Raw genomic sequence first — 115,343 nt, forward strand, 5'->3', positions numbered from 1 at the left:
AACAGGTGGTCTTGTCGGGCGGCGCCTTTGACTGCCATATGGGTGCCGTTGGTGCTGGCGCACAGCCTTATACGCTGGTGAAGGTGATTGGTACCTCAACCTGCGACATCTTGATTGCCGACAGCGACACCGTCGGCGACCGCGCCATTAAAGGCATTTGCGGCCAGGTTGATGGCAGCGTGGTGCCGGGCGCGATCGGCTGTGAAGCTGGGCAATCGGCGTTTGGCGATATTTATGCCTGGTTCAGCCGCCTGCTGGGCTGGCCGTTGCAACAGGCCGCGCAGCAGCATCCTGAACTCAAGCCGCAGCTGGCCGCCCTGCAAAAAGATCTGATCCGCAATCTCACTGAAGCCTGGGCCGCCAATCCACAGCTTGATCACCTGCCGGTGGTGCTGGACTGGTTCAACGGCCGCCGCACGCCGGATGCTAATCAGCGCTTAAAAGGGGTGATTACCGACCTCAATCTCGGTACCGATGCGCCTGCGCTGTTTGGTGGCCTCATCGCCGCCACCGCCTTTGGCGCGCGCGCCATTATGGAGTGTTTCGAGCAGCAGCAGATTCCGGTGCAGAGCATCCTGACGCTCGGCGGCATTGCACGCAAATCCCCCGCCATCATGCAAGCTTGCTGCGATGTAATGAACCGTCCGTTGGATATCGTCGCCTCTGACGAATGTTGCGCGCTGGGTGCCGCCATTTTTGCCGCCGTGGCGGCGGGCGTGTATGCCGACGTGCCTGACGCTCAGCAGGTGATGGCAAGTCCGATTGATGTGACGCTGCAACCCAACGCCGAGCGCGTTGTGGTTTATCAGCAGCTTTATCAACGTTATCAACACTGGTGCCAGGCCGCTGAACCGCAGTATGCCGCACGCACCGCATCCGCTCAGTAAAGGAGAGATTTTATGGAACAGCACAACGCACAACAGGTGTGGTTTGTTATTGGCACGCAGCACCTTTACGGCGCGGAAACCTTGCGTCAGGTGGAGCAGCACGCTCGCCAGGTAATGGAGGGATTAAACCAGGCCGGGACCTTGCCGACGCAACTGGTACTGAAACCGCTGGTGAAGTCACCGGACGAAGCGCTGGCCTTGTGTCGCGACGCCAACCACGACAATCAGTGCGTCGGCATCATTACCTGGCTACACACCTTTTCTCCGGCCAAGATGTGGATCGGCGGGTTGAGCATCCTGAATAAACCGCTGCTGCAATTCCATACCCAGTTCAACGCGGAGATTCCGTGGGACAGTATGGATATGGACTTTATGAACCTTAACCAAACCGCGCACGGCGGCCGCGAATTCGGCTTTATTGGCGCGCGCATGGGACTGCAACACAGTGTGGTGACCGGCCACTGGCAGGATAAAACCAGCCAGCAGCGCATTGGTCGCTGGATCAATGCGGCATTGGCCAAACAGGCTAGCCAGCAGCTGAAAGTGGCCCGCTTCGGCGACAATATGCGTGAAGTGGCGGTGACCGAAGGCGATAAAGTGGCGGCGCAGATTCAGTTCGGCTATTCGGTGAACGGCTGGGGCGTCGGTGATTTGGTCGAGGTGGTTAATAGCGTCAGCGACGGCGACGTCAACGCGCTAATCGACGAATATGAGAGCCAATATCGCTTTACCGATGCTGCCGCGGTAAACGGTGACAAGCGGCAAAACGTGCTGGATGCGGCGCGTATCGAACTGGGGCTGAAGCGCTTCCTTGAAGCCGAAGGATGCAAAGCTTTCACGACCAACTTCCAGACCTTACACGGCATGACGCAGCTGCCTGGTTTGGCGGTGCAGCGCTTGATGGGCCAGGGTTACGGCTTCGCCGGTGAAGGTGACTGGAAAACTGCCGCGCTGCTGCACATCCTCAAGGTACAAGCGGGCGCGCGTGCGGGCGGGACCTCATTTATGGAGGATTACACCTATCACTTCTCACCTGGCAACGATTTGGTGTTGGGCTCGCACATGCTGGAAGTGTGCCCGTCCATCGCCAAAGAGGAGAAGCCGCTGATTGATGTGCAGTTCCTCGGCATTGGTGATAAAGCCGATCCGGCGCGCATGATTTTCTCCACGCCTGCTGGACGCGCGGTGAATGCCAGCGTGATCGACCTTGGCGATCGTTTCCGTCTGCTGGTGAATGTGGTGGATGCCATTGAGCAGCCAAAACCGCTGCCAAAACTGCCGGTGGCGCGTGCGCTGTGGCGCGCCCAGCCGTCGCTGGCCACCGCCTCTGAAGCCTGGATTTTGGCCGGCGGTGCGCACCATACGGTGTTCAGCCAGGCGCTGGATTTAGATGATATGTATCTTTACGGCGAGCTAAATGGCATTGAAGTGCTGGTGATTGATGAGGAGACGCGCTTACCCGCATTTAAAGATGCGCTGCGCTGGAATGAAGCCTATTACCGCTTAACGCGTTGAAGTTGCAGGGATTAACCAAGGCCGCGATGATTCGCGGCCTTTTTATTGGCTGAAGGAATTGGTGCTGATCAGTCGGAAAAGGTGGGCGTTGCGTAAAGACGGCGTAAATACATCCCTGTAGCCTCGGCCGCCGCATCCTTGCGGCGGACGCTTTACTCCACTGCCCACCTTTTCCTCCTTAATGGAAGTAGGTAGCCGCTTTATTAAGCAGCGATGACATTATCCACGAGGTCAGGAAAGGCCAGCCCGAAGAGCAAAGCGTCCGAGCCAGGAGGGCGAGGCCGATCTGCATGGATGCAGGGTTTCTTTGCGATCGGGCTGGCCTTTCCTGGCCGGAGCACCCAATCCCGCAGCCACAAGGCAAACCAGGTGGCCATAAATGGCCACCCTACGATGTTTCAGAAACAATGGGCTTTAGTACCTAAGAGGTTAAACGCTTAACCGGCGCGTTCTGCTGGCGATCCCACATCACGGTGAGCAGGCGTTGCAGCGCGATAAAGGCAAACAGCAGAATCCCGATGGCGATCTTGGTCCACCACGAACTCAGGGTGCCGTCGAAATTAATCCAGGTTTGAATCAATCCCTGAATTAACACGCCGAACAGCGTGCCCAGGACCGTGCCCACGCCGCCAGACAGCAAGGTGCCGCCGATCACCACTGAGGCAATGGCATCCAGCTCTACGCCCAATCCCGCTAACGCATAACCCGCCGAGGTGTATATCGAAAACACAATGCCTGCCAGCGTCGCCAGCGTGGTCGATAACATATAAATCTTGATGGTGGTCGCGCGGGTTGAAATGCCCATCAGCTGCGCCGAGGCCAGGCTGCCGCCAATTGCGTACACCTGATTACCAAAGCGCGTGCGATGCGCCAGAATAATGCCGCCGATCACCACCACCAGCATAATGACCGCCAGTAAACTGAGGCGACCACCGCCCGGTATCTTCCACGCCAGGCTCGACAGCGTGCTATAGAGCGGATGATCGATGGGAATCGAATTCTCTGACACCAGATAGCTACAGCCGCGCAGGAAAAACATCCCCGCCAGCGTAATGATAAAGGCTGGGATTTTCAGCGCATCGATCAGCCAGCCCATCATCGCGCCAAACAGCGCGCCCATCGCTAATACCAGTGCAAATGCCAGCAGCGGATCGAGGTGATAATCACCAATCACCCGCGCCAGGAACACCCCGCTAAAGGCAATCACCGCACCCACCGACAAATCGATGCCGCCGGACAAAATCACGAAGGTCATCCCCACGGCGATAATCCCAAGGAAGGCATTATCGGTCAGAATATTGCAGATCACGCGCGTTGAAGCGAAGCCGGGAAACTGACTCAGGCAAAACAGATAACCCGCCACAAATACCAACAGCGTAATCATCAAGGGCAGATGACGTTTAATCATTTCGGGCGTCTCCGTTTCAACATGGCAATAAAGCGAGGCGACTGCAGCAGCAGTACGCACATCACCACCACCGCTTTCACCACCTGATTGAGTTCAGGCTGGAAGCCGGACAGCAAAATACCGGTATTCATCGACTGAATAATCAGCGCGCCAATCAGTGACAGCACCAGATTGAAACGTCCGCCCATCAGCGAGGCGCCGCCAATCACCACTGCCAGAATCGCATCCAGCTCTAACCACAAACCGGCGTTATTGGCATCGGCACCGCGAATGTCCGCCGCGACGATCATGCCCGCCACCGCCGCACACATGCCGCTAATCACGTAGGTCGACATCACCACCAGCCAGCCGTTAACGCCGGCATTACGCGCCGCGCGCAGATTAATGCCCACCGCTTCGATAAACAGCCCGAGGGCGGTTTTGCGCGTCAATAGCCACACCACTAACGCCACCAGCAGCGTAATCCACACCGGCACCGGCAGCAGCCACAGTGAACCACTGCCGAACCACGCCAGGCTGTCGCTATTGAAGGTGACAATCTGTCCCTGGGTAATGAGCTGCGCCACACCGCGCCCGGCGACCATCAGGATTAAGGTGGCGACAAATGGCTGAATTTTTAACAGCGCCACCAACACGCCATTCCACAAACCGCAGGCCAGGCCAGTGCCGAGCGTCACCAGAATAATGAACGGCAAGCTATGTCCGGCTACGGTTAAGGTGGCGGCCGTGGCGCCGGCAATCGCCATTACCGCGCCCACTGACAGGTCGATGCCGCCGGTGGCAATCACCAGCGTCATGCCGATGGCCAGGAGAGCGACCGGTGCAGCACGATTAAGGATATCAATCGGACTGCCGAACAGGCGCCCATCCTGAATGTGAATGGCGAAAAAGTTATTCGCCACCAGGCTATCTACCAGCAGCACCAGAATCAGCGCTACAATTTGCGGCATACCGGGCGGCAATTTCGGCTTACGCCGTTCGGGTTTATCATGTGTCATAGGCGATTCAAGCATGTTGTGCTCCTCCATCGGCGATGGCGTTGACGATTGAAGCCACCGATAGCTGCTCCAGCGGGATTTCCGCCACCTGCTTCAAATCGCGCATGATCAACACGCGATCGGCGTAGCCCACTAGCTCTTCGAGTTCAGAGGAGATAACCAGCAGCGCCAGTCCGTCGGCGCATAAGGTCTCAATTAAGCGAATGATCTCAGCGTGCGCGCCCACATCAATGCCGCGCGTCGGCTCGTCGAGGATCAGGAATTGGGGTTTTGTCACCAGCCAGCGCGATAGCAGCACCTTCTGCTGATTACCGCCGGACAACAGCTCGACCGGTTGATCGGCATGCGGCGTGCGAATACCGAGACTTTTGATAAAGCGTTCAGCAATCTCCTGCTGCTCACGGCGCTTAATCGGTCGTAGCCAGCCGCGCTGCGCCTGCAACGCCAGAATGATATTTTCGCGTACCGAAGCAGCGCCGATAATGCCGTCAGTTTTACGATCTTCCGGACAGAAGCCCATGCCGAGGCGCGATGCTTTCGCCGGTGTGCGAATGTTTTGCACCTTGCCTTTAATGGTCGCGGTGCCGCGATCGGCGCGGCGAATGCCAAACAGCACTTCAGCGGTTTCCGTCCGGCCAGATCCCAGTAAGCCCGCCAGACCCACCACTTCGCCAGGTCGCACCTGCAGGTTGAACGGCTCAATGGTGCCCTTTTTACCGTAATCCTCAAACGACACCACCGGCTGATGGCTGCGTAGCGTGCTGCCCTGCCGCTGTAAGGCGGTTTCCAGCAGCTCACGCCCCAGCATCAGTTTGATCAATTCAATCTGCGGCAGCGTGGCGGTATCGCGCGTGGCAATAAATTGGCCGTTGCGCAGCACGGTTATACGATCGGTAATGCGATAAACCTGGTCGAGAAAATGGGTGACAAAAATCAGGCTCATCCCTTTGGCTTTTAACTGCGCCATCAGGGTAAACAGCATCTCAACTTCGTTGGCATCGAGGCTGGCAGTCGGTTCATCCAGAATCAGCACCTGCGCCGAGAGATCCACCGCGCGGCAAATCGCAATAATCTGCTGCATGGCCACCGAGAAGTGACCAAGCGGGCGCGTCACATCCAGCACAAAGCCGTAATTACGCATCAAGAGGTCGGCATCGCGCACCATGCGTTTACGATCAATCATGCCGAAGCGCCGCGGTTCGCGGCCAATGTACAAATTATCCGCCACCGACATGTTCGGCAGCAGATTCACTTCCTGATAAACCGTGCCAATGCCCATCTCCTGCGCATCAGCGGTATTGTGTGGCGTAATCGCCTTGCCATTCAGCGTAACTGTGCCGGCATCCCGGGTGTAAACGCCGGTCAGCACTTTGATCAGCGTGGATTTACCCGCGCCGTTTTCGCCCAGCAGCGCCATAATCTCGCCCTTGCGGATGCTGAACGAGACATTATCCAGCGCCTTTACGCCAGGAAAACCTTTGCTGACGCCGCTAATAGTCAGCAGTGCGGCTTCATCGGAGGTGCTCATCAGGTTCTACCTCGCCTTACGTCATCAAAAACCGCCCCGAAGGGCGGTCGCGGGGATCAGTAACCCATGCCTTTTTTGGTATCGAGCTGCGCCTGCGCGGAATCTGGCAGATACAGTTTCGATTCTGTTTTGATGATTTTTGGCGGCAGCGTGCCGTCTTTTTTGAATTTCTCCAACGCGTCGAAGGCTGGACCGGCCATGTTTGGCGTCAGCTCCACGTTGGCATTGGCTTCACCGGCCAGCATCGCTTTGTAGATATCCGGTACACCGTCAATCGAACCGGTGAGGATATCTTTGCCTGGCTTGAGGCCAGCTTCCTTAATCGCCTGGATGGCACCGATCGCCATATCATCGTTGTGCGCGTAAACCATGCAGATGTTCTTGCCGTTGTTTTCCGCCTTGATGAAGCTCTCCATCACCTCTTTACCTTTACTGCGGGTAAAGTCACCGGACTGCGAGCGAATCACTTTGATGTTGTCGTGGCCGGCGATGGCCTCGGCGAAGCCTTTCTTACGATCAATCGCCACGCTGGCGCCAACCGTGCCTTGCAGCTCTACCACGTTACATTTTTTGTCCGCGACGGTTTTCACCAGCCAGTCACCAATCAACTTGCCTTCCAGCACGTTGTCCGCGGTGACCACCGCCATATACAGGGATTTATCTTTTACCACGATGGCACGGTCTAACAGGAACACCGGGATTTTGGCGTCTTTGGCTTCTTCCAGCACCGGTTCCCAACCCGTTTGCACCACAGGCGCAATGAAGATTGCGTCAACGCCCTGCGCAATGAAGGAGCGTACCGCTTTGATTTGGTTCTCCTGTTTCTGCTGACCATCGGCGATTTTCAGGGTAATACCGCGCTTCTGCGCTTCACTTTTCGCCACGTTGGTTTCCGCTGAACGCCAGCCAGATTCCGAGCCAACCTGTGAGAAGCCCACGGTCATATCCGCAGCCAGTACCGATGTACTGAGTGCCGAGCTCACCATGGCAGTCAAGAGTAAACGTTTCCACATGATTTCATTCCTCTGAAGGGAGTGTGTTGTAGGGGTACAAAACGCGAATTAAGCCTGGCTGAAAAGCGCGTAAACAAGCGCGACATACTTCACAAATCAGAGTGAATTAAAGGAGTTACGGCAATGAGCAATGCATAGGTGGCAGCAGGCTTATGGACAAAATGCCTGCAGATCAAAGCGGAGGTGGTTAAATAAATGTAATAAACAGAATCGCTTATGCATCACACCATTGGAAACGATTACAGCAGATGCGTAAAGAATGGTTACTGCCTGAGCACAACAACAATTATTAGTTTTGTGATTATTCGCACACATTGTGATTTGGTGTTTCATGGCGTGTACATAAATTTGCTGACCAGTCAGGAATAAATAATGGATTCAGCCGCATTACGGTCGTGAAATACTATTATAGAGACGGATAAACAGCGGCCATATTAATAACGCATAAACGCTGTGAGATTATCTAACAACCCCACCGCTGACGGGCCTAAAAGTGGCTTAAATTGCGCTTTAAATGCGCGTTTAAATGACTAAAAAGCCAAAAAAGTGTCGTTTCATGAGCGAATTAGCGCATGTTGTCTGAATTTTGTATTTTTTTAAGTCCAGCGTATGGACTCTGGCTGCGTGCTCCCTATACTTGGGCACTTCCGAGTACTTTATTTTTAAATGGCAATCATGACTGCGTTAGATTACCTGATGAAATTTCGTAAAGTGAATAATCTCGATAGTCTGGAAAAACTCTACGACCATCTTAATTATTCCCTGACTGATGATAACGAGATCATCAATATGTATCGCGCTGCCGACCATCGACGTGCTGAATTGGTCTCCGGCGGACGTCTGTACGATCTTGGCCGGGTGCCAAAAACTGTCTGGCGTTACGTGATCTAATTGATTTATCCCCGCTTTATCTGCGCTTTTGCGTTGTCCAGGTCGGGCGTGCCCCGTTTGGACATGATACGCTCTGCATCGCCCTCTTTTCTGTAAACAGGATCTTCTCGATGACCGAACAGGTTTTTCCGCCACGCATCGCTGGCTGGCTGTTGCTGCCGCTGGCGTGGCTGATTATGACGATGTTAACCAGTGCCCTTGTGGTAGCAATGTATCTGAGCCCGTTGTTCAACCCCGAATTGCGCCCCACGCTGTTTTCACACGGCACGCTGCTGACGCAATGGTCAGTGTCGCTGCTCACCGCCGCCGTCGTTTGGGCCTACAGTATTTGGGTTTGCTGGATTTTCTGTAAACGCTCACGCCGTTTACCGCGCCACTACATCCTGTGGCTGTTGATGACGGTTTTGCTGGCGCTAAAAACCTTCGCTTTTACCCCGGTTGCGGATGGTAAAGCGATTCAGACGTTACTGCTGTCACTGCTGGCCGCTGCGGTGTTTGTCCCCTATTTCAAACGCTCACAGCGGGTTAAACAGACGTTTATCCAGTCGTAATGGCGGGAGTTTCGTCAGCAATTTAATTCTGAGTGCTCTCAACCCCCACACAAACCGCGTGAAGGTTGAGATGCAGCTCTCAATTCCGGATAATAGACGCCTTTCGGCTTCCCAGGTTAAAAAATGACCGATTACTTACTTCTCTTTATTGGCACCGTGCTGGTGAACAACTTCGTGTTGGTCAAATTCCTCGGCCTCTGCCCATTTATGGGCGTGTCAAAAAAATTGGAAACGGCCATTGGCATGGGACTTGCCACCACTTTCGTGATTACGCTGGCGGCGATCTGCGCCTGGCTGGTCAATCACCTGATTCTAGTGCCGCTCGATCTGGTTTATCTGCGCACCATGGCCTACATCCTGGTGATCGCGGTCGTGGTGCAGTTCACCGAAATGGTGGTGCGCAAAACCAGTCCGTCACTCTATCGCCTGCTCGGCATCTTCCTGCCGCTGATCACCACCAACTGTGCGGTGCTGGGCGTGCCGTTGCTGAGCGTCAACCTGAATCACACGTTCCTGCAAGCTGCGCTGTATGGCTTCAGTGCTTCACTCGGCTTCTCGCTGGTGATGGTGCTGTTCGCCGGCATGCGCGAACGTCTGGTGCTGGCTAATGTGCCCGCGCCCTTTAAAGGCAACTCGATCGCACTGATTACCGCAGGTCTGATGGCGCTGGCATTCATGGGCTTCACCGGGCTGGTGAAATTCTAATGACTGCGATTTGGATTGCTATTGCGGTACTCGCTGCGCTGAGCCTGGTGTTTGGCGCCCTGCTCGGTTACGCCTCGCGTCGCTTCGAGGTGGAAGAAGACCCGATTGTTGAGCAAATCGATGCCATTTTGCCGCAGAGCCAATGTGGACAATGCGGCTATCCCGGCTGCCGTCCTTACGCGGATGCGGTGGGTAACAACGATGAAGCGATCAATAAATGCGCGCCGGGCGGCGAGCAAACCATGCTCAAGCTGGCATCGCTGCTCAACGTAGAACCGCAACCGCTGGACGGCGGCGCAGACGTATTGGAACCGATTCGTACTGTTGCCTGGATCGATGAAGCCAACTGCATCGGCTGCACCAAATGTATTCAGGCCTGCCCGGTTGATGCGATTGTGGGTGCCACGCGCGCCATGCATACCGTGCTGAGCGACGTTTGCACCGGCTGCGATCTCTGTGTTGCGCCTTGCCCAACCGACTGTATTGAGATGCGCCCAGTGGCCACTACTACGGCCAACTGGAAGTGGAATCTCGACACCATTCCTGTACGGGTGATCCCGGTAGAAACCCATGCTTAATTTGTTAAACCTGTTCCGCAAAGAGAAGCTGTGGGATTTTCAGGGCGGCATTCATCCGCCGGAAATGAAAACCCAGTCAAACGGTACGCCGCTCAGTCAGCTACCGCTGCCCGATCGCTTCATCATTCCGTTAAAACAGCACATCGGTCATGAAGGTGAGATTTGTGTTGCACCCGGTGATAAGGTGCTGCGCGGTCAGCCGCTGACGTTTGGCGGCGGACGCATGCTGCCGGTGCACGCGCCCACCTCCGGTACCATTGAAGAGATTGCGCCGCACATGACGGCGCACCCTTCTGGTTTATCTGAGCTGTGCATTTTTCTGCGTGCCGACGGTGAAGATCGCTGGACCACGCTCGATCCACAGCCCGATTACCGCGCGCTCTCCCGTGAAGATGCCGTTAAACGCATCCACAATGCCGGCATCGCCGGTTTAGGCGGCGCAGGATTTCCGACCGCCACCAAATTGCGCGGCGGCCTGCGCGGCGTTAAAACGCTGATCATTAATGCTGCCGAGTGCGAGCCTTATATCACCGCCGATGACCGCTTAATGCAGGATTGCGCCGCCGAAGTGCTGGAAGGCTGCCGCATTCTGGCATGGGTGCTACAGGCCGAACGCGTGTTGATTGGCATTGAAGATAACAAGCCTGGAGCGATTGCCGCACTTAAGCAGGCGCTGGGCGGCGATCGTGAGTTGCAGATTCGCGTTATCCCCACCAAGTATCCTTCTGGCGGGGCCAAACAGCTCACTCAGATTCTCACCGGCCTTGAAGTGCCACACGGTGGACGATCCACCGATATTGGCGTGCTGATGCAAAACGTCGGCACCGCGTGGGCGGTTAAACGCGCCATCGTTGACGGTGAACCGATTACCGAACGCGTAGTGACGCTGACCGGTGAAGCGCTGGCCCACCCGCGCAACGTCTGGGGACGTCTCGGCACGCCGGTGAGCCATCTGCTACAACATGCCGGTTTCACTCCGGGTTCACGCCAAATGGTGATCATGGGCGGTCCGCTGATGGGCTTTACCCTGCCATCACTGAATGTGCCGCTGGTGAAAATTTCCAACTGCATTCTGGCGCCTTCCGCCAGCGAGATGGGCAACGATCAGGAAGAACAATCCTGCATTCGCTGCAGCGCCTGTGCGGATGCCTGCCCGGCGAAACTGCTGCCGCAGCAGCTATTCTGGTACAGCCAGGGCGGCGATCACGATAAAGCACGCGCGCATAATATCGATGATTGCATTGAGTGCGGCGCCTGCGCCTATGTCTGCCCCAGCAATATTCCGCTGGTGCAATATTATCGCCAGGAGAAGGCCGAACTGCGCGCCATCGACCTTGAAGCGCAACGTACCGCCGAAGCTAAAGCCCGCTTTGAAGCCCGTCTGGCACGTTTAGAGCGTGAAAAACAGGCGCGTGAAGCGCGTCATGAACAGGCCAAGCAGCGCGTGGCACGTAGCGATCAGGGTGAACGTGATGCCGCCGTGGCGCGTGTGAAAGCGCGTCAGGAAAAAACACCCGAGCAAGAAACGGCAGAGCGCGCAGCGCGTCACGCACAAGCTCTGGCGCAGCAGGCCGAGAAACAAGCTGAAACCCAGGCGCTGAGCCGCCAGTCAGGCGATCCGCGTAAAGCGGCGGTGGAAGCGGCGATTGCCCGCGCCAAGGCGAAGAAAGCTGCCGCACCAGCGGCTGAAACCACGCCGGCTGCACCGGAAAGCGCTGCGCCTGCCGCTGAGGGCGATCCGCGCAAAGCCGCCGTTGAAGCAGCGATTGCGCGTGCGAAAGCCAAAAAAGCCGCCGCTGCTGCGCCTGCCGCTGACACCGCGCCGGCTGAGCCCGAAGCCGCTGCGCCTAACGCTGAGGTCGATCCGCGCAAAGCCGCCGTGGAAGCAGCGATTGCGCGTGCGAAAGCGAAAAAAGCCGCCGCTGCCGCGCCAGCTGCTGACACTGCGCCGGCTGAGCCCGAAGCCGCTGCGCCTGCCGCTGAGGTCGATCCGCGAAAAGCCGCCGTGGAAGCAGCAATTGCGCGTGCGAAAGCGAAAAAAGCCGCCGCTGCCGCCGCGCAGCAGACCGAAACATCTTCTCCTGAAGTGGAGGCTGCTGCCTCTCCTGACTCCGCCGACCCACGCAAAGCGGCAATTGCCGCTGCGGTCGCCCGTGCCAAAGCGCGTAAAGCGCAGCAGCAGCCTTCGACGACTGAGGAATAAATGGCTTTTCGTATTGCAAGTTCTCCCTATACCCACAACCGCCGCAGCACCGGCAATATCATGCTGTTGGTGGTGCTGGCGGCGTTGCCGGGCATGGCCGCACAGTGGTATTTCTTTGGCGTCGGCTTTCTGATTCAGGTGTTGCTGGCAACGGCGACCGCATGGGCAACCGAAGGCGCAATACTGCGCCTGCGCAAAACGCCGGTGGTGCCAACGCTGTCTGATAATTCCGCCCTGCTCACCGCGCTGCTGCTCGGCATTAGTCTGCCGCCGCTCGCGCCCTGGTGGTTGGTGGTGTTGGGGACGATTTTCGCCATCGTGATTGCCAAGCAGCTGTACGGCGGTTTGGGGCAAAATCCGTTCAACCCGGCGATGGTGGGCTATGTGGTGCTGCTGATCTCCTTCCCGGTACAAATGACCAGTTGGCTGCCGCCTGATAGCTTGCAGGCGATTAAACCCGGCTTGATGGATTCGCTCAGCATGATCTTCACCCACCACACGCTGGCGGGTGAAACCATGCAGCAGCTGCAGCTTGGCGTAGATGGCGTCAGCCAGGCGACGCCGCTGGATACCTTTAAAACCGGGCTGCGCGCCGGACACAGCGCCGAGCAGCTGTTAGCCGAACCGATTTACACCGGCGTGTTAGCCGGCCTTGGCTGGCAATGGGTTAACCTCGGTTATCTGCTGGGCGGCGTAGTGCTGCTGGCGAAAAATGCCATTCGCTGGCACATCCCGGTCAGTTTCCTCGTCTCGCTGGCATTCTGCGCCACGCTAGGCTGGCTGTTCTCGCCGGGGTCGCTGAATTCACCACTGATTCACCTGTTCTCCGGTGCCACCATGCTCGGTGCGTTCTTTATTGCCACCGATCCGGTAACCGCCTCGACCACCAATCGTGGACGTCTGATTTACGGCGCGCTGATTGGTTTACTGGTGTGGCTGATTCGCAGTTTTGGCGGCTATCCGGATGGCGTCGCCTTCGCGGTGCTGCTGGCCAATATTTGCGTACCGCTGATTGATTACTACACTCAGCCGCGCGTTTACGGCCATCGCAAGGATTGAAGATGATCGATGCTATTCGTAAAAATGCGGTAACGCTGGCAGCCTTCGCGGTGATCACCACCGGGGTAACGGCGGTGGTCAACTATGTCACCAAGCCGACGGTGGAGCATCAAACTGCGCTGCAACAGAAAAATCTGTTAGATCAGGTGGTGCCAACCGATCTGTACGACAATCACATTCAGCAGGAGTGTTTTCTGGTAACGGATGCCGCTGCGCTGGGGAATGACCGGCCACATCATCTCTATTTAGCGCGCAAAGGCGATCTGCCCGTCGCTGCAGCGCTTGAGACCACCGCGCCAGACGGCTATTCTGGTGCGATTCAGATGTTAGTCGGGGCCGATTTCCACGGTAAAGTGTTGGGCGTGCGTGTGGTTGAGCATCATGAAACGCCAGGCCTCGGCGATAAAATCGAACTGCGTATTTCAGACTGGATCAACAGCTTTAATGGCAAAGTGATCCATGGCGCTGATGACAAAAATTTTGCGGTGAAAAAAGACGGCGGTGAATTCGACCAATTTACCGGCGCAACCATTACGCCGCGCGCCGTGGTTAATGCCACTAAGCGTACCGCGCTGCTAATTGAAACACTGCCCGCGAAGCTCGCTTCGCTGCCTGAATGTGGAGATGCAAATGAGTGAAGCGAAGAATTTACTGGTCGGCGGCCTGTGGAAAAATAACTCCGCGCTGGTCCAGCTGCTTGGCCTGTGTCCGCTGCTGGCGGTCACTTCTACCGCCACTAACGCCCTCGGTTTAGGCCTGGCGACCACGCTGGTGCTCACCATCACCAATAGCTCGATTTCCGCCTCGCGCCGTTGGGTGCCCGCGGAAATCCGTATCCCGATTTACGTGATGATCATCGCCTCAGTGGTGAGCTGTGTGCAGATGCTGATCAACGCCTATGCCTATGGGTTGTACCAGTCACTCGGCATCTTTATTCCGCTGATCGTCACCAACTGCATCGTGGTGGGTCGCGCTGAGGCCGTCGCCTCAAAGAGCAGCATTCCGCTCTCCGCGCTTGATGGTTTTGCCATCGGCATGGGCGCGACCTGCGCGATGGTAACGCTGGGTTCGATTCGCGAACTGATTGGCAGCGGCACGCTGTTCAACGGCGCGGATCAGCTGCTTGGCCCTTGGGCCAAAGCGCTGCGCATTGAAGTGGTACACTTTGATTCGCCAATGCTGCTGGCGATGTTGCCACCGGGCGCCTTTATTGGTCTCGGCATGCTGCTGGCGGCCAAATACCTGATTGACCAGAAGATGAAACAGCGCGCCGCTACTCGCGCCGTCGCTCCTGAAGCCGAGCCGCAAGGCGCAACCGGGAAAGCGGTGTGAATAAAGAGAAACGCGCGCAGATCCTCACGCGCCTGCGTGATGAAAATCCGCATCCCACTACGGAATTACACTTCAGCTCGCCGTTTGAGTTGCTGATTGCGGTGTTGCTATCGGCTCAGGCGACAGACGTTAGCGTTAATAAAGCCACCGCGAAGCTCTATCCGGTGGCAAACACGCCGGCAACGATACTGGCGCTGGGCGTTGATGGCGTAAAGGAGTACATCAAAACCATCGGCCTGTTTAATAGCAAAGCCGAAAACGTCATCAAGACCTGCCGCATCCTGTTGGAACAGCACGGTGGCGAAGTGCCGGAAGATCGTGCGGCACTGGAAGCGCTGCCTGGCGTGGGCCGCAAAACCGCTAACGTGGTGCTGAACACCGCTTTCGGCTGGCCGACTATCGCCGTCGACACCCATATTTTCCGCGTCAGTAATCGCACACGTTTTGCACCAGGTAAAAATGTGGAAGAAGTGGAAGATAAGCTACTGAAAGTGGTGCCCTCGGCGTTCAAGGTCGATTGCCATCACTGGCTGATTCTGCATGGCCGTTACACCTGCGTGGCGCGCAAGCCGCGCTGCGGCTCCTGCCTGATTGAAGATTTGTGTGAGTTCGACGCCAAAACCGAACTCTGACTCACTGCCGATAACCACGGGCAATCTTGCGCTGGTTTATCGGCAGTTTGGCGATCCCGCCCGCGTCCTCACCCTTGAATCCGCCCCTTTACTGCTTCGCGCTGCGGGTCTGCTGCGCGTCGCGATGCAATTCGCTCCCATCAATGCGTCCGACCTGATTCCGGTTACCGGTGCTTATCGCCATCGCGTTATACCGCCGCAGGTCGCCGGGTATGAAGGCGTGGGCACAGTCATTGAGGCGCCCGCCGCTTTCACCTCTTTACTCGGCCAGCGCGTGCTGCCGCTGCGTAGCACCGGCACCTGGCAACGTTATATTGATTGTGACCCACACATGGCCGTGCCGGTACCTTGTGACATCGACAGTGCGCTGGCTGCGCGTGCCTATATTAATCCGCTGGCGGCGCTGTTGATGCTGCAGCAATGGCCGCCTACGGCTAAACGCGTGCTGATCACCGCAGGCGGTTCCGCCTGTGCTTTATTACTTGCGCAGTGGGCCCGCCAATGGGGCGCGGCCGCTATCACCGTGGTGCACCGTGCGCCGCAACATGCTTCACGTTTGCAGGCGTTAGGTATCACATCACTGCGCGAAACCCAGCGTGAAGCGATCGCCGCCGTCGCACAGCAGTGCGATGTGGTGTTTGATGCAGTAGGTGGCGAGATCGGTCAGTTGATTTGGCACGCCCTGCCCGCCGAGGCACAATTTGTTGCCTACGGCGTGCTGAGCGGCAAGCCGGTGCGGGTGAATGCGCCCCGCCCGGCGCTGCACTGGTTCCACGTGCGGCATACGCTTGAAGGATTAGCGCAGCAGGATTGGCAACAGCTGTTTTGCACGCTTTGGCCACTGTTACGCACCAGTCATTGCGGTGAGGTAGCGATTTTCCCGCTGGTGCAGTGGCGCGAGGCAATCGACAGCTATCACCAATCGGGGCGGGATCGTAAGCCGTTGTTGCAGCTCTTGTAATAACGGTCGCCATGAATGGCGACTCTACGGGTGTTTTCCGCGATTGTCGTCAGGTGCAGGTTTAAACTGCAGCCGCCTGCAGCCAGGCAACCACCAGCGGCGATAACCGATTTTGCAGCGCCGCGCGCTCAGACTGGAACAGCGTCGCGACAAAGAACGGATGATCGATCAGTTCAATGCCGCGCACGTCGCCCGCCAAATCCCATGAAGTGATGCGCAGATTTTGCGTTGCCAGCGCCTCACTGAATTCGGCATTGACGCCAAAATTACAGTGGTAACCTTCATCACTCTGCAAGGCACCGTAAGCCTGGGCGATACGCGATCCCGGCGCAAAGGTGACGGTTCCGCGCTGTTCCACCAGCGAACAGGCCAGCGGCGCAATCACCCAACGACCGCCAGGATCGGTTTCGGCATGGCTGGCATCTTCCCAGCCCAAGACATTGCGCGCGTATTCAACGATGGCGTACTGAAATCCGCCGCACGAGCCCAAAAACGGCTTAGCGCTTTCACGCGCCCAGCGCAACGCAGCAAACACGCCTTCATCATTCAAATAAGGGCTGCCCGGCACCAGCCAGATCGCCTGGTAATCGGCGAGATTGTGCTGATCGAGCTCAGGCGTGGCAATCCAGTCGGCGCTGACATCAAGGGAGAGGGTTTTTGCAGCGAGTTCTACGGCAGGAGGAATCGCCTGATGCGCTAAGGCACTGGCACGATAATCGCCAATCAGGGCGACACGAATCGACTTCGTCATGACTACGTCCTTTCAGGGAAAAAGCGAGGTTACAGCAAAGCGGACGGGCTGTCTAAGGGCCAAAAATGGCGATTTATGCTGACGACGTTGCTGACGATTGCACTTATTACTGCTTTTTTATCTGGCAAAACGCAGCATCAATCGCGCGATTATTCGTCACTTGTCAGCCAGGCAAACGTTTACTTCTTTTACCCTTTTAATTAATTCGCGGTTTTGTGCGCAGGATCAACAAATTAGCGTTCTGGAATCTTTTGACTGCTTATTACGCTCACCAATCAAGCTATTATGCTTACATTATGAACAGAGATAATAATATTATCTGTATAAATCATAACCTTCAGCGATATATTCTAATAAAGCCTGCCTGAGCAGTTTATATCAGGAAAATGATCTTCCAGATCTGCATTTAGCATCTTTATCCTGATATAATGCCACGCAGCAAGATTTAACACTGATTTACAACTTTGTATAACGGCATTAACCCTACCTATGACAAGTATTTCAGCGTGCAAAAAATGCTTGCCCTGATGGCGTGATTCAGCCAAATTAGTCGCCGTTTTTCCTTTCTAATAACAATGTTGCGCGGGATTACCCAGCCCGACGCAGACTTAATTCCTGTCACAAAACAGGCTATGTTAAAACTGAGGTACAAGTGTCAACTGCAAACAAACACACTGACGGGGCGCCAAGCCTCAACGCTTTTAAGCAACCGAAAGCGTTCTATCTGATCTTCTCCATCGAGCTATGGGAACGTTTTGGTTACTACGGTCTGCAAGCCATCATGGCGGTTTACCTGGTTAAACAGCTGGGAATGTCCGAAGCGGATTCCATTACGCTGTTCACCTCGTTTAGCGCCCTGGTTTATGGTTTAGTCGCTATCGGCGGCTGGCTTGGCGATAAAGTACTGGGTACCAAACGCGTGATTGTGCTTGGGGTGATTGTGCTGGCGCTGGGTTACGCGCTGATTGCCTTCTCTGGCCACGATACTTCAATGGTCTATATCGGCATGGCGACCATCGCCGTTGGTAGCGGCTTATTTAAAGCCAACCCCTCTTCCCTGCTTTCGACCTGCTATGAGAAAGATGACGCGCGCCTCGACGGTGCCTTCACCATGTTCTACATGTCGATCAATATTGGTTCGCTGTTCTCAATGATGCTGACACCGTGGCTGGCTGCGAAATATGGCTGGGGCGCGGCGTTCTCGCTGTCGGTGGTGGGCCTGGTCATTACGCTACTGAACTTCATGTTCTGCCAGCGTCTGGTGAAAAACTACGGCTCCAAGCCGGATTTCGCCCCGCTGCAGGTCGGCAAACTGCTGATGACGCTGGTTGGCGTGGTGGCGCTGGTGGCGCTGGCGGCGTGGTTGCTGCATCACCAAAGCATCGCGCGTATGACGTTGGGTGTGATCGCGGCAGGTATTGTGTTGATCTTTGCTAAAGAAGCCTTCGCATTGAAGGGCGCAGCGCGCCGTAAGATGATTGTTGCCTTCCTGCTGATGGTCGAAGCGATTGTGTTCTTCGTGCTCTACATGCAGATGCCGACTTCACTTAACTTCTTCGCTATTCGTAACGTTGAGCACGCGATTCTGGGCATCACCTTTGAGCCGGAGCAGTTCCAGGCGTTGAACCCGTTCTGGATTATGCTGGCGAGCCCGATTCTGGCCGCGGTGTATAACAAACTCGGCGACAAAATGCCGATGCCGCACAAATTTGCCTTCGGTATGGTGCTGTGTTCTGCAGCCTTCCTGGTGCTGCCGTTTGGTGCCAAATTTGCCAACGAAGCCGGCATCGTTTCGGTTAACTGGCTGATCCTTAGCTATGCACTGCAGAGTATCGGCGAGCTGATGATCTCTGGTTTGGGTCTGGCGATGGTTGCCCAGCTGGTTCCGCAGCGCTTGATGGGCTTCATCATGGGATCATGGTTCCTGACCACCGCCGGTGCGGCAATGATTGCCGGTAAAGTGGCGAATCTGATGGCCGTACCCAGCGATGTCACCGATCCGCATGCTTCACTGGCAGTGTACAGCCAGGTGTTCCAGCAGATTGGTATCGCAACAGGCGTGATTGCGCTGGTGATGTTGTTCACCGCCCCACTGCTGAACCGCATGACGCAGGATGATACGCAGACTGAACTGAAACGCGCGAACGCGAATCAGTAAATGAATAGCCGGGCGAGTCCCGGCTTTTTCTTGCCCTCGCTATTCCACTCTCTTTGCTCTTTTCTTTACGCTTTTCCGTCTAACACACTTCGCTTTTTGCTCACTTAACTTCATCATGACCCGTCACTGTTAATCAGAGTGGAATAATCATGGACAGGTTCGATGAGCTACAGGTGTTTGTCGCGGTGATTCAGCAAGGCAGCCTGGCCGGTGCCGCACGTCTGCTCCAGCGCTCGCCGCCGGTGATCACCCGCACCCTTAACACGCTGGAAGCCCGTCTGGCCACCACGTTGATTGAACGCACTACGCGTCAGCTGGCGCCTACTGAAGCAGGCTGGCAGCTGTTTGAACAGGCGCAACGCCTGCTGAGCGACTATCAGCGCGCGCTGGATAGCGCTCACCATAGTGGCCTGCATGGGCTATTGCGCATCACTGCGCCGGTGCAGTTTGGTCGCCATCATGTTATGCCGCTGGTGAGCAGCTTCTTACAGCAGCATGCCGAGATGCAGATTGAAGTGGTGCTAAGTGATAGCTATCAGGACCTGATTGAAAATGGCCTGGATATCGCCTTGCGCATTGGCGAATTGCAGGACTCCTCCATGGTGGCGCGTCAGGTTGGTAGCGTACGCTCAACGCTGGTTGCCAGCCCCGATTATCTAACGCTAGCCGGCATCCCCACCCATCCCGCTGAACTCGCTCAGCATGCATTAGTGGCGAGTTTGCTGCATACGCGCGAATGGCGTTTTGCGCAGGATCTGCGTGTCCGCATTAACCCGCGCCTGCGCGTCAACGACGTGGAGAGCCAGCGGGAAGCGCTGCGTAATGCTCACGGAATCGGACGCCTGTTGTCGTATCAGGTTATCGATGATATCCACCGTGGCACACTCCAGCGTTTACTCCCTGAATGGGAACCGGCCCCGCTTCCCGTACAGTTGGTGACGCAACGCGTAAAGAATATGACACCCAAGGTGAGGCAATTTTGGAATTTTGCGCTCGAGAAACTGCCTTTACTGCCATGCTTTGCTGAACAAAACCTCAAGGGTGACCGCAAATCCTGATCGCTGTCACTGGGAAAAATTACTGGCAGATTTATGCTGCTTCGATCACCACAACACTCAAGGAGAAGCCATGATGAAACTCTATTGCAAGCCCGGCGCCTGTTCACTGTCGCCGCATATTGTCGCGCTTGAATGTGGACTGGATTTCACTCAGGTGAACGTCGATCTGCAGAATAAGGTTACCGAGCAGGGAGAGGATTACTGGCAAATTAACCCGAAAGGACAAGTCCCGGCGTTGCAGTTTGATGACGGCAGCATCCTGACCGAAGGTGTCGCAATTGTGCAATATCTGGCCGATCTCAAGCCGGATCGCAATTTGCTGGCGCCCACCGGCAGCCTGACGCGTTATCACACGCTGGAATGGCTTAGCTTCGTGAGCAGTGAATTGCATAAAAGCTTTAGCCCGCTGTTCCGTGCGGATACACCGGAAGAGTACAAAGCCATCGTGCGCGCGCAGCTGGAGAAGAAGTATCAGGCGGTGAATGAGGCATTGCAGGATAAGCAGTGGCTGCTGGGATTACGCTTTACCGTCGCCGACATTTACCTGTTTGTGGTGACCCGCTGGGCTAAAGCCATCAAGCTGGATTTGGCTGGACTGGATGCACTGGAAGCCTGGTTCAGTCGCGTTGCGGAGCGCCCGGCAGTGCAGGCAGCGTTGCAGGCGGAAGGTTTGGTTTAACCGAGTAAGGCCGGTGTAAAACCGGCCTGAAGAGGGTTACAGCTTTTCAGCCGCGAAGTGCTGCGTAGGTTTGGCAATCGCATCCTGCGCTGCTACCAGCTGTAATTCGTACTCGCCCATTTCGTGGGTCTTCAGCATCACTTCATATACCGCTGCGGTGATGTGCTCGAGCGCATCCTGCAGCGATTTACCGTGCAGCAGATCGACCAGCAGCAGGCCGCTGGTGAGATCGCCAACGCCCACCGGCTGACGGACGCCAAAGTCCACCAGCGGACGACTGATGTGCCAGCACTCTTCGGCGGTCACCAGCAGCATCTCGAAACGATCGCTGCGGCGCCCGGCACGTGCCAGATGCTTCACCAGCACTACTTTAGGCCCTTTGCCGATCAGTTCACGGGCCGCGACTACCGCCTGCTCGACGTTAGCAACTTCATGCCCGCTGAGCATTTCCAGCTCCAGCAGATTCGGCGCGATGATGTCACTGGCGGGAAGCGCCATTTTGCAGTGGAACTCCGCCACGCCCGGCGCCACGATACAACCTTTTTCCGGGTGGCCCATCACCGGATCGCAGAAGAACCACGCATTCGGGTTGGCTTCTTTAACCAGACGCACGATCTCCAGAATCTGTTCGCCCTGCTCCGCTGAACCTAAATAGCCGCTCAGCACCGCATCACAGGTCTTCAGGCGGTCAACCGCCGCAATACCTTTAACAATGTCAGTTAAATGCGTGGCGGGCATCACGGTGCCGGTCCAGTGACCGTACTGTGTATGATTTGAAAATTGCACGGTATTCAGCGGCCAAACGTTTGCGCCCATGCGGCGCATCGGGAATTCGGCGGCGCTGTTACCCGCGTGTCCGTAAACAACGTGAGATTGAATTGCGAGAATATTTTTCATTTTGCCCTGTACTGCCTTGCCATAAAAAAGGGCCGGATGCCGGCCCTGAACGCTTACTGCCAGTTTATCAGGCAGTAATGTTTTTTACCGCGACGCAACAACGTGAAGCGTCCAAACAGTTTATCGCTTTCGCTAAAACGGTACTCGGCGTCTGACTGCTTTTCACCATTCAGCGCTACCGCGTTAGAGCCGATCATGGTGCGTGCCTGGCCGCGCGATGGCACCAGTTCAGCAGCGACCAGCGCCTGCTGCAGATCGTCTGCTGCCGTCAGCGTAATGGTTGGCATACCATCCTGCGCCAGCTGCTCGAAGTCAGCTTCGGTCATGGCACTCAGGCTGCCGGAGAACAGACTTTCGGTGATGCGTTTTGCTGCTGTCAAGCCGCTCTCGCCGTGCACCAGACGCGTCACCTGCTCAGCTAGCACGTACTGCGCGCGTGGCGCTTTGCCGCTGTTTTTGTCCTCTTCTTCCAGCGCATTGATCTCTTCAATGCTCATGAAGGTAAAGAATTTCAGGAAGCGATACACGTCCGCATCCGCCGTATTGATCCAAAACTGGTAGAACTTATACGGACTGGTTTTCTTCGCATCGAGCCATACCGCGCCACCTTCGGTTTTACCGAACTTAGTGCCGTCTGATTTGGTAATCAACGGTACGGTTAATCCCCACGCCTGCTGCTGATGCAGACGACGCGTCAGGTCGATACCTGAGGTGATGTTGCCCCACTGATCGGAACCGCCAATCTGTAGCACCACATCGTGACGCTTATTCAGCTCGGCAAAGTCATAACCCTGCAGCAGGTTGTAGGAGAACTCAGTGTATGAGATGCCCTGATCTTCACGGTTCAGACGCTGTTTCACCGCTTCGCGGTTGATCATCTGATTTACCGAGAAGTGCTTACCGATGTCGCGCAGGAAAGTCAGTACATTCATGCCGCCAAACCAGTCATAGTTATTGGCAGCAATGGCGCTGTTATCGCCACAGTCAAAGCTGAGGAATGGCGCGACCTGGTTGCGGATCTTGTCGACCCATTCGCCCACGGTTTCAGCGGTGTTAAGTTTACGTTCTGCTGCTTTAAAGCTGGGATCGCCAATCAGACCAGTGGCACCACCCACCAGCGCGACCGGCTTGTGTCCGGCATCCTGAAAACGTTTCAGGCAGAGCAGCGGCACCAGATGGCCCAAATGCAAGCTATCAGCGGTAGGATCGAAGCCGCAATAGAGTGCAATTGGCCCTTGCGCCAGTCGCTCTGCTAACGCTTCTTCATCCGTTACCTGGGCGACTAAGCCCCTTTCTTGCAATTGTTGTATCAGGTTACTGCTGGTCATCACTGACTCCAAATTGATCAGACTGCACCTAGGCTGGTACACAGCTTTCCGCTGACGTGCGGAGACGAAAAAAAAGAGGGCTATAGCATAAAGCGCTGGCGCCAACTGCGCCAGCGTTGAAAGGGGATAAAACGCAGTTTTACGGGGCTAAACGGTCAATCGTCCAGCCATTGTCCGCGCGCTGGTAAAGGAAGCGATCGTGCAGGCGATGTTCACCACCCTGCCAGAACTCCACGCTGTGGAATTTAACACGGTAACCGCCCCAGAAACTGGGCAGCGGCACGTCACCCTGCTGGAACTTCTGCTTTAGCTCAAGGAACTTACCTTCCAGCACACCGCGTGCAGAAATACGACTCGACTGCTTTGAAACCCAGGCTCCAATCTGGCTGTCGCGCGGGCGGCTGCTAAAGTACTTCAGCACTTCGAGCGGGGATAGCTTCTCCACTTCACCCAGCACCATCACCTGACGCTCGAGAAAATGCCACGGGAAGTGCAGTGAAATGCGCGGATTCTCGGCCAGTTGCAGGGCTTTACGGCTGCCAAGATTGGTGTAAAACACCATGCCCTGCTCGTCGTAATGCTTGAGCAAAACGATGCGCTGATACGGCTGTCCACTGCTATCAACGGTAGCTACCGTCATTGCCGTGGGATCGGGCAACTGTGCGGTGCAGGCCTGCTGCAACCACTGTTCAAACAGCGCCAGAGGATTATCTGGCAGATCTTTACGTCGCAGCCCGCCGCGGGTGTATTCACGACGCAAATGGGCAATGTTTTGCAAGCTGTCACTGTCGCTCATGCTGTTTCTCGTTCCCTAACGTTTACTTAACGGAGGTATCCGCACTCTGCAGTTCACAATCATTAATCACGATTTTGTTATTACGTTCAACAAAAGCGCCATTGCCTTTTGACCAGAAGACGTAATTACCATCGCTATAGCGCGCGCCAGATGCCGAAACGGTTTGCGTCAGCGTCAGCGGTTTGCCATCCAGAATAAAACTCACCTGCTGCTTCGCATTATCCTGCGTAACCGTTAACGGTAAGGTGCCGCACTGATAATGCAGCTGCTGCGGTGTTTGTTCCTGTTTATGCAGCATGCCGCAACCGCTTAATAGCGCGACGCTACTCAACAGAATGACGATTTTCTTCATGTTTACCTCTTAACGAAGGGGGCGGGGATTGGCGGGATAAATGGCGCCCAGGACACTCATTTCTCGCGCACCGGTTACTGCAGGCAAGTTGCCCGCTAAACCGTTCAAGGTGCGAAATGCCAGCCAGGCAAAGGCCAGTGCTTCCATATCATCACCACTGATGCCGGCTGCGTCGGTGGTGCCGACTTCGGTACCCGGCAGATGGGTCGCCAGGCGCGCCATCAGTAGCGGATTGCGGCTGCCCCCGCCGCACACCAGCAGTCGATCGCAACCGTCGTTGAGCTGTACCTGCTGCGCTATCGTCAAGGCCGTCAGCTCGCTTAGCGTGGCCTGAACGTCTTGCGGTGCCAGCGCAGGGAAACGCTGCAGCTGTTGTTCTACCCAACTGAGATTGAAGTATTCACGCCCGGTACTTTTCGGTGGCGGCAGCGCAAACCAGGGATCGTTGAGCATCAACTCCAGCAGCGCCGGCACCACGTTGCCACTGCGTGCCCAGGCGGCATCTTTATCGTAAGGCAACGCTTTATTACGCCAAATCCAGGCATCAATCAGCATATTGCCGGGGCCGGTGTCAAAGCCGCGCACGGGCTGGCCCGGTATCAGCAGTGACAAATTGGCGATGCCACCGATGTTGAGCACCATGCGACGTTCGACGCTGTCCATTAGCAACGCCTGATGGAAGGCGGGGACCAGCGGCGCACCCTGACCGCCCAGCGCCATATCGCGGCGGCGAAAATCACCGATAACGGTGACGCCCGTTGCGGCGGCAATCTGATTGTTATCACCAATTTGTAGCGTATTGGGCGCATCACTTTGTGGCTCGTGCCACACCGTTTGCCCGTGACAGCCAATCGCCATGATATCGCTGGCCTCCAGCGATTGCTGGTGCATTAAGGTTAATACCGCTTCAGCAAACAGCTTGCCCAGCCGCGTATCCAGCTGACCGAGCTGCGATAACGTTAGCGTTTGTCCCTGACAGATCGCCAGCACCTGCTGACGTAGTTCCTGCGGGATCGGGTGGCAATAGCTGGCCTGCTGCGCCACCATCTGTCCATCAATCGCCGCCAGCACTACATCTACACCGTCAAGGCTGGTGCCGGACATCACGCCTATATAGCGCCCTGATTTCATCGCGATTCACTCCCTTAATATCATCTGGCTTAAGCCTGGCAAATTACCGGGGCTAATTCTATGATAAAATTCCGCTTTTCAGCGCTGCTGCGCAGTGCATTCCAGCTGAGAAATATTTTCGTCACGTAATTGAATTTTTGTTGAGGCGGAATGGTCTATGCTTCGCCCCAGCCGCGTTTTATACGGACTTAGAGTCAATTGCCAGTTTTCTGTCTTATACTGTTTGCAGTACAGGATGAGATATATGGCGTTTTTATGCATTAAGGAGCGTTCTGATGATTAAGCGTTTTGTAGCCGTGGCGTTGACCGGCTTAACTCTGGCAGGTTGTGCCAACGACAGCACCCTTTCCGGTGACGTTTATAGCGCCAACGAAGCTAAACAAGTACAAAGTGTTTCTTACGGTACGCTGGTATCGGTTCGTCCGGTTAAAATCCAGGGCGGTGATGAAAACAACGTGATTGGCGCGATTGGTGGTGCAGTACTGGGTGGTTTCCTCGGTAACACCATTGGCGGCGGCAGCGGACGTAGCCTGGCCACTGCTGGCGGTGCCGTGCTCGGTGGCGTAGCCGGTCAGGGCGTGCAGGGTGCGGTTAATAAGTCTGATGGTGTAGAGCTGGAAATCCGTAAGGATGATGGCAACACGATTATGGTGGTGCAGAAACAAGCTGCCACACGTTACTCGGTTGGCCAGCGCGTCGTCATGGCGTCAAACGGCAGCCAGGTGACCGTTTCACCGCGATAAGCATGCTGATAAAAAAAACCGACGCCGGGCGTCGGTTTTTTTATTTCTCGCGGTTGTGAAACTCAAGAATGTTTTTTTCCAGTCGCGCAATCAGCGTCACCATCTGATTGATCTCTTCCAGGCTGATGCCGGATAGAATGTCATCGCGCGTAGCATCAATCACATTTTCAACCTGCTCAATAATCGGCTCGGCCTGCTTGGTCAGCTTAATGCGCTTAGCACGACGATCGTTAGCGCAGGTAGCGCGGGTGATTAAGCCCTTCTCTTCCAGCTGATCCAGCGTGCGCACCAATGAAGGCTGCTCAATGCCAATCGCCTTTGCCAGCTGAATCTGTGACTGCTCTGGCGGGAGTTGATGAATGTTGTGTAGCGTCACCCAGTGTGTTTGTGTCAGCTCAAGCGGTTTCAAACGTTGATCAATTAAAGCGCGCCAAATGCGCACCAGGCGAGACAGATCGGTTCCCAAGGGCGTATCCATTGCATCTCCTTATAATTAGCTTGCTAGCTATTAAGCCAGATTTTACACTATTCTGCGAGTTTACCTGGCAAATTACAAATATCAGGCCAGCGCATACGCTTGCTGTCTAGACTCTATTTAGATGAATCCCGGTCAAAAAGGATGATGACACGTGTCCCTAACCGCTTTTTCCCCCAGCGCACCGCTTACCGATCTGGTATTCGGCGCCTCGCTGTTTTTTCCACCGTTGTTTAAAGCGGTGCTGCTCGGTTTCTTCTTTTGGCTACTCATCCACCCGCTGCTGCGCGGCTGGATCTACTCCGGCGATGTCTGGCATCCCACGTTAATGGATCTTTCCCTGTTTGTACTTTGCGTCGCTGGCGCATTGTGGTTACTGAGCCTCGGATAAATCACTATGAAATTCAACCCTTTTAAGTATTTTTCAACCGTAGTGATCTTTGCTCTGGCCCTACTCGCGGGATGGTGGATGTGGAATTACTATATGCAATCGCCCTGGACGCGTGACGGCAAAGTGCGCGCCGAACTGGTCGATATTACGCCGGAAGTGTCAGGACGCATCATTGCGCTGAACGTCAACGACAATCAGTTTGTGCATAAAGGTGACACCTTGCTCAAGCTTGATCCGGTGCCCTGGCAAATTGCTGTCGCCAACGCTGAAGCGCAATTAGCCAAAGCGCAGGCCGATCTCGCCAAAGCCCAGCATGAAGCCAATCGCCGTGCCAGCCTGCCGCGTAATGTCATTTCTGCCGAAGATATGGATGCTGCACGTTTAACCGCTAATGCCGCCACGGCGACCGCAAAAGCGGCCCAGGCCAGCCTCGATCAGGCGCGCTGGAATCTCGATCAAACCAGCGTGACCGCCCCGACCGATGGATGGATCAGCAACCTGACGCTGCGCACCGGCAACTATGCAACCGCCGGCACGCCGCTGTTTGCACTGGTGGATAGCCACTCTTATTACGTGATGGGGTATTTCGAAGAGACCAAGCTGCGCCATATTCAGCCCGGCGCGGTCGCGCACATTGTGTTGTACAGCAACGGCGCCAGATTGCAGGGCAAAGTGGAGAGCATTGGGCGTGCCATTTACGACCAAAGCGTGACCAGCGATGGCGGACTGGTGCCAGATATCAAACCCAACGTTCCCTGGGTACGCCTGGCGCAGCGCGTACCGGTGCGCATTCGTTTAGATACGCTGCCGGATGGCGTGCCGCTGGTAGCGGGCACCACCTGCACCATCTCTATCGTCCACTGAGGCCTCCATGAATTTTCAGTGGCTGGCATGGCAAAATTTGCCGTGGATAAAAGCAACCGGTGGCGAATGGCGCTATGCGCTGCGCAATGGCATCGCGATGTGTCTGGCATTAACCCTCGCTTATGCGCTGCAACTCGATGAACCTTATTGGGCGATGACGTCGGCGGCGGTGATCAGTTTTCCCACCGTAGGTGGCGCAATCAGTAAAAGTCTGGGGCGTATTGTGGGTAGCTTACTCGGTGCCAGCGCTGCGCTGCTAATTGCCGGACATACGCTGAATGAGCCCTGGCTGTTCGCCTTTTTTATGGCCGGTTGGCTGGCGTTCTGCACTGGAATCGCCAATCACTATCAAAACAACGTGGCTTACGCATTCTCGCTGGCGGGTTACACCGCCGCCATTATTGCGTTTAGCAGCGTAAACATCACCGACGTCACTCAGTTATGGGATATCGCTCAGGCGCGCGTCTGCGAGGTGATCTCCGGCATTCTGTGCGCCGGATTAATGATGATGATTCTTCCCAGCACCTCCGATGGCAATGCATTGATGAGCTCGCTTCGTCAGATGCACGCACGCTTGCTGGATCATGCGGTGCTACTACTGCAGCAGGGCAGTACCGATAACGTCCGCACCGCACATGAGAATGTCATCAGCCAGATTCTCACCATGAACCTGCTGCGCATTCAGGCATTCTGGAGCCACTATCGCTTCCGCCGCCAGAACAATGTGTTGAACTATGTGCTGCATCAGCAGCTGCGCCTTACCAGCGTGCTCTCCAGCCTGCGCCGCATGCTGCTTAACTGGCCGGATGCACCGCCTGAACTCTACAACGCCATCACGCAACTGCTGCACGAGCTGGCACAACCACAATGTGACAAATATCGGCTAGCCCTGATTCTGCGCGGAATCACGCCATCCGCGAGCGGTGATTTTCGCCAACGCGCGTTTGTTCAGCGCCTGCGCTATTTCTGCTGGGTGTACCTCAATGTTAATCGCTGGATTCGTCTGATTGAGCGCGCCGACGCAGACACGCGTTTTCAGCCGCCCTACGCGCCTTCACTGGCGCGTGAAAGCGACAGCGCCGAAGCGGGCTGGAGCGCGCTGCGCACCTTTAGCGTTATCATGTTGGGCTGCGCATTTTGGATCACCACGCAATGGGATTCCGGCGCCGCCGCCCTGACGCTAACCGCCATCGCCTGCGTACTTTACTCTTCCGCACCTTCACCCAGCGGCAGCGTATCGCTGCTGCTGAAAACCTTACTGTGGCTGTCGGTGTTTAGTTTTGTGCTGCAGTTCGGCTTGATGGTGCAAATCAGCGCGCTCTGGCAGTTTTTACTGGTGCTGTTCCCGCTGCTTATCACCCTGCAGCTATTTAAACTGCAGCAGAAGAAGCGCGCGGGTATGTGGGGGCAATTCATTGTCTTTATGGGATCGTTTATTGCCGTCACCAATCCCCCGGACTGGGATTATCAAAGCTTTCTCAATGACAATATAGCGAAGGTATGTGGCGTGCTGCTGGCCTGGGTGGCGTTTCAGGTATTGCGCCCCAGTTCTGATGCCCGCCGCAGCCGTCGCCATATTCGTGCCTTGCGACATGCGTTTCTCGATCAGCTACGTCGCCATCCGCGCCTGAGTGAGAGCCATTTTGAATCGCAGATTTATCATCACATTAGCCAGCTGAGTAATAGCCGTGATGAAAAGGCGCGCGTTTGGCTGCTGCGCTGGGGCGTGGTGCTGCTCAACTGTTCGCATATTGTCTGGCAACTGCGCGAATGGCAGCCGACATCGCACACCCTGGCGCACATGCGCGACAGCAGCCTGCAAGATTTACAACGTATTATGAGCCTGCGTGGTGTCCATCACACCGCGCTACAGGCCACGTTAGATGAACTGGACACCATGATTGATCAACTGCAGCAGCAGCCGGAAAACGAAGCAAATACCTTAGCCGGCATTTTGTGGCGATTACGCTGTTCGCTGGGCCAGCTGGCGCAGGCTGTACCTGATTAATTACTGGCAATATTGCGTGGTTTGGCGCTCAAAATCTTCCTGCAGTTGTTGCAGTGATTTTTGCCCTTCAAACCGGGTTTTATCCTGATCGAACTTCGGTTCCAGCACCAACGCCTTCTCTTCTGAAGAGTAGATAAAACGACGATTTAACAGCGTGCCAGTAAAACTCTTGCCGCTGATACCACCGCATACCACTGTTATGCCGTGACGATAAATGGCGGTATTGATGAAATTGGTCTCGCTGGCACTGCGCAATACATTCTGACACCCTTTGGCTTCCAGACGTTGAAGTGTGCGATGCGTTAACCATTCACGACCACGGGCAATATCTTCACAGCTGGCCCGAAGTGGATTGGTGTCTACCGTCCACTGTAATTGCCGACCGGCCTCCAGACGCAGCTGTGTGTCATTTGGTTGATCACATCCCACCAACAATAAACATAACAGCATCATCCCACGCGTTTTCATTCCTGCCCCTGAGCGTTTTATTCCTGAATCAATATCATAGGACGGAAAAAACGCGGAGTGTAGCGGGAAAATGGGTCAACTTTTTACAAACGGAACAATCAGGGCGACAACATATCCATTGCCGCCCGTGAGGTTAGATGACGCCGCAGGCAAAACGTGCGCCACCGCCACCAAGCGGCTGTGGATGGTCGGCATGATTATCACCGCCCACGTGCACCATTAAGGCTTTACCTTTGATTTCGCTGAGGGATTTAATACGCGGAGCAACGACAGGATAATCCGCTTTGCCATCCTCCGTTACGAAGAGCGCGGGTAAGTCGCCCAGATGACCATCGGCATAGGGCCCGAGGTGCTTGCCGGTGTTTTGCGGATCGAGATGACCACCAGCCGCACCGGCCGCCACCGTTTTGCCATCGGATTCGCCCGGCTCACAGCTGCCTTTAGCATGGACATGAAAGCCATGAATCCCTGGTTTGAGGCCGGTTAACGCCGGAGTAAATTGCAGGCCATACGGTGTTTCGCTAATGGTGACTTTGCCAATCGCTGCGCCAATACCTTGCGCCGTGGTTTCATGCAGCGTGACGTCTTCTGAAGCAGCCTGCGCGCCAGCGGCGCAGGCCAGGGTCAGCATAACAATGAGGGTTTTCTTCATAACGTCTCCTTACGGTTAGATGCTCTGTAAGCCTGGACTGCTTTCAGCCAGGCTGCCGTAATTTGACGCAGCTTTACGCTTTAGGGCACATCATAACCGATCGCGGCTTTACGAATGCGGAACCACTGCTGACGATCAAGCGTGAGCTGGCACGCCGCAACCGCTTCGCTGACGCGTTCACTTTTGCCTGAGCCAATAATCGGTAACGGACGGCTTGGCAATTTCATCACCCACGCGTACACCACCTGCTCGATATTACTGGCGCCAATTTCCTGCTTCACCTGCTCCAGCTCATCGCGCAGCGGCTGATAATGAGGATCGTTAAACAGTCGACCGCCGCCGAGGCAAGACCATGCCATCGGTCGGATGCGATTCTGTTGACACTGATCGAGCGAACCGTCCAGCAGCGGCGTTTGTTCCAGCGGTGAAATCTCCAGCTGGTTGGTGACCAGAGTGAACGGTAAACGCGATTGCAGCAGCGTGAACTGCGAGGCAGTGAAGTTGGACACGCCGAAATGGCGCACTTTGCCACTCTGATGCAGGGCGATAAAGGCTTCTGCAACTTCATCGGCATCCATCAGCGGGTCCGGACGGTGAATCAGTAATAAATCGAGATAATCCGTATTGAAATGGCGCAGCGAATTTTCCGCGCTGTGCATAATATGGCTGGCATCCGTATTGTAATGACCGATGTGATGTTCTGGCTTAGCGCGCGTCGCGATGCCGCATTTGGTGACAATTTGCAGCTTCTCGCGTAATCCAGGTGCAAGACGCAGCGCGGCCCCGAAGGCGGCTTCGCATTGGTAATCACCGTAAATGTCGGCGTGATCAACGGTGGTGATGCCCAGTGCAAGGTGGTGCTCAATAAACTGCACCAGCTGCTGTGACGTCATGCCCCACTCCATCAAGCGCCAGTATCCCGCAATCAGCGGTGAAAAGGACGGTCCCTGCGGTGCAATAGCTTGCGGTTTCAACATGGTTAAACTCCCTCAAATACGAATCCAGATGACGAAGGCGGGAGTATAACGGAAAGGAAAAATATCGGTTTCTTAAAACAGCTCTGGTTGTTGCGGATCATGATCTTCATCCACTTTCTGCTGACGCTGCAATCGTAACCAGCGTTGTCGGCATAGCCGCAGCACATCGCGTTTTTGTGCGTCGCTGAACTTCATCCAGTTAAAGCGCTCTTCCCGGCTGCGCAAACAGCCACGACAATAGCCACGCGCGTCACTTTGGCAAACGCCACGACACGGGCTGGGAACGGGGAAGAACTCTAATTGCTCAGCCACATCAACTCCGGGGTTAACAACTTGCAGCACAGTGATAACAGCTTAATGACATAGTACAAAGAGTAAACGCTAATTGCGCATAATCAATACGCCAGCCGCAGCCGGTAACCGCTGTTTACCAAATAGCCAACCTACGAAAGGTCTAAAATAAGTCTGTTTAGCTGTGGTTAAGGTTTTCCTCATAATGTCTTCATACGATTGTCACATTACAACTTACCGTTGAGTTTTCATGAAATTCAGGAACATATTCCAGTGCAGCACCAGCGGATTTAATCTTATTGCTGCGCTGTTCTTCGCCTTAGTATTAAACGCCCTGTTTCTGCTCCACGCCTGGGAGATGATCGTCTACGATCGCCCACACGCGTATCTGTTCGCCGCCAGTATCCCGCTGGTGCTGACTGCGGCTTTTTATATGATTTTCTCCCTCGTTGCCTGGCCTTATATCCGCAAGCCAGTGCTGATTGTGCTGGTGATCATCAGCGCTGCCGCCAACTACTTTATGCACAGTTTTGGCACGGTGATTGACACCAATATGATGCAAAACGTGTTTGAGTCCGATCGGCAGGAAGCCGGGGCGTTAATCAGCGTTCACTATTTAGTATGGATGTTGGTCATGGGCCTGGTTCCGGCAGCATTGCTGTGTATCGTGCGGATTAGTAAGGGACAACGTTGGTGGTGGAATCTGGTGCAGCGCCTGGTCGGTGCATTGGGCGCAATCTTGTTGATCCTGCTGATGGCGGTGCTGTTTTATAAAGATTACGCCTCCTTGATTCGCAACAATAAGGGCCTGATAAAAATGGTCACGCCCGCCAATATCCTCAGTGGTGGCGGTCACTATGTCGATCAGCGCTATCTACTGGGTAATCAGACGTTAATCAAAATAGGTCAGGATGCGCGTAAAGGCCCGCTCATTAGCGCCGCCCAAAAGAAAACGCTGGTGGTGCTGGTGGTGGGTGAAACCGCGCGCGCAGAGAATTTCTCCCTTGGCGGTTACACGCGCGAAACTAACCCGGAGCTGAAAAAACAGCAGGTCATCTATTATCCCAATGCTACCTCGTGCGGCACAGAAACCGCTATTTCAGTGCCCTGCATGTTCTCGAATATGCCGCGCGTTCACTATGACGCCAATCTGGCGCATCATCAGGAAGGCGTGCTCGACATCCTTGCCCATGCTGGCGTGAGCGTACTGTGGCGCGAGAACGATGGTGGCTGCAAAGGTGCCTGTGACCGGGTGCCGCACAGCGATATGACACAGTGGAATCTGCCGCAATATTGCCACGATGGTTTCTGTCAGGATGATGTGCTGCTGCATCGTTTGGATAACTACGTTGCGAGTCTGCATAACGACGGCATTATCGTGCTGCATCAGATGGGCAGCCACGGTCCCGCTTACTATCAGCGCTATCCGGCTGAATTCCGCCGCTTTACGCCAACGTGTGATAGCAATCAGATCCAGGATTGTGATCATCAGGCGCTAGTAAATACCTATGATAATTCGCTGTTGTATACCGACGATATGCTGAGCCGTACCATTGATAAACTGAAAGGTCTGAGCGATCGCTTTAACGTGGCGCTAGTTTATCTCTCCGACCATGGCGAATCGCTTGGTGAGCGCGGTATGTATCTGCACGGGGCGCCCTATCTGTTTGCCCCCTCGCAACAAACGCATATTCCACTGCTGATGTGGATGTCGCCGGGTTACGCCGCAGCTAATCACATCAATGAAAACTGTTTACGCCAGCAAGCTGCCGATAATAAGGTCTCGCAAGACAATCTTTTCCATACCGTTTTGGGCATGTTCAATATCCAGACGCAAGCGTACCAGCCACAGTTGGATATGATCAGATCGTGCCAAAACTCCGCTGAAGGGTTGCATTAGACTGACTGGTCTAATAACCTGCGACCAATGAATAAGACGCTGCAACGCAATGATACTCGTGAACATCTGCTCGCCATTGGCGAGCAGGTTTGTTTGCAGCGTGGTTTTGCCGGCATGGGCCTGAATGAGATGCTGACGCTGGCGGAAGTCACCAAAGGCTCTTTCTATCACTACTTCGGTTCGAAAGAGGCATTTGGCGTTGCGCTAATCGAGCGTTACTTTGCCAACTTCTTGCAGCAGATCGAGCAGCAGCTCAACCAGCCCGGGCTAACACCGAGAGAACGTCTGTTACAGCATTTTCGCCATGGCGAAACGCTGTTTATCGAGCAAGGTCATATTGTTGGCTGCCTTGGCGTCAAGCTGTCGGCTGAAGTGTGCGATCTATCTGAACCCATGCGTGATGCTTTGCAGCACAGCGCCAATGCCATCATCGCAGCCTATACACGCTGCTTGAGCGAGGCCGCGGCTGAACAGCCGTTGCCGTTCAATCAAACGCCGCATCAGCTGGCGCAGCGCTGTTATTTGCTGTGGTTAGGCGCCAGTTTGCAGAGCAAGATTTCCCGAGAGCCTGGCCCAATCAGTCTGGCGCTTGAAACCATCGAACAGTGGCTTGTAAATCACTGATTTTTTTAAACCGCAGTCGCTAGACGACCGGTCTTCCTGGAGCAAATTACATGGCGAGCAAACAGTTATTCTCTCCCCTTAAAGTGGGCGCGATTACCGTACCTAACCGCATTTTCATGGCCCCGTTGACTCGCCTGCGCAGCATTGAGCCGGGTGATATCCCTACTCCGCTGATGGCGGAGTATTATCAGCAGCGTGCCAGCGCCGGTTTGATCATCACCGAAGCCACCCAAATCTCTTTCCAGGCGAAAGGTTATGCCGGTGCGCCGGGTCTGCACACTCAGCAGCAAATTGCCGCCTGGAAAGTGATTAACGAAGGCATTCATGCCGCAAACGGTCATAGCGCCGTGCAGCTGTGGCATACCGGCCGTATTTCACATAACAGCGTACAGCCCGAAGGCAAAGCCCCGGTGGCGCCAACTGCGCTGGCCGCCGGCACGCGTACGTCTCTGCGTGCGGCAGACGGTAGCGTCTATCGTGAAGACACCTCGCTGCCTCGCGAGCTGTCAGTGGCCGAAATCCAGCAGATTGTGAAAGATTTCGGTCAGGCGGCTTTCAATGCGCGTGAAGCGGACTTTGACCTGCTTGAGCTGCACTCCGCGCACGGTTATCTGATGCATCAGTTCCTCGCGCCAGGATCAAACCAGCGTAGCGATGAGTACGGCGGTTCGATTGAGAAGCGTGGCCGTTTCGCGCTCGAAGTGGTGGATGCGGCGATTGCCAACTGGTCTGCCGATCGTATTGGTATCCGCATTTCGCCAATCGGGGCCTTCCAGAATCTGGAAAATGGCCCGGAAGAAGAGAAAGCCGCGCTGTGGTATATCGCCGAATTGGGCAAACGTGGCCTGGCGTATCTGCACTTGTCGGAGCCTGACTGGGCGGGTGGACAGCCTTATAGCGATGCCTTCCGTAAGAAAGTGCGCGCGCTGTTCCCTGGCGTGATCGTTGGCGCCGGCGCTTATACCGTCGAAAAGGCCGACGATCTGATTGCGCGCGGCCTGATTGATGCCGTGGCGTTTGGTCGCGACTTTATCGCTAACCCGGATCTGGTGGCACGTCTGCAACAAGATGCGCCACTCAATCCGCAGCGTCCTGAAAGCTTCTATGGTGGCGGCGCGGAAGGTTATACCGATTATCCAACCCTGTAAGACCGAGACTGCCGGGCAGAATGTCCGGCAGTGTTTTTTCATCAGGGTATATACTAAGTGGTCTTGTCATTCCCTGATGACGTTTTGAAAAAGAGGATGTTATGCGTTTACTTCACACCATGTTACGCGTTGGCGATTTGCAACGTTCCATCGATTTTTACACCCGTGTGCTGGGCATGCGCGTGCTGCGTCAGAGCGAAAATACCGAATACAAATACACCCTGGCTTTCGTGGGCTACACCGAAGAGAGTGAAGGCGCGGTGATTGAGCTGACCTACAACTGGGGCGTGGACAAATACGATCTCGGCAATGCTTACGGTCATATCGCGCTGGGCGTGGACAATGTAGCGGACACCTGCGAGCGCATCCGCAGCGCGGGCGGCAACGTCACGCGTGAAGCGGGCCCGGTGAAAGGGGGTTCCACTATTATTGCTTTTGTTGAAGATCCAGACGGCTACAAAATTGAACTGATCGAAAACAAACATGCCGGTCACGGCCTCGGCAACTAATGCCGATTGTCAGCCTGCTTATTTGCGGGCTGACTTCCCTCTCCTGCTGCACCCTCCTGCAATTTTTGCCATAATGCGCGCTGCCCTATTTATTGCCATGAGATCCTGATGTCTGAATCGAACGCTTTAAACGCTCTCCACCAACGCTTCCGTGGTTTTTATCCTGTCGTGATCGACGTCGAAACAGCCGGTTTTAACGCGCAAACCGATGCCTTGCTAGAGATTGCCGCCACAACGCTAAAAATGGACGAAGACGGCTGGTTACATCGTGATGAAACGCTGCATTTCCACGTAGAACCGTTTGAAGGTGCCATTCTTAATCCTGCGGCACTGGCGTTTACTGGGATCGATCCGACCAATCCGCTGCGCGGCGCGGTCAGCGAATATGAAGCCCTGCATGCAATTTTTAAAATGGTGCGCAAAGGCACTAAAGACAGCGGCTGCAATCGCGCGATTATCGTGGCGCACAATGCTACCTTCGATCTCAACTTCGTCATGGCGGCTGCTGAACGTGCCAGCCTGAAGCGCAATCCGTTCCACCCTTTTGCCACTTTTGATACGGCGGCATTAAGCGGCTTAGTGCTGGGACAAACGGTGTTGGCGAAGGCGTGTAAAGCGGCGGGGATGGATTTTGACAGTACGCAAGCGCATTCGGCGCTGTATGACACCGAACAGACGGCCACGCTGTTCTGTGAGCTGGTAAATCGCTGGAAGCGTCTGGGCGGCTGGCCGCTGGCCTTCAGTGAGGAATCTGCAGACGACGCGTCTGCTGAATAGTTAAAGAAAAGGCCGACAACGTTGTCGGCCTTCTGCATTATTCCGCTTCTTTATACTTCTCTGCGGTCTCTTTCAACAGCGGCTGAAGTTCGCCGCGCTGGAACATCTCAACGATGATGTCACAGCCGCCAACCAGCTCACCGTCAACCCACAACTGCGGGAAGGTCGGCCAGTTAGCGTACTTTGGCATTTCAGCGCGGATATCGGGGTTTTGCAGGATGTCCACGTACGCGAAACGCTCGCCACAGGCTGACAGCGCCTGCACCGCTTGCGCCGAGAAGCCGCAGCTTGGCAGCTTTGGAGAACCTTTCATGTACAGCAAGATCGGGTTTTCTGCGATCTGACGCTGAATTTTTTCAACAGTACTCATTATTGCCTTCCTTAATCCTTCACTTCGTGTTTGTTTATTGTAGCGATTTCGCTCCCGTACTGAAAACGGGATTTTGTGTTTGCGCGGGTTAATCGCCATGTTTGTTAAGTTCATGCATGACAAATAACATTTTCATATCATTAATTGGCATTAATAAATTAATAATTAGCAATAGTTTCGCTGCGTTAAGCAGCTGAAATAGCTCATTTTTGCTACAGAATCAATCTGGTAACATATTAATGGAAAAAGGCCTTACCTTTTGCAAAAAAAGTGGATTAGAATTGCCTCGGCGCTGGTCACTTGATCAGATTTCTCTCACTTTGCCGCAGTCTGTTTTCATTCAGCCTGCTTAACCTGTAACCGGATTATGCGTCTACTGATTACGCTTTTCATACTGGCTTTAGCCCAACTGTTCTTTAATGTGGCCGCTGCATCTCCGCATGCGCCCGTTAACGCCAGTACGTTAAAAGCAGAGAAAAAGAGCGCACGTGAAGACGAGCGCCGCAAACGACGTCCGGTGAAAACCACAACTAAAAAATCGCGCCTGACTGCCGTCCAAAAATTCAAACTCAAAAAACAGACACCGACAGAAACCGCGCTGCACAAAACCACCAGCAAAAAATCCTCGCTGAAACTCTCCGGTAAGAAATACGGTCATCAACGCCTGGCGAAAAAGTCATCTGCGATTGAAGTTGATGATGAAGCCATAGCGCTTACCGGCATCAAAATGAGCAAAGCACATCGTCAGCGCTATCAAAAAGCGCGTGAGACGGCGATGACCAAATTAATGGGCCAGCTTGGCAAACCCTATCAGTGGGGCGGTACCTCACCTCACACCGGCTTCGATTGCAGCGGCCTGGTGTGGTATGCCTATAAAGACCTGGTAAAGTTCAAATTCCCGCGCACCGCCAATGAAATGTATCACCTGCGCGATGCGGCACCGATAAAGCGTGAAATGCTGGAGAAAGGGGATCTGGTGTTCTTCCGCATCAACAATCGCGGCACCGCCGATCATGTCGGTGTTTATCTCGGCAATGGCAAATTCATTCAGTCACCGCGCACGGGTAAAGATATTCAGATTAGCGCATTAGGTGAGGATTACTGGCAGAAACACTATGTAGGCGCGCGTCGTATGATGACGCCAAAAACCATTCGCTAGCGGTTGCGCAACGCCTATAAAAAAGCCGGATGCTGTTAACAGCTCCGGCTTTTTTGTTAATGCATGATCGCGGTAAAGCTGAATGCGATAATCATTAACAGTGCGCCAACCGTTGTCATTAGCGCCAGCTTCAAATCAGTATTCATCACGCCTCCTTAGTCACACAATCTTTAGGGTTAAAGCGATTTTCGCACAGCAGTGGGCAAAAATCTCGTGTTATCCGCGCTAGCTTGCTAGAATCGCCGCCTTTCGTTGCGCAACAGATTTCGCGCCTGCTGTATTTACAGCATGATGAAGTGATTTCGCCTGCTAAACACCCCCATTTCGCCCGCTATTTTGGGCTGTAAAAGCATTAGCAGACGCAAACGTTTAACAATATACTTATCAGTAAGTTGCGATAATCCCAGGAGTACCATTTTCATGGCAACAATTAAAGATGTCGCGAAGCGCGCCGGTGTTTCAACCACCACGGTTTCGCATGTCATCAACAAAACGCGTTTCGTTGCGGAAGAGACGCGTAACGCCGTATGGGAAGCGATCAAAGAATTGCATTACTCGCCAAGTGCCGTGGCGCGTAGTCTGAAAGTGAATCACACCAAAACTCTGGGCCTATTGGCAACGTCGAGCGAAGCGCCCTACTTTGCCGAAATTATTGAAGCGGTAGAAAATCACTGCTTCGATCGCGGCTATACGCTGATTCTCGGCAACGCGCACAACGATTTGCAGAAGCAGCGCGCTTATCTGTCAATGATGGCGCAAAAACGCGTCGATGGTTTGCTGGTGATGTGTTCTGAGTATCCGGACGATCTGCTGCAAATGCTGGAAGAGAACCGCAATATCCCGATGGTGGTGATGGATTGGGGCGCTTCACGCGGTGATTTTACCGATACCGTGCAGGACAACGCGTTTCAGGGTGGCTATCTCGCGGGGCGTTATCTGATTGAACGCGGTCATCGCGATATTGGCGCGATTCCCGGCCAGATGGAGCGCAACACCGGCGGCGGACGTCACGCGGGTTTCCTGCAGGCGATGAACGAGGCGGGCATTGCGGTACGTCCAGAATGGGTGGTTCAGGGCGATTTTGAACCTGAATCAGGTTACCAGGCGATGCAGCAGATTTTAAACCAGAAACAGCGGCCAACCGCCGTATTCTGCGGGGGCGACATCATGGCCATGGGCGCGATTTGTGCCGCCGATGAGATGGGCTTACGCGTACCACAGGATATCTCGGTAATTGGTTACGACAACGTGCGCAACGCGCGCTATTTCACTCCAGCCCTGACGACCGTGCACCAGCCGAAAGCCGAACTGGGTGAAAAAGCGCTGGAAATGCTATTGGATCGCATCACCAGCAAACGCGAAGATCCGCAAACCATCGAGGTGCAGCCAACGCTGATTGAGCGTCGCTCAGTGGCGGATGGCCCGTTCCGCGACTATCGCCGCTAAACCGAGACTTCGCTGAGCCATTCGTGGTTCAGCGTTTCAGCATCCCCGAGATATACCAGTAACCATTCCAGTGCCGGTGACGCACGTTGTTCAGCCCAGCTGACGCAACACGGACTATCCGGAAAGGCTTGCGGCAATGGCAATTCTACCAACCGGTGATTATTCAGCAGCGGCCGCGCCAGATGACCCGGCACCATTCCGACGCACAATCCCGCCTGCAGGCACTCCAGCCCGGTTTCCCAATCCGGCACCACCAGCCGCCGCTGATTATCCAGCGTCCATGTCATACGACGCGGCAGCGCACGCGAGGTGTCTTCCAGCACCAGTGATGGCCACACACGCAGCGTTTCATCATCCAGCAGTTCACTGTTGACCAAAGGATGATCGGGGCTCACCACGCAGCGCCAGTTAAGCGCGCCCATATCCTGAAAAGCAAAGCGCCCACCGACCGGGATCGCCTGAGTGGCACCAATCGCCACATCAACACGTCCGTCAGCCAGGGCATCCCACACGCCATTGAACACCTCAAAGCTGATGATCAACTCCATATCTGGAAAATGACGATAGAAATCCTTTACCAGTTGTCGCGTGCGCTGCGGTTTTACAATGCAGTCAACGGCTATGCTTAACTCACCGCGCCAGCCATTGGCCAGCTGCTGGCACTGCCTGCGCGTTGCCAGCATTTTTTTGATAACAGACCGCCCCTCCCGTACAAAATGTTCGCCGGCCGGCGTCATTACCACCTCGCGATGTTGACGTTCGAACAGCGGCACCGCCAGCCAGGTTTCAAGCTGACGCACCGTATAGCTGACGGCAGAGGGCACGCGATGGAGCTCCTGCGCCGCTGCGCTAAAACTACCGGTGCGCGCCACGGCATCGACCACTTCAAGTGCATATTCTGACCACATAATTTTGCCTTCAAAAATTTTAACAGCACTGTGCAAATATTAGCGTTTCACAAAGCGCGCTGCATCCTTTTACACTCCCCGCCGTTCAACCTGCCCAAAAGAGAATCAACATGTTGTCGTCTAAAGCATTTATGCCTTACCTTGCCGTGCTCAGTATGCTCGGCTTTCTTGCCACGGATATGTATTTACCTGCTTTTGGCGATATGCAGCGTGATTTTGCTAGCGCGCCGGGCACCATCAGCGCCAGCCTGAGCCTGTTTCTCGGCGGCTTTGCTTGCGCGCAGGTTTTTTGGGGGCCGTTGTCGGATCGTTACGGTCGCAAGCCCATTCTTCTTGCCGGCCTGGCCATTTTCGCGCTCGGTTGTTTGGGGATGCTGTGGGTTACTGACGTACGCCTGATGCTGGCGCTGCGCTTTGTACAGGCGATTGGCGTTTGCGCCGCAGCCGTGAGCTGGCAAGCGCTGGTGGTGGACCACTATCCTAAAGCGAAAGCGAACAAAGTCTTTGCCACCATTATGCCGCTGGTTGCGCTCTCTCCAGCGCTGGCACCGCTGTTAGGTGCGTGGCTAATCAGCCACTTCCACTGGCGCAGTATTTTCATCGCGCTTACGCTGATCGCGCTGCTATTACTGATTGGTACACTGCAGTTAACGACAGTGAAACGCGAAAAAGTCACCAGTGGCCAACAACCTGGCTGGTTAACTTTGCTGGGCACCCGCGTTTACAGCGGCAATGTATTAATTTACTCCGCTTGTTCAGCGAGTTTCTTTGCCTGGTTGACAGGTTCGCCCTTTATTCTCGCCGCTGCGGGTTTAACGCCGGGCGATATTGGCCTGAGTTATATCCCTCAAACCATTGCTTTCCTTATCGGTGGCTTTGGCTGCCGGGCGATGTTAAATCATTATCAGGGGGCACAACTATTGCCGTGGTTGCTGGTGGTGTATAGCCTGAGCATCCTGAGCCTGTTTGTGATTGCCCTGATGCCATCAGCCCCGCTGTTTGTGTTGCTAATGCCCTTCTGCGGTATGGCGTTGGCCAATGGCGCCATCTACCCGATTGTTGTCGCCAGCGCATTAGCGCCCTTCCCGCACGCCACCGGCAAAGCCGCGGGTTTGCAGAATCTTTTCCAGTTAGGTTTATGCTTCGCCGCCAGCCTGTTGGTATCAGCCGGGCTGGAGAAGGCGCTGTTCAACACCACATTAGTGATGGTGGCAACGGTCGTTTTGGCATGGGTCGGCTTCATCTGCCAACGCGCAATAAGCGCACAAAGTGATATTGCCCACACTTCCCGTCCCTGCGAAGATAATCAGTAAGGCAACGATTATCGTTAGCAAACTAACGATAAGCCGTTGAATATTGACCCACGTGAGCATATACTCTGTGGGTCCGTATTTCTGCTATAAATCAATAATATAAATGTAATACCTTTAGCGACTCTGTCGCGGGATGGCGTCTGCACGATACTCCAGTGTTGCGTCAACGTTTTCTCATCAAATTCATACCTCTGTAAAACGTCGGATTTCTGGCGCACGGATTTTCCGTGAGTTCTCTCACAGGTCTTGGGAAATTGGCTATTCTTTTTCTCAGGTTCAGATCGGAAGGTGATGGAGAAGCTATGAGTTCATCTGTTATAGAAGAAGTGAGCCTTGAAGAAAACCACTGGTTTCGGATCGTCAATGAACTGCTAGAGCGCGCTGATATTGCAGTTAATGGCACTCGTCCCTGGGATATTCAGGTAAAGCATCCAGATTTTTTTAAACGCGTACTTGAGGAAGGATCGCTCGGTTTAGGTGAAAGTTACATGGATGGTTGGTGGGAGTGCGAACAACTCGACATGTTCTTCCACCGCGTATTAAAACACCATCTGGATAAACAATTACCACGGCATTTTAAAGATACGTTGCGTATTGCAGCAGCGCGTCTCACTAATTTGCAGTCAAAGAAACGAGCCTGGATTGTCGGTAAAGAACATTACGATCTCGGTAATGATCTCTTCACATTGATGCTTGATCCCTACATGCAATATTCATGTGGCTACTGGAAAGAGGCTGACACCCTGGAAAACGCGCAGCAGGCAAAACTGGATATGATTTGTCGCAAGTTGCAACTTGAACCAGGCATGACATTGTTGGATATCGGCTGTGGTTGGGGTGGTCTGGCAGAATATGCGGCACGCCATTACGGCGTAACCGTGCAGGGTGTCACTATATCCGCCGAGCAGCAAAAACTGGCACAACAACGCTGCGAAGGGTTAGATGTCACTATCTTGTTGCAGGATTATCGCGACCTCAATAATCAATATGATCGTATTGTTTCCGTCGGGATGTTTGAACACGTCGGGCCGAAAAACTATGCCACTTATTTTGATGTTGCCGATCGCAATCTCAAGCCAGACGGCATATTTTTGCTGCACACCATTGGTGCCCTCACCACGGATATGAACGTCGATCCATGGATTGATAAATATATATTCCCGAATGGTTGCCTGCCGTCGGTGCGGCAAATTGCCGATGCCAGTGAGCCACATTTTGTTATGGAAGATTGGCATAATTTTGGCGCGGATTACGATACAACGTTAATGGCCTGGTATGAACGTTTTCAGACAGCATGGCCGCAGTTAGCCGAGAACTATGGCGAACGTTTCAAACGGATGTTCGACTATTATCTCAATGCCTGCGCGGGTGCGTTTCGCGCGCGGGATATACAGCTGTGGCAGGTAGTCTTTAGTCGTGGCAAGGATGGCGGATTACGCGTTGCGCGTTAATAAAGATTATTAAGTCAATCAAGGCGCCGCTCGGCGCCTTTTTTATCAACGCTATTCTGCGTTATCAGCCTGCGCCAGAGCCGCCACTTCACGCTGTGCCAGCACACGCTCAACCGTTTCCACAATTGCCTGAGTATGAGGATCAATTTCAATATTGACCTTCTGACCGAACTTCTTCGCACCCAGAGTGGTACGCTCCAGCGTTTCCGGAATCAGATGGACACAGAATTTGCTTTTAGTGACGTCGCCCACCGTCAGACTTATTCCATCGATGCCGACAAAGCCTTTATGCAGAATATATTTGATCTGCGTGGCGTCCTGTAATTTAAACCAGATTTCGCGATTATTTTCTGACTGGATAATTTTGCAGATTTCCGCCGTGGTCATAATATGACCAGACATTAAATGACCGCCAATTTCATCACTAAACTTTGCCGCACGTTCAATATTGACTACGTCACCAACCTTTAATTCGCCCAGGTTGGTAATGCGCAACGTTTCTTTGATCAGATCGAAACTCACACGATCGCCATCAATCGCTGTCACCGTCAGGCAACAGCCGTTGTGCGCCACCGATGCGCCCAACGCCAGGCCGGGTAACAGTTCTTCCGGCAAACGTACAATATGCGTACGAAACAGATCTTTTTCTTCAATGCCGACAATTTCAGCCGTGCCTTGCACAATTCCAGTAAACATAATCTCAGCCTCTGCAAAGTTTGCGTCAGTTTATCACAGCTTACCGGCCACAGCTTAATTTGGCGGAGCTCAAACTTTACACAAATTGCTAAACAAAATGCGATCAACGTTTGGCGGATGCCAACGCTGCCGCTACACTATGCCGCGCATTCTATGGGGATTTCTCCCACTCTCTTCTTTAATTAAGCAGGTGTTACGTGCAGAAGTATTTTACAGAAGCGCGTCAATTGCTGGCCCTCGCGATCCCGGTCATCCTTGCTCAGGTGGCACAGACCGCGATGGGTTTCGTAGATACTGTTATGGCCGGTGCGGTAAGCGCCACGGATATGGCCGCCGTTGCTGTCGGCACCTCTATCTGGCTTCCCGCCATTCTGTTTGGTCATGGTCTTCTACTGGCTTTGACGCCTACCGTTGCGCAACTCAACGGATCGGGACGACGCGAGCGTATCGCGGAACAAGTGCGCCAGGGATACTGGATGGCAATGGGTGTCGCGCTATTAATCATGGTGGTGCTGTGGAACGCCGGTTATCTGATTAACACCATGCATGATATCGATCCTGAATTGGCCGCCAAAGCTGAAGGATATCTGCACGCGTTGCTGTGGGGGGCGCCGGGTTACCTGCTGTTCCAGGTGATGCGCAACCAGTGTGAAGGGCTGTCGAAAACTAAACCGGCGATGCTGTTGGGTTTCCTCGGCCTGATGGTGAACATTCCGCTCAACTATGTGTTCATTTACGGCCATTTTGGTATGCCGGCTTTAGGCGGCGTGGGCTGCGGTGTGGCAACGGCTTCAGTCTATTGGGTGATGTTCCTTGTGATGCGCTTCTGGGTGAAACGCATGGCAAGCATGCGCGATATTCGCATGAAAACTCGCTGGTCCCCACCCTCTCGCGCCATTTTATCCCGGCTGTTCACGCTGGGATTGCCGGTGGCATTAGCGCTGTTCTTCGAGGTTACGCTGTTTGCTGTGGTAGCACTGCTGGTATCACCGCTCGGCATTGTGAAGGTGGCTGGACACCAGATTGCGCTCAACTTTAGCTCTCTGATGTTTGTGTTGCCGCTGTCGCTTGGCGTGGCGACCACCATTCGCGTTGGCTATCGACTCGGCCAGGGTTCGGCCGAACAGGCGCGCGTCGCCGCGTGGACTGGACAAGGGGTTGGCATCAGTATGGCGGCGATCACCGCGCTGTTTACGGTGATTTTCCGTCATGATATCGCCGGACTCTATACCGCTAATCCGGAAGTGATAACTCTGGCCGCGCAACTGATGCTGCTGGCCGCGATCTATCAGTTCTCGGATTCGATTCAGGTGATTGGCAGCGGTATTTTACGTGGCTATAAAGATACGCGATCGATCTTCTTCATCACCTTTATTGCCTACTGGGTATTGGGTTTGCCGGTGGGCTATGTGCTGGCGATGACCGATTGGGTGCTACCAAAGCTCGGTCCAGCTGGTTTCTGGTGCGGCTTTATTATCGGCCTGACCTCGGCGGCCGTAATGATGATTTGGCGTATCCGACGTTTGCAGCGCTTACCCGCTCAGGTGATCCTGGCCCGCGCCGCACGCTAAGTGACTGAACGCACATTAATTGGCAGGCAACGGCTAAAAAAACGACGCATAGCACAGTTGCTGGTCAGTCGTAGGGGAAAAACACTTTTTCCCCTTGCCAGCTTCACGGCCTGCCGTTAATATTCGTCCCCGCTGTCGCCCTGACAGCATGTTGCGCTCTTAGCTCAGTTGGTTAGAGCACCACCTTGACATGGTGGGGGTCGATGGTTCGAGTCCATTAGAGCGCACCAAGTGCGTCCGTAGCTCAGTTGGTTAGAGCACCACCTTGACATGGTGGGGGTCGGTGGTTCGAGTCCACTCGGACGCACCAATTATTGAATTTCCTGAATGCGCTCTTAGCTCAGTTGGTTAGAGCACCACCTTGACATGGTGGGGGTCGATGGTTCGAGTCCATTAGAGCGCACCACTCTGTTTTATCTCCTTGCGCAACATCCTTTTCTTGATCTGCATCGTCTTTCTTACGCCGCTTTTATATTGGTTTTCGCATACTTAGCGACTATACTATGCCGCGTTGTTCCACCTGAAAGGTTTCAGCGCTAACGTGCCTATGCAAACAACTCAAATGATTTGCGCAACACTGCTCGGTCAGTTCCCTCGCGTACTGCATAACTTCTCTGCACGCTTTGCTTTCGTCTCCTATTCTTATTTCTGTGAAATCCGTTCCAACACCATAAATATTCTCACTTCGGTGCCCAGTGCATCGAATTCCGACCTTTATCATCCATCACAACTTATAGAAAACCTGACATGAAAAAGACCAAAATCGTTTGTACTATCGGTCCAAAAACCGAATCTGAAGAGATGCTGACCCAACTGCTGGAAGCAGGCATGAACGTAATGCGCCTGAACTTCTCGCACGGGGATTATGCTGAACATGGTCAACGCATCACTAATATGCGTGCCGTTATGGAAAAAACCGGTCGTCAGGCCGCTATTCTGCTGGACACTAAAGGTCCGGAAATTCGCACCATGAAACTGGAAGGCGGCAACGATGTTTCGTTGAAAGCCGGACAAACCTTCACGTTCACCACCGACCAATCCGTGATTGGTAACAGCGAACGCGTTGCCGTGACCTACGCCGGTTTTACTGAAGATTTGAAAATTGGTAACACCGTACTGGTCGACGATGGTTTGATTGGTATGCAGGTCACTGAAGTGACTGAAAACACCGTAGTGTGTAACGTGCTGAACAACGGCGACCTGGGCGAGAACAAAGGCGTTAACCTGCCAGGCGTCTCCATTCAGCTGCCTGCTCTGGCAGAAAAAGACAAGCGTGACCTGATCTTTGGTTGCGAGCAAAATGTTGATTTCGTTGCGGCCTCCTTTATCCGTAAGCGTTCTGACGTACTGGAAATTCGTGAGCATCTGAAGGCAAACGGCGGCGAGCACATCCAGATCATCTCAAAAATCGAGAATCAGGAAGGCCTAAACAACTTCGACGAAATTCTCGAAGCATCTGACGGCATCATGGTTGCTCGTGGTGACCTCGGCGTTGAGATCCCGGTAGAAGAAGTGATCTTCGCGCAAAAGATGATGATCAAGAAGTGTAATAAAGCACGCAAAGTAGTTATCACCGCTACGCAGATGCTGGATTCCATGATCAAGAACCCACGCCCTACCCGCGCAGAAGCCGGCGACGTAGCCAACGCCATCCTTGATGGCACCGATGCTGTGATGTTGTCTGGTGAGAGTGCGAAAGGCCGTTATCCACTGGAGTCGGTCACCATCATGGCGACCATCTGTGAGCGTACCGATCGCGTGATGAAATCTCGCATCGATTCACTGCAGGATTCCCGTAAACTGCGCATCACAGAAGCTGTGTGCCGCGGTGCGGTTGAGACTGCAGAAAAACTGGAAGCACCACTGATTGTTGTAGCCACTGAAGGCGGTAAATCTGCTAAAGCCATCCGTAAATATTTCCCGGATGCCACCATTTTGGCACTGACTACCAACGAAACTACGGCGCGCCAGCTGATTCTGAGCAAAGGTATCGAAACCCATCTGGTGAAAGAAATTGCTTCAACTGATGATTTCTACCGCATTGGTAAAGAAATGGCGCTGGAAAGCGGATATGCGCAGAAAGGCGATGTTGTGGTAATGGTTTCAGGTGCATTAGTACCAAGCGGAACGACAAATACCGCTTCCGTACATGTCATCTGATTAGCAACTGAATTTTTATTTAAAAAGCGCCTTTTCCAGGCGCTTTTTTTATTGATCGGGTAATACAAATATCGGAAATTTCCAATCGAAATTAACTATTCAAAATCTCGTATGATTAAGGTTAGTCCGATTAAATCTCTCTGTTTTAGCTAATTATTTTCATCATCTTCTGCGAAATGCTGTTTCTTTGAGCGAACGATCAAATTTAAGCATGTTCTCATCAAAAATTTATTCTCAACTCAAAAAGCTTTGTGTAATACTTGTAACGCTACATGGAGATTAACTCAATCTAGAGGGTATAAAGAATGAATCGTACTAAACTGGTACTGGGCGCGGTAATCCTGGCTTCAACTTTGCTGGCTGGTTGCTCAAGCAACGCTAAAATTGACCAACTGTCTTCAGACGTTCAGACTCTGAACGCTAAAGTTGATCAGCTGAGCAACGACGTGAACGCAATCCGTTCTGACGTTCAGGCTGCTAAAGATGACGCAGCTCGTGCTAACCAGCGTCTGGACAACCAGGCTCACTCTTACCGTAAGTAAGAGTTCTGGTTTGAAAAATGGTGCCCTTGTGGCACCATTTTTTTTGTCCTGATTCTGCGTTGCACTGGTCCGAATTCAGGGTTGAGCTTCCGCACCTTTCACTTCATCAATGCTGGCTTGCTCAGCTCACTTCCCCTGCTCCGCTGGCAATGTGCTCTCATCCGTTACCGGTTCTCCGCTGCTCACTAACACCGGCATGCCTGAACGTCGTACTATCGCCTCCTTAATCAACGCCGTATCGCTCTTAGCGCTGTGAGTGAAAGCTTTAAGCTGCGCAGACTGCGCTATGGGCATGGTTTGCGGATCATCCTTGTCATTACGTGACAATGGCTGATGCACTTCAACGTAACGCTTTCCGTCCGGCTCAATCGCGTATTTGACAGGCTGATTGATCACCTGCACGCGGGTACCTTTCGGCACGCTGTTAAACAGGGCTTCAATGTCATCAGGACGCAGGCGAATGCAGCCGGAGCTCACGCGCATGCCGATACCAAAATCGGCGTTGGTGCCATGAATCAAATACTGGCCCGTTCCGCGTGCCAGACGCATGGCGAACAGCCCCATTGGGTTATCTGGCCCTGCCGGTACTACGCCCGGCAACGTAATGCCCTCTTTGGCATAACGCTTGCGGATATTGGTGGTTGGCGTCCAGGTGGGATTAGGGATTTTCTGGCTGATGCTGGTCACCATGGTGGGTGTCATTGCACCTAACTGGCCAATTCCTATCGGATAGACAACGACACGATCTTCATCTTTGGGATAGTAGTAGAGACGCAGTTCAGCAAGGTTAATCACGATGCCTTCACGCGGCGCATCGGGTAGCAGCATCTGCAGCGGTACGGTTAATTGCGTACCTGCTTTCGGTAGCCACGGGTCAACACCGGGATTCGCTTCCAGCATGCCGAGCATGCCTATCTTATAACGCGCTGCAATGCTTTCTAGTGGCCGTTTGTCATCCGGCACAAGGGTCAGGGTATTTTCACCAATTAAACGGCTGTTATCGGCTGGCAGGGGATATTCTGTGGCAAATGCAGGTGCAGAGAGTCCGCAACAGGACAACAGCAATGCACCGGCTAAACGTAAGGCAGGTTTCATGCAATTTTCTCTTTGTCGGATAGAACAGACCCCGGTCAAGCCGGGGTCTGCAGAGTGTAACTTAGCTGAGGGTCTGAGCGTTATGCCGGATCGCGCGGATCATCGCTTCCAGCCCCTGCGAACGCGAGGGAGTGAGGTGTGAGGTCAGCGCTAATTCGCCAAACCAGTGACGCACATCGAGATCGAGAATCTCTGGCGCCTTAAGCCCTTGATATAGGCTAAATACCACTGCAATCAAACCCTTAACAATGGCGGCATCACTATCACCTTCGAAGGCAATCGTGCTATCCGCTTGTGGGGTCATGCGGATCCACACCTGGCTTTGACAGCCAGAAATCACATACTCTGGCTGCTGTAAGCTTTCGGAAGATTCTGGCAATTTTCCACCGAGTTCAATGATGTAGAGGTACTTCTCTTCCCAGTTTGCGCAACGATTGAAGTTACGCACCAATCTCTCTTTATCTGGCAAATTCGCCATGGATCACTCCTGAAATCTACTCAACCGCCCAGCAGACGATGAATACGGGTCAAACCTGCCGCCAGGCGATCGGCTTCTTCTTCGGTGTTGTACAGCGCGAAAGAGGCGCGACACATCGCCGGAACCGCATAATGACGCATCAGCGGCATGGCACAGTGATGTCCGGTGCGAATCGCAATACCGTATTGATCGAGGAAACTGCCGACGTCAAATGCATGATGTTTGCCGAGGTTAAAGGCAACTACGCCGCTGCGACTTTCCGGGCCATAAATCACCAGATCCGGTACTGACGCCAGTTTATCCAGCGCATAACGCATCAGCATTGACTCGCGCTGATGAATCGCATCCAAACCTAACTCAGTAATCCACGTCAGCGCCGCGCCGAGACCAATAATGCCGCCAGTGTTTGGTGTACCCGCTTCAAAGCGCCACGGCGTGGTGTTCCAGGTTGTGCCGGTTGGCAACACAACTTCAGAAATCATCGAACCGCCGCCTTCCCACGGTGGCATAATCTCCTGCAGCGCTTTACGCGCGTACAGCACACCAATACCGGTCGGACCGTAGATTTTATGGCCGGAGAACGCGTAGAAGTCGCAGTCGATATCCTGCACATCCACCGCGTGATGCATCACCGCCTGCGCGCCGTCCACCAGCGTAACCACGCCGGCCGCTTTGGCCTGCGCAACGATCGCTTTCACCGGATTGACCGTGCCGAGCACGTTAGAAACGTGGGTCACCGCCAGCAAACGGGTACGACTGTCGATTAAGCCGCTGAGCTGCTCCAGCGCCAGTTCACCCTGCGCGTTAAGCGGCAGTACGCGAATCTCTGCGCCGGTACGCTGTGCCACCATCTGCCACGGCACGATGTTAGCGTGATGCTCCATCTCGGTGACGATGATGTTATCGCCCGGCTGCAACTGACTGCCACCCCAGCTGTTCGCCACCAGATTGATGGCTTCAGTGGTGCCTTTGACGAAGATGATCTCTTCAGGCGTTGCCGCATTAAGAAAACGCGCCGCTTGATGACGTACGTTCTCCATGTCGGTGGTCGCCTGGGCGCTCAACGAATGGATACCGCGGTGCACGGCTGCATAGCCGTGCTGATAGAAATAACTTTCCGCATTGATGACCGCGAGCGGGCGCTGTGCGCTGGCCGCGCTATCAAGGTAGGCCAGCGGATGTCCGTTGACCTCACGTTTCAGAATCGGAAATTCCGCTCTGATGCGTTCGAGATCGAAACTCATGACTCAACTCCCGGGATACGCGCGGCAATGCGCTGCAGCACCACCTGACGCAGTACCGGATTCTCCAGCGTTTCGGTGAGTTCAGCGGCAAATGCATGGATGATCATACGCTGTGCGGCGGTCTCATCGATGCCGCGCGAGCGCAGATAGAACATCTGCTCTTCATCAATACGACCAATGGTCGCACCGTGGCTGCACTTCACGTCATCAGCATAGATTTCCAGCTGCGGCTTGGTGTCCACTTCCGCCAAACGGCCCAGCAACAGGTTATTGTTGGTCATTTGGCCGTCGGTTTTCAGCGCGTGAGGTGCCACTTTGATCATACCGTTAAACACCGCACGGCCTTTGTCGCGCGCGATGACTTTGTGCATCTGACGGCTAATGCAGTGGCCTTTATTGTGCTCAAGATAGCTGCGGGTATCGCACACTTCCTGATTCACCGGTAAAGACAGGCTGTTGATCGCCAGATTGGTATTTTCGCCATTCAGCTGTGCACTGGTATTGTGACGCGATAAGCCAGCACCCAACAGGAAGCTAGTGGTGCTCACATTTGCGTCACGGCCCATCACCACATCATTGTGCGCAAAGTGATATGACTTTTCGCTCTCAAATGACAGTTTGATGTGCTGCAGTTTGGCATTATCCGCCACGTCGAACGTGAAGCGTGCGCCAGTAAAGTGCGCCACATCATTCAACGTTACGTAGTGCTCAATCACTTCCGCTTCTGCGCTGGCTTCCAGCTGCAGATGGTGACGATGATGCACGGTATTGGTGCCTGCATCCTGCCCGCTGGTAATGTGCAGCAGGTAAAGTGGCTTAGCGGCTGATTTACCACGCGCCAGACGAATGGTTGTGGCTTCTTCCGCCAAACTTTCGGTCAGATGCAGGAACACTTCCGGCTGAATCGGTGCCGGCAGCGGACGACGCTCAGAAGCTTGCGCATGTTGAATGTCAAACAGGCCATTATCGCGGCTGCTTAACTCGGCCTGGAAGCGACCATCAACGAACACCAAGCGCACTGCATCAATCGGCAATGCCAGCGCATCAACCTGCTCAGCGCTCACTTCCTGCGGCTGCGGCAGAACAAACTGCTGCGCCAGCAGACCATCAAGCGGCGTGTATTTCCAGTTCTCGTGCTTACGCGTCGGCAAGCCGACACGCATCAGTTGCTGCCAGTGCTGCTGCGCCTGTAACGAACGCACGTCACCACGCGATTCAAACAGGTGGTGCCACTGCTGCAGGGCGTTATCACTCTTGGTCGGTAAGCCAGCCATAGCCTTGCTCCTCCAACTGTTTCACCAGTGAGAAATCGCCAGACTTAACGATCTTGCCCTGATACAGCACGTGCACGTGGTCTGGCTTGATGTAATCCAGAATGCGCTGGTAGTGCGTAACGATGATGAATGAACGCTTACCGTCGCGCAGGCTGTTAACGCCTTCTGCCACGATTTTCAGCGCATCGATATCCAGACCGGAGTCAGTTTCGTCGAGGATACACAGCTCAGGTTCCAGCGCCGCCATCTGCAGGATGTCATTACGCTTCTTCTCACCGCCAGAGAAACCGACGTTAACTGAACGGGTCAGCAGATCTTCCGGCATCTTCAGCAGCTGGATTTTATCTTCGATAAAGTCCTGGAAGTCGAAACGATCAAGCGGATCCTGCTCACGGTATTTACGTACCGCGTTGACTGAAGTCTGCAGGAAGAACTGGTTGCTGACGCCCGGGATCTCTACCGGATACTGGAACGCCATGAAGATGCCTTCACCGGCACGCTCTTCAGGCTCAAGTTCCAGCAGGTCTTTACCTTTGAACGTGACCGAACCGCCAGTGACTTCGTAATCTTCACGACCCGCCAGCGTTGCAGACAGGGTACTTTTACCTGAACCATTCGGTCCCATGATGGCGTGGACTTCGCCCGGCTTCACTTCAAGGTTCAGACCGCGCAAAATCTCTTTGTCTTCAACGCTAACCTGCAAATCTTTAATGCTTAACATACTCTTTCCTTCACATTGCTTCCGGCAACGGGCATCAGCCCACACTGTGCTCAAGGCTGATAGCTAACAATTTTTGCGCTTCCACAGCGAATTCCAGTGGCAGCTCGGAGAAAACGTCTTTGCAGAAGCCGTTAACGATCATTGAAATCGCATCTTCTTCGCTGATGCCACGCTGCAGGCAGTAGAACATCTGATCTTCACCGATGCGCGAAGTGGTAGCTTCGTGCTCCAGATGCGCCGTGTTGTTACGCGTTTCCACATACGGGAAGGTGTGCGCCCCGCACTCGGCACCAATCAGCATCGAATCACACTGGGTGAAGTTACGCGCGTTGGTGGCGGTTGGCATGATTTTTACCAGACCGCGATAGGTGTTCTGGCTCTTACCCGCAGAGATACCTTTCGAGATGATGGTCGACTTGGTGTTTTTACCAATGTGAATCATCTTGGTGCCGGTATCGGCCTGCTGACGGCCTGCGGTCAACGCCACAGAGTAGAACTCACCAATCGAGTAATCGCCACGCAGAATGCAGCTTGGGTATTTCCAGGTGATCGCAGAGCCGGTCTCGGACTGCGTCCAGGACATCTTGCTGTGATCGCCTTCGCACAGCGCACGCTTGGTGACGAAGTTGAGGATACCGCCCTCGCCTTCACCGCCCGGGAACCAGTTCTGCACGGTGGAATATTTTACTTCCGCATTTTTGTGGATGATCACTTCTACCACGGCTGCGTGCAGCTGATAGGTGTCACGCACGGGCGCGGAGCAACCTTCGATATAGCTAACGTAACTGTCTTCGTCGGCGATCAAAATGGTGCGCTCGAACTGACCGGTCTTAGCCGCATTGATACGGAAATAGGTCGACAGCTCCATCGGGCAACGTACGCCTTTCGGGATGTAAACGAAGGTACCGTCGGAAGCCACTGCAGAGTTCAGCGCGGCAAAAAAGTTATCGTTTGGCGGCACCACAGTGCCGAGATACTTCTGCACCAGCTCGGGATGATCGTGAATCGCTTCGCCGAAGGAGCAGAAAATGATGCCCTGCTTGGCCAGCTTGTCGCGATAGGTGGTCGAAACGGAGACGGAGTCGAAAATCGCATCCACCGCGACTTCACGGCCTTCACGCACCGGAACACCTAACTGATTAAACGCCTCTTCCACTTCCTGCGTCAGGTAATCGCTTGACGCGACGCTGCCTGAGGTTTGGGTAGCGCCGGGTTCAGAAGCACAGCTGTCATCGCAGTTGCCGCAGGACGGCGCGGAGTAGTAGCTGTAATCCTGATAATCCAGTTTTTCGTAGTGCGCTTTCAGCCAGTGCGGCTCTTCCATCTGTTCCCAGGCGCGGAACGCCTTCAGACGGAATTCAAGCATCCATTCAGGTTCGTTACGCTTAGCCGAAATCGCGCGCACCACATCTTCATTGATGCCGTGGGCAAATTCGTCGGTTTGTAACTGGGTAAAGAAGCCCTCTTTATAATTGAGCTTACCTTCCCACATTTGTACATCGTCAGATGCTTCGCTGTGTCGTGACATATTTCACTTACTCGACGCCAAAGCTTTCACCACACCCACAGGCGTGTTGAGCTTTAGGGTTGTTGAATTTAAAAATCTGGTTCAGACCTTCGCGGACGTAATCCAGCTCGGTACCGTCAACAAACGGCATCGCCTGAAGTGGCACAAACAGTTTTGCGCCGAATTGCTCAAACTGCAGGTCGTCATCGGCAGGATCTTTCACCAGGTCCATAACGTACCCAAAACCGGCACAGCCGGACGTTTTCACACCCAGTTTCAATCCCTTGACTTCAGGGTCTTGTTCTACCAGGTTAAGAATCTGTTTTGCTGCCGATTCGGTCAGCGTGAGCCCTTTCCAGACGAAATCTTCGGGTGAAAAAGAGTCGGCATTTACTGATGACATTGTGCTACCTCGTATGTCTGGGCCTTTTCAGGCTATCCCCCTATGGTAGTGATATCAGATATCACTTCAACCTCTTGTTTTGCAGGGATAATCATCTCGTGCTATTTTTTACTGCTGCTTTATTAAGCATAGTCGCTTCCGGGCAGATTGACGGTGGCCTTCCCGTGCGCACCCTGTCTACGTAACCCGTTAAATTGGCGTAAAATTTCTAAAATCAATTTTACGTTTCATTCCTGATTGATAGGTTACGCCTTTCTACTATGTAAATAAATTGTTATTGCCGATTTTACTAACAGGCAGAAGGAATCAATAAAATTTCACAGCGGGAATTGCATTCCTGACGCGGTTGAATATGATAATGATTATCATTAACCAATTAAGGTGGCGATATGACGCTTACCGTCTCAGCCTGGTTACAACATAAAATCGACGAATATAAGTTCTCGGTACGCGATATCACCGTTGACTTCTACATGGCTCAGGCAAAGCTCAACCGCACCGATTGCACCCTCGAACAACTGCGTCGCTTTAACGACACCTGTCTCGATATGGCAGAAATCTGCGAACTGAATGGCGACGACCACAGTTTCCTGCATGCCATGGGCAAGTTGCATCACCGCTTAGTACAGGAGATGGGCAACGCCGATCGTGACCGTTTGTTTCGCATCCAGGCTTATCAACTGGCGCGCCTATCGTTGACACGTCTGTGTCATCAACTGGCGCTCAGCGGCGAGTGGGATCAAGCCACCCGCCTGCAGAGTGATTTCGTCCGTCACGCAGGCTGGATATTCTAATCCAGCTTTGTGACGTCTCCTACAATTTGTTTACATCATTTCCAATAGTGCTTGCAGCGGATGGCGCATGCCATTGCCTTCGGCGCGTTTAACCTGGCTGCGACAGGAGAAACCGGTTGCCAGGCAGCGCTGACGCGGCAGCTTTTGCAACTGCGGATGCCATGACAGCTCGTAAATCCCCAGCGAATTCTCCAGATTTTTACTTTCATGGCCGTAAGTGCCCGCCATGCCGCAACAGCCCACGTTGACATTCTCCAGCTTCGCGCCAAAGCGCGCAAAGATACCCTGCCACTGATTTGGCGTGGACGGCAGTGCCGTCACTTCGGTGCAGTGCGCAAACAGATACCAGGCTTCACCGCTGGCGGTTTGTACCGCGCGCTCCGCCAGCGCGCTGTGCAGCCACTCGTGTACCAGCTGAACGTTAAACTCTCCGCGCTGCTCACCAAGCACCTGCTGGTACTCATCGCGATAACAGAGCACGGTTGCCGGATCAACGCCAACCATCGGCATGCCGAGCTTCGCCACACGATTCAGGAAGTCTGCGGTTTTGCTGGCAGTGCGCGCAAAGCGTTGCAGGAAACCTTTCACATGCTGCGCTTTGCCATTTGGCGAAAACGGCAGCAGCACCGGGCGATATCCGAGCTTCTCAATCAGTTTGACGAAATCAGTAACCAGTTGCGCTTCGTAATAGCTGGTGAAGGGATCCTGCACCACCAGCACACAGTTTTCACGTTGCGTACTGTCGAGCGCCTCCAGCTGTTCTAACGTCAGGTTCATCGCCGGATGACCGCTCAGCTGCTGCTTCAGGCTCGGTGACGACAACAGCGGCAGATCGACCATGCCGATGTGAGTTTGACTGAGTTCACGCATCCACGGCTGCTTCAGGAAGAAGTTAAACACGTTGGGCGCCTTGGCCATTAACGGTGCATAACTCTCAACGCTGGCCACCAGATGATCGCTCATCGGGCGCAGATAGCGGGTGTGATACAGCTGCAGGAAGCGCGAACGGAAATTCGGCACATCAATCTTAATCGGGCATTGTGTCGAACAGGCTTTACACGCCAGACAGCCCGACATGGCCTCTTTCACTTCGTGCGAAAAATCATATTCACCCTGCTTCGCGTGCCAGGTGTTACGCGTGCGCTGAATTAAGCTGCGCAGGCTAGCGCCCTGATGAGGAAGCGCCTTTTCCAGCTGGTTGGGATCCACACCCTGTTCGGAGAGCAAGCGCAGCCATTCACGCGTTAAGGTAGCGCGCCCTTTCGGCGAGTGAATGCGATTACGGGTGATTTTCATCGATGGGCACATCGGGCTGCGCGCGTCGAAATTGAAGCATAAACCGTTACCGTTACACTCCATCGCACCGCGCCACTCATTACGCACCGTGACGGGAATCTGTCGATCGTAAGTGCCGCGCTTCACGGCATCGACCTGCATCATCGCTTCGTTACTGCCTAATGGTGTACAGATCTTGCCTGGATTAAGGCGATTATCGGGATCGAAGGCGGCTTTAATACGCCGCAGCTCATTGAACAGCGTTTCGCCAAAGAATTCAGGACTGTATTGCGCACGGAAGCCTTTACCGTGTTCACCCCACAGCAGACCGCCATAACGCGCAGTCAGCGCCACTACTTCATCAGAGATCTGCTTCATCAGCAGCTCCTGCTGCGGATCGCACATATCCAGCGCGGGACGTACGTGCAGCACGCCAGCATCGACGTGGCCAAACATGCCATAGCTCAGGCCGTGGCTGTCCAGCAGTGCGCGAAACTCGACGATGTAATCGGCGAGATGTTCAGGTGGCACCGCGGTATCCTCGACAAACGGAATCGGTTTGGCACGTCCTTTGGCGTTCCCCAACAGGCCCACCGCTTTTTTGCGCATATTATAGATGCGCTCAATGCCGTTCAAATCGTCACACAGCTGGTAGCCGATGACGCCGCCGGATTGCTGCAGCATCAACTCATCCAGTCGCCGACACAGCATAGCGATCTGCTGTTCAATCAGCTCGCCATCGTCTCCGGCAAATTCGACGATATTCAGGCCCAGCATCTCTTTATCGGGTACATCGGTAATCAATTCGTTAACCGAGTGCCAGACAATATCTTCACGTGCCAGGTTGAGTACTTTGGAATCGACGGTTTCTACCGACAGCGCTTTTGCTTCCACCATAAAAGGCGCATTACGCAGCGCTGAGTCGAACGAATCGTACTTGATGTTTACCAGACGACGCACTTTGGGAATGGGCGTGATATCGAGGCGCGCCTCGGTGATAAACGCCAACGTGCCCTCCGCACCGCACAGCAGACGCGTCAGATCGAAGGTCTGCAAATCGTCGCTGAACACGTGGCGCAGGTCGTAACCGGTCAGGAAACGATTGAGCTTGGGGAATTTTTCGAGAATCAGATCGCGCTGTTCGCGGCAGCGGGTTAATACCTGCTGATAGATGCGGCCTTCAGCGGTGGGCGTGCTCGCCAGCTGTTCCGCCAGTTCGGTGGGCATGGCGCGCGTATCAAGAATATCGCCGCCCAGCAGCACCGCGCGCAGACCTTCGACGTGATCGGAGGTTTTGCCATACACCAATGATCCCTGTCCGGAAGCATCGGTGTTAATCATGCCGCCTAAGGTGGCGCGATTACTGGTAGAGAGTTCCGGTGAGAAGAAAAAGCCATACGGCTTCAGCCACGCATTGAGTTGATCCTTTACCACGCCCGCTTCAACACGCACCCAACCTTGTTCGGTATTGATCTCCAGGATGCGGTTCATGTAGCGCGACATGTCCACCACGATGCCCTGATTCAGCGACTGCCCGTTGGTGCCGGTACCGCCGCCGCGGGGAGTAAACACCAGGCTAGTGAAGCGGTCTTCACCGGCCAGACGCGCAATCAGCGCCACATCGGCCGTGGAGCGTGGAAACAGCGCCGCATCGGGCAGCAGTTGATAAATGCTGTTATCGGTGGAGAGCGAGAGGCGATCGGCATAGCTGGTGGCGGTATCGCCGGTAAAACCTTGCTCTTTTAGGGACTGCAGGAATGTCAGCACCAGTTGAACGAGGCCCGGTGCCTGAGAAATCTGTGGGATCATTATTGAGTGACCGAGATGTTGTAAACGTTTGCGTCGTCATTTTTTTCAGCCCTTGGTTTTATCATATTTTTTTGCTGGCTGCTGTTTTTTCAGGAATGCGTGCCGCTTCCGCTGCTTTTCCTGTTTAATTTTCGGGAAATAGATCATCATTAATCAGGGCTGTTCAGCCCCACTCTGAAGGATTCAATCGAGGTTAACCGTTGTGATGAAAAGCTTGCAACGCGGTATGGACTTACCGCAAATGCTGTTTTCGCTGATGTTCATTCTGATCATGATCATCGCCTGTCTGTGGGTGGTGCAGCCGTTTATTCTGGGCTTCGCCTGGGCCAGCATGGTGGTGATTGCTACCTGGCCATTGATGATTCATCTGCAACATCTGCTGTGGGGACGACGCTCGCTGGCGGTGATCGCCATGACTATTTTGCTATTACTGCTGTTTATTATTCCTATTGCTCTGCTGGTCAGCAGCCTGATTGATAACAGTGCGCCGGTAATTACCTGGGCGACGCAGCGCCATCTGGTGATGCCTGATTTCGCCTGGCTACGTGAGATTCCTTATGCGGGCAGAAAACTCTACTCCAGCTATCACAAGTTAGTCGATGGCGGTGGCTCGGCGATACTGAGCCAGGTGCAGCCTTATATTGGTCGGACGACAGGCTTCTTCGTCGCGCAGGCCGGGCACTTTGGTCGTTTTATGATGCATCTCATCGTGATGCTGCTGTTCAGCGTGCTGCTCTACTGGCGCGGGGAACAGGTTGGGCACGGCATTCGTCATTTTGCTTATCGCATGAGCGGACGCCGCGGCGATGCCGCAGTGCTGTTAGCGGGTCAAGCCATTCGGGCCGTGGCGCTGGGTGTGGTGGTCACCGCACTGGTGCAAGGCGTGCTAGGCGGCATTGGGCTGGCGATTTCCGGCATTCCTTATGCCACATTGCTGACCGTGCTGATGATTCTGACCTGCCTGGTGCAGCTCGGTCCGCTGGTGGTGCTGGTTCCGGCCATTATCTGGCTTTACTGGAGCGGCGATACCACCTGGGGCACGGTGCTGCTGGTGTGGAGTTGTGTGGTAGGTACGCTGGATAGCGTGTTGCGCCCGGTACTGATTAGCATGGGTGCAGATTTGCCGATGATCCTGATTCTCTCCGGCGTCATTGGCGGTTTAATTGCCTTTGGTATGATCGGTCTGTTTATCGGTCCAGTGGTACTGGCCGTCTCTTATCGACTGGTTTCGGTGTGGATGCATGAAGCGCCCGAACCGGATGATGATATGCAAACCGCCATTGAAGCCCTCGCCGAGCACGAAGAAGAGCATCCTTAAGGTAAAATTGTTGCTGAGATGAATTTTGTCAGGTGCGCCCCCGTGCGCACCAAACTTTCCGCTGCCAATACTCCGTTTTACACTGGCCTTACTTTAACCCGCCTAATGCCCCCGTTCATTTCAGTGAAACAATAATTTTTTTCCATAAGCGATTTTTAAGATAAAACGCAGTTTTCGCTGCTTTAGGCGGGATTCGTTAATCGAATGATTATTTTTCAAACTGAATCAGGCGCGAAAACCTCAGAAAATCTCCATGAAAGGTTATCAGCTTTAAACTAATAAGAGGATTCTTAAAGACGCCAGCGAGCCTGATCAATAACATGTTTCCTATGTTTGGAATCAAGCTACTGATTTTTAAACAACCTTATTCCCCTGAGTAAAGTGAAGAATTGCTGTGTGTAGTCTTTGCCCATCCCCTGTGATGGGCTTTTTTTTGTCTGTTATTAATGCAAAAAAATAAGGCCAGCAGAGCTGACCTTAATGATTTTAACCTCAACGCATCAGATTCATGCCCGATACGTCAAAATTACCGTTTGGTTAATGTTTCGCGGCGTTCAGCTCAGCTAAACCTAACCAGGTTTCCACTACGGTATCCGGATTGAGCGACAGGCTATCAATGCCCTGCTCCATCAGCCATGCGGCAAAGTCCTGATGATCGGACGGTCCTTGCCCACAAATACCAACGTATTTACCCTGTTTTTTCGCTGCCTTGATGGCCATCGACAGTAGCGCTTTCACCGCATCATTGCGCTCATCAAACAGAGCCGACACCACGCCGGAATCGCGATCGAGCCCCAGCGCCAGCTGCGTCATATCGTTAGAACCGATAGAGAAGCCATCAAAGTGCTCAAGGAACTGTTCCGCCAGCAAGGCATTTGACGGAATCTCACACATCATGATCACCTTGAGACCGTTCTCGCCGCGCTTCAGGCCATTTTTTGCTAATTCCGCCACCACCGCTTCGGCTTGATCGACGGTGCGCACAAACGGGATCATGATCTCGACGTTGGTCAGCCCCATCTCGTTACGTACGCGTTTCACTGCTTCACACTCCAGCTTGAAGCAGTCGCGGAAATTGTCGGCCACGTAACGACCGGCACCGCGGAAGCCGAGCATCGGGTTCTCTTCCTCCGGCTCATAACGCTCGCCGCCTACCAGGTTGGCGTATTCGTTAGTTTTGAAATCAGAGAGACGGACGATCACGCGCTTCGGTGCAAACGCCGCGCCCAGCGTAGCAATCCCTTCGGTCAAACGGCCGATGTAGAACTCAATGGGGTCGTCAAAACCTTTCATCATCTGACGAATCTGCTGTTGCAGCTCCGGCGTTTGCTGATCAAACTCCAGCAGCGCTTTCGGATGCACGCCAATCATACGGTTAATGATGAATTCGAGACGCGCCAGGCCTACCCCTTCGTTTGGCAAGCAGGCGAAGTCAAAGGCCCGATCCGGGTTACCAATGTTCATCATAATTTTCAGCGGCAGATCCGGCATGGTGTCGACCTGCGAGCTGGTCACTTCAAAATCCAGTAGCTCGCCATACACATAACCGGTATCGCCTTCGGCGCAGGAAACCGTGACTTTATGACCATCTTTGAGGTGATCGGTAGCATCACCACAGCCCACCACCGCGGGAATACCCAGTTCACGCGCGATGATCGCCGCGTGGCAGGTACGACCGCCGCGATTGGTGACAATGGCCGACGCTTTCTTCATGATCGGTTCCCAATCAGGATCGGTCATATCGGTTACCAGCACATCGCCTTTTTCAATGCGGTGCATCTCGCTAATATCGTGAATGACCTTCACTTCGCCAGCGCCAATGCGATGACCAATGGCGCGGCCTTCAACCACCACCTTGCCTTTACCCTGCAGCGTATAGCGCTCCATGACCTGGCCATTAGAGCGTACCGTTTCCGGACGCGCCTGCACGATAAACAGTTTGCCGGTGTGGCCATCTTTCGCCCACTCAATGTCCATCGGACGCTTATAGTGCTGCTCAATCAGCACCGCCTGACGCGCCAGCGCCTGCACTTCGTCATCGGTTAAACTGAAGCGATCGCGCTGCTCCTGCTCAACATCTTCAATGCGCACCTGCTCGCCATGCTCCTGCGAATCGGCATACACCATGCGCAGCTTTTTCGAGCCCATGGTGCGGCGCACAATCGCCGGGCGATTGGCTGCCAGCGTCGGTTTGTGGACGTAGAACTCATCGGGGTTAACCGCGCCCTGCACCACCATTTCACCCAAACCGTACGCCGAGGTGATAAACACCACCTGATCAAAGCCCGATTCGGTATCAATGGTGAACATTACGCCAGACGAAGCGAGGTCCGATCGCACCATGCGCTGAATACCGGCTGACAGCGCGACGCCGCGATGGTCGTAGCCCTGGTGCACACGATAAGAGATGGCACGATCGTTAAATAAGGAAGCGTAAACGTGTTTGACTGCGATAATCACCGCGTCATAGCCCTGCACGTTGAGGAACGTTTCTTGCTGGCCAGCAAACGAGGCGTCGGGCATATCCTCGGCGGTCGCTGATGAGCGCACCGCGAAGGAGGCCTCAGCATCATCCGCAGAGAGTTGTTCGTAGGCGCTGCGAATCGCCGCCTCCAACTCAGGTTGGAATGGCGTATCGACCACCCATTGACGAATTTGTTTACCCGCTTGCGCGAGTTCAGCAACATCATCAACATCCGTTTTATCCAGCAAATCATAAATACGCTGGTTCAGTCCGCTTTGATCGAGAAACAGATTAAACGCGTAAGATGTGGTCGCGTAGCCATTTGGCACGGAAACGCCCAGCGACGACAAATTAGTAATCATTTCTCCGAGGGAGGCATTTTTACCTCCCACCCGATCAACATCATGCATGCCAAGCTGGTTGTACCAGAGCACTAGCGACTGTTGGTCTTGATTGGACATTGAGATTATCCTTTTAAATGATGTGAATACACATGGAACATTTTGCTGTTCGCCAAAACAGCCTGGCACAACCGATTAATAAAGACTAAGTGTTGAATCGTTAAAGCAGGAAAAGAGCGGCAAAATAGGATTAGTACTTAGAATTACCTGAGTTGCGCAACCGGGCTATTTCAGGTTAATTGATTGCTGTGGTGATATTTTTCCCCTTTTCAGAGGGTTAGCGATTGATTTTTGTTGCGCAACGCCTGCACACTTTATTTCATGCGCGAAAAGGAAAATGCGCGAAAATAGCGCTTTTCAAAACACCATTTCATCTAAAATTGATTATTCGCTTATTCATCTTTGTGAGCGCATTAGCGGACAATATGGATATTTCATTTTACTATTATTTAAAATGAAATATTGTCATTGTTAATTTGGTCATGGGTACGCAAGAGGATTATTCGCACTATGAATACTGAACGCAGCGTCTTTTACATTTCTGATGGTACCGCCATTACCGCCGAAGTGCTCGGGCATGCGGTGCTGTCACAGTTCCCGGTGATGACCCATAGCGTGACGCTGCCGTTTGTGGAGAATGTGCAGCGCGCGCAGGCGGTTAAAGCACAGATCAACGCGTTGTATCAGCAGAGCGGCCTACGTCCAGTGGTGTTTTTTTCCATTGTCACCCCCGACGTGCGCGAAATTATTCTGGAGAGCGAAGGCTTTTGTCAGGACATCGTGCAGGCGCTGGTGGCGCCGTTGCAGAGCGAACTGGGCGTCGCATCGATGCCGGTAGCGCACCGAACGCACGGATTAACCGCCAGCAATCTGGGTAAATACGACGCGCGTATTGCGGCGATCGATTACACCCTCGCACATGATGACGGTATTTCGTTACGTGGCCTGGAGGATGCGCAGGTGATTTTGCTCGGCGTGTCGCGCTGCGGTAAAACCCCCACCAGCCTCTACCTGGCAATGCAATTTGGCGTGCGTGCCGCCAACTATCCCTTCATCGCGGATGACATGGATAACCTGAAGCTGCCGCCGGCGCTGCGTGCGCATCAGCATAAGCTGTTCGGCCTGACCATCGATCCGGAGCGTCTGGCGGCGATTCGACAGGAGCGCGCGGAAAATACCCGCTATGCGTCGCTGCGCCAATGCCGCCTGGAAGTGGGCGAAGTGGAAGCGCTGTTCCGCACTAACCAGATTCGTTACCTCAACAGTACCAACTATTCGGTGGAAGAGATCGCCACCAAAATCCTCGATATCATGGGCCTCAGCCGCAGCATGTATTAACAGCCTTCTATTGTGTCGCCAACTTTGGCGACCTCATGGGCTGAGAATCCACCTGTATTTAGGGCGTAAAGCCTGGCTTCCGTCTTGTTTTATGCCCTTTGTTTTTAGCAGGTTGAATTCGCAGACTATTAGTTTATTGTGACCACCATCACTTCCCGGTATTTCACCGCTGCGAAGAACCCATTTTTGAGAATCTCAATGAACAAGACTGATGAACTGCGCACCGCGCGCATCGGTAGCCTGCTGACTCCGGCTGCACTCGCGCATGAACACCCCATTTCGGCGGACATTGCCGCCAACGTCACCGCGGCACGCCAACGCATTGCGCGTATTCTGACCGGTGAAGATCCACGTCTGCTGGTGATTATCGGCCCATGCTCGCTGCACGATCCCAAAGCGGCGATGGAATATGCCCAGCGTCTGAATGTGCTGCGCGAGCGCTATCAGGATCGCCTGGAAATTGTGATGCGCGCCTACTTCGAAAAGCCCCGCACCGTCGTGGGCTGGAAAGGCCTGATTTCCGATCCAGATTTGGATGGCAGTTACGATGTGAATCGCGGCATTGCTATTGCCCGCAAATTGCTGCTGGATATCAATGCGCTGGGCATGCCGACCGCCACCGAATTTCTCGATATGGTGATCGGCCAATTTATTGCCGACCTGATTAGCTGGGGCGCGATTGGCGCGCGTACCACCGAAAGCCAGATTCACCGTGAAATGGCCTCGGCGCTCTCCTGTCCGGTGGGCTTTAAAAATGGCACCGACGGCAACGTACAGATCGCGGTAGATGCGATTCGCGCCGCGCGTGCCAGCCATATGTTCCTGTCACCCGATAAAAACGGTCAGATGACCATTTATCAAACCAGCGGCAACCCGCATGGTCATGTGATCCTGCGCGGCGGTCGTCAGCCCAACTATCACGCTGAAGATGTGGCAGCGGCGGCAGCGAATTTGCGTGATTTCAACCTGCCTGAGCAATTGGTGATCGACTTTAGCCACGGCAATTGCCTGAAGCAGCATGGTCGTCAGCGTGACGTTGCCGATGATGTGGCCGCGCAAATCCGCGCGGTTTCACGTGCGGTTGCCGGCGTGATGATTGAGAGTTTCCTGCAGGAAGGGAATCAAAAAGTGGTGAGCGGTGAAGCGTTAACCTATGGCCAATCGATCACCGATCCGTGCCTCGGCTGGGAAGACAGCGCCGAGGTGCTGGCGAAACTGGCTGCCGCAGTCGACAGCCGTTTCAACTAACGCTTAGCTGGAGCAGCTCACTTCCAGCGTTTTGCCCCACTCTGGCGGCCGTTGGCGCAACTCAGCGCTAACGGCCGCATCGCTATACGGCTGCTGTAACGCGTTATGCAGCCTGGCTAACGCCGTCGTCTCGCCTTTCTCAACCTCTTCAATCACCTGCTGTGCCAGATAGTTGCGCAACACCAGTGCCGGATTGGCTGCTTTCATTACCGCCTGACGCTGCTCATCGCTGGCCTGGTCTTGTAACAGGCGCTGGCGATAGTCGCTGTACCAGCGATCAAAGGCGGCGCGATCGATAAACTCATCACGCAGCGGCGAACGGGTTTCCTGCTGTTGGGTGTCGCTTAGCATGCGGAAGGTCAGCGTGTAATCGCTGTGTTCTGCGGTCATCAGTGACAGCAAGCCGGTGAGAATAGTGTTGTCATTGGCATCTGCTGTCAGCAAACCAAGCTTAGCGCGCATCTTCTCACCCCAAACGCGCATCAACTCATTTTCATACTGGCCGAGCGCCTGCTTAAGCTGTTCGGTACTCAGCAAACCGGATAAGGCATGTGCCAGTCGATTCAGGTTCCACAGGCCAATCATCGGCTGATTTTCGAAGGCGTAGCGCCCCTGATAATCACTGTGATTGCAGATATAGTTCGGCTGATAGTCGTCGAGGAAACCGTACGGACCGTAATCCAGCGTCAATCCCAGAATCGACATGTTATCGGTGTTCATCACGCCGTGCGCAAAGCCAACGCTTTGCCAATGCGCGATCAGGCTGGCGGTTCGTTTCACGATATCAGTGAACCACAGCTGATAACGATCCGCTTCATCCTGCAGTTGCGGCCAGTGATGGCGAATCGCGTAATCCGCCAGCATACGCACTTTGTCTTGCTCACCCGCATAATAGACGTGTTCAAAATGGCCGAATCGCAGATGGCTTTCCGCAATGCGCATCAACATCGCGCCGCGCTCCTGCGTTTCGCGCAGTACCGGCTCATCACCAATCGCTAACGCCAGCGCGCGCGTAGTGGGAATCCCCAGATGGTGCAGCGCTTCGGAAGCGAGGAATTCCCGCACGCTGGAACGGATCACCGCGCGTCCATCGCCCATTCGCGAATAGGGCGTTAATCCTGCTCCTTTCAGGTGCCAGTCCAGCTTGCCACCCCTGGACAGCTGCTGTTCACCGAGCAAAATGCCGCGTCCGTCGCCCAGCTGTCCGGCCCAAACGCCAAACTGGTGGCCGCTGTAAACCTGTGCCAGCGGCGACATGCCGGGCAGCAGCTCACGTCCTGACCATACGCCGTGGCCGTTGCCGGCAAAGAGCGCATCGTCTACCCCCATCTCTTGCGCCAGCGGTGCATTGTGATAAAACAGCCGTCCACCCGCCAGCGGCGTCGGCGGCAGCGCGGTGTAGAATCCGGGTAATTCTTGCTGCCAGCTATTGGTAAATTGCATCGATACTCCTGAAGGTGCACTTTAACAAGGCACCAGCATTGAGTTTTAAGATAAAGCAGAGTGTAACGCCGACGCGGCGCGGAAGACAGGCGAAAGGATTACTGCTGCGAAGGCGTGGGTAAATCAAGGTCGGAATAAATCAGATCGTTCAAGCGTTCGGCCTTAACCACCGGGAACAGGCTGCCCTGCAGCTGCGCACCGCTAAGCGTGTTCATCTTTTCCATCATTTGGTTATCATCGACACCGCAAATAATGATCTGCTCTGCAAAATCAGAGAAAGTATCGATAACCGTTTGAATAAATGGCGTAAAGGAAGCGCGCTTAGCCAACCCCTGAATAAAGGCTTTATCCAGTTTCAGGACGCTAAACAGATTATCGTACACCGCATTTGCCGGTGCTTTTCCTGCGCCAAATTGTGAAAGCGATAAACGAAATTCGTGTTGCAACGCCGCTAACAGAGGATGGGATTTACCCAATGCCAATTGCGGAAACGTTTCGCTGATATCCAAAACAATAAAAGGAATTTGTTTGAATTTTCTTAACAGAAACTCGCTGGCTAAAAGTGTATTTGCCATAGAATCATCAATACGAACCAAAGCGATAATTTGATTGAGCTCAAAAAAGTCGCGGTACTTTTCCAGCAATGAAAGTTGGCTCTGTAACAGACGTAATTGCTGCGCATCATCCAGCTGCGGCAACAGCAAATCCTGCGGCAGCGTAATAGGTGCGCTGTCGTGGACAAATTGCGTAACCAGCTCGACCGCAGTCAGCTGGCCCGTCAGAGAATAAACTGGATAAAACCAGGTTTCCGACTGATAGTCGGCAGACAGATGGACTTTCATTTTACAAGCCAGAAGCAATGGCAATTGGCGCATCGTATATCAACGAAAACAACCAGGCAATAGGACCAAACGTTTGAAGAGATGCCGTTTTCAGTCTTATTACGTCGGTTTAAGCCGCAAATAATACTTAAGCCAAATAAGCCGGGTTAATGTCCATACCAATTAAATAAAATTACGCTTTATTTTTAGTATTAAATCAATGGCGGGTAAAGTGCCATTTTAAATGATAGTTAAATATCGGCACAATTCGGATTTAATTCAGGGTGAATAACCCTTATTTTTTCGCGCTTTTATTGCTCAAACAGATCCACGTTTAGATGCGACGCGCCTGCCAAAATACTTTGCGCCAGTAAACATTGTCCAGCGAGGAGCGAATCACACCCTGACTGGTAGAGGCGTGAATAAAGGTGTTGTCGGTATCATAAATACCCACATGCAAACCATTTTCTCCACTACCGGTTTTGAAGAACACCAGATCGCCAGGCAGCAGATCGTCTTTATTGATACGGGTACCAATGTCGGTTTGATCGATAGTCGAACGCGGTAGCTGCATGTCGAATTTATCGCGGAAAGTGAGATAGACAAAACCCGAGCAATCGACACCACCCCGACTTAAACCGCCGTAGCGATAGGGCGTGCCGCGCCAGCGGCTAAGCTGCTCGTTGAGCTGGGCAATTACGGTGATGGAATCGGACAGACGACCATTGGGCGGCGGTGCATGATGGCTACAACCGGCCAGCAACAGTGCCAAAATAAAAATCGTCAGCCGCATCAGCGTTTTCCTTCATTCCTTGTCCGGCTGACACTTTAGCGGCAAAGCGCTACGGCACGCAATCCTCTGTCAGGGAATAAACAGCAGCGGACCTTGTGCGGTATCGATTTGTTCAAACGGAGTTTGATAGAGTGGCGCTAATTGTGCCGCAGTTAACACCGCGCTGGCCCTGCCTTGTTTAACCACCTCGCCCCGATGCATCAACCACACGCGGTCGGCATGGCGCAGGCTGTGATTAAGGTCGTGGCCGCTGGCGACAATTGCCAGTCCGCTACGGCACAGCTCAGCCAGCAGCTTATCGACTGCCCGCTGCTGCGCCACATCCAGCGCACTCATTGGTTCATCTAATAGCAGCAGCTTGCCGCGTGGATTAAGCGCCGGATGGACCTGTAGCACCACGGCAGCCAGACGCACCCGTTGCCACTCTCCGCCGGAAAGCTGCGTCACACTGCGGGTCAGCTTGTCTTGTAGCCCCAGTTGAGCCAGTACGTCTTGTAAAACAACGTCGGTTTCAGCCGTTAGTAGCGCGATGTGCATACGCAGATAGTGCCACACCGGCATCTGTCCCGGCGCCATCTGCTGCTGAGGCAGCCAGCCACGCAGCTGCGCCAACGCCGCCCCGCTAAGCGCCGCCAGCGCTGTACCGCCGATCAGCATGCTGCCCTGGCTCGGCAACAAGCCTGACAGCATCGCCAGCAGCGTACTTTTGCCGGCACCGTTCGGCCCAACCAGGTGCACCAGTTCACCGGCGTTGACGCAAAGTTCGACCGGAGCCAGTCGCCCTGAGACGCTGGCTCCGTGGCACTGCAGCACCATTTACTCTGCCAGCGCCTGCTCAACGCGTTTCAGAATGATCGGGTCATCCGGCGTCATATCCGGTGAGAAGCGTGCAATCACCTGGCCCTGCTTATTGATGAGGAATTTCTCGAAGTTCCACAGAATATCGCCCAGCGCTTTAGGTGCACGGCCTTTACTCTCCATACGTTCGAGGAACCCGCTGCCTTCCGGACGCTGCGCAACCGGTTGTGCCGCCGTCAGCTGCGCATACAGCGGATGACGCTGTTCACCGTTGACATCGGTTTTATCAAACATGGGGAAGGTAACGCCGTAAGTGGTGCTGCAGAAGGTTTTGATCTCTTCGTTACTGCCCGGCTCTTGCTCGAGGAATTGATTGCACGGGAAACCGAGCACGCTGAAATTTTTATCCTGCCAGGCTTTTTGCAACGATTCCAGCTGCTCATACTGCGCCGTCAGGCCACATTTTGAGGCCACATTCACCACCAGCAATACTTTTCCTTCATATGCTGCCAGCGTGGTTTTCTCTCCATCCAGCGTGACCAGTTCAGTTTGATAAATGCTCATAGTCGATTCCTGTTGTTGATAACACGTTGCCAGCCAAAGCTAGCGCGAAGACTTCACTAATAACACGATAAACAGCGGCGCGCCGAGCGTGGCGGTTACCACACCGATCGGCAGTTCGGCCGAGGTTAAAACCAGCCGAGCAATAATATCTGCGCCGAGCAGTACCGCCGCACCCGCCAACGCTGCCGCCGGAAGCAGATAGCGGTGATCGCTTAAACCACTGAGGCGTAATAGATGCGGAATGACCAGGCCAACAAAGCCAATTGCGCCGGCCATCGCCACGCTAACGCCGACTAACCAACCCATAGCCAGTACCAGCAAATTGCGCCACAGCAGCAGCGGCAAACCCAGCTGACGCGCTGAGGTTTCACCCAGCGCCAGTAAGTTAAGCGTACGCGCGGTAGCAATTAACAGCAGCGTGACCGGCAACAGCGCCAGCATCATCCAGCCATAGCGCCAGTCAATGCCGCTAAAACCGCCCATCATCCAGTACATGAGCTGGCGCAGATCGAGGCTGGTGCTAAAGTACACCGCCCACGTCATGATCGCGCTACAGATAATGCCCAGCGCTACGCCGGTTAGCAGTAAACGGCTCACCGATAACTGTTGGCGCGCGAAATGCAGCAAAAGAAGCGTAATCAGTAGTGCGCCAGCCATCGCCGCCAGCGCTAAGCTCCATAATGAGCCGTTACCGAGCATCACGCCCATCACCAAACCAATGCCAGCGCCATTAGACACGCCAAGCAAGCCCGGTTCCGCTAGCGGATTGTTGAACAGTGCCTGCATCACCACACCACATACCGCCAGCGCCGCGCCAACCAGCACCACTGCCAGCGTACGCGGCATGCGCAGTTGCCAGACGAACAGATCGCCATTGGCCGAAAACCATTGGGTGGGGGAAATCCAGCTGTCACCGGCACACAGGCTAAGTCCAATCAACAGCACTAACAGCACGCTGAGTGCGATAAGCCAGCGCTGGCTGCGGCGATTTGCCTGACGGGCAAGCTGATCCAGCAGAGTCATAGATAAGATTGGCTGAGAAAACAGAGATTTGATTGTAGAGGGATTACAGCAAAAAGAAAGCGGCGCTGTGAAGGCGCCGCTGGACGTGTACTACTGATGCGGAGGAATCGGCTGGCCGTGATTATCATGCTTCTGCTGCTTATCACGCTGATCGTGATGCTGCGACTGCTGATGTGGCTGGCGTGGGTTATCCCGGTGCGCACCATTGCCTGGATGCTGGGCCTGCCAGCCGTTACCATTCCAGTAACCGTGCGGGCCTTTGGTGCCAATACGCTGGTTATGATGCTGCTTCCACCAGGTTGGTGCACGCCAGTCGTAACCATCCCAATAGTAGCCTCGCTTATCTTGATCGCCAATATGAATGGAAACACCTGGCGTGTTGATGTTGACGGAAACATTGGCGCTAGCCAACAGCGGCATGCCTAACAGGATGCTTAATAAAAGTGCGGTCTTTTTCATTATTCAAACCAGTTGCTGTGTGATGGCGCTGTTATAACAAAAGCGTTGCCGCAGTCACTATCGGCGCGGACCGATTTTCACCCTATTTTCCGGATGATTACGCAATCCTTACATCGTGAATACATCGTGCAGAACGGCCAGTTTTCAGGCAAAAAAAAGGCCGCTAAGCGGCCTTTTTGTCGTACTGAAATTAGTCAGCATCCTTGGGTGTCGCGTTCTCAACGCGACTTTTCAACTTCTGTCCCGGACGGAATGTCACCACTCGGCGCGCGGTGATAGGAATATCTTCCCCCGTCTTCGGGTTACGGCCCGGACGCTGGTTTTTGTCACGCAGATCAAAATTACCAAATCCGGACAGTTTTACCTGTTCTCCGTTTTCCAACGCGCGGCGAACCTCTTCAAAAAAAAGTTCAACCAACTCTTTGGCATCACGTTTGCTCAACCCGAGTTTTTCAAACAGGTACTCTGACATTTCAGCTTTTGTAAGCGCCATAGGTTCAATCCCTCAAGGTTGCCTGGAATCGCTCTTTTAATGCCGCAACGCATTTAGCAACGGTCGCGGCAATCTCCTCTTCTTCGAGTGTCCGGCTGGTATCCTGCAAAATCAGGCTAATCGCAAGGCTCTTTTCACCTTCGTTTACGCCCTTACCACGGTACACGTCAAACAAGTTTACGCCAACTACCTGATTTACGCCAACTTTCTTACACTCCGCAATGATATCTGCTGCTGGCACGTTTTCAGCCACCACCACAGCGATATCGCGACGGTTTGCCGGGAAGCGTGAAATCTCGCGCGCATCAGGCAGGACGCGGTCTGCGACCTTATTCCAAAGCAGTTCAAACACTAAGGTGCGACCATTAAGATCCAGCTTACGTTCCAGCTCTGGATGAACCACACCGATAAATCCGATTCGTTCACCGTGTAAATAAATTGCGGCGCTTTGTCCTGGGTGCAGCGCCGGATTGGCTTCCGCACGGAAGGAAATCTCATCGAGTTTACCGGTCAAATCCAGCAGCGATTCTAAATCGCCTTTCAAATCATAGAAGTCAACCGTCTGACGCGCCAGATCCCAATGCTCTTCGTAGCGATTACCGCTTAAAACACCGGCCAGCATAAGATCCTGGCGAATGCCCAGATCGGCCTGTGTATCAGGTACAAAGCGCAAACCACTCTCAAACAGGCGCACGCGGCCCTGCTGACGGTTTTGGTTGTACACCACCGCCCCCAGCAAACCGTTCCACAACGATAGGCGCATCGCCGACATATCGCTTGAGATCGGGCTTGGCAGAATCAGGGCTTCTTCACCTGGATGCAGCAGCTGCTGCAGTTTTGGATCAACGAAGCTATAAGTAATCGCTTCCTGATAGCCTTTATCAACCAACAGATTTTTCGCGCGTTTCAGCGACAGATCGGCTTCGCGATGCTGCGTCATGATCAGGCTGGCTTTTACCGGCACATCGGGGATGTTGTTGTAGCCGTACACGCGAGCCACTTCTTCCACCAGGTCTTCTTCGATAGCCATATCGAAGCGCCAGCTTGGCGCTACGGCTTGCCATTCACCGCTACCCACCGTCACTTCGCAACCGAGACGCGTCAGGATATCGGTCACCTGATCGTCGGCAATGACGTGGCCAATTAAACGGTCAAGCTTTTCACGACGCAGCGTGATGGTGGCGCGCGGCGGCAACGCATTCGCGTCAGTTTGATCGATAACCGGGCCGGCTTCGCCGCCACAGATATCCAGCAGCAGCTGTGTGGCACGCTCAATCGCCTTGTGCTGCAGCGCGGGATCGACACCACGCTCGTAGCGATGCGATGCGTCGGTATGCAGGCCCTGACGACGTGCACGGCCGGTAATCGCCAGAGGATCAAAGTAGGCACACTCAAACAGGACGTTTTGTGTCTCTTCATTCACGCCAGAATGCTCGCCACCAAAGATGCCGCCCATCGCCAGCGCTTTGTGGTGATCGGCGATCACCAGCGTATCACTGCTCAGTTTGGCTTCGGTACCATCCAGCAGCGTGAGCACTTCGCCCTCTTTCGCCATGCGCACCACAATGCCACCGTCGATGCGGTCGAGATCAAAGGCGTGCATCGGCTGGCCAAGCTCCAGCAGCACAAAGTTGGTGATATCGACGACCGGATCGATTGAGCGAATACCGCAGCGACGCAATTTTTCACGCATCCACAACGGCGTGGCTGCTTTCACATTCACCCCTTTTACTACGCGGCCAAGGTAGCGCGGACACGCTGCGGTGGCATCGACGCGAATCGGGAACGTATCGCTAATCGTCGCGTTGACCGGCTGAATGGCAGGCGCGGTCAGCGGTAAACCGTTTAGTACCGCCACATCACGCGCAATACCGATGATGCCGAGGCAATCGGCGCGGTTTGGCGTGACGCTGATTTCAATGGTGTTATCGTCCAGCTGCAGATAGCTGCGGATATCGGTACCCATCGGCGCATCAGCAGGAAGCTCAATGATGCCGCTGTGATCGTCGGAAATGCCCAGTTCTGAGAATGAGCACAGCATGCCTTCAGACGGCTCGCCGCGCAGTTTTGCCGCTTTGATTTTGAAATCGCCCGGCAATACCGCACCCACGGTGGCCACCGCCACTTTCAGGCCCTGACGGCAGTTTGGCGCGCCGCAAACGATATCCAGCAGGCGATCGCCGCCAACGTTGATTTTGGTAACGCGCAGTTTGTCGGCATTCGGATGCTGGCCGCACTCAACCACTTCACCCACGACAACACCGGTGAAAGCACCGGCAACCGGATCGACGCCATCCACTTCGAGGCCGGCCATGGTGATTTGCTCAGACAGCGCAGCGCTGTCCAGGGCTGGATTTACCCATTCGCGTAACCAGAGTTCACTGAATTTCATTGGATAACCTGCCCTTATTTAAATTGTTTGAGGAAACGTAAATCATTTTCGAAGAAGGCGCGCAGATCGGTCACACCGTAGCGCAGCATGGTGAGACGCTCCATGCCCATGCCAAAGGCAAAGCCTGAATACACTTCCGGATCGATGCCCACGTTGCGCAGTACGTTCGGGTGGACCATGCCGCAACCGAGCACTTCCAGCCATTTGCCGTTTTTACCCATCACATCTACTTCCGCAGACGGTTCGGTAAACGGGAAGTAAGAAGGACGGAAGCGGATTTGCAGGTTCTCTTCGAAGAAGTTGTTCAGGAAATCGTGCAGCGTGCCTTTCAGATTGGTGAAGCTAATGTCTTTATCGACAATCAAACCTTCCATCTGATGGAACATCGGTGTGTGCGTCTGATCGTAGTCGTTACGATAAACGCGGCCTGGCGCGATGATGCGGATTGGCGGCTGCTGATTTTTCATAGTGCGAATCTGCACGCCTGAAGTTTGGGTACGCAGCAAACGCGTGGCATCAAACCAGAAGGTGTCGTGGTCGGCACGCGCCGGGTGATGCCCCGGAATATTCAGCGCATCAAAGTTATGGTAATCATCTTCAATTTCCGGACCGGTCACTACCGCAAAACCGAGTTCGCCGAAGAAGTTTTCGATACGATCGATGGTACGAGTGACCGGATGCAAACCGCCATTCTCAACGCGACGACCTGGCAGCGACACATCGATGGTTTCTGCCGCCAGACGCGCGTTCAGCTCAGCGCTTTCCAGCGTCTCTTTGCGCGCGGTAAGGCGATCCTGCACTTGCTGCTTGGCATCGTTGATAACCGCACCGGCTGCTGGACGCTCTTCTGCTGGCAATTCGCGCAGAGTGGTCATTTGCAGCGTCAGGTGCCCTTTCTTACCCAAAAATTCGACGCGCACGGCGTCCAGAGCAGCGATATCCGCCGCCTCGTCGATGGCGGCCGTGGCACGGGCCACCAGGTCTGCGAGTTGGGACATGATTTCCTCTTCTTCCAGCCGGGCTGGTCAGTTCTCGTTGGGATCGTGTGATCCGATTAAGTGTCGCCAGAAATAAAAAAGCCTCCACGAGGGAGGCTTTCAGCGCGATTTTTCGTTTCTTTTCTTATGCGCAAAAGCCCCTGATGTTCAGGCGCTAAAGTAAAAAAAGAAACGGAAAATAGCAGCATTCATGCTTGCGTTACCTTGTCATGTTAGAAACCGCACTATTGAAATGCGCAGCGGCCAAAATGTCAATCTTTTGCGTGAGTTGCGGGTAATAAAAAAGGGAGCAAGCTCCCTTTTTCAACTGACTTACGCCAGAGCTGATTTTGCTTTTTCAACAAGTGCAGTAAATGTCACTTTGTCGAATACAGCGATGTCAGCCAGAATCTTACGGTCGATTTCAATAGAGGCTTTTTTCAGGCCATTGATGAAACGGCTGTAAGAGATACCGTTCTGACGAGCCGCAGCGTTGATACGCGCGATCCACAGTTGACGGAACTGACGCTTACGTTGACGACGGTCACGGTAAGCATACTGACCAGCTTTGATAACAGCCTGGAAGGCAACGCGGTATACACGTGAACGTGCACCGTAGTAGCCTTTAGCTTGTTTTAAGATTTTCTTGTGACGTGCGCGAGCAATTACACCACGTTTAACGCGAGCCATGTGAGCTCTCCTTTATCATATTCTGTGACGCCTTATACCCTGCAAGCCAATGGCCGTTACGCAACGTGTTCAGGCAAATTTATAAAAAGTTTACTTATGCGTACGGCAGGCAGGCAATAACCAGACCCAGATCGCCTTTAGACACCATGCCTTTCGGACGCAGGTGACGTTTACGCTTAGTAGACTTTTTAGTCAGAATATGACGCAGGTTTGCGTGTTTACGCTTGAAGCCACCAGAAGCGGTCTTCTTGAAGCGCTTAGCGGCGCCACGTACAGTTTTAATCTTTGGCATTTTTACAAATATCCACTTCGCATTGTTAATAAAATGAATCAGATAGGCGAATAAAAATCCGCGCAACGCAAGCGCTGCGCGGCATTATTACTTGAAGGCCTACTGTTTCTTCTTAGGAGCGAGCACCATGATCATCTGACGACCTTCGATCTTCGAAGGGAAGGATTCGACAATCGCCAGATCCATGTCTTCACACAGATCTTTACGGACGCGGTTAAGCACTTCCATACCGATCTGCTGGTGCGCCATCTCACGACCGCGGAAACGCAGCGTGATTTTGGCTTTATCGCCCTCTTCCAGAAAGCGAATCAGGTTGCGTAGTTTGACCTGATAGTCGCCATCATCGGTACCAGGACGGAATTTGATTTCCTTAACCTGGATAACTTTCTGCTTCTTCTTCTGTTCCTTAGAAGACTTACTCTTTTCATAAAGGAACTTGCCGTAATCCATAATACGGCAAACCGGCGGTTCGGCGTTCGGGCTGATTTCAACTAAATCTACGCCAGCTTCTTCAGCTTTCTCAATGGCTTCACGCAAGGTGACAATGCCAAGTTGCTCACCGTCTACGCCAGTTAAGCGCACTTCGGTGGCTCGGATTTCGCCGTTGATACGGTTCGGACGTGTCGGTTGTACTCGTTTTCCGCCTTTAATAACCTGTTTCCTCTAATTGGTGAAGATGTCGGCTGCGAATCTCTTGTTGCAGCTTCTCAACAAACACATCTACGTCCATGCTCCCAAGGTCTTTACCACGGCGGGTGCGCACGGCAACTTTGCCTGCTTCCACCTCTTTGTCACCGCAAACCAGCATATAAGGGACGCGACGTAATGTGTGCTCGCGGATTTTAAAGCCTATCTTCTCGTTTCTCAAGTCTGCTTTGACACGAATGCCCGCATTCTGCAATTTCTTTGTCAGTTCACTGACATATTCTGACTGACTGTCGGTGATATTCATCACTACAGCCTGCACCGGCGCCAACCAACTCGGGAAGAATCCAGCGAACTCTTCGGTCAGGATGCCGATAAAGCGCTCCATCGAACCGAGAATTGCGCGGTGAATCATTACCGGTGTCTGGCGATCGTTGTTTTCGCCGACAAAAGTAGCGTCCAGACGCTTTGGCAGGGAGAAGTCTAGCTGAACGGTGCCACACTGCCAGGCGCGGTCGAGACAATCGTACAGGGTAAACTCAATTTTAGGGCCATAGAAGGCACCTTCTCCTGGCTGATATTCGAATGGAATGTCATTCTCTTTCAGCGCTTCTGCCAAATCCACTTCCGCACGATCCCACATTTCGTCGGTACCGATACGTTTTTCCGGACGGGTCGACAGTTTCACCACGATTTTTTCAAAACCGAAGGTGCTGTACATGTCGTATACCATGCGGATACAGCTGTTCACCTCATCACGTACCTGATCTTCGGTACAGAAGACGTGAGCATCATCCTGAGTAAAGCCGCGTACACGCATCAGACCATGTAACGCACCTGAAGGTTCGTTACGATGGCAGCTACCAAATTCCGCCATACGCAGCGGCAGGTCGCGGTAGGATTTCAGACCCTGATTAAAGATCTGCACGTGGCCGGGGCAGTTCATGGGTTTGATGCAATATTCACGGTTCTCTGAAGAGGTGGTGAACATCGCTTCTTTGTAGTTTTCCCAGTGACCGGTTTTTTCCCACAGCACACGGTCCATCATGAACGGACCCTTTACTTCCTGATAGTCGTACTCTTTCAGCTTGGTACGCACAAACACTTCCAGCTCGCGGAAGATGGTCCAGCCGTCATTGTGCCAGAACACCATGCCCGGTGCTTCTTCCTGCATGTGGTACAGATCAAGCTGCTTACCGATTTTACGGTGATCGCGTTTCGCCGCTTCTTCCAGGCGCTGCAAATAGGCAGCCAACTGCTTTTTATCCGCCCAGGCCGTACCGTAGATGCGCTGCAGCATTTTGTTATCGCTGTTGCCGCGCCAGTAAGCTCCGGAGATTTTCTGCAGTTTGAAGTGATGGCAGAAACGCATATTCGGCACGTGCGGACCGCGGCACATGTCGATGTATTCTTCATGGTGATACAGGCCAGGACGGTCGTCATGGCTGATGTTCTCGTCAAGAATAGTGGTTTTATAGCTTTCGCCACGCTCGGCAAACACGTCACGTGCTTCCTGCCAGCTCACCTTCTTCTTAACAACATCATAATTGCTTTCAGCCAGCTGGTGCATACGTTTTTCCAGCAGCTCAAGATCTTCCTGAGTTAACGTATGTTCCAGATCGACGTCATAATAGAAACCGTTATCAATCACCGGGCCGATAGCCATCTTGGTGTTTGGCCACAGCTGCTTAATCGCATGCCCTAACAGGTGTGCACACGAGTGACGAATGATTTCTAAACCGGCGTCGTCTTTAGCGGTAATAATCGCTACCTGAGCATCTTCGGTGATGGGATCAACCGCATCAACCAACTCGCCATTCACGCGACCAGCGATACAGGCTTTCGCCAAACCCGGTCCAATATCCAGAGCGATATCCATCACGCTAACGGGACGGTCAAAGCTGCGCTGGCTGCCATCAGGAAGAGTAATTACTGGCATTTCATATCCTTAAATGCAGTGGTAAGCCACACGAAAGCCTACATGCAAAACTGAGTTTCGTAGTGTGTAACCCGGCGTGATGTCAGACCCACGTTGTCGGAATGACGCCAGGAATGTAAAGCGGCGATGATAATAGCAGCTTTCGCCGCCGATCAAAACCCGTGCGGAGATTCGCTAAGCTAAAGAGAAATAAAAAAAACCGCCGCGAGGCGCAGGCCTGGCAGCGGTGATTCACACACGGCTCGCTTACATCGCGTATGAGAGCTGGATCGTGGTTTTAGTGTCGGTACGATCGGGCGCAGATTCTGGTGGGTTGTTATTCCAGGTCACGTTATAACCCAGTTTCAGTGCGAAGTGATCATTGATAGCCACCTGTAACGCGGTTTCTGAGTTCAGCGTGGTGTCTTCACCGAAGCTGCTCAACACAGATACACCCTGAATAAACTTGGTGGTATCCGTCAGCTGCCACTGGTAGCTCACTGCGCCATAACCCAGCGCTTTGGTTTCATGACCGCCTTCGCGGAAATCATCGTAACGTACACCCGGACCGAATTCAGCACGCAGTGAGTGAACCGGACCGTTGAGGATCTGACGACCGTAACCGGCTGTCAGCACGTCGCGTGAATCATAACCGTTGAAACGATCGCTTAACCAGCTCGCCTGTCCAAACAGGTAATCAGCGCTATTAAGGTTGTAACGGCTACGACCACCGATGTTATAGGTCTCAGATGAACGCTCATCGTTAGATGAGTTGTTTGAAGCATTGCCCCAGAGACTCAATGCGGTGTTGGTTTGGTACCACGTCATATTGGTAGCAGCACTCAGCGAAGAGCTGGTGGTGTTACCGGTTTGAGCCAGATAACCCGCTGACGCAGTGCCTTCAAACGGTTTTTTCGCCGTGGAAGGGTCATCCATTGAGGTGAAAACGGCGTTATCTGCCAATGCCTGGTGACAAAATGCTCCAGCAGAGAGCAATAAAATAGCGGACAGCTTGTTGAAGGCTTTCATTAAAAGTAATCCGTACGACAGTTTAAAAAACGAAGAGTTTGAAGCGTTTCTCCGGCCAAGCAATGCAATTTAGCGTAAGTTTTGTAAAAAAGCATGTACTCACAAAAAAAGCCAGAAAAGCCGCTGGAGCGCTCATTTAATGGGATTTCTCCCATTTTCGTTGCGCATTATAGGGGGCAAATAACCAAATAGCAGCCCAAAAACAACAAGAATTCTCTTAACTCTCTTGACGCAGATTTACGTCTCACGCAAAGCAATAAATTGCTCGAAATTCGCTCTATTCAGCCTGCTGGTCTACGCTGAAATCTGTTCGATAACAATGAGGTGAATAATGAGTGACCTAAAACGTTACATTGTCACGTTGAAATACCAGGAAAATGGCTTGGGTGACTTGCAGTCCGTTAACAGCGCCATGATTAATGGCGGATATAGCACCTCATTAAACGATAATGACGGCCATCCGCATGAACTTGGCACCAACAGTTTTGGTATCGTCAGCGCCTTAGAGGAACATGACGTTGCTGAGCAAGCGGCGGGATATGCCCAAATTGCGCTGGACCATAAACCCGAGGTTGAAGTCACTACGCTGGAAGCATTTCTGAAAAACCAATCCTGACGCATTGCAAAAAACCGCATCGACGTCAGGTTTGCTGAAGTTTTGCGCGTTACAATCGAACTTACGCAGCGAATAAAGAGGATTACCCGATGTGGTCAACCATTAGTCGTCTGTTAAGCGAATACGCCGGCGATGCCGAAATTACTGAACGCCAGGAACTTCCCGGCGGCGACGTTCACCCTGCGTGGCGTATCCGTTACGGGGAATTGGAGGTGTTCGTCAAATGTAATACTCGCGACATGCTCACGCTGTTTAGTTGGGAAGCGGATCAACTTGATTTGCTGGCACGCACGCAAACTGTGCGCGTGCCAAAAGTGTATGGCGTCGGCAACGATCGCGATACCAGCTTCCTGCTCCTGGAATATATTGCGCCCGAACCCTTAAACGACAAGAGCGCCTTCCAGCTCGGTCAGCAACTCGCGAATCTGCATCAATGGAGCGAGCAACCGCAATTTGGTCTCGATTACGACAACAACATCACCACCTCGCCGCAGCCGAATAGCTGGTTACGTCGCTGGTCGGTGTTCTTTGCTGAGCAACGCATCGGCTGGCAGCTCCAGCTGGCCGCTGAGAAGGGCGTGCATTATGGCAATACCGAGCTGATTGTCGATTGCGTACAGCGCGCTTTAGCCAACCATCATCCGCAGCCCTCTTTACTACACGGCGATCTATGGCCAGCCAACTGTGCAGGTAGCGTCAACGGCCCGTGGCTGTTCGATCCCGCCTGTTACTGGGGCGATCGTGAATGCGATCTGGCCATGCTGAGTTATTACGCTGACCTACCACGCCAGATATATGATGGCTACCATGCTGTTTGGCCGCTGGCAGAGGGTTTCTCACAGCGTCAGCCGGTTTATCAGCTCTATTACTTGCTCAATCGCGCTAACGTGTTCGGCGGCAACTGGACGGGCGAAGCCCAGTTCGCCATCGGCCAGTTATTAGATGAAGATGTATTGGGAGCTCGTCAGGCCAAACCGGCCTGACGTTTTACAGCATACCGAGCAGCTTAAGCACGAAATACCCGGCGATAGCGATAACGATAGGCAAGATATAAAGCGGGAAAATCTGCAAAAAAATGGTGTGGCGTGGAATGTGAATTTTCTCTTCCAGTTGCGTGCGCGTGCGCCCTTCACTGCCTTTAGCCTGTTCCAGGATCAGCTGATCCTCAATTCCCTCTTTAATATGGCGCGACTGACGCCACATCCGAGCACCTGATGCCTGTAAGGCGATGCCGACAAAAATCAGGATGTAGATCAGCCAGAATCCGATATTCGCGCCGCCATTAAATTCCGGCACCGGTGAGTTTTGCCAGAATACATTGAGAAACGGTGTATTGAACTTCACCATATCGACCATGACATGGACAAAATCGAGCATCACCGCATCAATGCCTGGTTGCTTTTCACTGTGCTTAAACATATAGCCCAGCAGCGAAATGATGGTGGATAGCAGTGCCGGTATGAAAATCACCCAGCCAGCCACACGCTTAAGGATGGCGATGCGGCCAGCCTGTTGGTAAGTCATGGTGTCTCCCTGAACCAAAAATAGTTTGCCTAAGTCTACCTGCACTAACGCCATTTTTCCTGAAAAATGCGTGGCCTGCCGTCAGTCGGCTTTCTGCAGGTCTCATGCTAAGGTAAACCAAATTTCAAAGGGAGCTGTTGTATGTCATATCGTCGTCCTGTATTGGCCGCCATTTTTGATATGGACGGATTGCTAATCGACTCCGAACCGCTATGGGATCGGGCAGAGTTGGATATTTTCGCCAGCCTCGGTGTGGATATCACCCGCCGCCACGAATTGCCGGATACGTTAGGCCTGCGCATCGATCAAACCGTACGTATGTGGTTCGAAGCGTTGCCGTGGCAGGGGCCGGATCAGCAGGAAGTGACCAATCGCATTATCGCCCGCGCACTGGCGCTGGTGGAAGAGACGCGGCCACTGCTGCCCGGCGTGGAACAGGCGCTGCAATTGTGCCAGCAGCAAGGTTTGAAAATTGGCCTTGCCTCCGCCTCACCGTTGCACATGCTGGAACGCGTGTTGGCGATGTTCGACTTGCGGAAATACTTTGATGTGCTGGCCTCCGCCGAAGCGTTGCCCTACAGCAAGCCGCATCCGCAGGTCTATCTCGACGCCGCAGCCAAATTAGGTATTGATCCGCTCAACTGCGTCACGCTGGAAGACTCTTTCAACGGCATGATTGCGACCAAAGCCGCACGGATGCGTTCGATTGTGGTGCCCGCGCCCGACCATCGTGACGATGCGCGCTGGTCATTGGCCAACGTCATTCTTACGGATCTTACCCAACTCAGACCTGAACATCTGCACGGTTAATCGCAGCCCGCTCAACGCGGGCTTTTTTATGCAAGTTGATCGATCACGCAAATAAATAAAACATCGTTTCATTTTTATTGAATTCATGTCTCATCCTGCCTAAGATGCCCGAAGACCCGCATCGGGACCATTCCTTTGACTCTTGAGAGGCCTGAGATGGACGTACGTCAAAGCATTCACAGCGATCATGCCAAATCCCTGGATACCACCGGTTTACGCCGCGAGTTTCTTATCGAAAAAATTTTCGACGCCGATAACTACACCCTGACTTACAGCCATATCGATCGCATCATCATCGGCGGCGTAATGCCGGTGCATAAAGCGGTGACCATCGGTCATGAAGTGGGTAAACAGTTGGGCGTCAGCTACTTCCTTGAGCGCCGCGAACTGGGTGTCATCAATATTGGTGGGCCAGGTGTCATTGAGGTAGACGGCAAAACCTGGGAGATTGGCCAACAGGAAGCGCTGTACGTGGGACAAGGTGCACAGAGCGTCATTTTTCGCAGTAGCGATGCTCATCAGCCTGCGAAGTTTTACTACAACAGCGCGCCAGCACATACTCACTTTCCAGACAAGAAAATCACCCTCGACGAGGCCGTAAAAGCCACCTTAGGCGATGCCGCCACCTCCAATCGTCGCACCATCAATAAATTCATCGTGCCGGACGTGCTGCCGACTTGCCAACTGACAATGGGACTAACGCGTCTCGATGACGGCAATCTGTGGAATACCATGCCGTGCCACACCCACGAGCGGCGTATGGAGGTCTATTTCTACTTTGATATGGCCGATGACAGCGCCGTGTTTCATATGATGGGCCAGCCGCAGGAGACGCGTCATTTATTAGTACACAACGAACAGGCGGTGATTTCACCCAGCTGGTCAATTCATGCTGGCGTTGGAACGCAACGCTATACCTTTATCTGGGGCATGGTGGGTGAAAACCAGGTGTTCGATGACATGGATCACGTCAACATCAGCGCGCTGCGCTAACAAGGAGCGAAGCATGATACTCAACGCATTTAATCTTGAAGGCAAAATCGCGCTGGTGACCGGCTGTAACACCGGATTAGGCCAGGGCATGGCACTCGGGCTGGCGCAAGCGGGCTGTGACATTATTGGCGTCAATCGCGCGGGGCCAGATGATACCCAGGCCAAAGTCGAGGCGTTAGGCCGTCGCTTCTGGTCAATTCAGGCCGATCTCACTAAACCCGCCGTCGTGCCACAGATTGTGCAACAGGCTGTCGCACAGGCCGGGCGTATCGACATTCTGGTTAATAATGCCGGCATTATTCGCCGCGAAGACGCACTTAACTTCAGTGAGCAGGATTGGGACGATGTGATGAACATCAACAGTAAAAGCCTGTTCTTCTTGTCGCAGCAGGTGGCGCGGCAGTTTATCGCGCAAGGCAACGGCGGCAAGATCATCAACATCGCCTCCATGCTCTCGTTCCAGGGCGGGATTCGCGTACCGTCTTATACCGCCTCGAAAAGTGCGGTCATGGGATTAACCCGCCTGATGGCCAACGAGTGGGCGAAACACGGCATTAACGTCAATGCCATCGCGCCGGGCTACATGGCAACCAACAACACCGAACAGCTGCGCAGTGACGAATCGCGCAACGAGGAGATTCTCGGCCGCATTCCATCAGGTCGCTGGGGCATGCCGGACGATATGATGGGTCCCATCGTGTTCCTCGCCTCCAGCGCCTCGGATTATGTCCAGGGTTACACTTTAGCCGTCGATGGCGGATGGTTAGCACGCTAAGCTAACCCGTTCTTTTCCCGCGTCATTGTGGCGCGGGAATGCCAAAATTATTAACGCTTCGTTACAGCGTCACCATTCTCATTCACTGGATAAATCCCTATACTGGATGCATCGACAGTTTTATGCAGCCAGGTTTTATCATGACGGCCGAAGGCCATATTATCTTTGCCATTGCCAGCGCCATTTTTGCCAAGCGCGCGGAACTGACGCCAGTGATGGCCAGTGCCGATTGGTGGCATTTAGTGCCTGCTGCGCTTCTCACCTGCCTGCTGCCCGATATCGATCACCCGAAATCCGTATTAGGCCAGCGGCTGAGGTGGCTATCGCATCCGATTGCCCGCGCTTTTGGCCATCGCGGTTTTACCCACAGTTTGCTGGCCGTGGCGCTCAGCTTATGGCTATTTCAGATCAATGTGCCCGCCGACTGGTTTCTCCCCGCCGATGTGCTGCAGGGGATGACGCTGGGTTATCTCAGCCATATCGTCGCCGACATGCTAACGCCAGCGGGCGTACCCTTGTTATGGCCCTGCCGCTGGCGCTTCCGTTTACCGATACTGAATAGCCAGAAAGGTAACCAATTTGAGCGTGCGCTTTGCCTGGCATTAGTCGGTTATGCTCTGTGGTTCCCACCCGGGCTGCCCTCTTTTGGTGCTAATGGTTGGCCGGAACAGCTGTTTAATACGCTACAAAATGGCGTCGGTCGGCTGGTTAATGGTCAAAACGGTCAATAACCCGACAATTCAAGCGATAAAGTTATAAAACATTCTTTTTGGGTATAAGCCCGCTCCGCACTGAACTGATAACATTCCCAATATTCCCTAACGGGGACTTACTGTTTTCTGCGCCATCATAATCTGATGGCGCAGCACCTTCTGGAGTTGAGCATGGATATTCCCCTAATTATTAACATCGTGGCGTTTGTCGCGCTGCTGATTCTGCTGAATCGCATTGGTAATCAAAGCTGGAGCCTGTCAAAGCGCGTATTGACCGGTTTGGTATTGGGCGTGGCCTTCGGTCTGGCGCTGCAAACCATTTACGGCGAAAACAGCGCCACGGTAAAAGCATCGATTGGCTGGTTCAACATCGTCGGTAACGGCTACGTTCAACTGCTGCAAATGATTGTGATGCCGCTGGTGTTCGCCTCTATCCTGAGTGCGGTAGCGCGTCTGCATAATGCGTCGTCGTTGGGCAAAATCAGCGTACTGACCATTGGCGTGCTGTTGTTCACCACAGCGATTTCTGCGCTGGTCGGCGTGATGGTGACCGGCTTGTTTGGCCTGAGTGCTGAAGGTTTGGTACAAGGCGCGCAGGAAACTGCGCGTCTGAGTGCGATTCAAAGCAACTATGTGGGCAAAGTGGCCGACCTCAGCACGCCACAGTTGCTGCTGTCATTCATCCCGAAAAACCCGTTTGCCGATATGGCCGGTGCCAATCCAACCTCGATCATTAGCGTGGTCATTTTTGCTGCCTTCCTCGGTGTGGCAGCGCTGCAACTGCTGAAAGATGACAAGGCTAAGGGCGAGCGCGTACTGGTGGCGATCGATACCCTGCAATCGTGGGTGATGAAGCTGGTGCGCTTGATCATGAAGTTGACGCCGTACGGTGTGCTGGCGCTGATGACCAAAGTCGTGGCGGGTTCTAACCTGCAGGACATCATCAAGTTAGGTGGTTTCGTGGTGGCGTCTTACCTCGGCCTGGCGATCATGTTTGCTGTGCACGCGCTGCTGCTGTCGGTCAACGGCATCAACCCAATGCGCTTCTTCCGTAAAGTGTGGCCGGTGATTACCTTCGCTTTCACCAGCCGCTCCAGCGCCGCGAGTATTCCACTGAACGTGGAAACGCAAACGCGTCGTCTTGGTGTGCCGGAATCTATCGCCAGCTTCTCAGCCTCGTTCGGTGCCACTATTGGTCAGAACGGTTGCGCGGGTCTCTATCCCACCATGCTGGCGGTGATGGTTGCGCCTACGGTGGGTATCAACCCGTTTGATCCGATGTGGATTGCCACGCTGGTGGGGATTGTCACGCTGAGCTCTGCGGGTGTTGCGGGCGTCGGTGGCGGTGCAACTTTCGCCGCGCTGATTGTGCTGCCCGCGATGGGCCTGCCAGTGACGCTGGTCGCACTGCTGATCTCCATCGAGCCGCTGATCGATATGGGCCGTACCGCGCTTAACGTTAACGGCTCAATGACCGCCGGGTCACTGACCAGTCGCTGGCTCGGTTTGACCGACAAGCAAGTGCTGGAGAGCGACGAGCACGCCGAACTGGCGCATCGCTAACGTCTTATGATTCCGATAACGGCAGGTCGCGAGGTCTGCCGTTTTTTTTTGCCTTTTTCTGTCGAATTCGCCCCAATCATGGTGCCAGCGTCAGGAAAGCGTTAAGCGTGGTAAACAGAGGAAAAATCGACGGCTTTTCGCTTGAGTTTTCCCTCAGGAAGGCCAATTCTGCTGCTCATCACAGCAGGAGAATCACCGATGAAAAAAGTTATCGCCTCGCTGCTGGCGTTAACCTTATTAACGCCAGCTATCAGTTTCGCTCATCCCGGCGGTTGGGGTCCCGGCCCAGGTCCACATTGGGGTGGAGGCCCGCATTGGGGCGGCCCGGGCCCGTTGCGCTTCTTACCGGAAGCGGCAACCGCCGTGCTACTGGGGGGACTCACCTATTACGTGCTAAACGGCAACTACTATCAGCGTCAGGGCGACACCTACGTGGTGGTCCAGCCGCCTGAAGCGCCGCCCGGCGGCGGGATGCGCGTGCTGGATTTCAACGGCAAGCGCTACTACGTGCAGGAAGGTCATTACTACCAGCGCGAGATTGGCGGCGATTATGTCGAAGTGCCACGCCCTTACGGTTTATAAGCGCGACAACGAAAAACGGCCCGTCAATGACGGGCCGTTTATAATTCTACTGCTGCGCTTACTGAGCCGCTTGCGGATCGGTATCGTAATCTTTACAGCTCTGGAAGCCATAATTCATCACGCGACCGGTATCGTTATAGCTAACGAAGTAGGTCTGAGGTTTGCCGTCGCGCTCGCCAATGACATAAGTCTGGCAAGTACCACGCGCGTGAACCATGGTGATCTCCGTGGAGGCTGGACCGGCAATCTGGCGCACCTGATCACGCGTCATCCCTTTCTTCACATCTTTCACTACTGGCTTGGTCACGTAGCTTTCAGCTTTGTCATAAGTCGTACAACCCGACAGGGCTGCCAGCGTCATAGCGGCAGCGATACATCCCATCACTTTATTCATGTTGTTGTTCCTCGTTTTTTTGTCCATGTGAGATAAGCCTGGAACATAAATCCAGATTTATCAACTTTATGGGATAAATTTCACCAAAATCCGAAGCGTTAGGTTTTCGTAAAAATGCTGTGTTGGCGCGCTACGCTTCGTATAATCCCCCGCGAAAAAATACCGATAGTGATGAATTAAGACAGAGGATAAATGACACCTGCACCTTCTAACCGCCTGGCTTATGCCATTACGCTTGGCCTGCTCGCTGCGCTCGGGCCACTTTGTATCGATCTTTACCTGCCTGCCCTGCCGGAACTGGCGCGTGATTTGCAAACGGAAACCGCCACCGCGCAACTGAGTTTGACCGCCGGCCTGCTCGGTCTTGGCGCGGGCCAGCTGCTGTTTGGGCCGATGAGTGACAAATTTGGCCGCATCCGGCCGCTGCTGTTATCGCTGGTGCTGCTGTTTATTGCCTCAATTGGCTGTGCGCTGGCCAAAGACATCAACGCGTTGCTGATAGCGCGTCTGTTTGAAGGATTGGCGGGCGCAGGCGGCGCGGTACTGTCGCGCGCGATTGCTCGTGACATGTACAGCGGCCATGAATTAACGCGTTTCTTTGCGCTACTGATGCTGGTCAACGGATTGGCACCGATTGGTGCACCGGTACTGGGCGGCGCGTTAATGACAGTACTAAACTGGCGCGGCATCTTTGTGGTGCTGGGCTGTATCGCTGTGGTGTTGATTTTCCTCGCGCGCTGGAAATTGCATGAAACCTTACCCGCCGAACGCCGCAGCCAGGGCTCGATCTTTTCCGCCTGGGCAGCGCTGGGCCAGGTGGTGACGCACCGTCAGTTTATGGGCTTCTGCCTGACGCAGGGTTTTATGATGTCCGGCATGTTCGCTTACATCGGCGCTTCGCCGTTTGTGCTGCAACAACTGTATGGTCTGACACCGCAGGCCTTCAGCTTCTGTTTTGCTGCCAACGGCCTCGGCCTGATTATTGCATCACAAACCAGTGCGCGCCTGTGTCCGCTGTGGGGCGAATATCGCGTATTGAAAGGCGGTCTGACGCTGGCCTTCGTCGCATCCAGCTGCTTGCTGCTGGCGGGACTAACGGGAGCGACGCTGCCGATTCTGTTGGTCGCCCTGTTCTTCACCATTGCCAGTAATGGTGTTATTGCCACTACCGCCTCATCGTTGGCGATGCAGAGCCAGGGACAACGCGCGGGCAGTGCTTCCGCCGTAATTGGCGTGGGCATGTTCACCTTTGGCGCCATCAGCGTACCGATCACTGGCCTTGGTGGCACGTCGGTGGTGAGCATGACGGGCACTATTTTTGGCTGCTTTATGCTAGCGATTGTGTCGTTCAATTTGTTAGTACAGAAGTCAAAAAACGTCTGATTTGCCAGCAAATAATCCGCACAACAAACCGTGCGGCTTGTTGTTTGCCGACAGAGGCGTTAGCTTTAGCAGATGATTCGCATTGTGCCGTCAGGCTACTGACTTGAGGAGAGATTCATGTCTTTGCAACAGGAAATCATTGAAGCCCTTGGGGTTAAGCCCGTTATCGACCCGCAGCAGGAGATCCGCGTCAGCGTTGATTTTCTGAAGTCTTACCTGAAAGCCCATCCCTTTTTGAAAACGCTGGTGCTCGGTATCAGCGGCGGACAGGATTCCACTCTCACCGGCATCCTGTCGCAAACCGCGATTCGTGAGCTGCGTGAAGAGAGCGGCGATAACGATTACACCTTTATCGCTGTCCGCTTGCCCTATGGCGTGCAGGCCGATGAGCAGGATTGTCAGGACGCATTGGCCTTTATTCAGCCGGACCGTACGCTGGTGGTAAATATCAAAGAAGCGATTCTGGCCAGCGAGCGCGCACTGAAAGAGGCCGGTATTAGCGTGTCGGATTTCGTACGTGGTAATGAAAAAGCCCGTGAACGTATGAAAGCGCAGTACAGCATCGCCGGCATGACCAAAGGCGTGGTGGTCGGCACTGACCATGCGGCGGAAGCCATCACCGGTTTCTTCACCAAATACGGTGACGGCGGCAGCGATATCAACCCCATTTTCCGCTTGCACAAAGGCCAGGGCAAACAGCTGCTAAAAACGCTGGGTTGCCCGGAGCACCTTTATCTCAAGCATCCTACCGCCGATCTGGAAGACGATCGCCCAGGCTTGCAGGATGAAGTGGCGCTTGGCGTCACCTATCAGCAAATTGATGCTTATCTGGAAGGCAAAACCATTGATGCCGCAGCGGCCAAAACCATTGAAGGCTGGTATCTGAAAACCGAGCATAAACGTCGCCCGCCGATCACCGTGTTCGACGACTTCTGGAAGAAGTAAGCGCGCCCCGTTTCCCGCCGTCGGTGCGGGAAACTTTCTCCTAACCGCTGACTGGCGAGAAAAAGCACAGTTTGATACACTGGATGGACAACCAGTAATCGGAGTGTGCTTTGGTCAGACGTGCAGCCAGCCACCGCCTCGATTTCGATGCGGCAGCAATCTATCAATATCCTGAACATCTACGTCAGTGGCTGGAAGGCTTACCCAATCAGCCGGGCGTGTATACCTTTCACGGTGAAAGCGAAAATCTGCCGCTGTATATCGGCAAAAGCGTCAACCTGCGTAGTCGGGTAATGGCGCATTTTCGCACGCCAGATGAAGCCAGCATGCTGCGTCAGGCGCGGCGCGTTAGCTGGATCCCCACCGCCGGCGATGTGGGCGCGCAGTTGCTGGAAGCGCAGATGATCAAAACCCAGCAGCCGCTGTTCAACAAGCGTCTGCGCAAAAATCGTCAGCTCTGCTCGCTGCAGTTAGGCGAAGGTGCACCGCGGGTGGTGTATGCCAAAGATCTCGACTTCTCGCGTTCACCCAATCTATACGGCCTGTTTCGCAGCCGGTTTGCCGCGCTGGAGAAGCTGAAAACCATCGCCGATGAGCAACGCCTGTGTCACGGTTTGCTGGGGCTGGAGTCTTTGCGTCCAGGGCGCGGCTGTTTTCGTGCCGCCCTTAAGCGCTGCGCGGGTGCTTGCTGTGGCAAGGAGTCGGTCGCTGAGCATCAGCAGCGTTTGCATGCCGCGTTAGAGCAGATGCGCATCATGTGTTGGCCATGGCAAGGCCCGGTAGGCATGGTTGAACGTGGTGCAGATATCACGCAGATCCATGTGATCGATCACTGGTTTTGGCTGGGGTCGGTGAGCAGCGAAGCCGAAGCACGCCAGCTGCAGCGCGCCTCACACGGCTTCGATCATGACGGCTATAAAATCCTTTGTCGCCCGCTGCTATCGGGCGTGTTCCCGCTGATTGAGTTGTAAAACAAAACCGCCGACGTTGCCCAAAGTATCGATGCAAGTTCGAAAGCAGTGGACAACGTCGGCGGTCTCTATTCAGTTAGCGAAAGAACTTATTCAGCATCAGCCGGCGGTGGCGGCGTTTTGCCATCGTGCGGACCTTTCTCGGTTAAGCGCTTCTCAAAGTTCGCGTTGTATTGTTTCTTCTGTTCAGGTGTCAGCACGTTATAAATTTTGTTCTGAGTCTCCATCATCTGCAGAGCGCGATCTTTCGCATTCGCGGTCATCTTCTCGGCCTGCGCCTCAGCTTTGGCCCGGTCAAAGGTATCTGAAGCGATGATGCTGTGGTCAGCGCGACGCTCTTCCAGCGACGGACGCTTCATATCTTTATGGCCATCACGCAGGATGGTTTTGATCTGCGCTTTCTGCGCATCAGTCAGGTTAAGGCCTTTGAACATCATCTCCATGCCGTGATGGCGCATCGGCGGCTTATGCATCGGTTTTTCACTGCCCGCGGGTGGCGGAGTCAGGTTGTCTGCCGCTGCATGGACGATATTGGCGGCACCCAGTGCCATTGCGGTAGCCAGGAACACAGAAGTTAATTTACGCATAATATTGTCCTTATTTATCAGTTTAATGACGACAGCCTGTGTCGCGTCTTCGGAAACAAGCATACGACGCTGAACGTCAACTACTCAGAGGCTGAGTAAAGCCCTGAAAGCATAAAAGACAGAGTTCAGGCAATCATGGAGGGAAAGAGAAGAAATGCGTGAGGAATTGAAAAAGTTTATGACAATCAAAGGAAAAACGCAGGAATTAAGGAGGAGTGTAACGGTATTGTCGGTTTTCAGATAGCGGAATATGCACAGGATCGTTAGTACTACTTTCCCTCAACCTAACCCTCTCCCGCAAGCGGGAGAGGGAATGATTAGGTGGAGCGACGGATGGATCTTCAGACCGCACGTTCGGCTCCCTCTCCCGCAAGCGGGAGAGGGTATGATTAGGTGGAGCGACGGATGGATTTTCAGACCGCACGTTCGGCTCCCTCGCCCGCTTGCGGGAGAGGGCTGGGGTGAGGGCAAATCAGAGCGCCAGCGCCTGCGTCTGTTCATTCTCTTCCACCAGCATCAATCCGGCGCGTAATCCCGGCGCCACGTTGGGATTGGGAAACAATACATACTCCCGCGCTTGCTGCACGAAGTAACGCCGCTCCCCCTCTTCCGCCAGTAACGTTCCCTGCGGGAAAGCGGTGAAGTTCAAGGTTTCCGGTCCCATATGCAGGACAAACTTATCACCGTGCCGGGTGAGTTGCTGCGACACGCGATAATGGCGCGGTTGTTCGCGGACCTCCGGCAAGACATCGCCATACAGCAAGGCTGCCAGCGCCTGCTGCACCCCGCTAAACTGGCTAAGATCGTTTTCACCAAACGGCAGCGCTTTGCCAAGTTCCAGCGTGCAGCTCGCCGCATCGTGGTGTTCGCAGCTGTAATGGGTAAAGGTCCCACCCGATGAACGATGGAACACCAGCGCTTCCATTTCTGCCGCCGCCAGCCAGTGCATAAAGTCCTCAGGCCACGGATTGGGATTCAGGGGCATCACGCCAAATCGCGCATGATACGAACCACGAATCGCGGTATGCAGATCGAGATGCCAGCGCACTTCATGGTCGAGACAGGCGCGCCAGAAACTCTCCAGCTCTTGCTCCAGCTGCAGCACGCGCTGCGCTTCGGGGACATCGGCCACCTGCTGCCAGCGGCCGCCAAACAGACGATTGATATCGTGCTGCTGATAGCGCTTGCCGCTGCGTAACGCTGCGGGATTGCCCAAAATAACCAGCAAGCGCACTGCCAGCGGCTTTTCGCCCTTGAGCAGCGGCGTCAGTAACAGATTGAGAATTTCGACTGGCGCAGTTTCATTACCGTGAATCCCCGCAGAAAGCACCAGCGCCTGCTGCGTTGGAGTATGCGGCGTGAGGGACATCAGCCCCTCGTTGTGCCATTGCCAACTGAGATGGTCATTGCTCCCTTCTCGCTGCTGTGGCGGTTCACCAGACAAGGTCTGCTGTAAAAAATCCTGCATGTTCACTCCTTTTTAACGACGTGGGGCGAACCTCTCGCCCCGGCGTTAACGCTGAAACGCGTAGACACTGCCTAAGTCTAGCAACTGCGTCAGCTCATCCAGCGCGGTGCGCCCTTCACGCAGCAGTTGCGGATCGGCTAAATCGGCCTGGGTTAAGCGATCGCGATAGTGCCGATCAACCCAATGGTTAAGGGTAGCAAACAGGCGATCGTTCATCAGCACCGCCGGATTCAGCGCCTGACGCTCGGTTTCGGTCAATACCACGCGCAAACGTAAACAGGCCGGTCCGCCGCCGTTGAACATGCTTTCACGCAGGTCAAATACCTTAAGTTCCCGAATCGGTCCGCCGCTCTCTACCAGCTCCGTTAGGTAGCGCCACACGCCCGCATGCTGACGCGACTCCTCCGGCAACACCAGCAGCATGCCGCCCTCTGCACGTTGCAATAACTGGCTGTTAAACAGATAAGTGTTCACTGCATCGGTGACCGACACTTTATCACGTGGCACCTCAATCGGCTGAAAACCGCTGACGCGCGCGGCGAGATCGTTCAGCAGCTGCGGTTGATTAACAAACGCATCCTGATGGCAGAACAGCACCTGCTGATTGCTCACCGCAATCACGTCGTTATGAAACACACCCTGATCGATCACCGCAGGATTCTGCTGAGCGAACAGCGTGCGATCGCCGTGAAGCTGATGTAAACGCGCCACCGCTTCGCTGGCTTCACGCGTTTGTCGCGCCGGATAACGTGCCGGTGTCGCACCCTGCTGCTGGCCGTCGCGACCATAAATAAACAGCTGTACCCCGGCATCGCCGTAATCGCTGCCGAAGCGATTGTGATTTGCCGCGCCCTCATCGCCAAACTGCGCCACCTGCGGCAGCGCGTCGTGCACGCTAAAGTGCTGAGGATTGCGGAAGATGGCGCGCAGCAGATCGGCGGTTTCTGGCGCTTCAATCGCCCGGTGGAATTTGTTATTAAGGTTAGCGACGGTAAAATGCACGCGCCCATCGGCGCTGTCGGCCGACGGAGAAACCGTCGCCGCATTCGCGACCCACATGGCCGAGGCCGAACTGGCCGCCGATAACAGCTGCGGCGCGTGTTGCGCCGCTTGCGCCAACACCTGCTCATCGCTGCCGCTGAAGCCCAGCTGGCGCAGCAGCGGCAGATTGGGCCGTTCATGCGGTGGAATCACGCCCTGCACGTAGCCCATATCCGCCAGCGCTTTCATCTTCAACAAGCCCTGTTTCGCCGCCAGGCGCGGGTTGGAAGGCTGCAGCTGATTGCGCGTCGAAGCTTCATTGCCAAACGACAACCCAGCGTAATGGTGCGTCAGGCCGACCAGCCCATCAAAATTGGCTTCAAAGGCTTTCATTATTTAGCTCCCTGCGGCGAGAAATCGAGGCCCGGCGATAAGCTGCCCGGCAGCGCCATAGCGGAACTTTCAAGCGATGCCATGGGCCATGCGCAGTAATCGGCGGCGTACCAGGCGCTGGCACGATGGTTACCCGAAGCGCCAATGCCGCCAAACGGTGCGGTACTGGCAGCGCCGGTGAGCGGTTTATTCCAGTTAACGATACCGGCGCGCGCTTCCAGCAGCAGCTGATCGAACTGCGCGCGCTGCGGTGAGATCAAACCACACGACAGGCCATAGCGGGTGTTATTGGCGATGGCGATCGCCTGCTCGAAGCGGTCGTAGCGAATCACCTGCAGCAGCGGGCCAAACACCTCTTCATCCGCTAAATCGTTGATCTCGGTAACGTCAATGATGCCCGGAGTAATAATGGCGCTGTCACGATCCGGCCAGTGCATACCCAGCAGCACTTTTCCGCCCTGTTCAACTTGCTGCTGCCAGGCGGCAAAAATATGTCCAGCGGCAGTTGGCGAAATCACGCTGCCCATAAAGGGTTGTGGCTCGGCGTTCCACGCGCCCGGCTGCAGGCGCGCCGTCACCTCAATCAAACGCTGCAGGAACGCATCCCCCGCCGCGCCGCGTTTCACCAGCAGACGACGCGCGCAGGTGCAGCGCTGTCCGGCGGTAATAAACGCCGACTGAATGGCGATATGCACCGCACCCTCCACATCAGAAGGCTCCTCCACAATCAGCGCATTGTTACCGCCCATCTCCAGCGCCAGCATCTTATCTGGCTGACCGGCAAACTGGCGATGCAGGTGATAGCCGGTGGCCGCGCTACCGGTAAACAGCAGGCCATCAATCTGCGGCTCATTCGCCAGCGCCTGGCCGGTTTCGCGACCGCCCTGTACCAGCGCGATAACCCCCGCCGGCAAGCCCGCCTGTTCCCACAGCTCAACGGTTTTCTGCGCCGTCATCGGCGTCAGTTCGCTCGGTTTAAACACCACGCAGTTACCGGCCAGCAACGCCGGGACGATATGACCGTTCGGCAGATGCCCAGGGAAATTGTAGGGGCCAAACACCGCCAGCACGCCGTGCGGCCGATGGCGTAATGAGCTCTCGCCGTCGGCCTGTTCGCCGGTGCGGCTGTGATAAGCCTTAATTGAAATGGCGATTTTATTGATCATCGCCTGCACTTCGGTCAGCGTTTCCCAGCGCGGCTTGCCGGTCTCCTGAGCGATAGTTTCTGCCAATGCCGTTTTATGGCTTTCAAGCAGACGTGCAAAACCCTCTACCAGCGCCTGACGTTCTGCAAAGGGCTTTCTCGCCCACAGCGGAAATGCCGCGCGCGCCGCTTCACAGGCCGCAGCCACTTGCGATCCCGAGGCTGCCTTACCCTGCCATAGCGTTTCACCGGTTACCGGATTTTGTTTGCTAAAGGCGTCCGCGCCGCCGGTCAACCATTGACCCTGAATAAAATGCGTCATGCTTTTTTCTCCTCGCGACACAGCGTGACCACACGCAGTTCATCGCCATGTTTACACTGCAGCGCCGCGCGCTGACTCTCATTGAGGCACACAATGCCGGAAGCCATGTCGACCGGCAGCAGCGCCACGCGAAAATGTTGGTAATCGGCATTCGCCACCAGACATAGCGGCCACTTTTCATCCGCTGAACCCGGTTGCGCGGTCAGCAGTCGACTTTTACGAATCGCACGAATGCGATCGATCTCGCACTCCAGCGTTGGGCCGCCGTCGAAGATGTCGATGTAGTTGAGATAACGGAAGCCTTCTGCCTCAAGCACCGCGCGCGCTGGCGCCGTTTTCGGATGCACTTCACCAATCACCTTCTGCGCCGCCTCGGACAGATAGTCAATGTAGAGCGGATGTTTCGGCATCAGCTCGGCGATAAAGGCTTTCTGGCCGGTGCCGCTGAGGAAATCCGCCTTGCTGAACTCCATAGAGAAGAAGCGGCTGCCCACGCTGTCCCAGAATGGCGAGTGCCCGTTGTCATCGCTGACGCCACGCATTTCTGCCACCACACGTTTCATAAAGCGATCGCGGAAGTTGGCCATAAACAGAAAGCGCGATTTCGACAACAGATAGCCATTTTTGCCATCGCGGTAGTCAGGATCGAGAAACAGCGTGCACATCTCGCTACTGCCGGTATGGTCGTTGCACAGTGACAGCGTGGGCAAGCTGGCATAGACGTTAAGCTCTTTCGACGCGTGTACCTGGGTGCCGACGCGGAAGTTATACCAGGGATCCTGTAAGCCAACCGCGACTTCAATGGCGCAGATACCGACGGCGCGATTGTCCTCGCTATCAGCCAATACAAATACATAGCCTTGTTCGGCGCGCGGCAGCGCACCTTGCCAGGTGAGCAGCGAACGCTCAATACGCGCTTTGAGCGTATCGCTATCCGCGGGCAGCGAGGTTAAGCCGCCCCCGGTTTTGCCCGCCAGCGACAACAACTGCGCAAGATCGTCACGTTCGACGGGGCGAATCACCATCATGATGTGGCTCCTTTGAGCACGCGTTCACAGGCACGTTCGAAGCGCGCCAGACCCTCTTTCACTTCGCGTTCGCTGATGTTGAGCGCCGGCGCAAATCGCACCACGTTCGCGCCGGCGATCAGCACCATCACGCCCTCTTCAGCGGCGGTGAGGTTGAACTGTTTGGCTTTACCGGCGAAGTCGTCGTTCAGTACTGCCCCAATCAGCAGCCCGAGTCCGCGCACTTCTTTAAACACCGGCAGACGCTGGTTCAGCTCTTGCAACGCGGCAACAAACCACTGATGACGCTCGGCAACGCCCGCCATGAAGTCCGGCTGGTTAATCAGCTCCATCACTTTGCCCGCCACGGCGCCCGCCAGCGGATTGCCGCCGTAGGTGGTGCCGTGGGTGCCCACGCCCATAATCTGGGCTAAATCTTCCCGCGTTAGCATCGCGCCAATGGGGAAGCCGCCGCCCAGCGCTTTTGCCGTAGTCAGCACATCGGGCGTCACGCCGTAATGCATGTAGGCATACAGCGAACCGGTACGACCCACGCCGCTCTGCACTTCATCAAAAATCAGCACGGCATGATGTTTATCGCAAAGTTCACGCAGGCCGCGCAGGAAAGAGGGATCGGCAGGCAGCACGCCGCCTTCACCTTGAATCGGCTCAACGATCACCGCGCAGGTTTGGTCATTAATCAGCGCCGCGGCCGAGGCCAGATCGTTGAACACCGCATGGTCAATGGCCGGAGGCAGTGGGGAAAAATCACGTGAATAGGCCGGCTGCCCGCCCGCTGTCACAGTAAACAGCGTGCGGCCGTGGAACGCATTTTTAAACGCCACGATGCCATTTTTCTCCGCACCGAAACGATCGTGTGCGGTTTTACGCGCCAGCTTCAACGCCGCTTCATTCGCTTCGGCGCCGGAGTTACAGAAGAACACGCGATCGGCAAACGTGGCATCAATCAGCTGTTTGGCAAGGCGTAGAATCGGCTCATTGGTGTAGCCATTACCGGTATGCCACAATTTGCCCGCTTGTTCAGTCAGGGCCTGCTGTAAAGCGGGATGGGCATGACCTAAGGCGTTAACCGCAATGCCACCGGCGAAGTCGATATACTCTTTCCCCTGCTGATCCCAGAGCGTTGAACCTTCGGCACGCACCGGAACAAACGCTGCGGGTGCATAAACTGGCATAATCCATTGATCAAAATTTTGACGTGAAACCTGCAGTGACATAGCCCTTTCTCCTGCTTCACAACCCGCGAAGCCTTTGTTTTAAATTTGTTAAAAATGTTAAGTGACCGCTCTAATGTATATTGCAGTTAGCGTGCCAGCCAGCGGTTAAAATGCATAAACGTCTTACCACAACGGAATATCAACAACTTAACCGCTATCACTATTCACACTTAATGCATAAAAAGTGAATAAATGTCTGATGCCGACGCTGTCGCAGCAATTTATTTAGCGGATTTATGCATCTACAAAATGAAATATTGCTTTTGTGATCGCGCAGGAAATAATTCGCCAAAATAGCGCTTTGAAAGCCCTTTTTTGGGGCGTTATGAACCGGATTGGTGCAGTGAAGTGCCCAAAGTGTGCAGCTTTGTGCGGGGGCGTTTTACATTCGTTTTAACATCTCAATAACGCCACTGGATATTATTTAACCAGGAACAAATCTTAAATTAAGGCTAAATAACATTTCGTGACCAAGGTTATTATCAGAATGGAAATAACCAGACACAAAGCCATGTACCAAGTAATTACCCTGCTAATGATTAGCGGGATTCAGATATTTGCTATTGAACAATAATGCATAGGCTTGTGCTATTTCAGGAACATGATAGCCACAATGTTTACGCTTCTTTTAATTTCATAAAACGCTTATTAATCAACTCAATGCATATTAAATTCATCGATTACCTCAACCATTAATAGATAAGTTTAACCAATATAAGATTCCACATAATGGAATTAAAGATTAAAAATCACACAAAAAGCCAACTAGAAATATTTAGTTACATATATTGCACTATAGATCTTGAACCTTTTGTGTCATTTTCTTTTCACCCCAACCTTGGGGATAAAATTAAAAAATATCACAGGGTAAAAATTAAATGATGAAGCGCTCCTTACTGGCAGCAGTGATGCCTTTACTGCTGGGAATTTCTTCGGCTCAGGCCGCCGAAATCTACAATAAAGATGGTAACAAGCTGGATCTGACCGGCAAAATCAACGTCTCGCATTTGTTCTCTGATAACGATGCGGCAAATGGCGACAACTCGTCTTACACCCGTCTGGGCTTTAAAGGCGAAACCAAAATCAGTGACCAACTGACTGGCTATGGTCAATGGCAGTATCAGTACAGCCTGAGCAACTCAGAAGGCAGCGATGCTAACACCGGTAACAAAACCCGTCTGGGCTTTGCAGGCTTGAAGTTTGGTCAATTTGGCTCGATTGATTACGGTCGTAACTACGGCCTGATTTATGACGTGCTGGGTGTTACCGATATGCTGCCATTCTTCGGCGGTGATTCCGGTTATACCGATGCGTTCCTGTCTGGCCGCTCAGGTGGCGTGCTGACATGGCGCAACAAAGATTTCTTCGGTCTGGTGAAAGGCTGGAACGTTGCGGCGCAGTATGAAGGTAAAAACGATCGTAGCGATGCGAGTGTTGCAGTACGTCGTTCAAATGGCGATGGTTACGCGCTCTCTACTTCCTATGATTTCGATTTCGGTCTGAGCCTGCTGGGTGCATACGCCAGCCTGGATCGTACCAATGCGCAGAACCTGGCCGCGCGCGGCGACGGCGAGAAAGCGCAGCACTGGACTGCCGGTGTGAAATATGACGCCAACCAGATTTATCTGGCAACCATCTACGGTGAAACGCAGAACGCCACGCCAATCACCGGTGGTTTTGCTAACAAAGCCGTCAACTTTGAAGCGGTTGCACAGTATCAGTTCCTGAACGGCCTGCGCCCTTCTATCGGCTACGTATCCTCTAAAGCCAAAGACGTGGAAGGTATTGGCGATGTTGATATCGTTAAATACATTGGTGTCGGCGGAACCTACTACTTCAACAAAAACATGTCGGTCTACAGCGAATACAAAATCAACCTGCTGAAAGATGACAATGCTTTAGCCATTCCGAAAGATGATGTTGTGGCCGTCGGTCTGGTGTACCAGTTCTAAGTTGCAGTTCCCTCATTGCATCTTCGGCTAGTGTCGGCTGAAGATGAGCAAAGGGCAGCGTAAGCTGCCCTTTTTATTGCGCTTACGGCGCCATCAAATTGAAACGCTCGTCATCACCCTGATCCAGCGAGAACGGCGGTTGCAGCTGCAGAACAATCTCATTCGAAGTCACATGATTCTGCTTACTGTCCTCTAATTGCACCGACAAGCGATAACTGTTGCGAGCACCGGGGGAACTGTCCCAGGCCGGCAAGATAACACTCCAGCCTTGTGGATCGTTCGGGTTGGCACCTGGCGTCAGGCTCAGCGCCTGGGTATCACCCTGCCACATCACTTTGGCGATCGGATTAGTACTGCGAATCTGCAGTTTCAGCGGCAAGCTTTCCCCACCCTTCAACTGCCACGGCGGCGTAGCGAGGAATACCGACAGCGTCTTACGCTGGCGGAATTCCAGCACCGGCGTATTGGTGCGCGTCACGTTATCGTAGCGACTGCCGCGCAGCGAGTGCGCCGCCGCCACGTTGTCCGGACTTAACTGCTGGCTGAGCGCTACGCCGAAGCGATAGTTGAGGCGCAGACCCAGCTGATCCTGGCTCTCTCCGCTATCGCTGGTTTTATGACTGGCCGACAGCGTCACCAGCGGCACTGGCGTATAGGTCACGCCGAAGGTCAGCGCCGACGGATTGTGGTAGCGATTGCCGGAGCTAAACAGATCAACGTTATCGCCGAGATATTGCTGCCAGCTTACCGAAGCGCCCAGTTGACGATACTGCGGCAGATAGCCTTGCGTAGTGAAATCGTAGCCGCGCGCCAGGCGTTGCTGCTGGAACGGATCGCGATCCTGCCAGCCAGATAACGGCGTGTAATAATTGGCGGAAAAACGCAGGTAATCGCCCCAGGCTTCGGTACCGAGCGAAGCGCGTTGCTGTCCGCTACTGAACATACGATCAACAAAGCCGTTATAGCCCAGCAGCCATTTACCCGTCACCCAGCGCTGACCAAGGCCAAAATTGCCCACCAGCCCATCATCGGTTTGATGAAATCCCACCTGACTAAAGGTCAGATAGCGGTAGTTATCCGCCCACGGCGTCAACAGCGAGGCACCGCTGCCGTTAAAGTTACCGTCGATATCCACGTTGAAGTCGATCTGTGCGTTGCCGTACGGCGAAAGCAGCGACTGTCCTTCATTAACCAGCCGATTTCCCACTTCATCGCGGAAATGATTGAAGGCCCAAAGACCCGCCTGCTGACCTAACGAATTTTCGTCGGTGCTATTCTGACTGGCTTCACCGATGCTTTTCGCAATGGTCGCCAGCTTTTTGTTAAACGTCTCGGTCTCGTCCTGATAACCCAATGCCGGTAACTGATCGGCCATTTTCTGGAAACGTGCGGGATCGCTAAACGGCGCATCGGAGAGTTTAGTATCAGAGATCAACGCCAGCGCTGGCGCAGCGACGGCGAGTGCGGAAATACCGGAGACATACCGCAAGGATTTAGGTGAAAACAAAGTAGGCAACATAGCAAAAAAGGGATCAACCCGACTCAGAATTAGAGGTAGCTCACAAAACTGCATAAGTTTACCCTAGCACATTCTGACCTGTGTGCAGGCAATGTCTTGTTTTGTTTAAGACAATACCGAATCGACCGCGGTTTAGTAGGGTGCGCATTCATGCGCACCTGTGGAAAACATCAGGAAAAGATCAACCCGCCGTCCACGTTAATGGTCTGCCCGGTGATGTATCGCGCATCATCCGAGGCGAGAAACGCCACTAAACCGGCAACATCTTCCGGCTGACCCGCGCGCTTCAGCGGGATATTCTCCACCCACTCCGCCATCAACTCGCCTTTGCCATACTGCTTTTTATCGCTACTGAGAATCTCACCCCATACGCGATCGTTATAGTCCCACATTTCACTCTCTATAATGCCGGGACAGAAGGCATTCACCGTGATGTGCCACGGCGCCAACTCCAGCGCCAGGCTCTGCGTGATACCAATCACCCCCATCTTGCTGGCGGCGTAGTGAGGCGTATAGATAAAGCCCTGACGTCCCTGACCCGAAGAGGTGTTAATCAGGCTGCCGCTGCCCTGCTTCACCATATATTTTGCCGCTTCGCGACAGCACAGCCAGACGCCGGTGGTATTCACCGCCAGGATCTTATCGAAATCGCTTTTCGGCATCGAATCAAAGCGATCGATGGTGATCACGCCTGCATTTTGAATCGACACATCAATGCTGCCAAAGCGCTCCGCAGCCTGCTGATAGAGCTGCTGTACCTCAGTCTCATTGGTGACATCCACCTGCAGCGCCAGAATCTCACTGCCAAACTGCTGTTCGATGGCCTGCGCGGTAGTAAAGACGCGTTCAGCATTTGACACCATCACCAACCTCGCACCGTCGCGGGCGAAGCGAGCCGCAATGCCCGCCCCAATGCCGCGGCATGCTCCGGTAATCACCACCGTCTTACCACTAAAATCGCGTGTCATATTGCCTCCTGTTATCCATGTGTCGCTTCAGGCAGGGCGGCCGATTGCTGCTTTTTTTCATGTCTGCGCAGCAGCACCACCTTACTTTGTAATTTTTGCTGGAACTGGTCGATCACCACCGCAGTAACTATCACCAGGCCTTTAATCACCATCTGCCAGAAATCACTGACGCCCATCATCACCATGCCATCGGCGAGGAACACGATGACGAAAGCGCCGATAATAGAGCCGGACACCCGACCACGGCCGCCCGCCAGCGCCGTGCCGCCTAATACCGTGGCACCGATAGCGTCCATCTCGAACATGTTGCCGGTCATCGGGTGGGCGGTTTGCAGCTGCGACGCCACGATCAAGCCAACCAGCGCGGCACACAAGCCGGAAAAGGCATAGACAAACACTTTAACTTTGATGATTGGCACGCCGGCCAGCCGCGCCGCCGATTCGTTTCCGCCGGTGGCGTAGATATAACGGCCGAGCGGCGTTTTACGCGTCAGGTATAAGCCCAGCAGCAGAAAACCCAGCATCAGCCAAATCGGGATATACACGCCCAACACCGAACCCGAACCAAGCAAGGCAAAGCCGGTATTGCCCAACGCCGGGGTGCCGACGAGGTTGGCGTAAGTGCTGCCGTCGTTGAACAGCAGCGCCGCACCGCGCGCGATGTACATCATGCCGAGCGTACAGATAAAGGGCGCCACGCCAAGTCGTGTCACCACCGCACCATTAATCAGTCCCAGCGCAACGCCGAACAGCGCCACCACCAGAATCACTTCGGGCACATTAAAAAACAGCACATTGCCGCCCCATAGCGGTACGCCATTGGTGAGCAGTGCACCCGCCACCATGCCGCAAATACCCGCTACCGCGCCCACCGAAAGATCAATGCCGCCGGTAAGAATCACCAGCGTCATACCAATCGCCAGCAACCCGGTGATCGCCACATGCTGCGTCATGATCAGCAGGTTTGAGGTCGTGAGAAAGTTAGGCACCATCAAGCTGAAGAAGCTCACCACGATTAATAACGCAATAAAGGTGCGCGCCTTCAACAGGTACATGTAGATCAGGTATTTTTGATTCATCGTTTCACTCTCCTGCGGGCTCAGTCATGTGGCGTTGAGGCGCTAATCAAGGCTTCACGCGTGGCCGCCGCGCGCGGTAAATCAGCGGTAATGCGGCCATCGGCCATCACCAGAATGCGGTCCGCCAGCGCCATCACTTCATCCAGTTCCGAAGATGAGAACATCACGGCCAGCCCCTGCTGTGCCAGATGACCAATCAGGTGATAGACATCCGTTTTTGCCCCAACGTCGATGCCGCGCGTAGGCTCATCGAGCAGCACCACTTGTGGACCGGTCATCAGCGCTTTTCCCAATACCACTTTTTGCTGATTACCGCCGCTGAGTGACGTGATCGGCAGCTCCGGATCGCTGACTTTGATCGCCAGATGACCAATCATTTCATCCACGCGACGCTGCTCTTTATGCGGATTGAGCCTCTGCCACGCGCGGCGGAATCCGCGCAGGCTGAGATCGCTGAGCGTCATGTTGGCGGTGATCGACATCAGCTGCACCACGCCTTCGGTTTGGCGATCTTCCGGCACCAGCGCAATCCCTTTTTTCAATCGCTGTTGAAAGCTACGCTTCTCCAGCGCTTCCCCGTTGAGGCTGACGCTGCCCGATTGACAGTGCATCATGCCAATCAGCCCTTTAAACAACTCGGTGCGCCCGGCGCCCAGCAAACCGTAGATGCCAATCACCTCACCTTTGCGCAGGGAAAATGAGACATCATTAAGCTTGTAGCCACCGTTTTGATGCAGCGCGGTCAGCCCATTTACCTTGAGGACGGTGGCACCCTGCGCCGCCGGTTGGTAGTCGAAATGCTTTTTCTTATCGCCCACCATCTGCTCGATGATCCAGGGAATTGAAGCATCACGCACCTCACGCTCGCTGATAAAGCGTCCGTCGCGGAAGATGGTGATGTGATCGCCAATCTCCATCAGCTCTTCCAGCCGATGCGAGATATAGATGATGGTGACGCCGCGCCGCTTGAGCTGCTCAATCACGTTAAACAGCACTTTCACCTCAGACTGGCTGAGTGCGCTGGTCGGTTCATCCATAATCAGGACGCGCGTGTCTTTGGACAGCGCCCGCGCGATCTCCACCAGCTGCTGATGGCCGATACCCAGCTCAGCCAGTGGCGCATAGGGATCGACATCCAGCTCCAGCCGCTGCAGCAGCGCTTTGGCCAGCTCATACTGGTACTTTTCATTGATGACGCCACGCTGGAAAAACTCATTGGCCATGAAAATGTTGTCCATCACATTCATATTGGGAAACAGGTTTAGCTCCTGAAAGATAATGCTGATGCCCTGTTTCTCTGCCTGATGCGTGGAGTTGAGCGATACCACCTCGCCATCCAGCAGAATGTCGCCGGAGGACGGGATCTCTACGCCCGCCAGCATTTTCATCATGGTGGATTTACCCGCACCGTTTTCGCCAATCAGCACGTTGACTTTGTTGCGATAGACGCGGTAATTGACCTGGTCCAGCGCGGTGACGCCGGGATAGAGTCGCGACACATTACGCGTCTCGATAATCACATCCAGCGGCCCGTCGGGCGGAATTTGCGACATAGCCCCTCCTTATTGCCGGGTGATTTGCGCCGGTGTAATGTCAGGCGCCTGCTGTGGAATATCCCAGCTGCTGAACACTCCGACGATCGCCACTTTGTCGCCCACTTTCGGCTTAAACGTTTGCATCATGTCGGATGCCTGCTGATTGATAGCGCGATTGAAATCGCCAAACAGCACCTGATCGTTGAAATCCTGATAGCTGGCGCCTTTATAAACGTCACGCAGCGCGGTGCCGCGAATAATCGGCCCGGTTTGCACCGTGACGCTGGCACCTGAGACCTCTTTCACCGTCATTTTGCCGCTGCGCGAGGTGGTATTCAGCGCCGTCACTTCTCCGCTCAGGCTGACGCTAAATACACAGGGATTCTCATCCTGGCTGCGATAGCCGTAGCTTTTACAGGCACTGTCGAAATCTTTGGCCGACTGCAGCGACTTCATCAGTTCTGCCAGCGGCCTGGCTTCATGAGCGACCTGCGGCACCAGCTTCTGCTGCCACATCTGCGCGATGTTGGCCATGTTGGCATTAGGGGGATTTTTCAGGTCGGCCAGCTCCTGCTGCGACACAATGCGGCAACCGCTAAGGATCACGACGGGTAGCAGTAACCAGAGTCGTCTGTGCATCACATTCTCCTGAGCGCCCGATGAACGGGCGCACCGCGTTGATTACGACTTGAAGTTAAAGTCCTGCACGCCTTTCGCGTTATCTGGGGTGATGAGAATGCCGCGGAACATCACGCGCTGCTTCTCAGGTTTAGTGCCTTTCTGAATAAAGTTGTCGAGGTCGGTTACGCCCTGTGCGGCAATAGCTTGCGCCTGCAACATCACCGTGGCTTTCAGATCGCCTTTCTCGACCGCATCGCGCTCATCATTACTGCCGTCAATACCGACCACGATGACATCGTTACGACCCGCCGCTTTCAGCGCGGCAATTGCCCCCAGCGCTACCGGGCCGTTGCCGCAGATCACCCCTTTCACATCCGGATGCGCCTGCAGGATGCTGTCCATGATGCGCTTGCCATCAATCAGCGTGCCTTTGGCATCCTGACGCGCGACGCTTTTCATGTCGGAGTATTGATCGAGCACCTGGTGGAAAGATTTGGAACGCGTGACGCAGTTGTTATCGGCGAGATTACAGGTGAGTTCGGCGTAGCTGCCCTTTTCGCCCATCTTCTCAACAAACACGTTGGCCACATCGGAACCGGCCTGGAAGTTGTTGTGGGTGATTTGCGCCAGCGCCACGTCATCCACCGGGATCTCGCGGTTGATCAGTACCACCGGAATGCCGGCATCTTTGGCTTTTTTGATGGCCGCCACGCTGGCGGTGGAGTCCGCGTTATCCAGCACGATGCCCTGTACTTTCTTGCCAATCGCGGCATCAATCAGTTCACTTTGCTTCTTCACATCTTCGCCATGCGACAGCACGCTGGTTTTGTAGCCGAGTTCCTGCGCTTTGAGGTTGGCGCCTTTGGCTTCGGAGGCGTAATACGGGTTATCCAGTGAGTTCACCAGAATCATGATGGTGCCTTTTTCGGCAGCCAAACTGGCGTGCGCGATCAGACAACTGGCAATAGCAGTCAACAGCAGGATGGGTTTTTTCATGGTGATTTTCTCTTTGTTGTAGGTGCAGGGTCAGCCGTTCTGGTGTTGGCGTGGCCTTACCAGATGGTAAAGCCACCGTCGATCATCAAATCTGCGCCGGTGATCATGTCGCTGCCGTTACTGGCGAAGAACAGCACCGCGGCGGCGATTTCGTCGGTATAGGCAAAGCGCCCGAGTGGGATCAGTTTTTTCATCGCTTCACCCTTCTCTCCGCGCCAGGCTTTTTCCCCCATCGGCGTCAGCACTACGGTGGGCGACAGGGTATTTACGTTGATGCGATGCGGCGCAAACTCTTTGGCCATCACCTTGGTCATGCCCAGCAGACCCGCTTTGGCCGAGGTGTAAGCCACGTGGTTATCGATGGCGATAGAGGCGGCCTGCGAGGCGATATTGATAATTTTGCCGCCGTTACCGGCACGCACCATGCGTTTACCGGCAGCCTGCGAGCAGAGAAAGGGGCCGGTAAGATTCACGGCGATCTGTTTCTGCCACTCGGCGAAATCGGTCTCCAGTACCGCTTGTAACATCACGTAGCCGGCGCAGTTCACCAGGATATCAATCTGGCCATAATGCTGTTCGACCTGATTGAAGGCAGCATCCACCGAGCCGGGATCGGTGACATCGCAGCACACCAGCAGCACGCGATCGGCGGCAAACTGCGTCTGCACATCAGCCACTTTGTCACGTTCGAATGGAGGATAGAGCAGCGCCAGCCGCGCCCCTTTCTCCAGCAGCATGGCGTTACTGGCCATGGCAATACCGCCCAGCCCGCCGGTCACCACCGCCACTTTGCCGCTTAAGTCCTGCTCAATGTTCACGCCGTAGCGCAGGTTGACGTCATATTCCCCACTCATCCACTTACTCCTTTCATCATTACGCTGCGGCGATGATTATCGCTGGCCGGGTTATCGTTTTTGGCAACATTGGTTTTCGAACAAAAATATAAGCTATCGATTAATAATGGTTTGTGGGGCAGATCAAATTTCATACAAATCGCAGCAATAAAATACATCACTATGATTTAATTGATAATGCTTACATTTCATATTTCCAGGCATGGAGAGAGCTGCTAGGGGCTTTGTGCAAAATCAATCGCATAGCAAACATTCATTTTCGTTCGAAAACGAATGAGCTTGCGAGCTGCCTCGCAAATACCAAAAACGCAGAGTAAAATCAGCTCGGGTTTCCTTATTGGCGAGACCAGACCGTGATTGGAAAGAGGGAGCGTTTCGATTGAAAAGCAAAACTGAGCAGCTGGCTGATATGCAGCTTCGCCGTGAGAAGATTCTGGAGATGATCCGCGAAGACGGCACCGTCACGGTAAAAGCGTTAACCGATACCTTTGGCCTGACCGAAGCCACCATCCGCACCGACCTGCGCATGTTGCAGCAAGAGGGTCATGTGCAGCGTTATCACGGCGGCGCCACGCTGATGACCGGTAAGCAAAATAGCGGTGCAATGCTGCTGGAGCGCCAGACGCATCTCGACGAAAAACAGGCGATTGGACGCCTTGCCGCGCAGCATGTGGAGAATGGCGATACGGTGATTTTCGATTCCGGCACTACTACCACGGCAATCGCCGAGGCGATTAGTCATATTCGGCGTCTGTCAGTGATTACCACTGCCGTTAATATTGCGCTAAAGCTGGGCGGCGAACCGGGGATTAATATTTTGCTGACCGGCGGCACCTTCAAGTTCCCGACGCTATCGACCTCGGGTGAGAAAGCGGCCTCTTTTTTCGAAAACGTATTGGCGGAGAAGCTGTTTCTCGCCACCGCCTGTATTTCGCCGCGTTTGGGGCTGAGCTTTCCCAGCGAGACCGATATCAAAGTGAAGATGGCGATGATCAAATCGGCCAGCACCGTTTACGTGGTAGCGGATTCCAGCAAGATTGATAAGGTGTCGATGTTCGCCCTGCCGTGCGACTGGAGCCATATTCACTATCTGATTACCGATAGCGGGATTTCACCGGCGCAGGTCGCGGCGTTTGAGGCGTTGGGGGTGCAGGTGTTGGTGGCGGGAGTGGAAGGGTTAAAAAAACGTGCGGCATCCTGATTGGTGCACTCTTTGACCAGGTGGGCATAAATGCCCACCCTACAAAAACCCCGTAGGGTCGGCATTCATGCCGACCACGAGTTAAAGCATTAAAACCCTAAACTATCCAGCAGGTCATCAACCTGATCCTGGTTCGCCACCACGCCCGGTGCATTGGCATGGATCTGCGGACCATTCAATAGGCTGGTCGCATCCTTACGGGCTGCCGCGTTCGCTTCTGGCATATTCTCCAGCAGCACCATCAGCAACTGACGCTCGATCTCCTGGATCACATCCATCATGCGCTTGATCACCTGACCGGTAAGGTCCTGGAAATCCTGCGCCATCATGATTTCGAGCAACTGCTTATTGGTGTACGACGTGTGTCCCGGAACGTCAGTCAGGAACTGGCGCGTATCCGAAACCAACTCGCGCGCATCTGTCAGTTCAATCGGATTTTCAAACCATGCGTCCCAGCGGCCTTTCAGCTGGTTGGCGTTGGCTTCCATTTGGTCCTGGTGTGGCTGCGCTGCTTCAACGCAGTTCAACGCACGTTCAGCCGCTTGCGCCGTCATTTGCACAACATAATCCAAACGATCGCGCGCGTCAGGAATCGCTTCCGCCGCTTCAGCAATCGCCTGGTCTAACCCCAGCTCACGCAAACTGTCACGCAGCATGCGCGTCAGTGAGCCGATACGGGTAATAATGTCGTGTGCCGAGGCTTCTTCGGTTGATTTCGGAAGGTCGCTCATCACATCTCCTTACATACCCAGTTTTTCGAATATTTTGCCTAACTTCTCTTCCAGCGTGGCAGCAGTGAACGGTTTCACTACGTAGCCGCTGGCACCCGCCTGCGCGGCCGCGATGATGTTCTCTTTCTTCGCTTCCGCCGTGACCATCAGCACCGGCAGTTTACTCAGCGCCGCATCGGCACGAATGGTCTGCAGCAGTTCCAGACCGTCCATGTTGGGCATGTTCCAGTCCGACACCACGAAATCAAAGCCGCCCGCACGCAGTTTAGTTAGCGCATCAACGCCGTCTTCTGCCTCTTCGACGTTATTGAATCCCAGCTCTTTCAGCAGGTTACGGACGATACGACGCATCGTATTGAAGTCATCCACCACCAAAAAGCGCATATTTTTATCAGCCATATCTACTCCTGTGTTGTCTCGTCCAGCAGGACGGGCTCGTTAAATTCGCAATGCCTGTCCGGCGCTAATTTTCGCCAGCATGTGCTGACTGATGTGGCCCAAATCGACCACTTCACTGGTGCCGCCCATCGCAATCGCTTCGCGCGGCATGCCAAATACCACACAGCTGGCTTCATCCTGCGCGATGGTCCAGGCGCCCGCGCGATGCATTTCCAGCATCCCGGCGGCGCCGTCGTTCCCCATCCCGGTCAGGATCACACCCACCGCATTTCGTCCTGCATGGACCGCCACCGAACGGAACAGCACATCAACCGATGGCTTGTGTCGATTCACCGGCGGACCGTCATTCAGTTTCACTACGTAGTTCGCCCCGCTACGCGCCAGCTCCATGTGCATCGCGCCCGGCGCGATATAGGCATGGCCCGGCAGAATACGCTCGCCGTCTTCCGCCTCTTTCACGGTGATCTGGCACAGCTTGTTCAGTCGCTCGGCAAACGAGCGGGTAAAGCCTGGCGGCATATGTTGCGTAATTAGCAGCGCCGGACTGGTGGCCGGCAGCGGCTGCAGCACATGGCGAATCGCCTCGGTGCCGCCGGTGGATGAGCCAATGGCTATCAGCTTTTCACTACTCAACAGCGGACCGGCTTTCAAGGTTACCGGCATCGGCATGGCCGCACGCGCATGCAGTTTGGCGCGCGCTGCGGCGCGAATCTTGTCGGCAATCATCTGGCTGTAGGCCAGCATGCCTTCACGAATGCCGAGCTGCGGCTTGGTGACAAAATCCACCGCGCCCAGCTCCAGCGCGCGCAGCGTCACTTCGGATCCTTTACCGGTCAGCGATGACACCATCACCACCGGCATTGGACGCAGGCGCATCAGTTTCTCGAGGAAATCGAGGCCATCCATGCGCGGCATTTCTACATCCAGCGTCAACACCTGCGGGTTGTACTGTTTGATTAAATCCCGCGCCACCAGCGGATCTGGCGCACTCGCGACCATCTCCATATCGGGATGGCTGTTGATGATTTCCGTCATCAACTGTCGCATTAGCGCAGAGTCATCCACGCACATCACGGTGATTTTGCTCATCGTCTTTCCTTGCTCAGTCCATAGACTGTCTGTCCACGCAGCCAGAACTCTTTGCTGATCTGACTAAAGTTCTCTGAGTGTCCGGCAAACAGCAGGCCGCCGGGCTTCAGCAGGGGCACGAAACGGCGCAGAATCTGTTCCTGCGTCTCTTTATCGAAATAGATCATCACGTTGCGACAAAAAATCGCGTCGAACGGACCCGGCAACGCCCAGTCGTTGGCCAGTAAATTCAGTTGCGAATAGTTCACCATGTTGGCGAGGTCAGAACGCACCCGCACCATGCCTTCGTGCGGGCCAGTGCCGCGCAGGAAAAAGCGCTGCAGCTGTGACTGCGACAAGGTGCGCAGCTCTTCCTGGCGATAGACGCCTGCCACGGCTTTCTCAAGCACCTGCGTATCAATATCGCTGGCGTGCACCTGGAACTTACCCGGACCGGTGCCCAGCGTTTCTGCCAGCGTCATGGCGATGGAGTACGGCTCTTCGCCGGTTGAGGCGGCGGTGCTCCAGACGCTGTAATTACCCGTGCGCTTACGCGCATGATCCGCGAGGATCGGAAAGTGATGCGCCTCGCGGAAGAAAGAGGTCAGGTTGGTGGTCAACGCGTTAATAAACGCCTGCCACTCGGCACTGTTCTGGTCCTGCTCCAGCAGCGCCAGATAGCGGCCAAAGTCATCAATATTCAGCATGCGCAGACGACGCACTAAACGGTTGTAAACCATCTCGCGCTTATGGTCGGCCAGCACAATGCCCGCTCGCTGATAAATCAGCTGGCTGATACGACGAAAATGAGTATCTGAGAGCGGCAAGCGCTGCACCATTTGCGAGAGCAGCGTGGTCGCTTCACTTTGATCTAATAACGTCGATTTCTTCATTTCAGGTCACCCGGCAACAAACTGTTTAAATTGTGATACTGCGGTTGCTACTGTGCTGCCAGTCGCGCCATGCTTATGGGCCGCCTTGCGGCGGCCACAAGGATTAAAAGGTTTCCCAGTTATCGTCTGTGCTACGTGCGCCTGCCGGTTGTGCCAAGGCTTTTGGCGCTCCCGAACGCAAATTTTTTGCCGCTGTAGATACGTTAACGGCCTGAACGACAAATTCTTTACCAATATTGAACACCGCAACCGACTGTTTCAGTCGGCTGGCCTGATCTTCCAGCGCCGCCGCTGCAGTCGCCGACTCTTCAACCAGCGCGGCGTTCTGCTGAGTCACGCGATCCATCTCGTTGACCGCCAGACCGACCTGATCGATACCTCGGCTCTGCTCGTCCGACGCCGAGGCGATTTCGCCCATGATGTCGGTAACGCGCGTCACCGCATTGACGATGTTGGTCATGGTTTCCCCGGCGCTCTCCACCAGCACGGAACCGGTGTTGACGCGGCTGACCGAATCTTCGATCAATCCTTTAATCTCTTTCGCCGCCTGAGCACTGCGCTGTGCCAGACTGCGCACCTCACCGGCTACCACGGCAAAACCACGGCCCTGCTCACCGGCGCGCGCGGCTTCTACTGCAGCGTTCAGTGCGAGGATATTGGTCTGGAAGGCGATACCATCGATCACGCTGATGATGTCAGCGATTTTCTTCGAGCTACCGGTAATCTCTTTCATGGTGGTGACTACGCCATCCACCACTTTGCCACCCTGCTGCGCGGTTTCAGACGCCGTCAACGCCAGCTGTGAGGCCTGGCGGGCATTCTCGGCGTTCTGCTTCACGGTGGCGGTGAGCTGCTCCATGCTGGCGGCGGTCTCTTCCAGCGAAGCCGCTTGCTGCTCGGTACGCGAAGAGAGATCGTTGTTGCCCATAGCGATTTCGCTGGCACCGGTGTAGATGGCATCAGAACCATCACGCACGGTACGCACCGTCCGCGCCAGCGCTTGCTGCATCTCCTGCAGTGACGTGAGCAGTTCGCCCATCTCATTGCGCACGTTGATCTCCACCTGCTGGGTTAAGTCACCCCGCGCGATGTGGCGGATATGCTCAATGCTCTGCTTCAGCGGACGGATCAGCACCGAACGCATGCCGCTCCACACCAATGCAATCACCAGCAAGGTCACCAGCAGCGTGCCGACCACCAGCATGATTGATTGGGTATAGGCCGCGTTATTGGCTTCGACGCCCTTATTAGCCAGCTCGATGTTGTAGCCCAGCCAGGCGTTGTAATCTTTGGCAAACTTATCCTGGAATCCCTGCGTCGGTTGATCGACAAATCCTTTGAAATTTCCGCTACCGAGGAAATCAATCAACTCACCCAATGCCCCCCGATAGGCGTTGTAGTTGGCCTGCAGCGTCAGCACGTTTTCCGCCGTTTTGCCCTTTTCAGACAGATTGGCGTTAAATTCGGCGAAACCTGCATCTGCGTTCTTCAACTCCTCACTCGCCAGCGCCACCAGATCTTTCACGGTCGCACCCGAGCCCGCCTGCTGACTATCCAGCAGGTAACGGATCCCCGCACGGTTCAGCGTGTTACGCGCCTGAACCAGCGATACCCATGAGGTGCCCATCGCCCGTTGCAGCGTGCTGAGACGCTGGTTGTAGGCAAAATTATCTTTATCGGCTTTCACCGTGGAATAGAACACTCCCCCGGAAAACAGCTGCAGTAAGGCAAACAGCGCCAGCACGCACAGCAAGCCGGAAACAACACGAATACGACTAAACATAAACACCTCATTGGTTGGCGGATCGCTCCTGTTATCGGCGTGCGCGAGGGGATCTTTATGTGTGTTCGCAGGGGTTGGACCAGCGGGAATTAAGGAGGAGTAAGGATAAATAGGGGATGTGCTCGCTGTCCCTAACCCTCTCCCACAAGTGGGAGAGGGAACCGATCGCGCTAACATATGGCAGCGTCTCCCTCTCCCGCTTGCGGGAGAGGGCCGGGGTGAGGGGCAGCGACGCCGAAACTTAAAACGTCTCCCAGTTACCCTCACTCACCGCCGCCGCTGCTTTGCGCGGTGCGCTGGCGATCTGACGGGCGAGAGTGGCTTTAGCGGGTGGCACCTGAGCGGCACGCGGAATGCGGAATACCGATACCGACTGGCTCAGGCGACTGGCCTGCTCTTCCAGTGACGCGGCGGCAGCGGCGGACTCCTCCACCAGCGAGGCGTTCTGCTGCGTGACGCGATCCATCTCGGTCACCGCTTGTCCCACCTGATCGATACCGCGGCTCTGTTCATCGGATGCCGACGCGATCTCGCCCATGATATCGGTGACGCGTGTGACGGCGCCGACGATATCATTCATGGTTTCACCGGCGGTCCCCACCAGCTGCGAGCCGTTGTTGACGCGATTCACCGAGTCTTCAATCAAGCCTTTGATCTCTTTCGCCGCCTGCGCACTACGCTGTGCCAGATTGCGCACCTCGCCTGCCACTACGGCAAAACCACGCCCCTGCTCACCGGCACGAGCCGCTTCCACCGCAGCGTTGAGTGCCAGGAT

Annotated in this window: 113 protein-coding genes, 3 tRNA genes, 1 other RNA gene and 1 other annotated feature (2 of these 118 cut by a window edge); of the genes, 52 read left to right on the forward strand and 65 right to left on the reverse strand. The window is 54.2% G+C overall.

The window, feature by feature from the left end; all coding sequences use genetic code 11:
• Nucleotides 1–887, forward strand: partial view of a ribulokinase gene (locus AC790_RS10865; RefSeq protein ID WP_049851795.1) — the 3' portion only. The gene continues 799 nt to the left of window position 1, outside the view; the window shows 887 of its 1,686 coding nt (coding positions 800–1,686); the start codon falls outside the window, past its left edge; the stop codon is at nt 885–887.
• A 12-nt stretch (nt 888–899) separates the two neighbouring features.
• Nucleotides 900–2,402 (forward strand): L-arabinose isomerase, encoded by a 1,503-nt coding sequence (gene araA, locus AC790_RS10870; RefSeq protein WP_049851796.1) that lies wholly within the window; start codon nt 900–902, stop codon nt 2,400–2,402.
• Nucleotides 2,403–2,823: 421 nt separating this feature from the next.
• On the opposite strand, the gene yjfF is transcribed toward araA, so the two are convergent.
• The 4 genes from yjfF to ytfQ are packed head-to-tail and all read right to left on the reverse strand — an operon-like array spanning nt 2,824 to nt 7,349.
• Nucleotides 2,824–3,810 carry a galactofuranose ABC transporter, permease protein YjfF gene (gene yjfF, locus AC790_RS10875; protein ID WP_007893799.1) on the reverse strand — a complete coding sequence of 329 codons (987 nt, stop codon included), beginning with the start codon at nt 3,808–3,810 and terminating at the stop codon, nt 2,824–2,826.
• Nucleotides 3,807–4,823 (reverse strand): galactofuranose ABC transporter, ATP-binding protein YtfT, encoded by a 1,017-nt coding sequence (gene ytfT / locus AC790_RS10880; protein WP_007893797.1) that lies wholly within the window; start codon nt 4,821–4,823, stop codon nt 3,807–3,809. Before ytfT ends, yjfF begins: the two co-directional genes overlap by 4 nt.
• Nucleotides 4,816–6,336: a sugar ABC transporter ATP-binding protein gene (locus AC790_RS10885; protein ID WP_049851797.1), complete on the reverse strand. Its 1,521-nt coding sequence runs from the start codon at nt 6,334–6,336 to the stop codon at nt 4,816–4,818. The genes ytfT and AC790_RS10885 overlap by 8 nt, the downstream gene beginning before the upstream one ends.
• Nucleotides 6,337–6,392: 56 nt before the next feature.
• Nucleotides 6,393–7,349 (reverse strand): galactofuranose ABC transporter, galactofuranose-binding protein YtfQ, encoded by a 957-nt coding sequence (gene ytfQ, locus AC790_RS10890; RefSeq protein WP_007893793.1) that lies wholly within the window; start codon nt 7,347–7,349, stop codon nt 6,393–6,395.
• Nucleotides 7,350–8,024: 675 nt separating this feature from the next.
• On the opposite strand from ytfQ, the gene ydgT reads away from it, so the two are divergent.
• The 10 genes from ydgT to AC790_RS10940 all read left to right on the forward strand — a co-directional run bounded on the left by ydgT (nt 8,025) and on the right by AC790_RS10940 (nt 16,261).
• Nucleotides 8,025–8,240, forward strand: a complete 216-nt coding sequence (gene ydgT / locus AC790_RS10895) for a transcription modulator YdgT (RefSeq protein WP_036622212.1) — start codon at nt 8,025–8,027, stop codon at nt 8,238–8,240.
• A gap of 110 nt (nt 8,241–8,350) precedes the next feature.
• On the forward strand, nt 8,351–8,791 hold the full coding sequence (locus AC790_RS10900) for a DUF2569 domain-containing protein (protein ID WP_007893779.1): 441 nt from the start codon (nt 8,351–8,353) through the stop codon (nt 8,789–8,791).
• A gap of 123 nt (nt 8,792–8,914) precedes the next feature.
• Nucleotides 8,915–9,496 carry an electron transport complex subunit RsxA gene (gene rsxA, locus AC790_RS10905; RefSeq protein ID WP_007893776.1) on the forward strand — a complete coding sequence of 194 codons (582 nt, stop codon included), beginning with the start codon at nt 8,915–8,917 and terminating at the stop codon, nt 9,494–9,496.
• Nucleotides 9,496–10,074, forward strand: coding sequence for an electron transport complex subunit RsxB (gene rsxB / locus AC790_RS10910; RefSeq protein ID WP_049851798.1), 579 nt, complete (start codon nt 9,496–9,498; stop codon nt 10,072–10,074). Before rsxA ends, rsxB begins: the two co-directional genes overlap by 1 nt.
• Nucleotides 10,067–12,277, forward strand: coding sequence for an electron transport complex subunit RsxC (gene rsxC, locus AC790_RS10915; protein ID WP_049851799.1), 2,211 nt, complete (start codon nt 10,067–10,069; stop codon nt 12,275–12,277). Before rsxB ends, rsxC begins: the two co-directional genes overlap by 8 nt.
• Nucleotides 12,278–13,336 (forward strand): electron transport complex subunit RsxD, encoded by a 1,059-nt coding sequence (gene rsxD, locus AC790_RS10920; protein ID WP_049851800.1) that lies wholly within the window; start codon nt 12,278–12,280, stop codon nt 13,334–13,336.
• A 2-nt stretch (nt 13,337–13,338) separates the two neighbouring features.
• The gene (gene rsxG / locus AC790_RS10925) at nt 13,339–13,974 is read left to right on the forward strand and encodes an electron transport complex subunit RsxG (RefSeq protein WP_049851801.1); all 636 of its coding nucleotides are present in this window, start codon (nt 13,339–13,341) and stop codon (nt 13,972–13,974) included.
• Nucleotides 13,967–14,668, forward strand: coding sequence for an electron transport complex subunit E (locus AC790_RS10930; RefSeq protein WP_049851802.1), 702 nt, complete (start codon nt 13,967–13,969; stop codon nt 14,666–14,668). Before rsxG ends, AC790_RS10930 begins: the two co-directional genes overlap by 8 nt.
• Nucleotides 14,665–15,300, forward strand: a complete 636-nt coding sequence (nth, locus tag AC790_RS10935) for an endonuclease III (RefSeq protein ID WP_007892804.1) — start codon at nt 14,665–14,667, stop codon at nt 15,298–15,300. The genes AC790_RS10930 and nth overlap by 4 nt, the downstream gene beginning before the upstream one ends.
• Before the next feature lie 124 nt (nt 15,301–15,424).
• Nucleotides 15,425–16,261, forward strand: coding sequence for a zinc-dependent alcohol dehydrogenase family protein (locus tag AC790_RS10940; protein ID WP_082204282.1), 837 nt, complete (start codon nt 15,425–15,427; stop codon nt 16,259–16,261).
• A gap of 61 nt (nt 16,262–16,322) precedes the next feature.
• Here AC790_RS10940 and AC790_RS10945 read toward each other — a convergent pair whose 3' ends face one another.
• Complete coding sequence (locus AC790_RS10945; RefSeq protein ID WP_049851803.1) at nt 16,323–17,012, reverse strand: CTP synthase; 690 nt, start codon at nt 17,010–17,012, stop codon at nt 16,323–16,325.
• 652 nt (nt 17,013–17,664) lie between these two features.
• On the opposite strand from AC790_RS10945, the gene dtpA reads away from it, so the two are divergent.
• The 3 genes from dtpA (at nt 17,665) to gstA (ending at nt 20,907) form a co-directional block, all read left to right on the forward strand.
• On the forward strand, nt 17,665–19,170 hold the full coding sequence (gene dtpA / locus AC790_RS10950) for a dipeptide/tripeptide permease DtpA (RefSeq protein WP_007892800.1): 1,506 nt from the start codon (nt 17,665–17,667) through the stop codon (nt 19,168–19,170).
• A 149-nt stretch (nt 19,171–19,319) separates the two neighbouring features.
• A complete protein-coding gene (locus AC790_RS10955) occupies nt 19,320–20,228 on the forward strand; it encodes a LysR family transcriptional regulator (protein WP_049851804.1) in 909 nt (302 codons plus the stop codon).
• A gap of 73 nt (nt 20,229–20,301) precedes the next feature.
• A complete protein-coding gene (gene gstA, locus AC790_RS10960) occupies nt 20,302–20,907 on the forward strand; it encodes a glutathione transferase GstA (RefSeq protein WP_200902264.1) in 606 nt (201 codons plus the stop codon).
• 36 nt (nt 20,908–20,943) lie between these two features.
• Here the strand turns inward: gstA and pdxY are convergent, their stop codons facing one another.
• The 5 genes from pdxY to anmK form a co-directional block, all read right to left on the reverse strand.
• Complete coding sequence (gene pdxY, locus AC790_RS10965) at nt 20,944–21,804, reverse strand: pyridoxal kinase PdxY (RefSeq protein WP_007892795.1); 861 nt, start codon at nt 21,802–21,804, stop codon at nt 20,944–20,946.
• A 53-nt stretch (nt 21,805–21,857) separates the two neighbouring features.
• Nucleotides 21,858–23,132 carry a tyrosine--tRNA ligase gene (gene tyrS, locus AC790_RS10970; RefSeq protein WP_007892793.1) on the reverse strand — a complete coding sequence of 425 codons (1,275 nt, stop codon included), beginning with the start codon at nt 23,130–23,132 and terminating at the stop codon, nt 21,858–21,860.
• Between the two features lie 139 nt (nt 23,133–23,271).
• Nucleotides 23,272–23,928 carry a pyridoxamine 5'-phosphate oxidase gene (pdxH, locus tag AC790_RS10975; protein WP_049851806.1) on the reverse strand — a complete coding sequence of 219 codons (657 nt, stop codon included), beginning with the start codon at nt 23,926–23,928 and terminating at the stop codon, nt 23,272–23,274.
• A 22-nt stretch (nt 23,929–23,950) separates the two neighbouring features.
• A complete protein-coding gene (locus AC790_RS10980) occupies nt 23,951–24,280 on the reverse strand; it encodes an MliC family protein (RefSeq protein ID WP_007892790.1) in 330 nt (109 codons plus the stop codon).
• 9 nt (nt 24,281–24,289) lie between these two features.
• Entirely contained in the window at nt 24,290–25,411 is a 1,122-nt protein-coding gene (gene anmK, locus AC790_RS10985) for an anhydro-N-acetylmuramic acid kinase (RefSeq protein WP_007892787.1), read from the reverse strand.
• A 275-nt stretch (nt 25,412–25,686) separates the two neighbouring features.
• Here anmK and slyB point away from each other — a divergent pair, with 275 nt between their 5' ends.
• On the forward strand, nt 25,687–26,154 hold the full coding sequence (slyB, locus tag AC790_RS10990; RefSeq protein ID WP_007892784.1) for an outer membrane lipoprotein SlyB: 468 nt from the start codon (nt 25,687–25,689) through the stop codon (nt 26,152–26,154).
• Nucleotides 26,155–26,194: 40 nt separating this feature from the next.
• Here slyB and slyA read toward each other — a convergent pair whose 3' ends face one another.
• Complete coding sequence (slyA, locus tag AC790_RS10995; RefSeq protein WP_007892783.1) at nt 26,195–26,632, reverse strand: transcriptional regulator SlyA; 438 nt, start codon at nt 26,630–26,632, stop codon at nt 26,195–26,197.
• Nucleotides 26,633–26,783: 151 nt separating this feature from the next.
• On the opposite strand from slyA, the gene AC790_RS11000 reads away from it, so the two are divergent.
• The 3 genes from AC790_RS11000 to AC790_RS11010 are packed head-to-tail and all read left to right on the forward strand — an operon-like array spanning nt 26,784 to nt 29,892.
• A complete protein-coding gene (locus tag AC790_RS11000) occupies nt 26,784–27,020 on the forward strand; it encodes a DUF1656 domain-containing protein (RefSeq protein ID WP_007892782.1) in 237 nt (78 codons plus the stop codon).
• A 6-nt stretch (nt 27,021–27,026) separates the two neighbouring features.
• The gene (locus tag AC790_RS11005; RefSeq protein ID WP_049851807.1) at nt 27,027–27,884 is read left to right on the forward strand and encodes an HlyD family secretion protein; all 858 of its coding nucleotides are present in this window, start codon (nt 27,027–27,029) and stop codon (nt 27,882–27,884) included.
• 7 nt (nt 27,885–27,891) lie between these two features.
• Entirely contained in the window at nt 27,892–29,892 is a 2,001-nt protein-coding gene (locus AC790_RS11010) for an FUSC family protein (RefSeq protein ID WP_049851808.1), read from the forward strand.
• Here the strand turns inward: AC790_RS11010 and AC790_RS11015 are convergent, their stop codons facing one another.
• From AC790_RS11015 to AC790_RS11030, 4 genes are all read right to left on the reverse strand, one after another.
• On the reverse strand, nt 29,893–30,360 hold the full coding sequence (locus tag AC790_RS11015; RefSeq protein ID WP_049851809.1) for a hypothetical protein: 468 nt from the start codon (nt 30,358–30,360) through the stop codon (nt 29,893–29,895).
• 133 nt (nt 30,361–30,493) lie between these two features.
• The gene (sodC, locus tag AC790_RS11020) at nt 30,494–31,012 is read right to left on the reverse strand and encodes a superoxide dismutase family protein (RefSeq protein WP_049851810.1); all 519 of its coding nucleotides are present in this window, start codon (nt 31,010–31,012) and stop codon (nt 30,494–30,496) included.
• Nucleotides 31,013–31,092: 80 nt separating this feature from the next.
• Nucleotides 31,093–31,989 carry an aldo/keto reductase family oxidoreductase gene (locus AC790_RS11025; protein ID WP_049851811.1) on the reverse strand — a complete coding sequence of 299 codons (897 nt, stop codon included), beginning with the start codon at nt 31,987–31,989 and terminating at the stop codon, nt 31,093–31,095.
• Between the two features lie 72 nt (nt 31,990–32,061).
• Nucleotides 32,062–32,301 carry a DUF1289 domain-containing protein gene (locus AC790_RS11030; RefSeq protein WP_036621998.1) on the reverse strand — a complete coding sequence of 80 codons (240 nt, stop codon included), beginning with the start codon at nt 32,299–32,301 and terminating at the stop codon, nt 32,062–32,064.
• 229 nt (nt 32,302–32,530) lie between these two features.
• Between AC790_RS11030 and eptA the strand changes: the two genes are divergently transcribed.
• The 5 genes from eptA (at nt 32,531) to rnt (ending at nt 37,238) form a co-directional block, all read left to right on the forward strand.
• On the forward strand, nt 32,531–34,180 hold the full coding sequence (gene eptA / locus AC790_RS11035; protein WP_049851812.1) for a phosphoethanolamine transferase EptA: 1,650 nt from the start codon (nt 32,531–32,533) through the stop codon (nt 34,178–34,180).
• A gap of 27 nt (nt 34,181–34,207) precedes the next feature.
• Entirely contained in the window at nt 34,208–34,804 is a 597-nt protein-coding gene (locus tag AC790_RS11040; RefSeq protein ID WP_049851813.1) for a TetR/AcrR family transcriptional regulator, read from the forward strand.
• A 50-nt stretch (nt 34,805–34,854) separates the two neighbouring features.
• Complete coding sequence (locus AC790_RS11045) at nt 34,855–35,952, forward strand: alkene reductase (protein ID WP_049851814.1); 1,098 nt, start codon at nt 34,855–34,857, stop codon at nt 35,950–35,952.
• A gap of 101 nt (nt 35,953–36,053) precedes the next feature.
• On the forward strand, nt 36,054–36,461 hold the full coding sequence (gene gloA, locus AC790_RS11050) for a lactoylglutathione lyase (RefSeq protein ID WP_007892766.1): 408 nt from the start codon (nt 36,054–36,056) through the stop codon (nt 36,459–36,461).
• Between the two features lie 108 nt (nt 36,462–36,569).
• Nucleotides 36,570–37,238 carry a ribonuclease T gene (gene rnt / locus AC790_RS11055; protein ID WP_049851815.1) on the forward strand — a complete coding sequence of 223 codons (669 nt, stop codon included), beginning with the start codon at nt 36,570–36,572 and terminating at the stop codon, nt 37,236–37,238.
• Between the two features lie 37 nt (nt 37,239–37,275).
• Here the strand turns inward: rnt and AC790_RS11060 are convergent, their stop codons facing one another.
• Nucleotides 37,276–37,611 (reverse strand): Grx4 family monothiol glutaredoxin, encoded by a 336-nt coding sequence (locus tag AC790_RS11060; RefSeq protein WP_175501675.1) that lies wholly within the window; start codon nt 37,609–37,611, stop codon nt 37,276–37,278.
• A gap of 364 nt (nt 37,612–37,975) precedes the next feature.
• On the opposite strand from AC790_RS11060, the gene AC790_RS11065 reads away from it, so the two are divergent.
• Nucleotides 37,976–38,767, forward strand: coding sequence for a C40 family peptidase (locus AC790_RS11065; protein WP_049851816.1), 792 nt, complete (start codon nt 37,976–37,978; stop codon nt 38,765–38,767).
• Nucleotides 38,768–38,823: 56 nt separating this feature from the next.
• Here AC790_RS11065 and AC790_RS24705 read toward each other — a convergent pair whose 3' ends face one another.
• Nucleotides 38,824–38,913 carry a YnhF family membrane protein gene (locus AC790_RS24705; protein ID WP_007892756.1) on the reverse strand — a complete coding sequence of 30 codons (90 nt, stop codon included), beginning with the start codon at nt 38,911–38,913 and terminating at the stop codon, nt 38,824–38,826.
• Between the two features lie 274 nt (nt 38,914–39,187).
• Here AC790_RS24705 and purR point away from each other — a divergent pair, with 274 nt between their 5' ends.
• Nucleotides 39,188–40,213 carry an HTH-type transcriptional repressor PurR gene (purR, locus tag AC790_RS11070; protein ID WP_007892755.1) on the forward strand — a complete coding sequence of 342 codons (1,026 nt, stop codon included), beginning with the start codon at nt 39,188–39,190 and terminating at the stop codon, nt 40,211–40,213.
• On the opposite strand, the gene punR is transcribed toward purR, so the two are convergent.
• Nucleotides 40,210–41,121 (reverse strand): DNA-binding transcriptional activator PunR, encoded by a 912-nt coding sequence (gene punR / locus AC790_RS11075; RefSeq protein ID WP_049851872.1) that lies wholly within the window; start codon nt 41,119–41,121, stop codon nt 40,210–40,212. The two genes, purR and punR, sit on opposite strands and share 4 nt — an antisense overlap.
• Nucleotides 41,122–41,231: 110 nt before the next feature.
• Here punR and punC point away from each other — a divergent pair, with 110 nt between their 5' ends.
• Entirely contained in the window at nt 41,232–42,434 is a 1,203-nt protein-coding gene (punC, locus tag AC790_RS11080; protein WP_049851817.1) for a purine nucleoside transporter PunC, read from the forward strand.
• A gap of 302 nt (nt 42,435–42,736) precedes the next feature.
• Nucleotides 42,737–43,885 (forward strand): cyclopropane fatty acyl phospholipid synthase, encoded by a 1,149-nt coding sequence (cfa, locus tag AC790_RS11085; RefSeq protein ID WP_049851818.1) that lies wholly within the window; start codon nt 42,737–42,739, stop codon nt 43,883–43,885.
• Nucleotides 43,886–43,936: 51 nt separating this feature from the next.
• On the opposite strand, the gene AC790_RS11090 is transcribed toward cfa, so the two are convergent.
• Nucleotides 43,937–44,581 (reverse strand): riboflavin synthase, encoded by a 645-nt coding sequence (locus tag AC790_RS11090; protein ID WP_007892747.1) that lies wholly within the window; start codon nt 44,579–44,581, stop codon nt 43,937–43,939.
• Between the two features lie 197 nt (nt 44,582–44,778).
• On the opposite strand from AC790_RS11090, the gene AC790_RS11095 reads away from it, so the two are divergent.
• The 6 genes from AC790_RS11095 (at nt 44,779) to AC790_RS11120 (ending at nt 48,854) form a co-directional block, all read left to right on the forward strand.
• On the forward strand, nt 44,779–46,152 hold the full coding sequence (locus AC790_RS11095) for an MATE family efflux transporter (protein WP_007892739.1): 1,374 nt from the start codon (nt 44,779–44,781) through the stop codon (nt 46,150–46,152).
• A gap of 153 nt (nt 46,153–46,305) precedes the next feature.
• A tRNA-Val gene (locus AC790_RS11100) sits at nt 46,306–46,382 on the forward strand.
• A gap of 3 nt (nt 46,383–46,385) precedes the next feature.
• A tRNA-Val gene (locus AC790_RS11105) sits at nt 46,386–46,462 on the forward strand.
• 19 nt (nt 46,463–46,481) lie between these two features.
• Nucleotides 46,482–46,558: transfer RNA gene (locus AC790_RS11110), tRNA-Val, on the forward strand.
• 341 nt (nt 46,559–46,899) lie between these two features.
• Complete coding sequence (gene pykF / locus AC790_RS11115; RefSeq protein WP_007892737.1) at nt 46,900–48,312, forward strand: pyruvate kinase PykF; 1,413 nt, start codon at nt 46,900–46,902, stop codon at nt 48,310–48,312.
• A gap of 305 nt (nt 48,313–48,617) precedes the next feature.
• Complete coding sequence (locus tag AC790_RS11120) at nt 48,618–48,854, forward strand: major outer membrane lipoprotein (RefSeq protein ID WP_049851819.1); 237 nt, start codon at nt 48,618–48,620, stop codon at nt 48,852–48,854.
• A gap of 126 nt (nt 48,855–48,980) precedes the next feature.
• On the opposite strand, the gene AC790_RS11125 is transcribed toward AC790_RS11120, so the two are convergent.
• The 7 genes from AC790_RS11125 to sufA form a co-directional block, all read right to left on the reverse strand.
• Nucleotides 48,981–49,949, reverse strand: coding sequence for a L,D-transpeptidase family protein (locus AC790_RS11125; RefSeq protein ID WP_049851820.1), 969 nt, complete (start codon nt 49,947–49,949; stop codon nt 48,981–48,983).
• A gap of 61 nt (nt 49,950–50,010) precedes the next feature.
• Nucleotides 50,011–50,427 (reverse strand): cysteine desulfuration protein SufE, encoded by a 417-nt coding sequence (gene sufE, locus AC790_RS11130; RefSeq protein WP_049851821.1) that lies wholly within the window; start codon nt 50,425–50,427, stop codon nt 50,011–50,013.
• 20 nt (nt 50,428–50,447) lie between these two features.
• Nucleotides 50,448–51,671: a cysteine desulfurase SufS gene (gene sufS, locus AC790_RS11135; RefSeq protein WP_049851822.1), complete on the reverse strand. Its 1,224-nt coding sequence runs from the start codon at nt 51,669–51,671 to the stop codon at nt 50,448–50,450.
• Nucleotides 51,668–52,945: a Fe-S cluster assembly protein SufD gene (gene sufD, locus AC790_RS11140; protein WP_049851823.1), complete on the reverse strand. Its 1,278-nt coding sequence runs from the start codon at nt 52,943–52,945 to the stop codon at nt 51,668–51,670. Before sufD ends, sufS begins: the two co-directional genes overlap by 4 nt.
• Complete coding sequence (gene sufC, locus AC790_RS11145) at nt 52,920–53,666, reverse strand: Fe-S cluster assembly ATPase SufC (RefSeq protein WP_049851824.1); 747 nt, start codon at nt 53,664–53,666, stop codon at nt 52,920–52,922. Before sufC ends, sufD begins: the two co-directional genes overlap by 26 nt.
• 34 nt (nt 53,667–53,700) lie before the next feature.
• A complete protein-coding gene (sufB, locus tag AC790_RS11150) occupies nt 53,701–55,194 on the reverse strand; it encodes a Fe-S cluster assembly protein SufB (protein ID WP_007892719.1) in 1,494 nt (497 codons plus the stop codon).
• 7 nt (nt 55,195–55,201) lie between these two features.
• Nucleotides 55,202–55,576, reverse strand: a complete 375-nt coding sequence (sufA, locus tag AC790_RS11155; protein WP_007892717.1) for a Fe-S cluster assembly scaffold SufA — start codon at nt 55,574–55,576, stop codon at nt 55,202–55,204.
• A 389-nt stretch (nt 55,577–55,965) separates the two neighbouring features.
• On the opposite strand from sufA, the gene AC790_RS11160 reads away from it, so the two are divergent.
• Entirely contained in the window at nt 55,966–56,370 is a 405-nt protein-coding gene (locus AC790_RS11160) for a hypothetical protein (RefSeq protein WP_007892715.1), read from the forward strand.
• 30 nt (nt 56,371–56,400) lie between these two features.
• On the opposite strand, the gene AC790_RS11165 is transcribed toward AC790_RS11160, so the two are convergent.
• Nucleotides 56,401–59,454, reverse strand: a complete 3,054-nt coding sequence (locus AC790_RS11165) for an FAD-binding and (Fe-S)-binding domain-containing protein (protein ID WP_049851825.1) — start codon at nt 59,452–59,454, stop codon at nt 56,401–56,403.
• A 205-nt stretch (nt 59,455–59,659) separates the two neighbouring features.
• On the opposite strand from AC790_RS11165, the gene ydiK reads away from it, so the two are divergent.
• Both ydiK and rprA read left to right on the forward strand, forming a co-directional pair.
• Nucleotides 59,660–60,772 carry an AI-2E family transporter YdiK gene (gene ydiK, locus AC790_RS11170; protein ID WP_049851826.1) on the forward strand — a complete coding sequence of 371 codons (1,113 nt, stop codon included), beginning with the start codon at nt 59,660–59,662 and terminating at the stop codon, nt 60,770–60,772.
• Between the two features lie 329 nt (nt 60,773–61,101).
• Nucleotides 61,102–61,209: antisense sRNA RprA (gene rprA, locus AC790_RS24190), an RNA gene on the forward strand.
• Between the two features lie 100 nt (nt 61,210–61,309).
• Here rprA and ppsA read toward each other — a convergent pair.
• Nucleotides 61,310–63,697 carry a phosphoenolpyruvate synthase gene (gene ppsA / locus AC790_RS11175; RefSeq protein ID WP_049851827.1) on the reverse strand — a complete coding sequence of 796 codons (2,388 nt, stop codon included), beginning with the start codon at nt 63,695–63,697 and terminating at the stop codon, nt 61,310–61,312.
• 450 nt (nt 63,698–64,147) lie between these two features.
• On the opposite strand from ppsA, the gene AC790_RS11180 reads away from it, so the two are divergent.
• Nucleotides 64,148–64,975: a pyruvate, water dikinase regulatory protein gene (locus tag AC790_RS11180; protein ID WP_007892708.1), complete on the forward strand. Its 828-nt coding sequence runs from the start codon at nt 64,148–64,150 to the stop codon at nt 64,973–64,975.
• A gap of 198 nt (nt 64,976–65,173) precedes the next feature.
• Complete coding sequence (locus tag AC790_RS11185) at nt 65,174–66,223, forward strand: 3-deoxy-7-phosphoheptulonate synthase (RefSeq protein ID WP_049851828.1); 1,050 nt, start codon at nt 65,174–65,176, stop codon at nt 66,221–66,223.
• Between the two features lie 3 nt (nt 66,224–66,226).
• Here AC790_RS11185 and AC790_RS11190 read toward each other — a convergent pair whose 3' ends face one another.
• The 16 genes from AC790_RS11190 to AC790_RS11260 form a co-directional block, all read right to left on the reverse strand.
• Nucleotides 66,227–67,666, reverse strand: coding sequence for a YdiU family protein (locus AC790_RS11190; protein ID WP_049851829.1), 1,440 nt, complete (start codon nt 67,664–67,666; stop codon nt 66,227–66,229).
• A gap of 98 nt (nt 67,667–67,764) precedes the next feature.
• On the reverse strand, nt 67,765–68,508 hold the full coding sequence (locus AC790_RS11195; RefSeq protein WP_007892699.1) for an EAL domain-containing protein: 744 nt from the start codon (nt 68,506–68,508) through the stop codon (nt 67,765–67,767).
• A gap of 313 nt (nt 68,509–68,821) precedes the next feature.
• A complete protein-coding gene (locus AC790_RS11200; RefSeq protein WP_007892697.1) occupies nt 68,822–69,280 on the reverse strand; it encodes an NlpC/P60 family protein in 459 nt (152 codons plus the stop codon).
• Between the two features lie 69 nt (nt 69,281–69,349).
• A complete protein-coding gene (gene btuD / locus AC790_RS11205; RefSeq protein ID WP_049851830.1) occupies nt 69,350–70,096 on the reverse strand; it encodes a vitamin B12 ABC transporter ATP-binding protein BtuD in 747 nt (248 codons plus the stop codon).
• On the reverse strand, nt 70,097–70,642 hold the full coding sequence (locus AC790_RS11210) for a glutathione peroxidase (protein WP_049851831.1): 546 nt from the start codon (nt 70,640–70,642) through the stop codon (nt 70,097–70,099).
• A gap of 39 nt (nt 70,643–70,681) precedes the next feature.
• Nucleotides 70,682–71,665, reverse strand: a complete 984-nt coding sequence (gene btuC, locus AC790_RS11215) for a vitamin B12 ABC transporter permease BtuC (RefSeq protein ID WP_007892691.1) — start codon at nt 71,663–71,665, stop codon at nt 70,682–70,684.
• Between the two features lie 90 nt (nt 71,666–71,755).
• Nucleotides 71,756–72,124 carry a DUF2502 domain-containing protein gene (locus AC790_RS11220; protein WP_049851832.1) on the reverse strand — a complete coding sequence of 123 codons (369 nt, stop codon included), beginning with the start codon at nt 72,122–72,124 and terminating at the stop codon, nt 71,756–71,758.
• 190 nt (nt 72,125–72,314) lie between these two features.
• The gene (gene ihfA, locus AC790_RS11225; RefSeq protein ID WP_007892687.1) at nt 72,315–72,617 is read right to left on the reverse strand and encodes an integration host factor subunit alpha; all 303 of its coding nucleotides are present in this window, start codon (nt 72,615–72,617) and stop codon (nt 72,315–72,317) included.
• Between the two features lie 4 nt (nt 72,618–72,621).
• Nucleotides 72,622–75,009: a phenylalanine--tRNA ligase subunit beta gene (gene pheT / locus AC790_RS11230; protein ID WP_049851833.1), complete on the reverse strand. Its 2,388-nt coding sequence runs from the start codon at nt 75,007–75,009 to the stop codon at nt 72,622–72,624.
• 14 nt (nt 75,010–75,023) lie between these two features.
• Nucleotides 75,024–76,007, reverse strand: a complete 984-nt coding sequence (gene pheS / locus AC790_RS11235; protein ID WP_007892680.1) for a phenylalanine--tRNA ligase subunit alpha — start codon at nt 76,005–76,007, stop codon at nt 75,024–75,026.
• Between the two features lie 71 nt (nt 76,008–76,078).
• Nucleotides 76,079–76,204, reverse strand: a sequence feature (Phe leader region).
• The gene (gene pheM, locus AC790_RS24710) at nt 76,155–76,199 is read right to left on the reverse strand and encodes a pheST operon leader peptide PheM (protein ID WP_106120997.1); all 45 of its coding nucleotides are present in this window, start codon (nt 76,197–76,199) and stop codon (nt 76,155–76,157) included. Its footprint overlaps the feature before it by 45 nt.
• Before the next feature lie 115 nt (nt 76,205–76,319).
• The gene (gene rplT / locus AC790_RS11240) at nt 76,320–76,676 is read right to left on the reverse strand and encodes a 50S ribosomal protein L20 (protein WP_007892678.1); all 357 of its coding nucleotides are present in this window, start codon (nt 76,674–76,676) and stop codon (nt 76,320–76,322) included.
• A 94-nt stretch (nt 76,677–76,770) separates the two neighbouring features.
• Entirely contained in the window at nt 76,771–76,968 is a 198-nt protein-coding gene (gene rpmI / locus AC790_RS11245) for a 50S ribosomal protein L35 (protein WP_004157374.1), read from the reverse strand.
• A gap of 99 nt (nt 76,969–77,067) precedes the next feature.
• Nucleotides 77,068–77,619: a translation initiation factor IF-3 gene (gene infC, locus AC790_RS11250; RefSeq protein WP_036621995.1), complete on the reverse strand. Its 552-nt coding sequence runs from the start codon at nt 77,617–77,619 to the stop codon at nt 77,068–77,070.
• Nucleotides 77,615–79,552, reverse strand: a complete 1,938-nt coding sequence (thrS, locus tag AC790_RS11255) for a threonine--tRNA ligase (protein ID WP_007892653.1) — start codon at nt 79,550–79,552, stop codon at nt 77,615–77,617. The genes infC and thrS overlap by 5 nt, the downstream gene beginning before the upstream one ends.
• Before the next feature lie 246 nt (nt 79,553–79,798).
• Entirely contained in the window at nt 79,799–80,560 is a 762-nt protein-coding gene (locus AC790_RS11260) for a YdiY family protein (protein ID WP_007892650.1), read from the reverse strand.
• A 331-nt stretch (nt 80,561–80,891) separates the two neighbouring features.
• On the opposite strand from AC790_RS11260, the gene ghoS reads away from it, so the two are divergent.
• Together ghoS and AC790_RS11270 are read left to right on the forward strand one after the other, a co-directional pair.
• Complete coding sequence (ghoS, locus tag AC790_RS11265) at nt 80,892–81,176, forward strand: type V toxin-antitoxin system endoribonuclease antitoxin GhoS (RefSeq protein ID WP_049851834.1); 285 nt, start codon at nt 80,892–80,894, stop codon at nt 81,174–81,176.
• An 89-nt stretch (nt 81,177–81,265) separates the two neighbouring features.
• Nucleotides 81,266–82,159, forward strand: a complete 894-nt coding sequence (locus tag AC790_RS11270; protein ID WP_049851835.1) for a fructosamine kinase family protein — start codon at nt 81,266–81,268, stop codon at nt 82,157–82,159.
• Between the two features lie 4 nt (nt 82,160–82,163).
• Here the strand turns inward: AC790_RS11270 and AC790_RS11275 are convergent, their stop codons facing one another.
• Nucleotides 82,164–82,700, reverse strand: coding sequence for a YniB family protein (locus AC790_RS11275; RefSeq protein ID WP_049851873.1), 537 nt, complete (start codon nt 82,698–82,700; stop codon nt 82,164–82,166).
• 141 nt (nt 82,701–82,841) lie between these two features.
• Here AC790_RS11275 and hxpB point away from each other — a divergent pair, with 141 nt between their 5' ends.
• The 6 genes from hxpB (at nt 82,842) to AC790_RS11305 (ending at nt 88,136) form a co-directional block, all read left to right on the forward strand.
• Complete coding sequence (hxpB, locus tag AC790_RS11280; RefSeq protein ID WP_049851836.1) at nt 82,842–83,510, forward strand: hexitol phosphatase HxpB; 669 nt, start codon at nt 82,842–82,844, stop codon at nt 83,508–83,510.
• A gap of 156 nt (nt 83,511–83,666) precedes the next feature.
• Nucleotides 83,667–84,503 (forward strand): 5-dehydro-4-deoxy-D-glucuronate isomerase, encoded by an 837-nt coding sequence (gene kduI, locus AC790_RS11285; RefSeq protein ID WP_049851837.1) that lies wholly within the window; start codon nt 83,667–83,669, stop codon nt 84,501–84,503.
• Nucleotides 84,504–84,516: 13 nt separating this feature from the next.
• The gene (gene kduD / locus AC790_RS11290) at nt 84,517–85,278 is read left to right on the forward strand and encodes a 2-dehydro-3-deoxy-D-gluconate 5-dehydrogenase KduD (RefSeq protein ID WP_049851838.1); all 762 of its coding nucleotides are present in this window, start codon (nt 84,517–84,519) and stop codon (nt 85,276–85,278) included.
• A 140-nt stretch (nt 85,279–85,418) separates the two neighbouring features.
• The gene (locus AC790_RS11295) at nt 85,419–86,009 is read left to right on the forward strand and encodes a metal-dependent hydrolase (protein ID WP_049851874.1); all 591 of its coding nucleotides are present in this window, start codon (nt 85,419–85,421) and stop codon (nt 86,007–86,009) included.
• Nucleotides 86,010–86,162: 153 nt separating this feature from the next.
• Nucleotides 86,163–87,554, forward strand: coding sequence for an L-cystine transporter (locus AC790_RS11300; RefSeq protein WP_049851839.1), 1,392 nt, complete (start codon nt 86,163–86,165; stop codon nt 87,552–87,554).
• A 198-nt stretch (nt 87,555–87,752) separates the two neighbouring features.
• Nucleotides 87,753–88,136 (forward strand): DUF6515 family protein, encoded by a 384-nt coding sequence (locus AC790_RS11305; protein WP_049851840.1) that lies wholly within the window; start codon nt 87,753–87,755, stop codon nt 88,134–88,136.
• 58 nt (nt 88,137–88,194) lie between these two features.
• Here AC790_RS11305 and osmE read toward each other — a convergent pair whose 3' ends face one another.
• Nucleotides 88,195–88,530: an osmotically-inducible lipoprotein OsmE gene (gene osmE, locus AC790_RS11310; RefSeq protein ID WP_007892614.1), complete on the reverse strand. Its 336-nt coding sequence runs from the start codon at nt 88,528–88,530 to the stop codon at nt 88,195–88,197.
• 192 nt (nt 88,531–88,722) lie between these two features.
• Between osmE and AC790_RS11315 the strand changes: the two genes are divergently transcribed.
• The 3 genes from AC790_RS11315 (at nt 88,723) to cho (ending at nt 91,829) form a co-directional block, all read left to right on the forward strand.
• Nucleotides 88,723–89,913 (forward strand): multidrug effflux MFS transporter, encoded by a 1,191-nt coding sequence (locus AC790_RS11315; RefSeq protein WP_049851841.1) that lies wholly within the window; start codon nt 88,723–88,725, stop codon nt 89,911–89,913.
• A 117-nt stretch (nt 89,914–90,030) separates the two neighbouring features.
• A complete protein-coding gene (nadE, locus tag AC790_RS11320; protein ID WP_007892610.1) occupies nt 90,031–90,858 on the forward strand; it encodes an ammonia-dependent NAD(+) synthetase in 828 nt (275 codons plus the stop codon).
• Nucleotides 90,859–90,968: 110 nt separating this feature from the next.
• Nucleotides 90,969–91,829 (forward strand): excinuclease Cho, encoded by an 861-nt coding sequence (cho, locus tag AC790_RS11325; protein ID WP_049851842.1) that lies wholly within the window; start codon nt 90,969–90,971, stop codon nt 91,827–91,829.
• Nucleotides 91,830–91,918: 89 nt separating this feature from the next.
• Here cho and spy read toward each other — a convergent pair whose 3' ends face one another.
• The 6 genes from spy to AC790_RS11355 all read right to left on the reverse strand — a co-directional run bounded on the left by spy (nt 91,919) and on the right by AC790_RS11355 (nt 98,969).
• Entirely contained in the window at nt 91,919–92,416 is a 498-nt protein-coding gene (spy, locus tag AC790_RS11330; protein ID WP_049851843.1) for an ATP-independent periplasmic protein-refolding chaperone Spy, read from the reverse strand.
• A 472-nt stretch (nt 92,417–92,888) separates the two neighbouring features.
• On the reverse strand, nt 92,889–93,884 hold the full coding sequence (astE, locus tag AC790_RS11335) for a succinylglutamate desuccinylase (protein WP_049851844.1): 996 nt from the start codon (nt 93,882–93,884) through the stop codon (nt 92,889–92,891).
• Nucleotides 93,885–93,929: 45 nt separating this feature from the next.
• Nucleotides 93,930–95,258, reverse strand: a complete 1,329-nt coding sequence (gene astB / locus AC790_RS11340) for an N-succinylarginine dihydrolase (protein ID WP_049851845.1) — start codon at nt 95,256–95,258, stop codon at nt 93,930–93,932.
• Nucleotides 95,258–96,724 (reverse strand): succinylglutamate-semialdehyde dehydrogenase, encoded by a 1,467-nt coding sequence (gene astD, locus AC790_RS11345; RefSeq protein WP_049851846.1) that lies wholly within the window; start codon nt 96,722–96,724, stop codon nt 95,258–95,260. Before astD ends, astB begins: the two co-directional genes overlap by 1 nt.
• Nucleotides 96,721–97,752 (reverse strand): arginine N-succinyltransferase, encoded by a 1,032-nt coding sequence (gene astA, locus AC790_RS11350; RefSeq protein ID WP_049851847.1) that lies wholly within the window; start codon nt 97,750–97,752, stop codon nt 96,721–96,723. Before astA ends, astD begins: the two co-directional genes overlap by 4 nt.
• Nucleotides 97,749–98,969 (reverse strand): aspartate aminotransferase family protein, encoded by a 1,221-nt coding sequence (locus AC790_RS11355; protein WP_049851848.1) that lies wholly within the window; start codon nt 98,967–98,969, stop codon nt 97,749–97,751. The genes astA and AC790_RS11355 overlap by 4 nt, the downstream gene beginning before the upstream one ends.
• A gap of 878 nt (nt 98,970–99,847) precedes the next feature.
• Here AC790_RS11355 and AC790_RS11360 point away from each other — a divergent pair.
• Entirely contained in the window at nt 99,848–100,921 is a 1,074-nt protein-coding gene (locus AC790_RS11360; RefSeq protein WP_007892586.1) for a porin OmpC, read from the forward strand.
• 82 nt (nt 100,922–101,003) lie between these two features.
• Here AC790_RS11360 and AC790_RS11365 read toward each other — a convergent pair whose 3' ends face one another.
• The 7 genes from AC790_RS11365 to AC790_RS11395 form a co-directional block, all read right to left on the reverse strand.
• Nucleotides 101,004–102,440, reverse strand: coding sequence for a YchO/YchP family invasin (locus tag AC790_RS11365; RefSeq protein WP_081496539.1), 1,437 nt, complete (start codon nt 102,438–102,440; stop codon nt 101,004–101,006).
• A gap of 170 nt (nt 102,441–102,610) precedes the next feature.
• The gene (locus AC790_RS11370; RefSeq protein ID WP_007892580.1) at nt 102,611–103,408 is read right to left on the reverse strand and encodes a glucose 1-dehydrogenase; all 798 of its coding nucleotides are present in this window, start codon (nt 103,406–103,408) and stop codon (nt 102,611–102,613) included.
• An 11-nt stretch (nt 103,409–103,419) separates the two neighbouring features.
• Nucleotides 103,420–104,487 (reverse strand): ABC transporter permease, encoded by a 1,068-nt coding sequence (locus AC790_RS11375; protein WP_007892577.1) that lies wholly within the window; start codon nt 104,485–104,487, stop codon nt 103,420–103,422.
• Nucleotides 104,488–104,507: 20 nt separating this feature from the next.
• Complete coding sequence (locus AC790_RS11380; protein WP_007892575.1) at nt 104,508–106,040, reverse strand: sugar ABC transporter ATP-binding protein; 1,533 nt, start codon at nt 106,038–106,040, stop codon at nt 104,508–104,510.
• Between the two features lie 9 nt (nt 106,041–106,049).
• Nucleotides 106,050–106,661 (reverse strand): DUF2291 family protein, encoded by a 612-nt coding sequence (locus tag AC790_RS11385; RefSeq protein ID WP_007892572.1) that lies wholly within the window; start codon nt 106,659–106,661, stop codon nt 106,050–106,052.
• A gap of 42 nt (nt 106,662–106,703) precedes the next feature.
• Entirely contained in the window at nt 106,704–107,639 is a 936-nt protein-coding gene (locus AC790_RS11390) for a D-ribose ABC transporter substrate-binding protein (protein ID WP_007892571.1), read from the reverse strand.
• A 56-nt stretch (nt 107,640–107,695) separates the two neighbouring features.
• Nucleotides 107,696–108,493, reverse strand: a complete 798-nt coding sequence (locus AC790_RS11395) for a GolD/DthD family dehydrogenase (RefSeq protein WP_049851849.1) — start codon at nt 108,491–108,493, stop codon at nt 107,696–107,698.
• Nucleotides 108,494–108,872: 379 nt separating this feature from the next.
• On the opposite strand from AC790_RS11395, the gene AC790_RS11400 reads away from it, so the two are divergent.
• Nucleotides 108,873–109,694: a DeoR/GlpR family DNA-binding transcription regulator gene (locus AC790_RS11400; RefSeq protein WP_049851850.1), complete on the forward strand. Its 822-nt coding sequence runs from the start codon at nt 108,873–108,875 to the stop codon at nt 109,692–109,694.
• An 89-nt stretch (nt 109,695–109,783) separates the two neighbouring features.
• On the opposite strand, the gene cheZ is transcribed toward AC790_RS11400, so the two are convergent.
• The 6 genes from cheZ to AC790_RS11430 all read right to left on the reverse strand — a co-directional run.
• Nucleotides 109,784–110,425: a protein phosphatase CheZ gene (gene cheZ / locus AC790_RS11405; RefSeq protein ID WP_007892566.1), complete on the reverse strand. Its 642-nt coding sequence runs from the start codon at nt 110,423–110,425 to the stop codon at nt 109,784–109,786.
• A 9-nt stretch (nt 110,426–110,434) separates the two neighbouring features.
• Entirely contained in the window at nt 110,435–110,824 is a 390-nt protein-coding gene (cheY, locus tag AC790_RS11410) for a chemotaxis response regulator CheY (protein ID WP_007892562.1), read from the reverse strand.
• 39 nt (nt 110,825–110,863) lie between these two features.
• Nucleotides 110,864–111,913 carry a chemotaxis response regulator protein-glutamate methylesterase gene (locus AC790_RS11415; RefSeq protein WP_049851851.1) on the reverse strand — a complete coding sequence of 350 codons (1,050 nt, stop codon included), beginning with the start codon at nt 111,911–111,913 and terminating at the stop codon, nt 110,864–110,866.
• Nucleotides 111,910–112,785 (reverse strand): protein-glutamate O-methyltransferase CheR, encoded by an 876-nt coding sequence (gene cheR / locus AC790_RS11420; protein ID WP_007892559.1) that lies wholly within the window; start codon nt 112,783–112,785, stop codon nt 111,910–111,912. The genes AC790_RS11415 and cheR overlap by 4 nt, the downstream gene beginning before the upstream one ends.
• 103 nt (nt 112,786–112,888) lie before the next feature.
• The gene (locus AC790_RS11425) at nt 112,889–114,568 is read right to left on the reverse strand and encodes a methyl-accepting chemotaxis protein (protein WP_049851852.1); all 1,680 of its coding nucleotides are present in this window, start codon (nt 114,566–114,568) and stop codon (nt 112,889–112,891) included.
• Between the two features lie 241 nt (nt 114,569–114,809).
• Nucleotides 114,810–115,343 carry the 3' portion of a methyl-accepting chemotaxis protein gene (locus AC790_RS11430; RefSeq protein ID WP_007892557.1) on the reverse strand. Its footprint extends 1,128 nt past the window's final position, so only the last 534 of its 1,662 coding nucleotides appear in the window; its start codon lies beyond the right edge, outside the window — the gene reads right to left on this strand; the stop codon is at nt 114,810–114,812.

The sequence above is a fragment of the Pantoea sp. RIT-PI-b genome, from assembly GCF_001187905.1.
GTDB lineage: Bacteria > Pseudomonadota > Gammaproteobacteria > Enterobacterales > Enterobacteriaceae > Pantoea > Pantoea nemavictus.

Coding starts and splice junctions, on each gene's coding strand:
- AC790_RS10980 (WP_007892790.1), bottom strand. CDS start 24,280: ATGAAGAAAATCGTCATTCTGTTGAGTAGCGTCGCGCTATTAAGCGGT.
- AC790_RS11360 (WP_007892586.1), top strand. CDS start 99,848: ATGATGAAGCGCTCCTTACTGGCAGCAGTGATGCCTTTACTGCTGGGA.
- purR (WP_007892755.1), top strand. CDS start 39,188: ATGGCAACAATTAAAGATGTCGCGAAGCGCGCCGGTGTTTCAACCACC.
- AC790_RS11295 (WP_049851874.1), top strand. CDS start 85,419: ATGACGGCCGAAGGCCATATTATCTTTGCCATTGCCAGCGCCATTTTT.
- ihfA (WP_007892687.1), bottom strand. CDS start 72,617: ATGGCGCTTACAAAAGCTGAAATGTCAGAGTACCTGTTTGAAAAACTC.
- tyrS (WP_007892793.1), bottom strand. CDS start 23,132: ATGACCAGCAGTAACCTGATACAACAATTGCAAGAAAGGGGCTTAGTC.
- AC790_RS11395 (WP_049851849.1), bottom strand. CDS start 108,493: ATGAGTGGGGAATATGACGTCAACCTGCGCTACGGCGTGAACATTGAG.
- astA (WP_049851847.1), bottom strand. CDS start 97,752: ATGATGGTGATTCGCCCCGTCGAACGTGACGATCTTGCGCAGTTGTTG.
- AC790_RS11425 (WP_049851852.1), bottom strand. CDS start 114,568: ATGTTTAGTCGTATTCGTGTTGTTTCCGGCTTGCTGTGCGTGCTGGCG.
- cheY (WP_007892562.1), bottom strand. CDS start 110,824: ATGGCTGATAAAAATATGCGCTTTTTGGTGGTGGATGACTTCAATACG.
- AC790_RS10955 (WP_049851804.1), top strand. CDS start 19,320: ATGGACAGGTTCGATGAGCTACAGGTGTTTGTCGCGGTGATTCAGCAA.
- ghoS (WP_049851834.1), top strand. CDS start 80,892: ATGAGTGACCTAAAACGTTACATTGTCACGTTGAAATACCAGGAAAAT.
- kduI (WP_049851837.1), top strand. CDS start 83,667: ATGGACGTACGTCAAAGCATTCACAGCGATCATGCCAAATCCCTGGAT.
- AC790_RS11385 (WP_007892572.1), bottom strand. CDS start 106,661: ATGCACAGACGACTCTGGTTACTGCTACCCGTCGTGATCCTTAGCGGT.
- AC790_RS11090 (WP_007892747.1), bottom strand. CDS start 44,581: ATGTTTACTGGAATTGTGCAAGGCACGGCTGAAATTGTCGGCATTGAA.
- AC790_RS11195 (WP_007892699.1), bottom strand. CDS start 68,508: ATGAAAGTCCATCTGTCTGCCGACTATCAGTCGGAAACCTGGTTTTAT.
- AC790_RS11010 (WP_049851808.1), top strand. CDS start 27,892: ATGAATTTTCAGTGGCTGGCATGGCAAAATTTGCCGTGGATAAAAGCA.
- AC790_RS11045 (WP_049851814.1), top strand. CDS start 34,855: ATGGCGAGCAAACAGTTATTCTCTCCCCTTAAAGTGGGCGCGATTACC.
- sufB (WP_007892719.1), bottom strand. CDS start 55,194: ATGTCACGACACAGCGAAGCATCTGACGATGTACAAATGTGGGAAGGT.
- AC790_RS11390 (WP_007892571.1), bottom strand. CDS start 107,639: ATGAAAAAACCCATCCTGCTGTTGACTGCTATTGCCAGTTGTCTGATC.
- pdxH (WP_049851806.1), bottom strand. CDS start 23,928: ATGAGCGACAGTGACAGCTTGCAAAACATTGCCCATTTGCGTCGTGAA.
- sufD (WP_049851823.1), bottom strand. CDS start 52,945: ATGGCTGGCTTACCGACCAAGAGTGATAACGCCCTGCAGCAGTGGCAC.
- punC (WP_049851817.1), top strand. CDS start 41,232: ATGTTGTCGTCTAAAGCATTTATGCCTTACCTTGCCGTGCTCAGTATG.
- cheR (WP_007892559.1), bottom strand. CDS start 112,785: ATGAAGAAATCGACGTTATTAGATCAAAGTGAAGCGACCACGCTGCTC.
- AC790_RS11260 (WP_007892650.1), bottom strand. CDS start 80,560: ATGAAAGCCTTCAACAAGCTGTCCGCTATTTTATTGCTCTCTGCTGGA.
- AC790_RS11220 (WP_049851832.1), bottom strand. CDS start 72,124: ATGAAAAAGACCGCACTTTTATTAAGCATCCTGTTAGGCATGCCGCTG.
- AC790_RS10930 (WP_049851802.1), top strand. CDS start 13,967: ATGAGTGAAGCGAAGAATTTACTGGTCGGCGGCCTGTGGAAAAATAAC.
- araA (WP_049851796.1), top strand. CDS start 900: ATGGAACAGCACAACGCACAACAGGTGTGGTTTGTTATTGGCACGCAG.
- sodC (WP_049851810.1), bottom strand. CDS start 31,012: ATGAAGAAAACCCTCATTGTTATGCTGACCCTGGCCTGCGCCGCTGGC.
- ppsA (WP_049851827.1), bottom strand. CDS start 63,697: ATGTCCAATCAAGACCAACAGTCGCTAGTGCTCTGGTACAACCAGCTT.
- AC790_RS11355 (WP_049851848.1), bottom strand. CDS start 98,969: ATGTCACTGCAGGTTTCACGTCAAAATTTTGATCAATGGATTATGCCA.
- AC790_RS11065 (WP_049851816.1), top strand. CDS start 37,976: ATGCGTCTACTGATTACGCTTTTCATACTGGCTTTAGCCCAACTGTTC.
- sufC (WP_049851824.1), bottom strand. CDS start 53,666: ATGTTAAGCATTAAAGATTTGCAGGTTAGCGTTGAAGACAAAGAGATT.
- rsxD (WP_049851800.1), top strand. CDS start 12,278: ATGGCTTTTCGTATTGCAAGTTCTCCCTATACCCACAACCGCCGCAGC.
- spy (WP_049851843.1), bottom strand. CDS start 92,416: ATGCGTAAATTAACTTCTGTGTTCCTGGCTACCGCAATGGCACTGGGT.
- AC790_RS11380 (WP_007892575.1), bottom strand. CDS start 106,040: ATGTCGCAAATTCCGCCCGACGGGCCGCTGGATGTGATTATCGAGACG.
- AC790_RS11300 (WP_049851839.1), top strand. CDS start 86,163: ATGGATATTCCCCTAATTATTAACATCGTGGCGTTTGTCGCGCTGCTG.
- ydgT (WP_036622212.1), top strand. CDS start 8,025: ATGACTGCGTTAGATTACCTGATGAAATTTCGTAAAGTGAATAATCTC.
- AC790_RS11315 (WP_049851841.1), top strand. CDS start 88,723: ATGACACCTGCACCTTCTAACCGCCTGGCTTATGCCATTACGCTTGGC.
- gstA (WP_200902264.1), top strand. CDS start 20,302: ATGAAACTCTATTGCAAGCCCGGCGCCTGTTCACTGTCGCCGCATATT.
- AC790_RS11305 (WP_049851840.1), top strand. CDS start 87,753: ATGAAAAAAGTTATCGCCTCGCTGCTGGCGTTAACCTTATTAACGCCA.
- AC790_RS11160 (WP_007892715.1), top strand. CDS start 55,966: ATGACGCTTACCGTCTCAGCCTGGTTACAACATAAAATCGACGAATAT.
- AC790_RS11370 (WP_007892580.1), bottom strand. CDS start 103,408: ATGACACGCGATTTTAGTGGTAAGACGGTGGTGATTACCGGAGCATGC.
- AC790_RS11270 (WP_049851835.1), top strand. CDS start 81,266: ATGTGGTCAACCATTAGTCGTCTGTTAAGCGAATACGCCGGCGATGCC.
- AC790_RS10900 (WP_007893779.1), top strand. CDS start 8,351: ATGACCGAACAGGTTTTTCCGCCACGCATCGCTGGCTGGCTGTTGCTG.
- rplT (WP_007892678.1), bottom strand. CDS start 76,676: ATGGCTCGCGTTAAACGTGGTGTAATTGCTCGCGCACGTCACAAGAAA.
- anmK (WP_007892787.1), bottom strand. CDS start 25,411: ATGAAATCAGGGCGCTATATAGGCGTGATGTCCGGCACCAGCCTTGAC.
- AC790_RS11025 (WP_049851811.1), bottom strand. CDS start 31,989: ATGTTGAAACCGCAAGCTATTGCACCGCAGGGACCGTCCTTTTCACCG.
- hxpB (WP_049851836.1), top strand. CDS start 82,842: ATGTCATATCGTCGTCCTGTATTGGCCGCCATTTTTGATATGGACGGA.
- rsxA (WP_007893776.1), top strand. CDS start 8,915: ATGACCGATTACTTACTTCTCTTTATTGGCACCGTGCTGGTGAACAAC.
- AC790_RS11415 (WP_049851851.1), bottom strand. CDS start 111,913: ATGAGCAAAATCACCGTGATGTGCGTGGATGACTCTGCGCTAATGCGA.
- AC790_RS11165 (WP_049851825.1), bottom strand. CDS start 59,454: ATGATCCCACAGATTTCTCAGGCACCGGGCCTCGTTCAACTGGTGCTG.
- AC790_RS11185 (WP_049851828.1), top strand. CDS start 65,174: ATGAACAAGACTGATGAACTGCGCACCGCGCGCATCGGTAGCCTGCTG.
- rpmI (WP_004157374.1), bottom strand. CDS start 76,968: ATGCCAAAGATTAAAACTGTACGTGGCGCCGCTAAGCGCTTCAAGAAG.
- AC790_RS11005 (WP_049851807.1), top strand. CDS start 27,027: ATGAAATTCAACCCTTTTAAGTATTTTTCAACCGTAGTGATCTTTGCT.
- AC790_RS11375 (WP_007892577.1), bottom strand. CDS start 104,487: ATGAATCAAAAATACCTGATCTACATGTACCTGTTGAAGGCGCGCACC.
- yjfF (WP_007893799.1), bottom strand. CDS start 3,810: ATGATTAAACGTCATCTGCCCTTGATGATTACGCTGTTGGTATTTGTG.
- astB (WP_049851845.1), bottom strand. CDS start 95,258: ATGAAAGCCTTTGAAGCCAATTTTGATGGGCTGGTCGGCCTGACGCAC.
- AC790_RS11365 (WP_081496539.1), bottom strand. CDS start 102,440: ATGTTGCCTACTTTGTTTTCACCTAAATCCTTGCGGTATGTCTCCGGT.
- rsxG (WP_049851801.1), top strand. CDS start 13,339: ATGATCGATGCTATTCGTAAAAATGCGGTAACGCTGGCAGCCTTCGCG.
- astE (WP_049851844.1), bottom strand. CDS start 93,884: ATGCAGGATTTTTTACAGCAGACCTTGTCTGGTGAACCGCCACAGCAG.
- pdxY (WP_007892795.1), bottom strand. CDS start 21,804: ATGAAAAATATTCTCGCAATTCAATCTCACGTTGTTTACGGACACGCG.
- AC790_RS11210 (WP_049851831.1), bottom strand. CDS start 70,642: ATGAGCATTTATCAAACTGAACTGGTCACGCTGGATGGAGAGAAAACC.
- AC790_RS11275 (WP_049851873.1), bottom strand. CDS start 82,700: ATGACTTACCAACAGGCTGGCCGCATCGCCATCCTTAAGCGTGTGGCT.
- AC790_RS10945 (WP_049851803.1), bottom strand. CDS start 17,012: ATGACGAAGTCGATTCGTGTCGCCCTGATTGGCGATTATCGTGCCAGT.
- thrS (WP_007892653.1), bottom strand. CDS start 79,552: ATGCCAGTAATTACTCTTCCTGATGGCAGCCAGCGCAGCTTTGACCGT.
- ytfT (WP_007893797.1), bottom strand. CDS start 4,823: ATGCTTGAATCGCCTATGACACATGATAAACCCGAACGGCGTAAGCCG.
- sufA (WP_007892717.1), bottom strand. CDS start 55,576: ATGTCATCAGTAAATGCCGACTCTTTTTCACCCGAAGATTTCGTCTGG.
- slyA (WP_007892783.1), bottom strand. CDS start 26,632: ATGGATACGCCCTTGGGAACCGATCTGTCTCGCCTGGTGCGCATTTGG.
- AC790_RS11015 (WP_049851809.1), bottom strand. CDS start 30,360: ATGAAAACGCGTGGGATGATGCTGTTATGTTTATTGTTGGTGGGATGT.
- pykF (WP_007892737.1), top strand. CDS start 46,900: ATGAAAAAGACCAAAATCGTTTGTACTATCGGTCCAAAAACCGAATCT.
- ydiK (WP_049851826.1), top strand. CDS start 59,660: ATGAAAAGCTTGCAACGCGGTATGGACTTACCGCAAATGCTGTTTTCG.
- AC790_RS11040 (WP_049851813.1), top strand. CDS start 34,208: ATGAATAAGACGCTGCAACGCAATGATACTCGTGAACATCTGCTCGCC.
- cheZ (WP_007892566.1), bottom strand. CDS start 110,425: ATGAGCGACCTTCCGAAATCAACCGAAGAAGCCTCGGCACACGACATT.
- AC790_RS11190 (WP_049851829.1), bottom strand. CDS start 67,666: ATGCAATTTACCAATAGCTGGCAGCAAGAATTACCCGGATTCTACACC.
- AC790_RS10940 (WP_082204282.1), top strand. CDS start 15,425: ATGCAATTCGCTCCCATCAATGCGTCCGACCTGATTCCGGTTACCGGT.
- AC790_RS10885 (WP_049851797.1), bottom strand. CDS start 6,336: ATGAGCACCTCCGATGAAGCCGCACTGCTGACTATTAGCGGCGTCAGC.
- astD (WP_049851846.1), bottom strand. CDS start 96,724: ATGACGCATTTTATTCAGGGTCAATGGTTGACCGGCGGCGCGGACGCC.
- sufE (WP_049851821.1), bottom strand. CDS start 50,427: ATGGCGAATTTGCCAGATAAAGAGAGATTGGTGCGTAACTTCAATCGT.
- osmE (WP_007892614.1), bottom strand. CDS start 88,530: ATGAATAAAGTGATGGGATGTATCGCTGCCGCTATGACGCTGGCAGCC.
- gloA (WP_007892766.1), top strand. CDS start 36,054: ATGCGTTTACTTCACACCATGTTACGCGTTGGCGATTTGCAACGTTCC.
- AC790_RS11180 (WP_007892708.1), top strand. CDS start 64,148: ATGAATACTGAACGCAGCGTCTTTTACATTTCTGATGGTACCGCCATT.
- pheT (WP_049851833.1), bottom strand. CDS start 75,009: ATGAAATTCAGTGAACTCTGGTTACGCGAATGGGTAAATCCAGCCCTG.
- slyB (WP_007892784.1), top strand. CDS start 25,687: ATGATTAAGCGTTTTGTAGCCGTGGCGTTGACCGGCTTAACTCTGGCA.
- eptA (WP_049851812.1), top strand. CDS start 32,531: ATGAAATTCAGGAACATATTCCAGTGCAGCACCAGCGGATTTAATCTT.
- nadE (WP_007892610.1), top strand. CDS start 90,031: ATGTCTTTGCAACAGGAAATCATTGAAGCCCTTGGGGTTAAGCCCGTT.
- btuD (WP_049851830.1), bottom strand. CDS start 70,096: ATGGTGCTGCAGTGCCACGGAGCCAGCGTCTCAGGGCGACTGGCTCCG.
- rsxB (WP_049851798.1), top strand. CDS start 9,496: ATGACTGCGATTTGGATTGCTATTGCGGTACTCGCTGCGCTGAGCCTG.
- rnt (WP_049851815.1), top strand. CDS start 36,570: ATGTCTGAATCGAACGCTTTAAACGCTCTCCACCAACGCTTCCGTGGT.
- AC790_RS11120 (WP_049851819.1), top strand. CDS start 48,618: ATGAATCGTACTAAACTGGTACTGGGCGCGGTAATCCTGGCTTCAACT.
- sufS (WP_049851822.1), bottom strand. CDS start 51,671: ATGAGTTTCGATCTCGAACGCATCAGAGCGGAATTTCCGATTCTGAAA.
- AC790_RS11125 (WP_049851820.1), bottom strand. CDS start 49,949: ATGAAACCTGCCTTACGTTTAGCCGGTGCATTGCTGTTGTCCTGTTGC.
- ytfQ (WP_007893793.1), bottom strand. CDS start 7,349: ATGTGGAAACGTTTACTCTTGACTGCCATGGTGAGCTCGGCACTCAGT.
- AC790_RS24705 (WP_007892756.1), bottom strand. CDS start 38,913: ATGAATACTGATTTGAAGCTGGCGCTAATGACAACGGTTGGCGCACTG.
- rsxC (WP_049851799.1), top strand. CDS start 10,067: ATGCTTAATTTGTTAAACCTGTTCCGCAAAGAGAAGCTGTGGGATTTT.
- pheS (WP_007892680.1), bottom strand. CDS start 76,007: ATGTCCCAACTCGCAGACCTGGTGGCCCGTGCCACGGCCGCCATCGAC.
- cfa (WP_049851818.1), top strand. CDS start 42,737: ATGAGTTCATCTGTTATAGAAGAAGTGAGCCTTGAAGAAAACCACTGG.
- AC790_RS11200 (WP_007892697.1), bottom strand. CDS start 69,280: ATGCGGCTGACGATTTTTATTTTGGCACTGTTGCTGGCCGGTTGTAGC.
- kduD (WP_049851838.1), top strand. CDS start 84,517: ATGATACTCAACGCATTTAATCTTGAAGGCAAAATCGCGCTGGTGACC.
- punR (WP_049851872.1), bottom strand. CDS start 41,121: ATGTGGTCAGAATATGCACTTGAAGTGGTCGATGCCGTGGCGCGCACC.
- btuC (WP_007892691.1), bottom strand. CDS start 71,665: ATGACTCTGCTGGATCAGCTTGCCCGTCAGGCAAATCGCCGCAGCCAG.